The organism is Formosa agariphila KMM 3901, from assembly GCF_000723205.1.
GTDB classification, from domain to species: Bacteria; Bacteroidota; Bacteroidia; order Flavobacteriales; family Flavobacteriaceae; genus Formosa; species Formosa agariphila.
Genome location: NZ_HG315671.1, coordinates 3,141,909 through 3,257,251, shown reverse-complemented (window position 1 = coordinate 3,257,251; position 115,343 = coordinate 3,141,909). Strand labels below are relative to the sequence as shown.

General features: G+C 33.1%; 98 protein-coding genes (2 of these 98 cut by a window edge). 55 read left to right on the top strand and 43 right to left on the bottom strand.

Annotated elements, in window-relative coordinates:
• Positions 1 to 358, bottom strand: partial view of an ABC transporter ATP-binding protein gene (locus BN863_RS13590; RefSeq protein WP_038531627.1) — the 5' end (the start) only. It extends 1,409 nt beyond the left edge of the window; the window shows 358 of its 1,767 coding nt (coding positions 1-358); the start codon lies at positions 356 to 358; its stop codon lies beyond the left edge, outside the window.
• Positions 359 to 1,102, bottom strand: a complete 744-nt coding sequence (gene truA, locus BN863_RS13585; RefSeq protein ID WP_038531625.1) for a tRNA pseudouridine(38-40) synthase TruA — start codon at positions 1,100 to 1,102, stop codon at positions 359 to 361.
• A 73-nt stretch (positions 1,103 to 1,175) separates the two neighbouring features.
• Between truA and BN863_RS13580 the strand changes: the two genes are divergently transcribed.
• Entirely contained in the window at positions 1,176 to 1,667 is a 492-nt protein-coding gene (locus tag BN863_RS13580; RefSeq protein ID WP_038531623.1) for a metallophosphoesterase family protein, read from the top strand.
• 59 nt (positions 1,668 to 1,726) lie between these two features.
• Here the strand turns inward: BN863_RS13580 and BN863_RS13575 are convergent, their stop codons facing one another.
• Positions 1,727 to 2,137 carry a DUF4293 domain-containing protein gene (locus tag BN863_RS13575; RefSeq protein WP_038531620.1) on the bottom strand — a complete coding sequence of 137 codons (411 nt, stop codon included), beginning with the start codon at positions 2,135 to 2,137 and terminating at the stop codon, positions 1,727 to 1,729.
• A gap of 200 nt (positions 2,138 to 2,337) precedes the next feature.
• On the opposite strand from BN863_RS13575, the gene rho reads away from it, so the two are divergent.
• The gene (gene rho, locus BN863_RS13570; protein ID WP_038531616.1) at positions 2,338 to 4,098 is read left to right on the top strand and encodes a transcription termination factor Rho; all 1,761 of its coding nucleotides are present in this window, start codon (positions 2,338 to 2,340) and stop codon (positions 4,096 to 4,098) included.
• 156 nt (positions 4,099 to 4,254) lie between these two features.
• On the opposite strand, the gene BN863_RS13565 is transcribed toward rho, so the two are convergent.
• The 5 genes from BN863_RS13565 to BN863_RS13550 all read right to left on the bottom strand — a co-directional run bounded on the left by BN863_RS13565 (position 4,255) and on the right by BN863_RS13550 (position 9,547).
• The gene (locus tag BN863_RS13565; protein WP_038531613.1) at positions 4,255 to 5,277 is read right to left on the bottom strand and encodes a helix-turn-helix domain-containing protein; all 1,023 of its coding nucleotides are present in this window, start codon (positions 5,275 to 5,277) and stop codon (positions 4,255 to 4,257) included.
• Positions 5,278 to 5,343: 66 nt separating this feature from the next.
• A complete protein-coding gene (locus tag BN863_RS18490) occupies positions 5,344 to 5,481 on the bottom strand; it encodes a hypothetical protein (RefSeq protein ID WP_158409017.1) in 138 nt (45 codons plus the stop codon).
• Positions 5,482 to 5,709: 228 nt separating this feature from the next.
• Entirely contained in the window at positions 5,710 to 6,156 is a 447-nt protein-coding gene (locus tag BN863_RS13560; protein ID WP_038531610.1) for a response regulator, read from the bottom strand.
• A 142-nt stretch (positions 6,157 to 6,298) separates the two neighbouring features.
• Entirely contained in the window at positions 6,299 to 9,136 is a 2,838-nt protein-coding gene (locus tag BN863_RS13555; protein WP_051774823.1) for a PAS domain-containing sensor histidine kinase, read from the bottom strand.
• Between the two features lie 120 nt (positions 9,137 to 9,256).
• Complete coding sequence (locus BN863_RS13550) at positions 9,257 to 9,547, bottom strand: HPF/RaiA family ribosome-associated protein (RefSeq protein ID WP_038531608.1); 291 nt, start codon at positions 9,545 to 9,547, stop codon at positions 9,257 to 9,259.
• 262 nt (positions 9,548 to 9,809) lie between these two features.
• Here BN863_RS13550 and BN863_RS13545 point away from each other — a divergent pair, with 262 nt between their 5' ends.
• Complete coding sequence (locus BN863_RS13545; RefSeq protein WP_038531605.1) at positions 9,810 to 10,727, top strand: YihY/virulence factor BrkB family protein; 918 nt, start codon at positions 9,810 to 9,812, stop codon at positions 10,725 to 10,727.
• Between the two features lie 78 nt (positions 10,728 to 10,805).
• On the opposite strand, the gene BN863_RS13540 is transcribed toward BN863_RS13545, so the two are convergent.
• A complete protein-coding gene (locus BN863_RS13540; RefSeq protein ID WP_038531602.1) occupies positions 10,806 to 10,991 on the bottom strand; it encodes a CsbD family protein in 186 nt (61 codons plus the stop codon).
• 264 nt (positions 10,992 to 11,255) lie between these two features.
• Here BN863_RS13540 and BN863_RS13535 point away from each other — a divergent pair, with 264 nt between their 5' ends.
• The 7 genes from BN863_RS13535 to BN863_RS13510 all read left to right on the top strand — a co-directional run bounded on the left by BN863_RS13535 (position 11,256) and on the right by BN863_RS13510 (position 14,908).
• Positions 11,256 to 11,495, top strand: coding sequence for a DUF7218 family protein (locus BN863_RS13535; RefSeq protein ID WP_038531600.1), 240 nt, complete (start codon positions 11,256 to 11,258; stop codon positions 11,493 to 11,495).
• A 34-nt stretch (positions 11,496 to 11,529) separates the two neighbouring features.
• Complete coding sequence (locus BN863_RS13530; protein ID WP_038533654.1) at positions 11,530 to 12,570, top strand: AI-2E family transporter; 1,041 nt, start codon at positions 11,530 to 11,532, stop codon at positions 12,568 to 12,570.
• Positions 12,571 to 12,680: 110 nt separating this feature from the next.
• Positions 12,681 to 13,367 carry an SOS response-associated peptidase family protein gene (locus tag BN863_RS13525; protein ID WP_038531597.1) on the top strand — a complete coding sequence of 229 codons (687 nt, stop codon included), beginning with the start codon at positions 12,681 to 12,683 and terminating at the stop codon, positions 13,365 to 13,367.
• A 136-nt stretch (positions 13,368 to 13,503) separates the two neighbouring features.
• The gene (locus tag BN863_RS18320) at positions 13,504 to 13,668 is read left to right on the top strand and encodes a DUF1328 family protein (protein WP_084817544.1); all 165 of its coding nucleotides are present in this window, start codon (positions 13,504 to 13,506) and stop codon (positions 13,666 to 13,668) included.
• A gap of 26 nt (positions 13,669 to 13,694) precedes the next feature.
• Positions 13,695 to 13,868, top strand: coding sequence for a hypothetical protein (locus tag BN863_RS18610; protein ID WP_169740921.1), 174 nt, complete (start codon positions 13,695 to 13,697; stop codon positions 13,866 to 13,868).
• Between the two features lie 97 nt (positions 13,869 to 13,965).
• Complete coding sequence (locus BN863_RS13515) at positions 13,966 to 14,313, top strand: hypothetical protein (RefSeq protein WP_038531591.1); 348 nt, start codon at positions 13,966 to 13,968, stop codon at positions 14,311 to 14,313.
• Positions 14,314 to 14,353: 40 nt separating this feature from the next.
• Entirely contained in the window at positions 14,354 to 14,908 is a 555-nt protein-coding gene (locus tag BN863_RS13510) for a helix-turn-helix domain-containing protein (protein ID WP_038531588.1), read from the top strand.
• Positions 14,909 to 14,984: 76 nt separating this feature from the next.
• Here BN863_RS13510 and BN863_RS13505 read toward each other — a convergent pair whose 3' ends face one another.
• Positions 14,985 to 15,521 carry a lipid-binding SYLF domain-containing protein gene (locus BN863_RS13505; RefSeq protein ID WP_038531585.1) on the bottom strand — a complete coding sequence of 179 codons (537 nt, stop codon included), beginning with the start codon at positions 15,519 to 15,521 and terminating at the stop codon, positions 14,985 to 14,987.
• Between the two features lie 256 nt (positions 15,522 to 15,777).
• Here BN863_RS13505 and BN863_RS13500 point away from each other — a divergent pair, with 256 nt between their 5' ends.
• The 4 genes from BN863_RS13500 to BN863_RS13485 all read left to right on the top strand — a co-directional run bounded on the left by BN863_RS13500 (position 15,778) and on the right by BN863_RS13485 (position 19,852).
• On the top strand, positions 15,778 to 16,371 hold the full coding sequence (locus BN863_RS13500; RefSeq protein WP_148304616.1) for a DUF502 domain-containing protein: 594 nt from the start codon (positions 15,778 to 15,780) through the stop codon (positions 16,369 to 16,371).
• A gap of 128 nt (positions 16,372 to 16,499) precedes the next feature.
• A complete protein-coding gene (locus tag BN863_RS13495; RefSeq protein WP_038531577.1) occupies positions 16,500 to 18,854 on the top strand; it encodes an outer membrane beta-barrel family protein in 2,355 nt (784 codons plus the stop codon).
• Positions 18,855 to 18,959: 105 nt separating this feature from the next.
• Positions 18,960 to 19,400 (top strand): universal stress protein, encoded by a 441-nt coding sequence (locus tag BN863_RS13490; RefSeq protein WP_038531575.1) that lies wholly within the window; start codon positions 18,960 to 18,962, stop codon positions 19,398 to 19,400.
• A gap of 92 nt (positions 19,401 to 19,492) precedes the next feature.
• A complete protein-coding gene (locus BN863_RS13485; RefSeq protein WP_038531571.1) occupies positions 19,493 to 19,852 on the top strand; it encodes a hypothetical protein in 360 nt (119 codons plus the stop codon).
• A 19-nt stretch (positions 19,853 to 19,871) separates the two neighbouring features.
• Here BN863_RS13485 and BN863_RS13480 read toward each other — a convergent pair whose 3' ends face one another.
• On the bottom strand, positions 19,872 to 20,366 hold the full coding sequence (locus BN863_RS13480) for a c-type cytochrome (protein WP_038533651.1): 495 nt from the start codon (positions 20,364 to 20,366) through the stop codon (positions 19,872 to 19,874).
• Positions 20,367 to 20,614: 248 nt separating this feature from the next.
• Between BN863_RS13480 and BN863_RS13475 the strand changes: the two genes are divergently transcribed.
• From BN863_RS13475 to BN863_RS13400, 16 genes are all read left to right on the top strand, one after another.
• Entirely contained in the window at positions 20,615 to 21,952 is a 1,338-nt protein-coding gene (locus tag BN863_RS13475; protein ID WP_038531568.1) for a Kelch repeat-containing protein, read from the top strand.
• Positions 21,953 to 22,310: 358 nt separating this feature from the next.
• Complete coding sequence (locus BN863_RS13470; RefSeq protein ID WP_051774969.1) at positions 22,311 to 24,668, top strand: polysaccharide lyase 6 family protein; 2,358 nt, start codon at positions 22,311 to 22,313, stop codon at positions 24,666 to 24,668.
• 24 nt (positions 24,669 to 24,692) lie between these two features.
• Positions 24,693 to 26,921, top strand: coding sequence for an alginate lyase family protein (locus BN863_RS13465; protein ID WP_038531565.1), 2,229 nt, complete (start codon positions 24,693 to 24,695; stop codon positions 26,919 to 26,921).
• A 677-nt stretch (positions 26,922 to 27,598) separates the two neighbouring features.
• Positions 27,599 to 30,820 carry a SusC/RagA family TonB-linked outer membrane protein gene (locus BN863_RS13460; protein ID WP_038531562.1) on the top strand — a complete coding sequence of 1,074 codons (3,222 nt, stop codon included), beginning with the start codon at positions 27,599 to 27,601 and terminating at the stop codon, positions 30,818 to 30,820.
• Between the two features lie 10 nt (positions 30,821 to 30,830).
• Positions 30,831 to 32,375 (top strand): RagB/SusD family nutrient uptake outer membrane protein, encoded by a 1,545-nt coding sequence (locus tag BN863_RS13455; RefSeq protein WP_038531559.1) that lies wholly within the window; start codon positions 30,831 to 30,833, stop codon positions 32,373 to 32,375.
• Positions 32,376 to 32,388: 13 nt separating this feature from the next.
• Positions 32,389 to 33,570 (top strand): hypothetical protein, encoded by a 1,182-nt coding sequence (locus BN863_RS13450; RefSeq protein WP_242404035.1) that lies wholly within the window; start codon positions 32,389 to 32,391, stop codon positions 33,568 to 33,570.
• A gap of 12 nt (positions 33,571 to 33,582) precedes the next feature.
• Positions 33,583 to 35,061, top strand: coding sequence for a PKD domain-containing protein (locus BN863_RS18100; RefSeq protein WP_051774819.1), 1,479 nt, complete (start codon positions 33,583 to 33,585; stop codon positions 35,059 to 35,061).
• 10 nt (positions 35,062 to 35,071) lie between these two features.
• Positions 35,072 to 35,992 carry a polysaccharide lyase family 7 protein gene (locus tag BN863_RS13440; protein WP_038531553.1) on the top strand — a complete coding sequence of 307 codons (921 nt, stop codon included), beginning with the start codon at positions 35,072 to 35,074 and terminating at the stop codon, positions 35,990 to 35,992.
• Positions 35,993 to 36,113: 121 nt separating this feature from the next.
• The gene (locus BN863_RS13435) at positions 36,114 to 36,818 is read left to right on the top strand and encodes a FadR/GntR family transcriptional regulator (protein ID WP_038531550.1); all 705 of its coding nucleotides are present in this window, start codon (positions 36,114 to 36,116) and stop codon (positions 36,816 to 36,818) included.
• Between the two features lie 113 nt (positions 36,819 to 36,931).
• Entirely contained in the window at positions 36,932 to 38,215 is a 1,284-nt protein-coding gene (locus BN863_RS13430; RefSeq protein WP_038531547.1) for an MFS transporter, read from the top strand.
• A 49-nt stretch (positions 38,216 to 38,264) separates the two neighbouring features.
• The gene (locus BN863_RS13425; RefSeq protein WP_038531544.1) at positions 38,265 to 39,026 is read left to right on the top strand and encodes an SDR family NAD(P)-dependent oxidoreductase; all 762 of its coding nucleotides are present in this window, start codon (positions 38,265 to 38,267) and stop codon (positions 39,024 to 39,026) included.
• 195 nt (positions 39,027 to 39,221) lie between these two features.
• Positions 39,222 to 39,824: a TetR/AcrR family transcriptional regulator gene (locus BN863_RS13420; protein ID WP_038531542.1), complete on the top strand. Its 603-nt coding sequence runs from the start codon at positions 39,222 to 39,224 to the stop codon at positions 39,822 to 39,824.
• Positions 39,825 to 39,874: 50 nt separating this feature from the next.
• Positions 39,875 to 40,678, top strand: a complete 804-nt coding sequence (locus tag BN863_RS13415) for a haloacid dehalogenase type II (RefSeq protein ID WP_038531539.1) — start codon at positions 39,875 to 39,877, stop codon at positions 40,676 to 40,678.
• Between the two features lie 68 nt (positions 40,679 to 40,746).
• Positions 40,747 to 41,481 (top strand): SDR family oxidoreductase, encoded by a 735-nt coding sequence (locus BN863_RS13410; RefSeq protein WP_038531536.1) that lies wholly within the window; start codon positions 40,747 to 40,749, stop codon positions 41,479 to 41,481.
• Between the two features lie 237 nt (positions 41,482 to 41,718).
• Entirely contained in the window at positions 41,719 to 42,996 is a 1,278-nt protein-coding gene (locus tag BN863_RS13405; RefSeq protein ID WP_038531532.1) for an alkaline phosphatase family protein, read from the top strand.
• 11 nt (positions 42,997 to 43,007) lie between these two features.
• Positions 43,008 to 43,370: a DUF1304 domain-containing protein gene (locus BN863_RS13400; RefSeq protein ID WP_038531530.1), complete on the top strand. Its 363-nt coding sequence runs from the start codon at positions 43,008 to 43,010 to the stop codon at positions 43,368 to 43,370.
• Between the two features lie 81 nt (positions 43,371 to 43,451).
• Here BN863_RS13400 and BN863_RS13395 read toward each other — a convergent pair whose 3' ends face one another.
• Complete coding sequence (locus BN863_RS13395; RefSeq protein ID WP_038531526.1) at positions 43,452 to 44,333, bottom strand: outer membrane beta-barrel protein; 882 nt, start codon at positions 44,331 to 44,333, stop codon at positions 43,452 to 43,454.
• Positions 44,334 to 44,572: 239 nt separating this feature from the next.
• On the opposite strand from BN863_RS13395, the gene BN863_RS13390 reads away from it, so the two are divergent.
• Both BN863_RS13390 and BN863_RS13385 read left to right on the top strand, forming a co-directional pair.
• The gene (locus BN863_RS13390) at positions 44,573 to 45,262 is read left to right on the top strand and encodes a peptidoglycan DD-metalloendopeptidase family protein (RefSeq protein WP_038531523.1); all 690 of its coding nucleotides are present in this window, start codon (positions 44,573 to 44,575) and stop codon (positions 45,260 to 45,262) included.
• A 148-nt stretch (positions 45,263 to 45,410) separates the two neighbouring features.
• Complete coding sequence (locus BN863_RS13385) at positions 45,411 to 45,941, top strand: dihydrofolate reductase family protein (protein WP_038531521.1); 531 nt, start codon at positions 45,411 to 45,413, stop codon at positions 45,939 to 45,941.
• Between the two features lie 69 nt (positions 45,942 to 46,010).
• Here the strand turns inward: BN863_RS13385 and BN863_RS13380 are convergent, their stop codons facing one another.
• On the bottom strand, positions 46,011 to 46,592 hold the full coding sequence (locus BN863_RS13380) for a YdeI/OmpD-associated family protein (protein WP_038531518.1): 582 nt from the start codon (positions 46,590 to 46,592) through the stop codon (positions 46,011 to 46,013).
• 20 nt (positions 46,593 to 46,612) lie between these two features.
• Complete coding sequence (locus tag BN863_RS13375; RefSeq protein ID WP_242404034.1) at positions 46,613 to 47,566, bottom strand: CorA family divalent cation transporter; 954 nt, start codon at positions 47,564 to 47,566, stop codon at positions 46,613 to 46,615.
• Positions 47,567 to 47,816: 250 nt separating this feature from the next.
• On the opposite strand from BN863_RS13375, the gene BN863_RS13370 reads away from it, so the two are divergent.
• From BN863_RS13370 to BN863_RS13360, 3 genes are all read left to right on the top strand, one after another.
• On the top strand, positions 47,817 to 48,632 hold the full coding sequence (locus tag BN863_RS13370; RefSeq protein ID WP_038531512.1) for a hypothetical protein: 816 nt from the start codon (positions 47,817 to 47,819) through the stop codon (positions 48,630 to 48,632).
• 159 nt (positions 48,633 to 48,791) lie between these two features.
• Complete coding sequence (locus BN863_RS13365) at positions 48,792 to 49,745, top strand: phosphatidate phosphatase App1 family protein (protein ID WP_051774817.1); 954 nt, start codon at positions 48,792 to 48,794, stop codon at positions 49,743 to 49,745.
• Entirely contained in the window at positions 49,742 to 50,635 is an 894-nt protein-coding gene (locus BN863_RS13360; protein WP_038531509.1) for a diacylglycerol/lipid kinase family protein, read from the top strand. Before BN863_RS13365 ends, BN863_RS13360 begins: the two co-directional genes overlap by 4 nt.
• Before the next feature lie 116 nt (positions 50,636 to 50,751).
• On the opposite strand, the gene BN863_RS13355 is transcribed toward BN863_RS13360, so the two are convergent.
• The 4 genes from BN863_RS13355 to BN863_RS13340 all read right to left on the bottom strand — a co-directional run bounded on the left by BN863_RS13355 (position 50,752) and on the right by BN863_RS13340 (position 54,300).
• A complete protein-coding gene (locus BN863_RS13355; RefSeq protein ID WP_038531506.1) occupies positions 50,752 to 52,143 on the bottom strand; it encodes an efflux transporter outer membrane subunit in 1,392 nt (463 codons plus the stop codon).
• A 2-nt stretch (positions 52,144 to 52,145) separates the two neighbouring features.
• On the bottom strand, positions 52,146 to 53,327 hold the full coding sequence (locus tag BN863_RS13350) for an HlyD family secretion protein (RefSeq protein ID WP_038531503.1): 1,182 nt from the start codon (positions 53,325 to 53,327) through the stop codon (positions 52,146 to 52,148).
• A 36-nt stretch (positions 53,328 to 53,363) separates the two neighbouring features.
• On the bottom strand, positions 53,364 to 53,795 hold the full coding sequence (locus BN863_RS13345; RefSeq protein ID WP_038531500.1) for a DUF3302 domain-containing protein: 432 nt from the start codon (positions 53,793 to 53,795) through the stop codon (positions 53,364 to 53,366).
• Positions 53,796 to 53,973: 178 nt separating this feature from the next.
• Positions 53,974 to 54,300 carry a winged helix-turn-helix transcriptional regulator gene (locus tag BN863_RS13340; protein ID WP_038531497.1) on the bottom strand — a complete coding sequence of 109 codons (327 nt, stop codon included), beginning with the start codon at positions 54,298 to 54,300 and terminating at the stop codon, positions 53,974 to 53,976.
• A 136-nt stretch (positions 54,301 to 54,436) separates the two neighbouring features.
• Between BN863_RS13340 and BN863_RS13335 the strand changes: the two genes are divergently transcribed.
• On the top strand, positions 54,437 to 55,438 hold the full coding sequence (locus BN863_RS13335) for a YhdH/YhfP family quinone oxidoreductase (RefSeq protein ID WP_038531494.1): 1,002 nt from the start codon (positions 54,437 to 54,439) through the stop codon (positions 55,436 to 55,438).
• A 93-nt stretch (positions 55,439 to 55,531) separates the two neighbouring features.
• Here BN863_RS13335 and BN863_RS13330 read toward each other — a convergent pair whose 3' ends face one another.
• Positions 55,532 to 56,482, bottom strand: coding sequence for a sterol desaturase family protein (locus tag BN863_RS13330; RefSeq protein ID WP_038531489.1), 951 nt, complete (start codon positions 56,480 to 56,482; stop codon positions 55,532 to 55,534).
• Between the two features lie 193 nt (positions 56,483 to 56,675).
• Between BN863_RS13330 and BN863_RS13325 the strand changes: the two genes are divergently transcribed.
• The 4 genes from BN863_RS13325 to BN863_RS18980 all read left to right on the top strand — a co-directional run bounded on the left by BN863_RS13325 (position 56,676) and on the right by BN863_RS18980 (position 65,125).
• The gene (locus BN863_RS13325; protein ID WP_038531487.1) at positions 56,676 to 57,218 is read left to right on the top strand and encodes a Crp/Fnr family transcriptional regulator; all 543 of its coding nucleotides are present in this window, start codon (positions 56,676 to 56,678) and stop codon (positions 57,216 to 57,218) included.
• Between the two features lie 77 nt (positions 57,219 to 57,295).
• Positions 57,296 to 57,892 carry an HdeD family acid-resistance protein gene (locus BN863_RS13320; RefSeq protein WP_038531484.1) on the top strand — a complete coding sequence of 199 codons (597 nt, stop codon included), beginning with the start codon at positions 57,296 to 57,298 and terminating at the stop codon, positions 57,890 to 57,892.
• Between the two features lie 384 nt (positions 57,893 to 58,276).
• A complete protein-coding gene (locus tag BN863_RS13310; RefSeq protein ID WP_038531478.1) occupies positions 58,277 to 59,974 on the top strand; it encodes an alkaline phosphatase D family protein in 1,698 nt (565 codons plus the stop codon).
• Between the two features lie 426 nt (positions 59,975 to 60,400).
• Complete coding sequence (locus BN863_RS18980) at positions 60,401 to 65,125, top strand: chondroitinase-B domain-containing protein (RefSeq protein ID WP_051774815.1); 4,725 nt, start codon at positions 60,401 to 60,403, stop codon at positions 65,123 to 65,125.
• 79 nt (positions 65,126 to 65,204) lie between these two features.
• Here BN863_RS18980 and BN863_RS13290 read toward each other — a convergent pair whose 3' ends face one another.
• From BN863_RS13290 to BN863_RS13245, 11 genes are all read right to left on the bottom strand, one after another.
• On the bottom strand, positions 65,205 to 65,993 hold the full coding sequence (locus BN863_RS13290) for a patatin-like phospholipase family protein (RefSeq protein ID WP_051774813.1): 789 nt from the start codon (positions 65,991 to 65,993) through the stop codon (positions 65,205 to 65,207).
• Positions 65,994 to 66,017: 24 nt separating this feature from the next.
• Positions 66,018 to 67,184, bottom strand: a complete 1,167-nt coding sequence (locus BN863_RS13285) for a BamA/TamA family outer membrane protein (RefSeq protein WP_038531476.1) — start codon at positions 67,182 to 67,184, stop codon at positions 66,018 to 66,020.
• A 175-nt stretch (positions 67,185 to 67,359) separates the two neighbouring features.
• Positions 67,360 to 68,079 (bottom strand): 3-ketoacyl-ACP reductase, encoded by a 720-nt coding sequence (locus tag BN863_RS13280; RefSeq protein WP_038533627.1) that lies wholly within the window; start codon positions 68,077 to 68,079, stop codon positions 67,360 to 67,362.
• Between the two features lie 373 nt (positions 68,080 to 68,452).
• Complete coding sequence (locus BN863_RS13275) at positions 68,453 to 69,403, bottom strand: DUF4625 domain-containing protein (protein WP_038531473.1); 951 nt, start codon at positions 69,401 to 69,403, stop codon at positions 68,453 to 68,455.
• Positions 69,404 to 69,484: 81 nt separating this feature from the next.
• On the bottom strand, positions 69,485 to 69,883 hold the full coding sequence (locus BN863_RS18315; protein WP_084817543.1) for a MerC domain-containing protein: 399 nt from the start codon (positions 69,881 to 69,883) through the stop codon (positions 69,485 to 69,487).
• 12 nt (positions 69,884 to 69,895) lie between these two features.
• Positions 69,896 to 70,375 (bottom strand): DUF4625 domain-containing protein, encoded by a 480-nt coding sequence (locus BN863_RS13270; protein WP_038531470.1) that lies wholly within the window; start codon positions 70,373 to 70,375, stop codon positions 69,896 to 69,898.
• 158 nt (positions 70,376 to 70,533) lie between these two features.
• The gene (locus BN863_RS13265) at positions 70,534 to 71,307 is read right to left on the bottom strand and encodes a DUF4625 domain-containing protein (RefSeq protein ID WP_038531467.1); all 774 of its coding nucleotides are present in this window, start codon (positions 71,305 to 71,307) and stop codon (positions 70,534 to 70,536) included.
• Positions 71,308 to 71,350: 43 nt separating this feature from the next.
• Complete coding sequence (locus BN863_RS13260) at positions 71,351 to 73,720, bottom strand: TonB-dependent receptor (protein WP_038531464.1); 2,370 nt, start codon at positions 73,718 to 73,720, stop codon at positions 71,351 to 71,353.
• Positions 73,721 to 73,962: 242 nt separating this feature from the next.
• Positions 73,963 to 74,226, bottom strand: a complete 264-nt coding sequence (locus tag BN863_RS13255; RefSeq protein WP_038531462.1) for a hypothetical protein — start codon at positions 74,224 to 74,226, stop codon at positions 73,963 to 73,965.
• A 288-nt stretch (positions 74,227 to 74,514) separates the two neighbouring features.
• Positions 74,515 to 74,970 (bottom strand): PA2169 family four-helix-bundle protein, encoded by a 456-nt coding sequence (locus BN863_RS13250; protein WP_038531459.1) that lies wholly within the window; start codon positions 74,968 to 74,970, stop codon positions 74,515 to 74,517.
• A gap of 282 nt (positions 74,971 to 75,252) precedes the next feature.
• Positions 75,253 to 76,167 (bottom strand): AraC family transcriptional regulator, encoded by a 915-nt coding sequence (locus BN863_RS13245; RefSeq protein ID WP_038531456.1) that lies wholly within the window; start codon positions 76,165 to 76,167, stop codon positions 75,253 to 75,255.
• 204 nt (positions 76,168 to 76,371) lie between these two features.
• Between BN863_RS13245 and BN863_RS13240 the strand changes: the two genes are divergently transcribed.
• From BN863_RS13240 to BN863_RS13220, 5 genes are all read left to right on the top strand, one after another.
• Positions 76,372 to 77,868 (top strand): aldehyde dehydrogenase family protein, encoded by a 1,497-nt coding sequence (locus BN863_RS13240; protein ID WP_038531453.1) that lies wholly within the window; start codon positions 76,372 to 76,374, stop codon positions 77,866 to 77,868.
• Positions 77,869 to 77,935: 67 nt separating this feature from the next.
• The gene (locus BN863_RS13235; protein WP_038531450.1) at positions 77,936 to 78,289 is read left to right on the top strand and encodes a DUF779 domain-containing protein; all 354 of its coding nucleotides are present in this window, start codon (positions 77,936 to 77,938) and stop codon (positions 78,287 to 78,289) included.
• A gap of 391 nt (positions 78,290 to 78,680) precedes the next feature.
• Positions 78,681 to 79,415, top strand: a complete 735-nt coding sequence (locus tag BN863_RS13230; RefSeq protein WP_148304615.1) for a hypothetical protein — start codon at positions 78,681 to 78,683, stop codon at positions 79,413 to 79,415.
• A gap of 85 nt (positions 79,416 to 79,500) precedes the next feature.
• Complete coding sequence (locus tag BN863_RS13225; RefSeq protein WP_038531445.1) at positions 79,501 to 79,947, top strand: hypothetical protein; 447 nt, start codon at positions 79,501 to 79,503, stop codon at positions 79,945 to 79,947.
• Positions 79,948 to 79,969: 22 nt separating this feature from the next.
• A complete protein-coding gene (locus BN863_RS13220) occupies positions 79,970 to 80,494 on the top strand; it encodes a hypothetical protein (RefSeq protein WP_038531443.1) in 525 nt (174 codons plus the stop codon).
• A gap of 190 nt (positions 80,495 to 80,684) precedes the next feature.
• On the opposite strand, the gene BN863_RS13215 is transcribed toward BN863_RS13220, so the two are convergent.
• From BN863_RS13215 to BN863_RS13190, 6 genes are all read right to left on the bottom strand, one after another.
• Positions 80,685 to 82,028, bottom strand: coding sequence for a DUF3472 domain-containing protein (locus BN863_RS13215; RefSeq protein WP_038531440.1), 1,344 nt, complete (start codon positions 82,026 to 82,028; stop codon positions 80,685 to 80,687).
• Positions 82,029 to 82,037: 9 nt separating this feature from the next.
• Complete coding sequence (locus tag BN863_RS13210; protein ID WP_038531436.1) at positions 82,038 to 85,358, bottom strand: VCBS repeat-containing protein; 3,321 nt, start codon at positions 85,356 to 85,358, stop codon at positions 82,038 to 82,040.
• Positions 85,359 to 85,488: 130 nt separating this feature from the next.
• Entirely contained in the window at positions 85,489 to 86,058 is a 570-nt protein-coding gene (locus BN863_RS13205) for a discoidin domain-containing protein (RefSeq protein ID WP_038531433.1), read from the bottom strand.
• 77 nt (positions 86,059 to 86,135) lie between these two features.
• Positions 86,136 to 87,794, bottom strand: coding sequence for a RagB/SusD family nutrient uptake outer membrane protein (locus tag BN863_RS13200; RefSeq protein WP_038531430.1), 1,659 nt, complete (start codon positions 87,792 to 87,794; stop codon positions 86,136 to 86,138).
• Between the two features lie 12 nt (positions 87,795 to 87,806).
• Complete coding sequence (locus BN863_RS13195) at positions 87,807 to 90,737, bottom strand: SusC/RagA family TonB-linked outer membrane protein (RefSeq protein ID WP_038531427.1); 2,931 nt, start codon at positions 90,735 to 90,737, stop codon at positions 87,807 to 87,809.
• 32 nt (positions 90,738 to 90,769) lie between these two features.
• A complete protein-coding gene (locus tag BN863_RS13190; protein ID WP_038531424.1) occupies positions 90,770 to 92,128 on the bottom strand; it encodes a Gfo/Idh/MocA family protein in 1,359 nt (452 codons plus the stop codon).
• Between the two features lie 263 nt (positions 92,129 to 92,391).
• On the opposite strand from BN863_RS13190, the gene BN863_RS13185 reads away from it, so the two are divergent.
• Positions 92,392 to 96,477, top strand: a complete 4,086-nt coding sequence (locus BN863_RS13185; RefSeq protein WP_038531421.1) for a hybrid sensor histidine kinase/response regulator transcription factor — start codon at positions 92,392 to 92,394, stop codon at positions 96,475 to 96,477.
• Here BN863_RS13185 and BN863_RS13180 read toward each other — a convergent pair.
• Positions 96,474 to 96,935: an Lrp/AsnC family transcriptional regulator gene (locus BN863_RS13180; RefSeq protein WP_038531418.1), complete on the bottom strand. Its 462-nt coding sequence runs from the start codon at positions 96,933 to 96,935 to the stop codon at positions 96,474 to 96,476. The genes BN863_RS13185 and BN863_RS13180 overlap by 4 nt on opposite strands.
• Positions 96,936 to 97,095: 160 nt before the next feature.
• Here BN863_RS13180 and BN863_RS13175 point away from each other — a divergent pair, with 160 nt between their 5' ends.
• Genes BN863_RS13175 through BN863_RS13165 form a run of 4 tightly spaced genes read left to right on the top strand, consistent with a single transcriptional unit; the run spans position 97,096 to position 100,330 of the window.
• Positions 97,096 to 98,067, top strand: coding sequence for an NAD-dependent epimerase/dehydratase family protein (locus BN863_RS13175; protein WP_038531415.1), 972 nt, complete (start codon positions 97,096 to 97,098; stop codon positions 98,065 to 98,067).
• Positions 98,068 to 98,088: 21 nt separating this feature from the next.
• Entirely contained in the window at positions 98,089 to 99,279 is a 1,191-nt protein-coding gene (kbl, locus tag BN863_RS13170) for a glycine C-acetyltransferase (RefSeq protein WP_038531413.1), read from the top strand.
• A 9-nt stretch (positions 99,280 to 99,288) separates the two neighbouring features.
• The gene (locus BN863_RS18695) at positions 99,289 to 99,636 is read left to right on the top strand and encodes an exonuclease/endonuclease/phosphatase family protein (protein ID WP_197539161.1); all 348 of its coding nucleotides are present in this window, start codon (positions 99,289 to 99,291) and stop codon (positions 99,634 to 99,636) included.
• Complete coding sequence (locus BN863_RS13165; protein ID WP_197539160.1) at positions 99,602 to 100,330, top strand: exonuclease/endonuclease/phosphatase family protein; 729 nt, start codon at positions 99,602 to 99,604, stop codon at positions 100,328 to 100,330. Before BN863_RS18695 ends, BN863_RS13165 begins: the two co-directional genes overlap by 35 nt.
• Before the next feature lie 82 nt (positions 100,331 to 100,412).
• On the opposite strand, the gene BN863_RS13160 is transcribed toward BN863_RS13165, so the two are convergent.
• The 6 genes from BN863_RS13160 to BN863_RS13135 form a co-directional block, all read right to left on the bottom strand.
• Positions 100,413 to 101,051 (bottom strand): carbohydrate-binding family 9-like protein, encoded by a 639-nt coding sequence (locus BN863_RS13160; RefSeq protein ID WP_038531410.1) that lies wholly within the window; start codon positions 101,049 to 101,051, stop codon positions 100,413 to 100,415.
• 27 nt (positions 101,052 to 101,078) lie between these two features.
• Positions 101,079 to 104,417 carry a glycoside hydrolase family 2 TIM barrel-domain containing protein gene (locus BN863_RS13155; protein ID WP_038531407.1) on the bottom strand — a complete coding sequence of 1,113 codons (3,339 nt, stop codon included), beginning with the start codon at positions 104,415 to 104,417 and terminating at the stop codon, positions 101,079 to 101,081.
• A 35-nt stretch (positions 104,418 to 104,452) separates the two neighbouring features.
• The gene (locus BN863_RS13150; protein WP_038531403.1) at positions 104,453 to 107,083 is read right to left on the bottom strand and encodes an alkaline phosphatase D family protein; all 2,631 of its coding nucleotides are present in this window, start codon (positions 107,081 to 107,083) and stop codon (positions 104,453 to 104,455) included.
• A 12-nt stretch (positions 107,084 to 107,095) separates the two neighbouring features.
• Complete coding sequence (locus BN863_RS13145) at positions 107,096 to 107,695, bottom strand: gluconate 2-dehydrogenase subunit 3 family protein (RefSeq protein ID WP_038531401.1); 600 nt, start codon at positions 107,693 to 107,695, stop codon at positions 107,096 to 107,098.
• A 1-nt stretch (position 107,696) separates the two neighbouring features.
• Entirely contained in the window at positions 107,697 to 109,409 is a 1,713-nt protein-coding gene (locus BN863_RS13140; protein WP_038531398.1) for a GMC oxidoreductase, read from the bottom strand.
• A 303-nt stretch (positions 109,410 to 109,712) separates the two neighbouring features.
• Positions 109,713 to 110,810, bottom strand: a complete 1,098-nt coding sequence (locus tag BN863_RS13135) for a LacI family DNA-binding transcriptional regulator (RefSeq protein ID WP_051774811.1) — start codon at positions 110,808 to 110,810, stop codon at positions 109,713 to 109,715.
• A 130-nt stretch (positions 110,811 to 110,940) separates the two neighbouring features.
• On the opposite strand from BN863_RS13135, the gene BN863_RS13130 reads away from it, so the two are divergent.
• The 5 genes from BN863_RS13130 to nagB form a co-directional block, all read left to right on the top strand.
• Entirely contained in the window at positions 110,941 to 111,864 is a 924-nt protein-coding gene (locus BN863_RS13130) for a nucleotidyltransferase family protein (protein ID WP_038531395.1), read from the top strand.
• Positions 111,851 to 112,915, top strand: a complete 1,065-nt coding sequence (locus BN863_RS13125) for a phosphotransferase enzyme family protein (protein ID WP_038531392.1) — start codon at positions 111,851 to 111,853, stop codon at positions 112,913 to 112,915. Before BN863_RS13130 ends, BN863_RS13125 begins: the two co-directional genes overlap by 14 nt.
• Before the next feature lie 63 nt (positions 112,916 to 112,978).
• On the top strand, positions 112,979 to 114,307 hold the full coding sequence (locus BN863_RS13120) for a sugar MFS transporter (RefSeq protein ID WP_051774809.1): 1,329 nt from the start codon (positions 112,979 to 112,981) through the stop codon (positions 114,305 to 114,307).
• A 35-nt stretch (positions 114,308 to 114,342) separates the two neighbouring features.
• Positions 114,343 to 115,317: a Gfo/Idh/MocA family protein gene (locus BN863_RS13115; protein ID WP_038531389.1), complete on the top strand. Its 975-nt coding sequence runs from the start codon at positions 114,343 to 114,345 to the stop codon at positions 115,315 to 115,317.
• Between the two features lie 22 nt (positions 115,318 to 115,339).
• Positions 115,340 to 115,343, top strand: partial view of a glucosamine-6-phosphate deaminase gene (nagB, locus tag BN863_RS13110; protein ID WP_038531386.1) — the 5' portion only. It continues 1,925 nt past the right edge of the window; 4 of the gene's 1,929 nt are visible here — the first part of the coding sequence; the start codon lies at positions 115,340 to 115,342; its stop codon lies beyond the right edge, outside the window.

The window sequence follows — 115,343 nt, the reverse complement described above, 5'->3', positions numbered from 1 at the left end:
AATTATCGTAATACTTCATTTTAAAATGGAGCATATGATTAAATAATTTTACACGAATATCTTTTACCACACTTTGTCCAAGCCAACCCGAATAATAAATAAATACAAGCTGAGAAATAACCTCGAAAACGAGGAGAGCAACCATAATTAAAATATAAGGTAAGAAACCTTCTAGTGTTCGTGTTGCAATATTATTATCTATAGCCTGTTGTAAAATATACGGTCTTATTGCTCCGAAAATAGCTAGTAAAATCACGGCAATAAACACCCCGATAAACACTCGATTATAGGGTTTTATATACTCTAAAAGGCGTTTAAATAAACTGAAATTGACGGTGTTTGGTTTTTTATTTTCCATTTATAGTACTATCGATTCTGGGTAAATAATACGGGTTAAATACAAACCTTGAGCTGGTACAGAATAGCCTGCTTCACTACGGTTTTTAGATGAAATAATACGATGAATATCGGTGACTTCTAATTTTCCTAATCCTACATTTATTAATGTGCCCACAATGGCTCTAACCATATTTCTTAAAAAACGGTCGGCTGTAATGGTAAAATGTAATTCGTTGTCTACAGTTTCTAAATGTACCGCCATTATATTACAATTGTATGTTTTTACATCGGTATTACTTTTAGAAAAACTTTGGAAATCTTTATACTCTAATAGAATATTGGCAGCTTCCGTCATGTTTTTTATATTCAGTTTGGGTTTAACCCAATAAGCTTCATCAAAATTAAATACATTTTTCTGAAGTGCAATACGATATAAGTACGTTCTGCTTTCGGCATGAAAGCGCGTATGAGCATCTGCTTTAACAGGGAAAATGCGATGTAATGCCACGTCTTTTGGTAAAAAAGAATTTAGTTTGTAAAGCAATTCGTGGTCGTTAAAATCGCCATCAAAATCGAAGTGCGCATACATTTGCTTGGCATGCACGCCAGTATCGGTCCTTCCGGCTCCCATAATGGAGATTTTCTCTTTTAAAATAGTAGATAATGCCTTTTCAATAACCTCTTGTACAGAAATGGCATTGGGCTGATTTTGCCAACCGTGATAGGCTTTTCCGTTATAAGAAAGTTCTAAAAAATATCTCAAGAATAATTGTATTTTTGTTTGTGAAGCACAAAGATAATTAGTTTTACTAGTTTGAACTCACAATATTCTCTTAATGATAAAAATCCTTCTCCTTTCCGATACACACAGCTATATTGATGATGATGTTTTAAGATACGTAAAACAAGCCGATGAGGTTTGGCACGCTGGTGATATTGGTGATTTAAAAGTAACTGATGCTATTGCGGCATTAAAACCTTTACGTGCTGTGTATGGAAATATAGATGATGCTAAAGTAAGACAAGAATTTCCAGAGAATAATAGATTTATGTGCGAAGGTGTCGATGTATGGATTACCCATATTGGTGGTTATCCCAATCGTTATAATGTGAGAGTTAAAGACGATATTTATGCCAATCCGCCGAAGCTTTTTATCTGCGGACATTCGCATATCTTAAAAGTGATGCCCGACAAAAAACTGAATTTATTGCATATGAATCCAGGAGCAATAGGAACACACGGATTTCATAAAGTACGAACCATGTTACGATTTACTATTGCTGGTGCAGATATAAAAGATTTGGAAGTGGTAGAGTTTAAAAAATAAAAACCCGAAGCACAACCTTCGGGTTTTTTACACGCACTAATACTACTAAGATAATAGGTTTAACGTAATCGATCTACAGATTTTACAAGATCCTCATCCTTTTTAATGGCTTTATTAGCTAACACTAATAATACGATAGAAATTATAGGAAGAACCATCCCAATACCTTTCTCAGAAACGTTAGTTTCTCCAGATAAATTTAGAGACTGATACACGAAAAATCCTAGTAAAAAAAAGTTTAATATGATGTTTAGACGGCCCAATACAAATTGGAGCTTTCTATTTGAGTACATAAATATAGATACTAAAGATAATAAGGCAGAACCTAAAAACAGGGCTAAGCTAATTATATTATCTGTTGCATAAATTAATTCACCTGTATTATTTGTCCATAAGTTAAACACAAATATTAGACCACAGCTTACTATAGCTGCTAACAATAAGTAAATAGATTGTATGCGTTGTATCATTCGTTTTTTATAAACTAGACCACAAAAATAGCAGTTTCTTTGAGAATATTAGTATAAAAAATTAAAATAAAAGTCGTATAATTGCAATAACAATGTACAACACTCTTTGTTTTAGATTGTTAATTCTTCAGAATAAGATCAAATTTTCTTCAGAATAATTCAATATTTAAATTCTAATCAAATATTCAATTGAACCATCAATGTTTGAAATCTCTCAATTAAAAGAAATGAAGCTTCCTGAGTTACAGGAAATTGCAAAAAAATTAAATATCCCTAAGTTTCGTACTCTTAAAAAACTCGATTTAGTATATCAAGTATTAGATCATCAAGCAGCTAACCCTAAAGCTGTTATAGAAGTAAAAACAGATATAAAAGATACTGCCGATACCGTTTCAGCACCTAAAAAAGAGGATGCTAAACCTAAACGCGAACGTGTAAAAAAACGTGTTCCAGCAAAGGCAGTTAAACCCAATACAAATAAAGATAAAGAACCAGCTGCCGAAGGTGCTCCAGAAGCAACACCTAAAGCAGAAGTTCAAGAGGCTCCAAAAGCAGCCCCTGCAAAAAGACAACCAGCACGAAAGCCTAATCCAAGGCCTGCAGCTGCAAAGTCAACTCAAGATAAAGACGAAAAATCGGCTACTCCAAATAAAGACGACAAAGGTGCAAAAACGCCTAATGCTCCTAAAAAGGAAAATCAGCCTAATCGTACAAAGAGAGAAAATCCAAATCAAAAGAAAGATGGGCCTAACCCAAGACAAAATAATAAGTCGAACGGAAATCAGCATCCTTCTAACAACGGAAACAAAGACACTAGAAACCGTTATAGAGAACCAGAATATGAGTTCGATGCGATTATAGAAAGTGAAGGTGTTTTAGATATTATGCAAGACGGTTACGGTTTTTTAAGATCGTCTGATTATAACTATTTATCATCTCCAGATGATATTTATGTGTCTCAATCTCAAATTCGTTTATTCGGATTAAAAACAGGAGATACTGTGTTGGGGCAAGTAAGACCACCAAAAGAAGGCGAAAAATATTTCCCTTTAATTAAAGTAAGTAAAATTAACGGTCAGAACCCTAACGTAGTTAGAGACCGTGTATCTTTTGAACACTTAACACCATTATTTCCACAAGAGAAATTTATTTTAGCTGAAAAGCAGAGTACAATTTCTACACGTATCATGGATTTATTTTGCCCAATTGGTAAAGGACAACGTGGTATGATTGTATCGCAACCTAAAACAGGTAAAACTATGTTATTAAAAGACATCGCGAATGCTATTGCTGCGAATCACCCCGAAGTTTATCAAATTATTTTATTAATTGATGAGCGTCCAGAAGAGGTTACAGATATGCAACGTAACGTGCGTGGTGAAGTTGTAGCATCTACGTTTGATAAAGAAGCACACGAACACGTAAAGATTGCTAACATTGTTTTAGAAAAAGCAAAACGTTTGGTAGAATGTGGTCATGATGTGGTGATTTTATTAGACTCGATTACACGTTTAGCACGTGCTTATAATACGGTGCAACCTGCATCTGGTAAAATATTAAGTGGTGGTGTAGATGCCAATGCATTACACAAACCAAAACGTTTCTTTGGAGCTGCACGTAACATTGAAAACGGAGGGTCGTTATCTATTATTGCTACAGCACTTACAGATACAGGTTCTAAAATGGACGAAGTTATTTTCGAAGAATTTAAAGGAACAGGTAACATGGAACTGCAATTAGACAGACGTATTGCTAACCGTAGAATTTTCCCTGCTATCGATTTAATTTCATCGAGTACGCGTCGTGACGATATTTTATTAGACGAAACGACTATACAACGTATGTGGATTATGCGTAAATACCTAGCCGATATGAATCCCGTAGAAGCTATGGAATTTATTAACGACAGATTTAAGCAAACTAGAAACAACGAGGAGTTTTTAATTTCTATGAATAGTTAGAAATAACACCTCAGTTTTATATAAACAAAAGCGGTCATCTAGAATTAGATGACCGCTTTTTTATGTTTGATAATTCTTCTTGTCTATAAGTGATATTTATAAACGTAAAATCGCCCATATAAAGAATTATATGGGCGATTTATTTATATATATAAGTTATGCTGTTGCAGCTAACGAATTTTGGTTGTCCTGATATTGTTTTGGACTGCAATTATATTTTTCTTTAAAGATTTTAGAAAAATAACTTCTACTAGTTAGTCCTACAGTATACACAATTTCAGAGATATTTAAATCCGTAGTTTTTATTAGGTTTTCTGCCGTTTCAACACGTACATTTCTAATAAAATCGGTTACAGTTCTGTCGTGAAATAATTTAAATCCTTCTTGTAATTTTGAAGGTGTTAATCCAGATTTAGAGCTTAAATACTTTAACGTATATTGCTTTTCAGGATAGTTAGAGATGAATTGAGATAACTCTTTAATCGTTTCCATTTCTTCTTTGTTTAACGATCCAAACTGATTGCTAGCATATTCTAAATCGTCTGTATGTTGTTGTAACTCTAGAGCCAAAATAGTCTGTACTGTACTTTCAATTAATAAATGTCTTACAACACCTTGTTGGTGTATTGCTTCTAATTGTTTAATTTTTTCAGATATTTTAAGGTTGTAAGATCCAAAATATGAGAAATTAGTGTTGGTGTCAGTCGTAGAGAATATCTCGTTTAATTTAGAATTTAAATCGTTATGTTTTATAGAAACCTCATCTGTACTTACAACCACTGTAGAGAACTTAAATGGCATATCTTTTTTAAAGTGATACACATTATTAATAGATTCAGCACTTCTTAAAATAGCTGTTTGAAAAGCTTCTAGAGTGTTTGTTTTACCTTCAAGAGAAAAACTGTGCTCTACATGACCCTCAGAACAATATGTAAAATATATTGGAGACGATTTTAATATGGTATTTACCAATTTAAGGTCTTTTTTAAATTCAATGTCGAAAGCAATATAAGTTATGCTTTTCTTAACACTAATTCCACTAATTGTACCGTAAGCTAAATCATTATCTATGTCTAATATATATTCATGATTTTGTGCAGATATAGTTCCTCCAAGGTGATTTTGAAGATCATTAATCATTTTACGGGCAGATGTTGATTTTATATATAACGTTTTCATAAGATTCTAGATTGAGTTTAAATTGGTTATTGATTTTTTTCGCTGGTTACTTGAATACTATCAATTTTATTGTGTCTTGAATGCTGCAACAATTCGAGTAGAATTATCTATTCTATTTAGCATACTTTCAATGTTTGTAAATTTAGAATGAGACGGTTTTCTAATTTTTCCTACTCGAGCATTTTGATTAGATGTTGGTTTCATATATAGATATAGTTTTTTGGTTATTGATATGTCAAAATTCGGGAAAAGGAAAGGGGTACGTGTTACAGAATTTTTAGATTGTGTTATATAATTTTGGGATTTTGAGTTTAAGTGTTTGTTTTTGAGTTGCTTATGTTTGGGTTGAGGAAATGAAAAAAGCTCAAAACGTTAACACATATTAACATTTTGAGCTTCTTTAAGGCTTTAAAAATCTAAGTTACGCTAAAACTATAAGCGCATTATAAAATTTTCTTTATTTAGATTAGACGTACTATACTGCCAATTAATTTGAAGTACTTTTTCTATAACAGATTTTAATTTGGAAAAATCGTTAGGTTTATTAATGTAAATATTGGCCCCATTTATAAAGGTTTCGTCAATATCTACTTCAGATGATGATGTAGAATAAATTGCTACAGATAATTCCTTAAGGTGCTCTGTAGTTCGTATTTCTTGTAAGCACTCTAAACCGTTTTTTACAGGCATATTTAAATCTAAAAAAACAACCTGAGGTAATACAGAATTTGGTCCGAGCAAGAAATCCATAAATTTCTGACCGTTTTCGAACATGGACAATTCAGTCTTTATATGAATTTGATCCATTGCCTCTTTAAATAGAAAACGATCATCTTCATCGTCGTCTACTAATGCAACTTTTAATTTTTGTAGGTTCATACAATCAGTGAGTATTTATAACAATAACTTGATATTGCAATTGTTATAAATAACTTTAAATTAATTCTTGTTAATTAAAATTGGGTAAAATTACGGTACTAAATTTACAACTTATTTTAATTCAATTACTAAAAAAAAAGACCTATTTAACAGTAAGGTCAATAGGGATGTAAATATTAAATGTAACGCCCTTATTTATTTCACCATCGGCATAAATAAAGCCGTCGTGATTTTCTACAATTTTCTTAACTATTGCAAGTCCTATACCTGTGCCTTCGTAGGTTGTTCTTGTATGTAAACGTTCAAAAATATCGAAAATTTGCTCGCTGTATTGAGGGTCAAAACCAATACCGTTATCGCTTATTTTAATATGGCAATATTCAGTATCTGGATTTAATTGTTCGCGTTTAAAAGTAGAGCCTTTGTCTATAACACTATAAATTTTTATAACTGGATCAATATCCTTTTGAGCAAATTTTATAGAATTATTAATTAAGTTATTCATGAGTTGAATAAACTGAAAAGGTATAATGTAAGCCGTACATAAATCGCCTACTTCTATCGTTACATTATGTTCGTTTATTAATTCCTTCAAATCAATTTTAACCTCGGCCAAGACCTCATTTAAATCTGTTTTTTCAAATGAACGGGTAGACGTATTGGTTCTAGAGTATGCTAATAAGTCTTTAATTAGAACTTGCATTCTGTGTGCCGCATTTTGCATACGGTTAAAATAATCTGTTCCGGTATCTGATAAATTATCTTTTTCAAGGTCTAAAATACGAGAAGAAAAAATTTGAATTTTACGTAACGGTTCTTGTAAATCGTGACTCGATATATAGGCGAAAGATTGTAACTCTTCGTTCATACGTTGTAACTCTTCTACCGATGATTCTAATTTTACGTTGGCTTCTCCCAAGAGTTTTGTACGATCTTTAACTTGACGTTCTAATTCTTGTAAAAACATTTTCTGATCTTGAATATCGGTACTTGTACCTACCCAACGTTGTATTTTACCTTTGTCGTCACGTTGTGGAATGGCACGACTTAACTGCCATCTGTATTGTCCGTCGTGTCTTATAAAGCGGTGTTCCATTATAAAATCTTCACCAGTTTCTATAGATCGTTTCCAAAGGAAATAGTTTTCATCTCTGTCGTCGGGGTGTACTATAGTTAGCCAGTTAGACGGATTTAATGTTTCTGGTGTGTGTCCTGTATAGTCGTAAACCGTTTGGTTGTAATAATCTAGGATACCCTCTGTGTTGGCAGTCCAAATTTTCTGAGGCATAGAATCGGCCAAAAGTCTAAACTTCTGTTCGTTATCTTTTAATTTTAGTTCGTAGCGTTTTTCGGCAGTTATTTCTCTAAGCGTTCCAAAGAGTTTTACTGGTACTCCATCGTCGTCGAAAAACACTTTACCGTGTGTACGAATCCAAATTATAGATTCGTCCTTTCTTCGGGTACGAACTTCATAAAAATATGTTCCTGTTTTTAAAGCGGTATCGAACGCAGGGAGTAGAATGTTTTCTAAATCTTCTTTTAACGTTCTACTTCTTATAAATTCTTTACTTAATATAACGTCTTCAGGAAATCCTAGAATTTGAGATAGACGTTTACTGTACGATAAATCTTTTGTTTTTATATCGAGTTCCCAAGTTGCTAATTCTGCAGCTTCTGTTGCAATTCTTAAGCGCGTTTCGGTTTTTTCAATTTTCATTCTCGACATTACTTTTTCAGTAACATCTACGGCAGTTACAATAATTCCTGAAACCGAATGGTCTGGTTCAAAAATAGGAGAGTAGTCTAAATCAAAATAAAAGTCGCGAGAGCCATCTCTTCCTGTTATAGTCGCTAAAGCTTCTTTTTCTGAATACGATTGTCCGGAGCTGTATACGCCGTCTAAAAGTTTAGGGAATTTCTGATTTTTTAATTCAGGGAACACATTTAGTAATTCATTGTCGTAACAATCTTCGTGACTTTTCCTCCAGACATCATTTAACATGGTGTCGTTTGCAATCTTAATAACATGTTTAGGGCCGTGAAATACCGAAATCGGAATTGGACTTTGCTCGATTACATTTCTAAATTTATTTTCACTTTCTAAAAGGAGCTGTTTGGCCACAAAAGAATCTGTAACCTCGGTTGTCGCTAATATAACTCCAGAGATTGCTTCGTTTTCGTCGAGAATAGCTTCTCCTAAAAAGTTGTAATAATGTGTATTGGTTTGATCTTGTTTAGTAATTTGAATAGGAATTTCTGTTCTCTGAAAACTTTTACCCGTTTCCATAGTCTTTAAAATTTCCGAATGTATCTCAAAAGTTGTATTTGGTAATACTTGTGCTAGATTATCGCCAAGATGTACACTACAATTGTCGCTAAATAATTGTTTGTATTTCCTGTTAACAGTTTCGACCGTTTTGGTTTTCGAAGACACAATTAATACACCAATGGGTGCTTGTCTAACAATATTTGTAAAGCGCGACGTCAGTTTATTTACCTTCTTATTTGCTTTAATTTTTTCGGTGTCATCTATACAATACACTATTACACCTTGGGTGTTGTTTTCGTCGGCTAGTAAAGTTGAAATACAAAAAGACCAATAGGTTTTGTTCTGACCTTCTTTTTTTAATTCAATCTGTTCTATACGCGTTGGTTCACCCGTTTTAAAAGTGTCTTCTAGAGGTTGAATACATGTATCCAATACTTTAGTATCTATAGTTTTAAAAGGAGCTCCTAAGTTATTGTACGATTGACTTTCAGGTATAAAAAGGTCTGAAAATGCTTGGTTGTAGAAAAACAACAAATCTTCTCCCCAGCACAAGAATTGCGGTTGCGGATTTTGAAGCATTGTATTTAACGCGAAAATTAAATTTTGTGGCCAATGTGTTTTTGGGCCTAAAGCATCTACAAAAAATGTATTAGAATTTATATGTGATGCAATATTGGAATTGGTAATTAATTTATTTTCTGTAGTATTCATACTTCATTCTTGCTGACTATATGGGGTGAAATTTAAAATCTTTATAGCGATTTCTTAAACTTTAAAAAGGTATTATTAAGCCTTCAATGTAATAAAAAATCGTGTATAGACTGTATAAGCTTAATTATTTTTATACGTATTCTGTAATTCGTTTTCTAAAGATTTCGAGGTTTTGTGTATAGCTTGTTCTATAGATGTTTCATGCGCTTCTACAACTATGCTCGACTCTTTTGTTTTTAAATTTATTAGACAAACATTGTCTATATTAACTGATGTGTTTTCGACTTTAAAAAGCACTTTGGCTTCAATAACAATTGGGAATTTTTTAGCTAAAGGATTTAAATGTTCTTCTGCTAAGTATTCAAAATAATTATTTTTAGGAATGTTCACATATTCAAATTGTAGTTCCATTTCCTGTAAATTTATAGGTTAACTTAATGTGTAATTCAGACAAGGCTAACTAAATAAAAAATATATATGCCATGCCGTTGCGAATTGTTTAATATAACAAAAGTAAAAGATATGATTTAATTGCTTTGACTTAAATGCAATTTAGATGTGCTCAAATCGTAAAATTTTGTTAAAATTTAATTCAGATTTCTTTTGATGCATTAGAGTTCACATTTTTCTGAAATATTTGTTATTATAGCATACTAAAGCATTAGATTTATATATGGCTCATGATTTTGAAAATAAATTTAAACTTAAAGATTTCCCTTATTTAATTAATGAAGCATTTAAAAGATGGTTAGAAAGTGATCCTTGGAGGTTAAGTGCTATTATAGCCTATTATGCCATATTATCACTTCCTGGACTTTTGGTTATTATAATAAATGTAATTGGTTCTATTTGGGGCACCGAGATTGTGCAAGGAGAATTAACCCAGCAAATATCTGATGCCTTGGGGAGTGATGCTGCTAGTTCTATACAAACCATGATTGTTGAAACTCAGAATTCCGATCGAAATTTATGGTCTACAATCGTAGGTATTGGAACCTTACTTTTTGGTGCCACAGGAGTATTCTATCAATTACAAATATCACTAAACGATGTTTGGGATATCGAAATGATTCCAGGTTCTCCAGTTAAACACATTTTAATAAGTCGTGCCCGAGGGTTTGCTTTTATTCTTGTTGTTGGATTTTTATTATTAGTGAGTCTTATGGTATCTACTAGTATTTCTATCTTAAATAATTATATACAGCAAGTATTTCCAGATATAGTATTGTATACCGCTTATGGTATAGATTTAATTTTGTCGTTAGTTATAATATCTGTACTTTTTTCTTTAATGTTTAAATATTTACCAAATGCAAAAATACCATGGAAAAGTGTTTGGTCTGGCGGATTTTTAACTGCATTATTATTTGTCATTGGTCAGTCTTTGCTCGGCTATTATTTTACAAAAGCAGATCCTGGGTCTACCTACGGTGCAGCAGGAACTGTAGTTTTAATATTGCTTTGGGTGTCTTATTCTTGCTTAATCTTATTTTTCGGAGCCCAATTTACCTGGGTATTTGCCAAGCACTACACTATAGATATTGCACCTACTAAACACGCCAGAATAAAATCTGATAAACAAAGTAATTAACGGTTTTAAAAGTTAAAAGCCCCGCTTGAAATACTATTTCAGCGAGGCTTCCCTTTCAAAAATTAACTAACAAAAATTTTACCAATTATTGATTTCGTCTTGAAGTTCTTCTTTGGTTTTTCCTGTCTTTTCCTGAAGTTTTCCAACCATTTCGTCGAATTGTCCTTCAGAGTATGTTAGGTCGTCGTCGGTAAGTTCACCGTACTTTTGTTTAAATTGACCTTTTATTTGTTTCCATTTTCCTTCCATTTGATCTTGGTTCATAATCTTATGTTTTAATGATTAATACTGATGTAAAAGTATTCGAAATTTAAGGGATAAACGATCTGCTTTACTTTAATTTTTAACGCAATCGCTAATTGATGTTTTAGTAAATTAAAGCGTGTTTTTCAAGGTTTTAAATATTCGTGTTTTTAATTCTTATTAGAATAAAATGGGAAAGGTGTTTCAGCTAAAAATTAAAGTTTTAGAATTAATGACTTCAATGCTATCTCACGATATTTGAATTATAATTTTAAACAAAACGTAATGGAAGATAGACCAAGAATTAAGAATGAAGCGCAATATGATGCCTTACGTGATAAAGGATACAGTAAAGAGAAGTCTGCTAGAATTGCAAATACCGAAAACGCAGGAAAGCGTGGTGGATCTGCAAGTACTTATGAAGAAAGAACCAAATCTGAATTGTACGAACAGGCTAAAGAATTAGAAATTAGTGGGCGTTCTAAAATGACTAAAAAAGAATTGATAGAAGCTTTAAGAAGCTAACACATCACTAAACTAGGAAAATAATAAAATGGATATGCGAAAAAGAATTGCGCCAAGTATAATTAGACAAATATTTGTATTGATACTTATTTGTTTTTTTGGAATTATAATTATTGTTGAATTAATTCCATATTTATCGGGAGTTTTAGGGGCAATTACATTCTTTGTATTGCTTCAAAGACCAATGCGTTATTTAGTGAAATCTAAAGGTTGGAAACCTTCTTTAGCCGCCATTGTATTATTGATAGTGTCTTTTATAGGAATATTGATTCCAATTTCTGCAACGGCATTACTATTAGGAAGTCGTGTAGAAAATGCTCTATCTAAGTCTGAAGGTTTTATGAAATCTATTAAAGAACAGGTGCAAGTCTGGGAGCAAAAAATAGGATATGAATTTACGTCTAAATTAGATGCATCTTCAATTTCTGGTTGGCTTTCAGAAAACGTACCAGATTTTTTAGGAAGCACATTTAATATATTTATCGCCATTGCTTTAATGTACTTTATGTTGTATTACATGCTTAGTAATAGAAAAGCGCTACAAAAAGCAATGTTAGATTATATTCCTATAAGTAATGATAATTTACGAGTTATAGGCCGCGATAGTTTGGCCATGGTAAAATCTAACGCCATTGGAATTCCATTAGTAGCCTTTGCGCAAGGTATAGTAGCCTTAATAGGATTTTTAATTTTTAATATTCAAGATCCGTTTTTCTGGGCTGTTATTGTATTTATTGGTTCTATGATTCCGTTTATAGGAACATTATTAGGAACATTACCCGTTTTTATATTAACCTATAGTAGTGGAGAGACAGCTCAAGCCTGGGGAATATTAGCCTATGGTTTAATTGTAATAAGTTCTACAGATAATTTATTGCGTTTATTTATTTTAAAACGTCTTGACGATGTTCATCCACTAATAACTCTTTTTGGAGTGTTAATTGGTGTGCCGCTGTTCGGATTTATTGGACTTGTGTTTGGACCTCTACTTATCAGTTTGTTTTTGCTTATTCTAAGAATTTATAAGGAAAAATACGGTAAGGAAGATACCGCAACTCATGGAAAACGGCTATAAAAGGTAATAGGATGAGAATTAAAAACGATTTAATAAGCTCTAATAAACATTTGTGATTTTATTAAAAAATCCGCTTCTGTTCGTTTTATAATTTTAAAAAGAGAACAATTATGTTTTACAAAATATCAAATATTGCAAATCGTGTGTCTATAGAGAATACACTAGCTGCAACATTTAAATTTCCTCATATATATAAACCTAAACAAATGATTGATGGTACTTCAGAAAGTGTACTGCCTATTTTAACTTCGGAAGATAGAAATCAATTAAAATTTGCTATTTGGGGTATGTTGCCAGATCATTTTGAAGGAGATTGGAAACCTTACCAATACGAACACAATACTTTAAATATTAGAAAAGAAACCATAATAAAACATTTAGAGTTTAAAAGAAATAGTAATCTTAAACGATGTTTAATTCCAATTACGGGCTTTATCGATTTTAGTAATACAGAAGGAGAAGTGACTCCGTTTCTAGTTAGTCATTCCGAAAACAATCCTTTTTGTGTTGCAGGAATTTACAATCAGTTAGAGGACGGTTTTTTTACCTTTTCAATAATTACGACTAAAGATCGAAAAGAAAAATCGAATTCAATTTCTAAATACCAACCCGCTATATTAAGTCAGAATTATCATCAGGACTGGTTAAATCCAGAACTAGATACATTACACGCTTTAGAGTTTCTTAACAAGCCTCACGATTATCATTTAAATCGGTATCCGATAGCTACTCACGTGTTGTTAAGTAATGAAAACGAAGCGCAGGACGAGGAACTTGGGCTTGAAGATGCCATGTAAAATAGCAATATTCTTTTTGGGTTAAGTTTAGATTTGATACAGCTAAACGGTCTTTTATGTATCCCATACCTTTACAGTAAGGAAATAATTAAAGCGTTATTTCTTATATAATATTAACCATTTAAAACCGAACATTATGCTACGTTGGACAGTAACTTTTATAATTTTAGCAATCATCGCCGGAATCTTAGGATTTGGTGGAATAGCAGCAGGAGCTGCCGGAATTGCAAAAATATTATTCTTTGTATTTTTAGTTTTATTCGTGATTTCTCTATTTACAGGAAGAAACCCAATAAAATAATTATTAATCATAAAAAACCAATAACAATGAAAAAATCAGCTTATATTTTAGTATTCGCTATAGCGATGACAGCCTCATTATCAACTTTTACAAGTTGTAGAGATCAGAAATCTGCAGGTGATAAAATTGAAGACGTCGCAGACGACGTTGGAGATGGAATTGAAGATGTTGCAGACGACGTTGAAGACGCCGTAGATTAGTAAAAAGAAAATTACTTTCTAGATATATAATAGGGTGTGTTCTAAAGAATGCACCCTTTTTTCTTAATAAAATTATAAACCACAAAAATAAAACATCATGAATATTTCAAACGAATTTGCCAAGCACGAAAGCGATTATATAAAACAATATCAAGACAAAGGGTATACTGCAAATTACCAAGTTGTAGATGCTAAGCTAGTCGACTTGGAGACCAAAGAAACCTTTAAGCCAGAGTCTGTGAAAATTGTAGCAGAGCACCGTTACGAAGGTATGAGCAATCCATCGGACATGTCTATTTTATATGTTATAGAAACCTCTTCAGAATCTAAAGGAACATTCTTAGCTGGCTTTGGGCCAACGTCAAATCTAGAGGATTCCGAATTTTTTAATGCCATTCCAGAATCTAACATATCAGAAAATAAGAATATTTTAAAAGATGATTAAGTTATTCGTATTTTGCTAGAGATTAACTTAAAAGTGTTTTATGAAAGTATTCGTTAAATTCGATTATCCTATAGTTTGTAAGCGTATTTTAGAGACGCAATTAGAAGCCTTAAACATTCCGTATAAATTAAATGGAATCGGAGAAATTGAATTGGCTTCAGATTTAAAAGAAGAAAAGAAAAAAGCGCTTATTGAGGGTTTAGCGTATTATGGCGTAGAAATTATTCAAGATGAAAAAGATGTTTTAGTACAGCGTATTAAAGATCTTGTTTCGGAAATGGTATATAATTCTAACGAAAATAAAGCCTACAATACATCTACTTTACTTTCAAAAAAACTAAATTATACGTACAGCTATTTGTCTAGTGTGTTTTCTGAGGTTACTTATTCTTCAATCGAGAATTTTGTAATCTTAAAAAAAATAGATTACGCTAAAGATTTAATGGCAAGCAACGATAGATTAACGCTTACTGAAATTGCTCACAGATTGCAATACAGTAGCGTGGCCCATTTGTCTGGACAGTTTAAAAAAATAACAGGATTAACACCGTCGAGCTTCCAAAAGATTATGGCGAAGCGTAAAGAACGGACTTAAATATAAATAGTGCCAATTTAAAAAAGGCTTCGAATGTATACATTCGAAGCCTTTTTTTATGAACAATGTTTTTTTACTATTTAAATGCTTTGTAACTAAATTTCTGTCCTCCAACAGAAGCTTCAGCCATTAGTCCAGCTTTAGAATGTGTAAATACAGCTACGCCATCTTTATATTTAGCATCTAAGCTTTCCCCTTTTTTTAGGGCTACTGCAGAAATACCTGCATCGAATTCAAACTTGCCTTCTTTAAATTTTTCAACATCTTCCAATTGCTCAAAAAAGATAACTTCAATTAATGCCTGCCCACCAGCTTGAATACCTACGCTGAGTTCTTTTAAACCAGCCATTCCTTTTTTGTGTCCGTATTGATATAATACACCATTTCCGGAAGCTCCACCAACAATAAATCCACCTTTACCAACATTTGGAAAAATTACGCAACCCGCAGAATTATCAAAAAAATCTCTCAATTCAGGGTTAACTTCTAAAAGTGTTTTTACAGCTTCGTCAGATTCTTTAATTATTTTTTTATCCTTTTTACTTTGCCCATTTACAGCAAAAGACATGGTGCACACTACCAATAAAATAAATACATTCTTTAATACTTTCATAATATTTTTCAGGTTATAATTGATTATGCATTTAAATTACGAATTTTTGGAATACAAAATGAGATTAAAACGTTGATAGTATTGATTTCTAGTTGAATGCATGAGTTGTTATACGCTAAGCATTAATTAAATGGCAGTTTATGCTAGATATTGCATAGTATATATAATTGTTTTAAGTGTAATGAGATTCTGATGAAATTTTAAGTTTTTATTATTGCTATCTTCGGAATTCATAATAGTTTTAAAATACGTTACTGTGAAGAGTTATAGATTACTGTTTAGATATATCATGACAGGGACATTATTTGTAGTTGTTCCTATACTAATTTTGTTCATTTTATTTGGTAAGGCGTTAAGTATCCTAATGCCACTCGGACATAAATTAACGCATATGTTTAACCTGACATCGTTATTAGGTCCGGCAGCTGTTGTTTTTGTAAGTTGTTTTTTAATTGCTCTCGTCAGTTTTTTTAGTGGTTACTTAATTGTAAATGGGTTTTTAAAGCAATGGAGTAACACGTTCGAAACTACATTGTTTTATCATTTTCCATCATTTCAGATGATGAAATATAAATTTATAGACGAAAATGATTTTAAAGATCAAGGATTCTGGGAACCAATTTTATTGAAAGAAGACAATGCGTATTGTATTGCGTTTATCACAGATAAAAGTCAACCAAATTTTCGATCTATTTATATTCCTGATGCTCCTAAGATGGACGCCGGTGAGGTGCGCTATATGCTAACTACAGATTGCGAGTTTATTCCTATAACCATGAAACAAGCTATGAATGGCTTACGTCAATTTGGTAAAGGTTTGGATCCCGAAGTGTTTTCAGGAATTAAATAAAGGCTAAAGAGTCAGGTTTTAACCGCTACTTAAAATTAAGTATAATTCCCTAACTGCATTTCTATATTTTAGTTCTTATTTTTACTAATTCAAATAACAATAATTTTTAAAAAAAAACTGAAATTTGTATGAGGTCTCTGTGTCTTATTCTCTGCTTATTTATTACTAGTACTTGTATCTATGCTCAAGATTTAGAAATTAAAGGGCATGTTCTCGAACGGGCAACCAATTATCCAGTGCCTTACGCTACCGTAGTTTTGGTCGATTCTACTTCCGATAAACCAATTACGGGAACTACAACTAACGAAGAAGGAATTTTCAATTTACAATCAGATTCTCAAGATGTTTATCTTAAAATTAGTTTTATAGGATTTAAAACGCAGACATTTAAAAGTCTAGATTTCTCATCTTCAGAACTCGATTTAGGAACAATATATTTAGAGCAAGACGCACAATCTTTAGATGAAGTTTTGGTACGTGCAGAAGTGTCTTCAACCCAATTTAAATTAGATCGAAAAGTATTTAATGTTGGGCAAGATATTGCCAGTACAGGTGTAAGTGCTTTAGAGGTTTTAAATAATGTACCATCGGTTAATGTAGATATTGAAGGTGCGGTGAGTTTAAGAGGTAACAGTGGTGTTCAAATTTTAATAGATGGAAAACCTTCAGTACTCGCAGACGAGAGTAGTAATGCTTTAGGAACTATTACAGCCGACATGATTGAACGTATTGAGGTAATTACAAACCCATCCGCGAAATACGATGCCGAAGGAACCGCTGGAATTTTAAATATTATTTTAAAGAAAGAAGATAAGAAAGGACTGAATGGTTCTATTTCGTTAAACACAGGGATTCCAGATAATCATAGTGTTGGGGTTAGTTTAAACCGCAGAACAGAAAAGTTTAATTTGTTTACCCAGTTTGGTGGTGGGTACCGCTCTTTGCCAAGAGATAATACTTCTGAAAACACAAATTTTGAAACAGGTTCTAGTGTAATTAGTGAAGGGACAGAGTACAGAAATGAAACCTTCTTCAACTTAACTTTAGGAACAGATTATCATATAAACGATTTAAATGTATTAACGCTTTCAGGAAATTTTGCTTACGAAATAGAAGATCAACCATCTAAAACTAATTTTAGTTCATACGACAATTCAATTCTAGATTCTCAATGGTATAGAGAAGAAACCACGGATGCTACAAATCCGAAATGGCAATACGAATTAAATTATAAAAAGGAATTTAAAAATAACGAAGAGCATACGTTGTTGTTTAGTGCTTTAGGAAGTTTCTTCGGAAAAGATCAAGAATCAGAATTTACAAATATCACAACCTTTGGAGATATTGTAAATGTAGATCAGCAAACAGAAACTGAGTTTCAGCAAGCAGATTATACGTTTAAGTTAGATTATACAAATCCGCTTTCCGAAAGTATAACTATCGAAACTGGAGTACAGTATTTAATTAACGATGTTGGAAACGATTATGAAGTTCGTGAATTTGAATCTGGAGTTTGGAATGTAAATCCAAATTTAACTAACGATTTCGAGTATAATCAAAAGGTGTTTGGAGTATATGGAACAGGAGCATACGAAGGCGAACGTTGGGGACTAAAACTGGGATTACGTGTTGAAGACACTAAGCTATATACTTTGTTAACCAATACCAATGAAGAAAACAATCAGACTTACACAGATTTTTTTCCGACCTTACATAGTTCTTATAAAATAAACGACAACTTTTCTGTTCAGGCAGGATACTCTAAACGTATTTTTAGACCACGTCTGTGGGATTTAAACCCGTTTTTTAATATAAAAAACAATTATAATATCCGAGTAGGAAATCCGAATTTGCAACCGGAATACACAAATTCATACGAGATTACAGGAATCTTTAAAATAGGAAAGGCAACCTTAAATTCTAGTGTATTCTATCTATATACTACAGATGTTGTAGAACGTGTGTCTGTTTTTCAAGATAATGTAACGCTTACTACACCGGTAAACGTAGGAACAAATGGAGCTGTTGGTTTTGAAATAAACGGAAAATATGCGCCTTTAAATTGGCTGTCTTTTAATGGGGATTTTAACTTTAATTACTTTGAGCGTAAAGGCGAGTTCGAAACACAATCTTTCGATTTTACCGGAGAGCGTTGGAATGGTAGGTTAACAACAAAAATAGGATTACCTGCCGATTTCGATTTAGAAATCACTGGTCAGTATGAGTCCGACTACGAAACCGTACAAAGTACAAGTCATGGTTTTGGATTTGCAGATATAGGTGTTCGTAAAAAAATTCTGAAAGGTAAAGTTGTTATGAATTTTGCCGTTAAAGATGTTTTCGAAACAAGACTTTATGAAAGTACTATTTTAAACGAAAATAACTATAATAATACGACTAGTGAACGCGGTCGCTTTTACACGCTTGGTTTTAGTTATGGTTTTGGTAGAGGAGAAGCTATGACGTATTCTGGAAAGCGATAATCGTCTTTAATAGATAAGGGTAATTAACAATAGCTTAGTTGTTTTAAGTTTCAAATGCGTAGAAAGTTTAGTATCTTAGAGTAGTGGAATTTATAAGAGATTATCATGAAAAATATTTTAGTTACCATCGATTTTAATGGAAAAGAAAAAGTGTTGTTAGAGAAGGCTTATGAGTTGGCATTGGCGTTTAAAAGCAAATTGTGGATTATGCATATTGCAGCTCCTGATCCCGATTTTGTTGGTTATGGGGTTGGTCCAGACGAAGTAAGAAATGATCGTGCAGATGAGTTAAGAGCAGAGCATCGTAAACTTCAGGAGTATTCTAAAAACATGACAGATCGTGGTGTAGATGCAGACGGTTTACTTGTAGATGGCGCAACAATAGAAACCATTTTAAAGTCTGCCGAAAAATTAAATGCTGAATTAATTATCACAGGTCATGAAGAACATGGTTTTTTCTATAGAGCCATTATGGGCAGTACAGCAGAGCAATTATTAGAAGAGTCTAAAATACCTTTAATGATTGTACCTTTAAAAGACGTATAATTTAAGTGTTTTTAAAGCCGTTCTAACCGTATCTTTGTTGGTCTATTTAAGGCATAACAAATATGTCATGCAGTTTATTATAAAATTTAATTATGACCATTGGAGAATTAGTAGGTACGTTCACAATTTTAGGACGTAACCAAGATGATAGCGAACAAGAATACAAAGGAACGCTTCAATTGTCTTTAGATGAAAATAATCGTATTCTAGCAAAATGGGTAATAAATAACGAACAGGAACAATTTGGGACTGGCTTTTTTAAAGATAATATTCTCGTCGTTAATTTTTATTATTTAAACGACGAGAGTACTAAATATAAGGGAGTTGTTATCTATCGCTGTATAACTCCAGATATTTTAGATGGATTTTGGTCTGAGAAACATGGCGATCCATTGTATTTAGGTCAGGAACGTTGTTTTAGAATACAACGTAAAAACCAAGTCTTAGATTAATTACAGCTATTTTTTTTAGTTAAGGGTTTAAGGTTCTTAAATATTCTAATATGGCTCTAGCGTCTGTTTCGTTTACGGGAGCTGTAACCATTGGGGCTTTATCATACTCTTCAAAAATACCCTTTGCAAGCGGGTCTTCTTTTATCATTTCGGCAGTATTCATTGTCATATTCATAATCCATTCTGGACTTCTTTTAGCGGTTATATCGCCTAAAGCAGGACCAATAAATCTGCGGTCTGTTTTGTGGCACCCCACACAGGTCATGTTAAAATAACGCTCTCCCTTTTTTGCTAAATCTTGGTCTATAATTTCATTTAAATCCACATTTTTAATAGGACCAATACCTTTGTTTTCTAAATCGACAAGATCTTCATAAGAAACTTTTTCTTCAGTCTGTGCTGGTACATCATTTGTTTTAGTCGCTTTTGGTGCGTATTCAAAAGTTTTCTTTTCTTCTTTTTTGCCACAACCAATAATACACATGGCTAAGACTATAAAAAGTAGTTTTCTCATTTCTATTGTTTTTAGAATTATAAAGTAAACGTAAAAATAAATAAAAATATATGGTTTTAACATGACGATAATCATGTTGTTTGTCGGTTTTATAAAAAATCTAATCAACAGTGCTATTCCTATAAATTCCATTATATATTCTTAGAGGTGTTAATAGATTTGCTTAAACCTTTTATAAAAGTATTTTAGTAGATTTATGGCTCGGTACGTAATTTTATTTTATGTATTATAAATTTATAAACGCTTAAATGAGATTCGCTTTTGTATTGTTTTTTTTAGTAGTTACACTAACAGCCCAAAATATTAAAGGGACTGTGCTTGATAGGGATACCAACATGCCTCTAGAGCATGTAAACGTATATTATAAAACGTCTGCTAAAGGAACGAGTACAAATAATAATGGAAAGTTTGAATTACAGATTATAAAAGCCTCAGAAACAGATTTTATTTCATTTTCTAGTGTTGGTTATGCGACCGAAAATTACACGCTAAAGCAATTAAAATCTTTAAACTATATCGTCTTTTTATCTAAAATTAATGAAGAACTAGATGAGGTTGTGGTATATTCTGAACTTGATTTACAAGACGCTTTGCAGTTTAAAAAAATAGGAACGTTAAAGGAAAGTATTCATCATTTTGGAGCAACACTTGTAGATGATAAAATTTACGTAATTGGTGGAGATAAGACTATAAAAGATGATGTTAAAAAACGGGCGCTCCAAGAATCTGAATCTATAGGCGAGTTGTTTAAGAATGTCAGTAAACCCGAGCTTATTTGGAAGCATTATAGTGATAAATTACAAGTTTACGATACCGAAAATGATACTGTTATTGTTTCAGATTTAAATTTTAGAAAACGTGCTTATCACAATGTCGTGGCTATAGATAATAAAGTATATGTATTGGGAGGAAAATCTTTATCGAATAGTCAAAACACAGAATATTTAGAAAATAAAATTGAAGTTTTTGATCTAGAGACTAATGTCTTAGAGGTAGATAATACCTATCCCCATCAAGCCATTAATTTTACTTCGGTCGCTTATCAGAATAATATTATTGTTATGGGCGGTTCTAATAAGCAGAACTCAAATGGTGATAAAATGTATAGCAATAAATCATTCATTTATAATATTACTTCTGGATATTGGTATGCGTTAAAAAACATGACAACACCAAAGGAGGTTCAAGGTGTTTTGGTTAAGAATAAAATCTTTTTAATAGGAGGTTTTAATGGCGGTATACTAAAAGCAATTGAATCTTATAATCTAGAAACTGGAATTTGGAACGCAGAAGGTAATTTATTTTACGGTATTGAAAACCCCAGTTTAACCGTGTCTAATAATATTATTTACATGTTTAATAATGGTAGATTTCTAACTTATAATGTAGATACTAAAGTTTTAAATGAATATGATATTCGATTAAATTTAAAAGCAGCTTCGCTTTTTTGTATTTACGGAGTCTTATATATTGTTGGAGGTAGTACAGAAGTATATTACCAAACGACGCCTTCACCAAATATTTATGCGGTCGATTTAAGTGAGTTTTCTAAAACTAGAATACTACAATCTAAAAAAATGATTTAGAAACGGAATTACTGCTTCCTAAATTCATTTATAAAACATCTATATTAGGTCTGGTTTAAGATTTAAAAGTTTTCTGATGTAATGTTTTTTTGATTTGTAGCCTTAATATCTCTGATATGGAAAATCGGTTATTTATACTAAAGGTATGGTCTAAATTGATTTCAATGCTTTATGATTTTTTTGAGATAAAATATGATAAAAATCACTAGTTCTTACTTTTTCTTCAACATTTAAACTATTTTGTTTCATGATTTTATCAAATTCATTAATTATTATGATTTAACTTTTGTAATCGTAAAAAAATCAATACTTTTGGTACACCAAATTGGTTAACCAGTTATATAACAAACAAACTACAATGATAAAACGAGAGTCTAAGGTCTTTTTTAACTGCTTTTTGGTCCTTATTATAACCGGGAGTTTCTTATTTATATCTTGTAAAAATCAAGATAAAGCAAACAATTTAGTGACAGATGTAGAGATGTTTAACACTGCAGTTGCTAATGCCAAACCAGGCGACGAGATTATTCTGGCAAATGGAGTTTGGAACGATACTGAATTGGTTTTCGATGCCAAAGGAACAGCAGAACACCCAATTACGCTTACTGTAGAAGAAAAAGGTAAAGTGACATTAGAGGGGCGATCTAATCTTCAAATCGCAGGGGAAAATTTAATTATTAAAGGGCTGGTTTTTAAAAATGGATATACACCAACCAATGCTGTAATTTCATTCAGAAAAAATAGAGAAGAATTGGCTAACAATTGTCGTTTAACAGAATGTGTAATCGATAATTTTAATAATCCAGAACGTCATGTTCAAGATTATTGGGTTACCATTTACGGAAAAAACAATCGCTTAGATCATAATCACATTGTTGGTAAAAAGAACTTGGGTGTTACCATGATTGTTGGATTAGATACTAAAGGCAGTGTAGAAAATAATCACCAGATAGATCATAATTATTTTGGCCCACGTCCAACTTTTGGAAATAACGGTGGAGAAACATTGCGTATTGGTACAAGTCATCACGCATTAGAAAATTCTGGTACTGTAGTAGAATCTAATTATTTCGATAGATGTAACGGAGAGATAGAAACGGTTTCTAGTAAATCTGCCAATAACATTTACAGATACAATACGTTTTTTGAATGTACAGGAACGTTAACCATGCGTCATGGAAATGAAACCTTAGTAGAAGGCAACGTGTTTTTAGGAAACAATAAGCCAAATACTGGTGGGATTAGAATTATAAACGAAGATCAGATTGTTAGAAATAATTATTTATTTGGCGTAACAGGATATCGTTTTAGAGGTGCATTTGTTGTTATGAATGGTGTGCCAAATTCGACACCAAATCGGTATATGCCAGTTATGAATAGTAAGTTGTTAAACAACACTTACGTAAATTGCGACAATATATTATTCTGTGCAGGAAGCGACGAAGAGCGTAGCGCACCACCAACATCTACAGAAATTTCAGGCAACATTTTTTACCATGACCATAAAGACAATATATTTACAGCTTTCGATGATGTTAGCGGAATTTCTTTTCATGACAATATAGTAGGGGAGAATATTAATACCGATATCGCTAGCGGATTTACACCTGTTAATCTTAAATTGGTAAAAAACAATCAAGGATTTTTAATACCGACTTCAGATCAAATAAAAAATCCGATTGTAATTAGTGATAAAATCGGAACGAAAGACAATACAGGAACCACTTGGTATTCTAAAGACGATAAAACCATAGCGTTAAATTCAGGACAAACCATTGCTGTAGAGCCGGGAATTAATACCTTATCGTTTGCAACGGCACATTCTAATCCTGGTGATGTTATCGAATTAACTTCGGGAGAAACTTATGTATTAACCAAATCGGCTAAAGTTAAGCATCCGCTAACCTTTAAATCTTCAGGAAAAGAAAAAGCAATCATTTTATTTGAACGCATGATGGCTTTCGAAATAGAAAACGGAGGAAGTTTGTCTTTAGAGAATTTAAAATTTAATGGGGCAAGTTCTCCAGATTATGCAGGAAATGCTGTTATAAGTACGAGTAAAAAATCAATGACAGAAAACTATAAGTTGTTTATAGACGGCTGTGATTTTGAAGATTTAATTGTTAACCATTCTTTTGATGTGTTACGCGTAGGTAAAGGGACTTTTGCCGATACAATAAGCATTCAAAATTCAAAATTTAAAAACATCACTGGACACATTGCGGCATTAGACGCAGAGACAGATGATATTGGTGCTTACAACGCCGAGTATGTTATTATGAAGAATAATATTCTTACAGATGTTCAAGGTGTGGCATTAAGATTGTATAGAGGAGGAACAGACGAAAGTACATTAGGACCATTTTTAGAGATGGAAAATAATGTAATTAATCATGTAGGTTTTGGTAAGAAAAATAAATACAATGCAGCTTTATCTTTATATGGCGTGCAAGCAAACCGTATAGAAAATAATATTTTTAATAATACAAAACCTGTAGAAATGCATTTGGTTGTAGGGGAACCAATTGTAAATATACGCAATAACAATTTCTATAAAGTAGATGCAATGCGGGTTACCGGAGATCAAAAATATACAGTAGCAAATAGTATTGCTGTAGACCCAAAATTCTCCAATACTGACACATTCGAACTGTCTAACGATTCTCCTTTAAAAGGGAAAGGCGTAAATGGTAAGGATTTAGGAATTATAAAATAAATAATAACAAACGAACGAACAAACATGCTAAAAAACATCTTTTTTATCTGTTGTGTGCTTATAGCGCAACATGGATTTTCTCAAGAACACCCAAACTTAATTTTAACCCAACAAGGCGTTAAAGATATTAAAGCACAATTAGGAAATGTCCCTTTATTTGATGCGACTTTAGCTCAGGTTAAAGAAAAAGTAGATGCCCAAATTCTTAAGGGTATCGATGTTCCTGTGCCAAAAGATATGGCAGGAGGCTATACACACGAACAGCATAAATTAAATTATTTAACCATGCAGGAAGCTGGTGTATTATATCAGATTCTTGGTGACGAAAAATATGCCATTTATGTGCGTGATATGCTAATGGAATATGCAAAAATGTTTCCAGGTTTGCCAAGACACCCACAAGAACGATCTTATGCTAGAGGAAAATTATTCTGGCAGTGTTTAAACGATTCGGTTTGGTTGGTATATACTAGCCAAGCTTACGATTGTGTGTATAATTTCTTATCGAAAAAAGAAGTTAAATACCTTGAGAAGAATTTATTTAAGCCAATGGCAGATTTCTTATCTATAGAGACGCCTCAGTATTTTAATAGAATACATAACCATAGTACATGGGGTAACGTTGCTGTTGGAATGATTGCTTTAGTTATGGATGATGAGGCTTTAATTGATAGAGCGTTATACGGTATTAAAGGATTAAAATTAGACGCAGGTAAAGATAACGATGGTGGAGATATTTTTGTTGAAGGACAAAAAGCTGGTTTCTTAGCAAACTTAGAAGAGCCATTTTCACCTGATGGATATTATACCGAAGGAGCATATTATCAGCGTTACGCGATGTACCCATTCATGATTTTTGGTGAAGCATTACAAAATGTAAAACCAGAAGTAAAACCATTCGAACATAAAAATGGGGTGTTATTAAAAGGTGTAGATGCATTAATGAATTTAACCGATAAAGACGGTGAGTTTTTCGCATTAAATGATTCTCAAAAAGGAATGTCTTACTACACTTCATCTTTAGTATCTGCTTTAGATATAGCATATTACTATGGCGATAGAGATCCTAGATTATTAAGTATTGCACAAGAACAAGGTCGTGTACAATTAGACCAAACAGGTTTAGCCGTTGCTATGGATATTCGCGATGGTAAAGCAAAACCTTTCGAAAAGAAATCTATTTTGTTACGAGATGGTGCCGATGGTGATCAGGGTGCAATTTCAATTTTGCGTTCAACTAAAAACGATGCCTTAACACTTGTAGGTAAAAATGCAGCTCAAGGATTAAGTCACGGACACTACGATAAATTATCTATTTCTTTGTTTCATGAAGGTCATGAAGTTTTACAAGACTACGGATTAGCTCGTTTTGTAAATGTTGAACAAAAAAATGGTGGTGGATATTTAAAAGAAAACAAAACATGGGCAAAACAAACTATTGCGCATAATACAATAGTACAAGACGAAACATCTCATTTTGGTGGGAAGTACGATGTAGGAAGTCTGCATCATTCAGATATGTATGTGTTTGATGTAGAAAATCCAGATGTTCAAATTTCAAGTGCAAAAGAGCTTAACGCATATCCAGGAACGGTAATGCAGCGTACCACGGTTATGTTAAATAACGCGAGTTTTGAGCAGCCAGTGGTTTTAGATCTAATGCAAGTAACTTCTGATAAGAAACACCAATTCGACTTACCATTCTATTATTTAGGACAAGTGATTTCGACAAATTTCGTTTATAATAAGTACGATACGCTTTCTACCTTAGGTAAAGATCACGGATACCAACACTTATGGAAAGAGGGAGAAGGAAGTTCTAAAACTGGAGAAGCGGCATTAACTTGGAGAAGTCATAATACGTTCTTTACGCATACAACAGCGACGTCTGAAGCCGATAAATTAATATTCGGGCGCATAGGTGCTAACGACCCTGAGTATAACTTAAGACCAGACCCTGTGTTTATTGTAAGAAAAAATACAGATAGTGCATTATTCGCTTCTGTTTTAGAAACACATGGAAAATATAGTACAGTAAGTGAACTTTCTGAAGGGGCGTTTTCAAGCATCTCAAAACTAAGTGTTTTAAAAAGTAGTGTAGACTATTCTGCCATTCAAATAACAATGTTAAATGGCGATGAGTTTGTATTTATCATGTCAAATTCAGATGCTTCTAAAACTAAAAAACACGAATTAAATCTTAATTCTAAAACTTACTCTTGGACAGGAGTAAGTTATTTTAAAAAACAATAAAATAATGTTATAAATCGTGAATTATAATATATTTTAATAGCAGACTTAATGGGTAAATCGCTCGGAGATTATTGCAAAATTAAATTAGAATGTATTGTATTAAATGTTAATAAAATCCGCTTTATGCGAGTATTCTGGAATAATTGAAATAAGAATACTAGTTGTGAAATATATGTTAACATAAATGCGTTTTTTTAACGTAAATCATGAGAATTTATAGATCGTATTTCTATAAAAAAATATAGGCTATATTTCTGGTTTTAAGAAATGTACCGTTTTTAAAAAGCGCTTTTTAATATTTGATATTATTAAGCGCTTTTTTTTGCGGTATTATTTTTATTTAACATTTAATTAATATATCTTTGGTCGACCAATTTGGAAAACCAATCTGGTTAACCAAACTGGTTTTTTCAAACAAATTCAAATTGATTAGTTCATTTTTTACTGATTTTAAAGGTCATTTTAATAAGGTCGGATTTACTATCCCGATTTTGTTTTAAGCTTCTAGTAGCGCTGAAGGTATTAAGGTTGCTATGAAAAATCTTCTACTATATCAAAATAGTCCAATCCAATTTTGAAAAGTAAAAGTTTAACGAGGTTTCGGTGTTTTTTAAATGAAAGTGGAGAGTTACTAGTCTTAAAAAATTCTAATTATTTATTATTAAAAACAACAACAAATGAATTTTAAAAAACAATTAGTATTGTATGTAGTTCTGTTGGTAAACACTGCCTTGTTTGCTCAGGATGTTGTGTCAGGGGTCGTTTCAGATGCTCAGGGTATTCCAATACCGGGGGCAAATGTCCTTGTTGTAGGAACAACACGAGGGGCGTCTACCGATTTTGACGGGAATTATGAAATTAAAGCGGATCAAGGAGAGGTTTTACAATTCTCTTACATTGGTTATGTATCTCAAAAGAAAATTTTAGATGGGAGCGCAACAGTAAATATCTCTTTAGCAGAAGATGTTGCAAAACTAGATGAGGTTGTAATTATTGGTTATGGAGACCAAAAAGAGAAAAACATTACAAGTGCCTTAACTAAGGTTGATTCTAAAGAAATTGTAGACCGTTCTGTGTCGCGTGTTGAAGACGCACTTCAGGGAAAGGTTGCAGGTTTAAGAATTCAAACAGTTTCTTCTGAAGCTGGTGGGGATCCAAAAATCACAATGAGAGGGCCTGGTTCAATTACAGGTTCGTCATCTCCATTAATCGTGGTAGATGGTGTTGTAATGGGGTCTGATGCAGATATCTTAGGTTCAATTGATAATAACAACATTGAATCTTTAAGTGTGTTAAAAGATGCATCTTCTGTTGCTATTTACGGTTCTCGTGGTGCAAATGGAGTTATTTTAGTAACACTTAAAGAAGGTGTTGCTGGAAAAACGTCTTTCTCTTATAACACGTTTACTGGTTATAAGTACACAACTAATAACGATAACTTTAATACTACTATTAATGACGAAAGAAATAGATTGAATGGTTTACAAGATCAAGTAAGTGCTATTCCTACTTCAAGTCCAAGATACGACGATATTAATAGATATTACAATAGTGCATATGCTGAGTTAGAAGCTATGGACTTTATTGCTTCTTTAGGAGGTGGAGAAACAAACTGGCAAGACGAAATTTTCGATGGTGGTTTTATTAGAAACCACTCTTTAGCCGTTAGAGGTGGAACAGACTTAACTAGTTATACAGCATCTTTAGGTTTCTTAGAAGACGAAGGAGTTGTGTTAACAGATAATTTTAAGAAATACAATGCAAGAATTAAAGTTGATAGTAAATCTAAAAACAAGAAAATTAAGTTTGGAGCTAATTTAGGTGTAAACTATAATGATCAAGTTAGAGTACCAACAAGATTTACAGATCCACTTAGACAATACGGACACTTACCACTTTATTTAACTGAAGAGCATATGCCTTACGTTACGCCATTCTCTACAGAGCCAGGTGTATCTACAGATGCAGGTAAATTATTTGAAAACTTAGGGGTTGGAAGCTACGGATTCTCAAGAGCATTTGATCACGTGTTTACACAAGATCCAAACGATCCAAGAAGCATTTTAAGAGATCCAGCTACAGGTCTTCCTGTTACTAGTGGTTTAACTTCTGGAGGATTAACATTATCTACTACTAAAAACGTACACCCTTTAGTACATTACTTAGAGCGATCAAGATTAACTAAAAAGTTAAGTTTAAATACATCTGCTTATATCGACTTTAAACTAGCAAAAGGTTTAAGTTTTAGACAAGGTATTTCTGGAGTATTCAGACATAATAAATCTAATAATGCAGATTATTTATATGGACAAGAAAACAGAGATCAAGAATCTTTCCGTTTAGAGTCTAGAGACGAATTAAACCAATATGCTGTAGAATCACTTCTTAAGTACAACACTTCTCTTGGAAAACATGATATTAATTCAGTATTTGGATTTGAATATACACAAAGAGAATTTTATACTCAAGAATCTGAAGCTGTAGGATATACAAACGACTTCAATAACAACATTGCACTTGCAGACGGTGGAACCACTTTTACAGATAATGGTACAGATAAATTAGTATCATACTTCGGTAGAATTGATTATAACTACGACGAAAAATACTTAGTACAATTATCTGCTCGTACAGATGGTAGTACAAGATTCGGAACAAACACAAGATTTGGTTTCTTCCCAGCAGCTTCTGTAGGTTGGATCTTATCTAACGAAGATTTCTTAGCATCTAGCGACTTTGTAACATTCTTAAAGTTAAGAGCTAGTTATGGTATATCAGGATCTAACGAAATAGATAGCAACATCTTCAACTCATTGTACAGATTCGAAGAAACATTTAGTACTGTTGGTTACAATGGTTTAACAGGTGTTAAAGCGGTAACATTAGCAAATCAAGATTTAGGATGGGAGCAATTAGTAGAATTTAACCCTGGTATCGATGTTACTTTTGGTAGAGGAATTGTAACTCTTGGAGTAGATTACTATACAAGAAGTAGTAAAGACTTAATTCTTTTTGCTCCTGTACCTGGAGTTTACGGAACAGACAACTATTTACAAAACCTTGGAGAAGTTAAAAACGAAGGGGTAGAAGTCGAAGTTAGTACTCGAATTATTTCTACAGAAAACTTCAGCTGGAGAGCTTCAGGACAATTTTCTTTAAACAGAAACGAAGTTGTAAGTTTAGGTAAGAATGATCAAATCATTTCAAGAATTGATCAAGATACAAGACCAACAGAATTTATCGCTAGAAATGGTCAGCCAATTACATCGTTCTACGGATGGGTTTACGAAAAAGAAATTCCATTAGAATGGGTAGACAATCCATTTAACAGATTCAATAACGACTATGCAGATGTTTATGTAAAAGATTTAAACAATGACGGTATTATTGATGATGAAGATAGAACAGAAATTGGTAATCCTTATCCAGATTTTAACTGGGGATTAAATACAGATATTAGATTCTACGACTTCGACTTCGCGTTACAGTTACAAGGGTCTCAAGGAGGAGAAGTAAGAGTAGCAGATTTAGATCAGTTGTATTATGCAAGTGAGTCTGCTGTAAACGAAGTGTCTAACTTCCCAGATAGAGATTTAACAGTAAACAGAAGATATACAGACGATCATATTCAAGACGCATCTTTCGTAGCTTTAAGAAACGTAACAATTGGTTATACATTACCAGAATCTTTTACATCTAAGTACAAGATTGATAGAATAAGATTCTATTTATCTGGAGAGAATTTACTTTTCTTTACAGCTAGTGATTATGAAGGATTTAATCCTGAAGCAGCTGGTCAAACATCAGATAATGCTAACACACCATTAACAGCAGGTTATCAAAGAGGAGATGGTCCAGTTGTTAGAACTATTTCAGCAGGTCTTAACTTTCAATTTTAAATAATTAATCATGATGAATTTATATAGAAACATATTAATTTGTTTTTCTTTCGTAGCATTATTTACAAGTTGCGAAGAAGAACTTGACCTTTCAAACCCAACAGCTCTTTCTATTGAAGAGTTACTTCAAACAGATGACGGGTTTATATTGTTGGCAAACGGAATTTTAGATGCATATCAAAAAGTTCCTGCTAACGAATTTTTACTAACTGAATTGAGATCTGACAATGTTAGAGCCAATACAGAAAATGGAAACTATCCAGCATTTAATGCTTTTAATATCGACCCTAATAATGGTGATGTTGCTACTTATTATTCTAATAACATGGCAACTATTAAACACGCCAATACAATTATCGATAATAAATTCTTAGCACCAGAATCTCAACAGTACACTGTTGGAGAAGCTTACTTTATGAGAGCATTATGTCATTTCAATTTAGTAAGAGCTTACGAGAATATTCCTTATATCGATACTGTTTTAGATATTAATGCAGACGAAGCTTATAACTATCCACAATTAGATCCAGCTGTAGTTTACGAAAAAATTATAGATGATTTTAAAACCTCGATAGCATATTTACAAGAAGCAGAAACTAACAGATACAGACCATCTTCTGGAGCTGCAATTTGTTTTGCTGCAAAAGCGTATTTAAGCCAACCTAATCCTAACTATACAGAAGCAGAACTTTTATTAGCATCTGTAATAGATAATAGTGCTTCTTATAAGTATAACTTATTATATACTGATGGAACTGGTAAAGACAAATCTGAAGCTATAGCAGACTTAATCGTAGATTATGGAAACATATTTGGAAACGAAATTTCTGGAGGATTTACAGATGGTGTGCCAGATGGTTCATGGTCTAACAATCCTGGATTAGAAATTAACAATGAAGTTATATTTTCTATTGCTTACGAGTTAGTGAGTAGTGATAATTATGTAACAGCAGATAGTGCTTTAGATGATCAAGTACAAACAGATTCTGAGTCTATTAGTTTTGCAATGACTTTACAAGGTCCTTCAAATGGTGTTAACATTGCATCTAACGAATTTTTAGAAGTAATGACTCCAGAATTACAACCAGTAAGATTCTACGGTAGTATAGATGCAATTTCTTATAACCCTACTTTAGAAACTAACGATACTTTCAACGCTAAATTCCCTACAGATGGAGAAATTGGAGATAACGACTGGATCGTATTAAGATATGCAGATGTATTATTATTATATTCTGAAGCAATCTTAGCAGGAGGTAACAGTACTACAGACGAAAGAGCTATTAGTGCATTTAATCAAGTAAGAGTAAGAGCAGGATTAGATCCAGTTGTAAACCTTACAAAAGCAGATTTATTAGCAGAAAGACAAGTAGAATTTGTATACGAAAACCAACGTTTTTATGATTTAATTAGATTCGGTGAAGCTGATGCAGTTTTACAAGAATACTCAAATCGTAATAGTTTGTTTTATACAAGTGAAAAGAAATACCTTCCTTTCCCTCAAAGAGAATTAGATAATTTACCTAATTTTTATACTCAAAATGACGGATACTAAAAATCTAAAAATTATGAAAAAACATTTGTTTAAATTAAAATATATAGTTCTAGGTGCAGCAATAGTGTCTTTAACTGGATGTGTTAGTGATGATTTACCAGAAGTAGGTGATTTACCAGACCTTACTGGACCACAACCCTTCTACAGCTATAGTGATGTTTCAACTTCATTATTCGACTGTAACGATGTTCAATTAGAAGCGAATTACGATTACTTTTTACAAGCAGGTTCTAATTTAGCAGTAAACGGTACACAATACGAATGGACAGTTACTCCATCAGAAAATGTAACCTTAATTAATAAAGATAAGCCAATCTTAGAAGCTCAAATAGAAGGACAGTTAGCTACTGTTGTTGCTATAGAAGCTGAAATTGCAAAAGTAGATTACAAGATACCTTGTGAAACTGACCCTGCAAAATTAGCCGTGTTAGAAGCTCAGAAAGCAGATTTAGAAGCACAGTTAGCAGCTGCAGAAGAAGCTATTTCTGATGAAACTAGAGCTAATGTTGCAGCTCTAGAAGCAGAGATTGAAGCATTACCAGCAGGATCTTTACAAGATAGAGAAGTTATTTTTGAATTTCCAGGACCAGGAGACTATACATTAGGTTTAACGGTTACAGATAACCTTGGAAAATCTGCATATACAGAGCAAGTTATTGTAGTTAATCAAGCGGTTCCAACAATTGCTATTCCAGAAATTGGAGAGCCAAGTTTTGAAGATGGTAGCTTATTCGACGGAACTGGAGATGGTAGGGATTCTTGGAGATCACCAAGTAGTTCTAAATGGGGAAGTGTATTCCAAATTAACTCTAAATCAGAAGAAGGTATTTTACCAGATGGTATACAAGCAGCTAAATTCCCTGCAGATGGGTCTAGAGTGGGGTACCAAGAAATAGATGTTACTCCAGGTGCAACTTATGTATTAACTTATTTCAGTTCGTTAGATCCTCCAGGAGCTAGTGGAGACCTTACAGTATCTATTGTTAATCCAAACGCACAAGATATTCAAGAAGCTAAATTAGAAGCTAATATCTTAGCTTTTAGAACAGAAGATAACGCAGACAGTGTACAGGATGTATTTAAAAAGAATGCAATTACTTTTGAAGCTGGTACTTTAGAAAAGGTAATTATCTTAATTACAAATTCAGGTACTGAGAGTAGAGTAGATGCTTTCGATATAACCGTTAAACAATAAAACAATTGAATTATGAATAATAAATTAATTAAAAAACAGAATACAGGTGTCTTTGTCGTGTTATTTTGTATGTTTTTGGGGCTAGTGTCATGTTACGACGATGGTTACGAACCATACGAACCACCAACAGGTAATGTAAATAACATTCAACCAAATACGCTTTTTACTACAAGTATTAATCCAGATAATACATTATCTATTGTTTTTAGAAGTTATTCTACAGACGCAGTAAGTTACGATTGGGATTTTGGAGATGGTAATACCTCTACAGAAGCTAATCCAAACTACACTTACGAAGATGGAGGATTATATAATGTAAAGCTTAGTACTACAAGTTCAGACGGTTTAATAGCAGTAGATTCTTCACAAGTTTCTCCTCTTTATGCAGATTTCGATTTCGATATCTTAGATACAGAGGTAACTTTTACTAATCATACATCTGGAGCAAGTTCTCTTGTTTGGGATTTTGGAGACGGAGAAAGTGTAAGCTGGGATGCTGAAGAGGATACAGAAGAGGATTTCGAATTCAATCCTGTTCATGTATATACAAGTGCAAATCCTGTACAAGCCACTTTAACAGTTACTAACTATTTAGGTTACAAAATTTCTGTAAGTAAGAATATAGAAGGATTACAATTATCTACTATTCCAGACTTTACATTTACCACGTCAGATTTAACAGCAACCTTTACAGATGCCTCTGTATTAGCCGTTTCTCATAGTTGGGATTTTGGTGATGGTGCTACTTCTACAGAAGTAAACCCAACACACACCTATGCTGCAGATGGTACTTACGATGTTACATTAACAACTACAAACGAAGCTGGTGTATCTAAAAGTATTACACAAGCCGTTCCTGTTGGAGGTATCGAGCCTACATTTAAAGCTATCGTTTTAAATGGAAGTTGTGATGAGTACTCAGTAAATACTGGAGACAATGCAGATGCATGGGATATGACGCCTAACAGTACTGTAGACGATGATGTATTAGGAACTATAGATAGTCCTTATAGAGCGCTTTGGTATAATTCAGATTTAAACGATTATATCGATGCTACTTACGGAACTAACGAACAACCAGGTTCATCTAGTGATGGTACATATGTAAACGGAGTAAAAACAAGAAGTGTTAAGTTTTCAGACAGCTCACGTCGTTTATACCAAGTTGTTGCAGTAGAGCCAGGAATTGAATATACATTTACTATAGACACACGTTCTGAAGCTCCTGGAATTAATACTGAAGTGTTCTTATTAAACACTGAAATTACTACAGAAGTAGGTATTGAAGAATTTACAGATGGTTACATTAATATTACAAACGATTTTAATGAAGAAAAACCATCAGAAGGTAATAATACCTTTACTACAAGTACTGTAAGATTTGAAGCAACTTCAAACTTTATCGTAATTTATGCTAGAGCATTAAATGCTGTAGATAGTAGTAACGAAGTATTTATTGATAATATTGATATTATTACTCCTGGATTTTAATTCATAAGAAATGAAAAATTTTCGAAAAGAAATATTAGGATTAATAGTAATAGTTTTTCTTTCTGTTAGTGCTACTTGTCAAGAAAAGACAAGTAGCTCTGCAGATTCGAACTCTAAAGTCGAGAAAAAAGACAAAAAGAGAAAGAAAAAAAAGAAATACAAATTACCAGAGATAGATTTAAGTCATTGGAGTGTTACCACACCAGAACTTAATCATAAGGGTAGTGCTATGAATATAGAGCCGCCAGAGATTTTGGATTATGCTACAGACGAAAGGCTATTACCTTATATGTATAATGATTCTACGCTTGGAGCTTTAGTTTTTTATTCTTTTCCGAGTGATGCTACAACAGCGAATACAAAGTATACCAGATCCGAGTTAAGGGAGCAAATGGTACCAGGAGATAATAATACCAACTGGACGTTTGCAGACGGCGCTTATATGAAAGGTAAATTACAAATGGGAGATGTTTCTAAATCTTCAGACGGTAAATACCATAAAGTAATCATCATGCAAATTCATGGTCGATTAACAAACGAGCAACGCGACTTAATTGGTCAGAAAGACAATAATGCACCACCTATATTAAAAATTTATTGGCAAGACGGTAAAATTAGAGTTAAAACCAAAGAACTTAAAAACTTAAGTGCAAGTGACAATGAAATTTTAGGTAAAGACGCTTGGGACGACGATAAAGGTTTTACGTTCGAACAAGAAGTTGGTTTTAGTAAATTTACCTTAGAGGTGGAAGTGTCTGATGGAAAAATGGTTGTCATTTTAAATAAAAATGAATATGCTGTTTACGATAGTATTCACATGAAAAGATGGGGAGTATTCGAGAATTATTTTAAAGCAGGTAATTATTTCCAATCAAGAGATGAAGGTGCCTTTGCAAAAGTTAATTACTACGAGTTAGAAGTTAAACATTAGCAAATCGTAATTGTATTTACATTATATTAACACAATTAAGTAATAGTATAAGTACAGATTGATAACTTTTTTTGTAGTTTTGCGCAGTTGAAAACTGGTTAACCAATTTTTTAGATATTAGATGAAATTAGGAGTTTTAATGAATAATGATCATGATGAGATTCATAATAAGATTATAGCAGAGATTGCTGAGCTTATTAACTCAAAAAATTTAGAGCCTGGTGATAAATTACCTTCAGAACGTATGTTGTCTGAAAAATTTGGTGTAAGCCGAGGTCTAGTTAGAGAATCTATCAATAGATTAGAGTTTTATGGATTGTTAAAATCCATTCCTCAAAGCGGAACCTTTGTTGCCGATATGGGAATTATCGCAATGAATGGTATGGTTAAAGATATTCTAGAACTTACTGTTCCAGATTTTAAATCTTTGGTTGAAACCCGAATTCTATTAGAATTAAAAATTGTAAAATTAGCCTCCTTACGAAGAACTGAAGCAGATTTAATAAACATTAAAAATGCTTTAGAAGCTTATGAAGAAAAAATTATCAACGGAGAAAAAGCGGTACAAGAAGATTTATTATTTCATTTAACTATTGCAAAAGCCTGTGGTAATAGCATGCTAAATGCGTTTATGTTAAAGATAACTCCAGAAATTATAACCAATTTTAGAGCATATCATGTTTGTGGTGACGACTTAACTGTTTCTGCCATAAACGAACATAGAGTTATTTATGAAGCTATAAAAGCTAAAGATACAACCAAAGCACGTGAAGCGCTTAAGGTGCATTTTAAAACGTTATACCAGTATTGTTATAACGTAGAATAAAATATTAAGAGAGGTAAAAAGCAATTGCTCTTTACCTTTTTAATGCAACAATTATTAATAACAAGAAAAGGATATGTCACGCATTTTTTTCTTGAAAATCTCAAAAAAGTATTATGAAAGTAAAAGGATTAAGGTGGTTTATTATTGGGCTCATATTTTTGGCTTCAGTAATTAATTACATCGACAGAAGTGCATTAGCAGTAATGTGGGGGAATGAAAACCTTCCAGGGTCTATTTCTTACGATTTAGGATTAACCAAAACAGACTACGGTAATATTCTTAACATTTTTATGGTTGCATATGCTTTAGGGCAATTGTTCTCAGGGAAATTGTTCGATAAAGTGGGAACACGTTTAGGTTACGTTATTAGTATTGGAGTTTGGGGATTATCATCTTTCTTACATTCAACAGTTAGAGGATTTTTAGGACTTGCATTTTTTAGAAGTACATTAGGTTTATCTGAAGCTGGTAACTGGCCAGGTGGAGTTAAAAGTAATGCCGAATGGTTTCCTATTAAAGAACGTGCCATTGCACAAGGATTATTTAACGCAGGAGCCTCTATTGGTTCTGTAATTGCACCGCCGTTTATTGCAATGATTTTCGTTGCATATGGTTGGAGAACTACCTTTATGATTGTGGGGTCTTTTGGTATCTTATGGATTATTCCATGGTTGCTTATTAATAAAGCAGGACCAAAGAAACACCCTTGGATTACCGAAGAAGAACAACAATATATATTAGACGGTCAAAGTCAAGCAGATCGTGACGCAGAAGATAATGTAAAAGGATTAACCTTAACACAAATTTTATCGCACAGAGAAGCGTGGTCTATTGTTGTTGGACGTTTCTTCTTAGAGCCAATCTGGTGGTTATTCGTAGGTTGGATGCCAATTTACTTATTCGATATTTATGGTTTCGATGTAAAAGAAGTAGGTATGTTTGCTTGGGTACCTTATGTTGGTGCTGCTATTGGTAGTATCGCCGGAGGTTATGTTTCAGGTCAAATTATATCTAAAACAAATTCTATTGATAAAGGACGTAAGACAACCATTTTAATTGGTGGTATCATCATGTTCTTAGGTTTAGTAGCTACAGTATTCTTTGGTAATACACCAGAACGATTTGTAGGTATTGTATTTGTAGTATTATTTGGTTTCCAATTTGCTATTGGTAACGTTCAAACTTTACCAAGTGATTTCTTTAACGGTAAAAATGTTGGGTCATTAGCTGGATTAGGTGGAATGGTTGGTGTATTCTCTGTAATCATCATGAACTTCTTAGTACCTATTATTGCTGAAGTGTCTTACACACCAATTTTTATTGCGATTGCAGTATTCGTTCCGCTAGGTGTTGGAGCAATCTATTACTTCGCTAGAGAAATTAAGAACGTAGAGTAAAGAGTATAAATAAAAACAAAATTAAAGTTAAATATTAAATATTAATAAAATGAGTAATTCAAAAAAAGTTGCAGTTATTACAGGTGCTACAGGTGGAATTGGTTTCGCAGTAGCTCAAAGATTAGGTAAAGATGGATATACTGTTATATTAAACGGTATTGAAGATGAAATTGGAGCTGAAAGAGTAGCTGAACTTACTGCTGCTGGAATCACTGCTGAATACTACGGATTCGACATGACTAAAGACGAAGCTGTTACTGAAAATATCACTAAAATTGGTGAAAAATACGGAAAAATCGATCTTCTTGTAAACAATACAGGTGGTATTGGTGTTAGAGCTAGATTTGAAGAAATGACAACTGAACAATACAGATTTGTTATGGCTTTAAACCTTGATTCAGTATTTTTTGCTTCAAGAGCAGCGATTCCTTTCCTTAAGAAAGGTGAAAATGCTTCAATTATAAACTATACTTCTAATGCAGCATGGAATGGTGCAGGACCTGGAGCTGGAATTTATTCAGTATCTAAAGGTGGAGTACAGTCTATTACTAGAGCATTAGCTAAAGATTTAGCTGAATACGGAATTAGAGTAAACGCAGTATCTCCTGGTACTATCGATACACCTTTCCACGCTCAAATTAAAGCTACTAAGCCAGAAGTTTTTGCTTCTTGGGCTAACAGTGTTTTATTAGGAAGATTAGGTCAGCCAGAAGAAGTTGCTGGTGTGGTTTCTTTCTTAGCTAGTGACGATGCATCTTTCATGACAGCTGAAACTGTTCAAATTGGTGGTGGTCAAGCATTAGGTATCTAATATAATATCATTTTATAATTTAAAAGGGTCTACATTTTGTAGGCCCTTTTTTTTATGCTTTTTTTGGTAGACATCAGAATTTTTAATCACTCTCTTTTTTGTTTGTTGGTGTCTAAGTTTTCATCTACTCACATGTTAATTCAAACATTTTGTTAAAAAACATACCTCCTAGTATTTTTTATTTAGGTTTGTAACATGCAACAAGGATTAAAATCAGAACTTACTAAACAAATCATAATAGACGAGGCTTTTAAACAGTTTTACGAGCAGGGTTTTAAAACGACCAGTATCGATAAAATTATGAAAGCTTCTAAATTAACTAAAGGTGCTTTTTATCATCACTATTCTAGTAAAAAGGACTTAGGCTTAGAAGTTATTTCTTTAAAAGTTAAAAAGAGAGTTGTGGAAGGTATGGTGCTTCCTCTGCTTCAAACGGGTGATGCCTTAACCATTTTGCAGTCTACGTTTATAGAGCGTTTAAAGGCTTTCAATATCTACGAAAAACAACATGGATGTCCAATGAATAATTTTATTAACGAGATTGGCGATTTCGAAACAGCCTATCAGCTCGCGTTAAAGCAAATCATTAATTCTTGGAAATCTGCTCTAGTTGCTATAATAGAACGCGGAAAAAAAGAACAAACAATTAAAGTAAATGTTTCTAGTCAAGCCGTTGCTATCTATTTAATTAGTGCGTTTGAAGGGATTCGAGGCATCAGAAAATTATATGACGACGACCTTGTTTTAGACGACTATATATTAGGGCTCTCAGATTATATAAATCAATTGAAAGCATAATTTTTTTATTCAATAACATACCAATCGGTATGTTTTAACAATCACATACTATGAAAAATAACAGAAGAGACTTTATTAAAAAAACAGCCATGTTTGGTTTGGCTAGTGCTGCTATACCACAAATGGGAATAGCGGGTACAGCTAGTCTAAATAATGAATTAGATCAATTAACAACGAGACCTAAAGTGCTCTTTTTCGATGTAAACGAAACCTTGTTAGATCTTACAGTAATGAAGGAAAGTGTTGGACAAGCATTAGGAAATAGAAGTGACTTATTACCGTTGTGGTTTACAACCATGCTGCAGTATTCTTTAGTATCAACTGTAGCAAATCAATATAACGATTTTGGTATTATTGGTGCCGCTGCCTTACAAATGGTTGCCGCCAATAATGGAATTACCATAACTGAAGCAGATGCTAGACAAGCCATATTAGGACCAATTAGATCTTTACCTGCACATCCAGAAGTAAAAGAAGCGTTACAAAGACTAAAAGATGCAGGTTATAAATTGGTGTCTTTTACAAATTCATCTAACAAAGGCGTAGAAACTCAATTTAGAAACGCAGGTTTATTAGACTATTTTGAAGCACGATTAAGTGTTGAAGATATAGGGAAGTTTAAACCACATGTAGATGCATATACATGGGCTGCAAGAAAAATGGGAGTTAAGCCAGAAGAATGTTTATTAGTAGCAGCTCACGGTTGGGATATTTCTGGTGCTTTATGGGCTAATTGGAAAGGTGCTTTTATTAGCCGACCTGGAGCGCAATTATATCCGTTGTCTCCTAAACCTGAAATTAATGAATCTAATTTAGCATTGGTAGCCGATCGTTTAATTGCTTTAAAAAAGTAATATCTTAATCGGGGAGTTAATGTAAATTAGGTTGTTTTAAAATTATAATCTTCAAAAAAGTAAATATTATGAATCTAGAACATAAAGTTGTTATAGTAACAGGAGCATCTCGGGGAATTGGTAAAGAGGTTGCTTTGTTATTATCGAAACACGGTGCTACGGTTATTGTAAATCATTCAAATAGTACATCTGATGCAGACCAAACCGTTAAAACTATTATTGAAAATGGAGGAAAAGCCTTGGCAATTAAAGCCGATGTGAGTAACCGTGACGATGTCACCAGGCTTTTCGATAAAACCATTGAAACTTACGGGAAAGTCGATGTGTTGGTAAACAATGCTGGAGTTATGAAAGCAAAGTTAATTAAAGATAATACTCAAGACGATTTCACAAAACAATTTGAAGTAAATGTTAGAGGTGTTTTTAATACACTACAAGAAGCAGAAGCTAAATTAGCAGACCATGGAAGTATTATTAACTTCTCGTCGTCTACAGCAAAATTAATGTTTCCAACGTATGCCATATATTCGGCAACCAAAGCTGCAGTAGAGCAAATGACTAAAGTGTTTTCTAAAGAAATAGGAAGAGGTATTTCGGTTAATGCATTAGCACCCGGACCAACAGAAACAGATTTATTTTTAACCGGAAAATCTGAAGACACCTTAGATAAATTAAAAGGTATGAATGCGTTTAATCGTTTAGCACAACCTATAGATATTGCTAGAATCGTATTGTTTTTAGCAAGCGATGACTCTAAGTGGGTGTCCGGTCAGGTTATTGGTGCAAATGGTGCTATGGTGTAATAAGGAATAATAGAGGGATTCAAGAGAGAGTTATAAATTTTCAAAATGATGTTGAAATCGATAAAAGCGCTAGCACTAAAGTCAATATTAAACTCTCAACGTAACTGAGTTTTGGGCTTAAACTCCGTTAGATAGTGTTATGGTTATAATAATTTAAACGATTAATAATACGATACAGTTTCAATTAGGCTGTAAATAATCATATTTGTACTTTTAACTCAGTAATTGGCTTTATGTATGATTAAACTCTATAAATATTATTCACTATTATTAATAGTCCTTTCAGTTATAGTGAGTTCTTGTCATCCGGCTAAACCGCTTGTAAATTCAAGTAAACAAGCGCAAGACACTACAGATACACCTTATGTGATCCTTATCTCTCTAGATGGTTTTAGGTGGGATTATGTGAATACTTATAAACCACCGGCTTTAACAGATTTTATAAAAAATGGTACTCAAGCCGAGTCGTTAATACCCGTTTTTCCTTCAAAAACATTTCCCAATCATTATAGTATTGCCACAGGAATGTATCCAGAAAAGCATGGTATAATTGGTAATACATTTTACAACTCTAGCAAAGACGATATTTATAAAATTGGAAATAGGGAGCAAGTTACAGATGGCAGTTTTTATAAAGGTTCTCCAATTTGGTGTCATGCAGAAAATGCAGGAATTACCACGGCGAGTTACTTTTTTGTAGGTTCTGAAGCCGAAATTAATGGTGTACGTCCAACTTATTATTATGATTACGATGGTCGTGTAAAAAATAGTACTCGAGTAAATCAGGCCATAAATTGGTTAAAATTGCCCGAAGAGAAACGCCCACACTTAATCATGATGTATTTTTCAGATATGGATGATATTGGACATAAATATGGTCCAAATAATAAAGCTGAAATTAAAAACGCATTATTCAATTTAGATAGTCAATTAGGCGATTTATTTCAAGGGGTTAAGGATACGGGCTTAGATGTGAATATTTTAATTGTTTCCGATCACGGAATGACAGAACTTCAATCTTCTAATTTTATTCCTTTAGAAACTATAAAAAATGAAGATGAATTTTTAACCATAGATAATGGTTCTATGTTGAGTATTCATCCGAAAGAAAATGTAGATTCATCAAAGATATTTGAAACCTTAAAAGCTAAAGAAAATCATTTTAAAGTGTATAAAACAGCAGATACACCAGGTTTCGAATATACACCAAAACATAAAGATTGGGGATCCATCCAGGTTGTGGCAGATTCTAGTTATTACTTTACTTCTAATAAAGCTATAGCACATAAAAAAGACATTGGGCAATTACACTCTGGTGTGCATGGGTTTAATCCTGATTATAAAGATATGCATGGTATTTTTTATGCGAATGGTTCGGCATTTAAAAAAGGCACAACGATTGAAGCTACTAAAAATATAAATATTTATCCCTTAATTTGTGAGTTGTTAGGTTTGGAAATCCCTGATAATATTGATGGAGATTTAGGTGCTATTAAAGACGTTATAAAAAATTAATAAGAAAGTTTATGGAAATGATTGCTCAAATTCTTGTTGCTCTAGTTGCTTTAGAGCATCTGTATATTTTATGGTTCGAAATGTTTGCTTGGGATACTGTTGGTAAGAAAACTTTCGATACGCTTCCGGCTGAGTTGTTTAAAACCACAAAAGTATTGGCTGCAAACCAAGGATTATATAATGGATTTTTGGCAGCAGGTTTAATATGGAGTTTCTTTATCTCGGATCCACTTTGGTCTAAAAATATTAGATTGTTTTTTCTTGCTTGTGTAATTACAGCAGGACTTTATGGCGCGAAAACCATCTCTAAAAAAATACTCTTAGTGCAAGCAGTTCCTGCTATTTTAGCATTGATTTTTGTGCTCTTGGCTTAAGTTGAGGGCAGATATATTGATTAAAATCATAAAAAAAGCGAAGGTAGACCCTTCGCTTTTTTTATAATATTTGCAATAAATTTATTGCACTTTAGAAGCGCTGTTAAATTTATAAGTAATACCAATATTAATTCCAAAAGAAGAATATGGTACTTTTTGAGCTAATTCTTTAGAAGGATCAGCTTGCTCTGCGTGTGTTAATTCATCAGAATACGTTATTTTTAAAGCACGACCTGCAGGTAAATTATCCATAGTATATAATCCAGCTTGTGCTAAAGTTCCATCTGGTAAATATAAGTCAGTGTTAAAACTTTGAAGTTCAGAGTCTTTACGTTTTAAACTAATTCCGTAATATTCAGCTTCAGCAAAAAGACTGAAATTAGAATTTAAATCGTATTTATAACCTAAAGCAGCAACAAAACCTAGAGGGAATACACCGTGAAAGTCTTCAACATAATTTGTTTGAGTATAAGATCCAGAAGGAAGCGTAAAACCAGCTGCTGCAAATTGATCTAATTGCGTCTGAGTTAAATCAGCTCTATTACTTACTACAGCTTCAGTTTTCCCACCTATTTTTAATAAGGCTCCAAAACGTCCATACACATTATTTGTAAATTTATAGACCATAGATAAAGATGCCCCATAAGCACGAGCTCTTGCAATAGCGTCTACTTGTTGAGTTGGTAAATCTACTTTAGATATCGTTTGATCTGCACCATTTAAATATCCGAAACTTAAATCTGCACCAAACGATTCATTAAAGAAATAGGTTCCTCTAATTTGGAAGTTTACACCCTCACCGTAACTTCCATAATGGTTTTCTGTTCCTGATGAATTTATCGATTCTCCTGTTTTCATACCTGCACTTGCGATGGCATAACCTGTACTTGCCGATACCTGAAATTGTGCATAAGACATTGTGCTTAGTAATACAACCGCCAATGATAGTAATGTTTTTTTCATGTTTGTTTTTATTAAGTTATTATAAATTTAAAATTTTGAACAGTTTATATCGCTGTTTTTTATTAATTATTCATTTTATCAAGTGAATTGTGTTCAAATTAACATATTTTTTTTGTTTTCATTACTATTTTGAGTAATAAATTTTTAATGCAATCGGTGTTTATGTTTAATATAATTAACTTAAAAAACTTGTAATGCATGCGTTGATTTATTTTTTACTTTTGAATAAATACAAGTACATGTTAGATATTTCTTTTTCAAAACTTCTTAATTATCTAAGGGATAGAGATATTAGGGTATTGCCTCTAGAATTTAGGAGTGCCGACTATATCGCTTTAGATTTGTCTGAAACCAATTTAGAGCTACAGTCAGTAGATAGTTCATCGTCGCAAAGGCTGAGTATTTTTATAAATGCGTATTTAAAACAAAATAAAGCGAAGGTCGCTTTTGGTGGATATTTAGAGGTTAGAACCTTGTATAAACGGAGTGCTTATTTTAATTCTGAAAACCAAAACACCGCACGTAATATTCATTTAGGAGTCGATTTATGGTGCGATGCCGGAACTCCTATTTTAGCAGCTTTAGATGGACATATTCATAGCTTTCAAAACAATACAAATTTTGGCGATTATGGACCGACCATTATTTTAAAGCACGAGGTTTCTAATGTCGAGTTTTATACATTATACGGGCATTTAAGTTTAGAGTCTATTTCTAATATTAAAGTGGGTCAAGGTGTTAAGCAAGGACAAGAGATTGCATGTTTGGGGACTTCGGCTGTAAATGGCGATTATCCGCCACATTTACATTTTCAAATTATAAAAGACATTGCAACCTATTCTGGAGATTATCCTGGAGTTTGTAATGTATCTGATTTGGCATTTTATACAGCAAACTGCCCGAACCCAAATTTGCTACTAAAAATTTGATTTATTAGGTTTAACACACTTGATTTTAATTAAATTTTTTAAGACCTTTAGGTCCGTATTAAAAAAAATATTAACATTCAATTTGTTAGGTGAATAGAACTAAAAATGTTTGTTTTATATTTACATAAACCAGCTCTAAATCTTTAATATGAAAAAAGTAAAACTGTACATTGCCATGAGTTTAAATGGAAAAATAGCCGCTGCCGATGGAGGTGTAGATTGGTTAGAAGCAATTCCAAATCCAGATGATTCAGATTATGGCTATTCAAATTTTTACGATTCTATAGATACTACTGTTCAAGGACATGCCACATATAAAGAAATTTTAAGTTGGGATATCGAATTTCCGTACCTAAGCAAGCGAAATTATGTCTTTACTAGAGACGAAACCAAGCGTGACGATAGAAATGCTATGTTTGTTTCTAAAAATCCCGTAGATTTTATGAGAGATTTAAAACTCAAAGACGGTAAGGATATTTGGCTCATTGGTGGCGGACAAATAAATACCTTGTTGTTAAATGCAGGTTTAATAGACGAAATTCAAGTGTATGTTATGCCTATTATCTTAACAGAAGGGATTAACTTATTTGAAGCTTTACCTAACGAAACCGGCTTACATTTAGAATCGTCTAAAACATATGCTAGTGGGGCTGTAGAAATGTTGTATACCATAAAATAGTTGTACAACTATTTCTAATTTTTTTAATAGTGAAAAGCATCTGGTCTTTTAAATAATGCTGTTTAGGTATTATCGAAACGGTTTCGGCTTTATGCGTTTACTTGCACTTTCGGCGATTTCTAAAATACGTCTTGTACGGGTGTCTTCTCGTTTTGCACTAACAATCCAATACAATAGTTGTTTCTTAACCGAATTGCTCAAGCTCTCGTAATACGCCTTCGAACCTTCGAAGTTTTTAAACTGCGCTTCTAAGTCATCTGGAATAATAAGCGCATCAACGGTATCTATAATAAACCAAGAGCCATTAGTTTTAGCAATGTCAATACAAGCTTGTCCAGCATCTGCCATCAATCCGTTTTTGCTTAAATAGTCAACTTTATCTTTATTAACCCTAGACCATATACTATTGGGTTTTCTTTTGGTGAAAAATTGCATGTATCTTTCAGCATCAATAGATTTTTTTACACTATCAATCCAACCAAAACAAAGGGCATGGTCTACGGCTTCACTCCATGTGAGATTCTGATTAGGCGTATTTACTTTATAAATAATAAGCCAAACAGAAGCTTTATTTTTATGATGTAATGCAAGCCAAGTTCTCCAGTCGTCTTGATTTTTTGGACAAAATTGTTCGGTATCTTTTGCAGTCATTCGTTAATGTAAAAATAAGGTTACAGCCATTTTTTCTTTTTAAAGTACAAGAAGGGTAAAGCCGCAGAAAAAATCATAATAATAAGTATGATAGGATATCCATAGTCGCTGTTCGTTTCGGGCATGTTATTAAAATTCATCCCATAAACGCCAGCGATAAATGTAGGCAGTGAAATACATACGGTAACTACGGTAAGGGTTTTAAAAATATAATTCTGTTCTAAATCAATTTTATTCGAGACATTTTCTTTTAAATCATCTAAACGGTCAAAATTAAACTGAATATAATCGGAGACCACTGTTAAGTCGTTTAACTCGTCTTTTATATTCGACCTAATATCCATTTTCTGTTCCCAATTACTCTTCATATATAAACGAAATACCCGAGTAGTTTCAATAAGTAATTCTTTAATTAATAGATTGTTAAAGTTGAATCTTGTAATAATATCCATCTCTTGACTGGAAAATTCCTTTTCAATTAAAATAGAATTAGCAAGCAATTTAATTTTACGCGATAGATTTTCTGTAATATCGGCGTAATAATCTGCAATAAAAGCAAACTGAAAATTGAAGAGACTTTTTAAATCTGTGGTTCGCTGTAATTGAATCGCCTTATTAGGATAGGTGTCGTTAATATAATTTTCCATATTGCTGGAAGAAAAAAGGAATAGGCCGGCATCAGAAATAATAATGAAAAGCGGTTCTTCAACCAATTTTTTACTTGTGTTGTAATACGGAATCGAAAAGTGAAAAGCGGCTTGATTGTCGTTTTCTAAAAAGTGAGAACTAATTTCGATGTCTTCATAATTTTTCATAATTGAAAAATCCAGATTATAATGTTCTGCCAGCCATCGTAAATCGGAATCGGTATAATCGAGGAATTGCATGATATAAAAATCCAATTCGGTAGGGACTTCACTCACATTTTCCGCTTTAATACGGTCTTTACTTTTTAATAAAACGTCTATCATCATGCAATTTTTATGAATGTCAATTTAATTATAATTAGATGGTTAATAAAAAATATCTTCATTATTTGAAAAGATTACATTCTTGTTTTTTTTATCTGTTAAGTGGTATGCTGTCAGTAAATTATGTGGTTTTAAAAAGCGAGAACATTTTTTAGCAGTTTTATTCTGTATTGTAGCTTCGGTATTATGTATTTTTAGCGGCTATTATTTCATTATAATGTTTTTTTTAACTCAACTTTTTAAAGATTAAACCATGAAAAAAAGTAAAATTTTAATCACCGTTTTCCTTCTGAGTACAACATTTTTGTTTGCTCAAGAAAAAAGTGCAGATACAACGGCAACTAGTGCAAGTGGTAGTGCTGCTCAAGCAAACAATCCGTTAGCCAATATGACGGCGGTAAGTTTTCAAGATTATTATATGCCCAAATTAGCCGAAGCTCCAGATGAAGCCTTTATGAACACCATGTGGGTGCGTTTTGCTAAACCTATTGCAAAGGGTAAAATGTTATTACGTGCCTCTATGCCGTTTTCGTCTTTAGGGATGCCTAACGCCAATGGGGTTGTAAATACAACAAGTGGTACAGGAGATTTTAATGCTTTTTTATCTTATAATTTCGTGTCTAATGCCACTACAACTATGGGTATTGGACCGTCTATTACTGCACCAACAGCTTCAGACGACCTTTTAGGAACAGGAAAATGGCAAGGGGGATTTGCATTTGTAGCTTTCGTAGCTAAATCACCCGTATTTCAATTTGGAGGGTTAATAACTTGGCAAGCCTCATTTGCAGGAGATTCAGATAGAGCAGATACAAGCTTAGGAGCCATCCAACCATTTTACTTCTGGCAATTGGGTAAAGGGACGTATTTAAGAGGTGCGCCAATTTGGGTTTTAGATTTTCAAAAAGACGCATATTCTATTCCAATCGCATTAGGTATTGGAAAGGTTGTTAAATTAGGCAATACAGTATTTAATATGTATGTCGAACCTCAATATTCTATGTATGTTAAAGGGACACAACCTGTATTTCAGGTGTTAACAGGGATTAATTTACAGTTTATGAAGTAGACACTACTTTTATTTTTAATGTCATATAAAGCCTCAATGTTTTTTAATATTGAGGCTTTTTTTATGTGTTTTAAATTCGAAACATTAGAATTACTATTGGTGTATTATTTTTGAGGTTAGCTATGAGTTTTATATCTTTTAACTGAATTAAAAACACTTATGGTTTATAGTAAAAAAGCATCAGTTTGGGAATTGTCAGTTTTAAAACTTTCTGCAGATAAAGTCTGGTATAAGGGTGTGATATTACGAGGACAACGGGAATTTCAAAATAAAAAAGACAAAGCACTACAAAATGCTATTAATGTCTTACGCTCTTACTTTACCTCTGTTTTCGCACATCGAGAAATTTGTATACATACGCACTCAGGAGTTATATATACAAAAACTGATGCCTTTGGCCGCTTTCAAGTTGTTTCTGAAAAGGCATATAGCGACGACTTAAAAATCACCATTTTAAATGAAGATATACCTCTTAAAATCATTCAAGATTACCCCATTTTTTTTCAAGAGGAGCAAAGAACATTGGATATAATTTCTGATATTGACGATACAATTTTGATTTCAAATACCTCTAATCTCTATAAGCGGATTAAAACGTTACTGTTTTTAATTCCAGAGAAAAGAGATGTCATCGATTTTACGCAGAATATCTTTAAAGCGTGGCAAGAAGTTAATCCAAGGTTGTTTTATGTTTCTAAAAGTGAATCTAATTTGTTCGGATTGTTAACGCGCTTTATCAAGCATAATAATTTGCCTAAAGGATTATTGATACTTACACCATATCTTAGTTTATGGCAACTTTTAAAACAAAAACCTGTCGATTTTAAGTTGGAAGCCATTCGGTTTTTAATTACAAACTCAACGAGTAAATATTATATATTGGTGGGCGACGACAGTCAGAAAGATATGGCTATTTATACTACTTTAGCTAAGGCCTATCCGGATCTTATTCTGAAAATTTATATTAGACAAACCGGCAAAACCGTTAATGCACAGCAGCAACAATTATGGAAAGATGTTTTAGATACAGGAATTTCTGCTTCGTATTTTTTACCTGAACATTTAAACTTAATTTTAAAGGAAATACAGACCCTTAAACAAGAATTAATATGACATTATTATTTGTAGTGAATCCAATATCTGGAGGTGTAGATAAGGAGCCGTTTTTAAAAGAAGCCAAAGCGATTTGTACAAATTATGGTATAGATTTTCAGATATTTAAAACGTCGGGAAGTGAGGACGATGTTAAGCTGAAAGCAATTTTAAAAGATTATAATCCCGATCGTGTTGTGTCTGTTGGAGGCGATGGTACTACATTATTTACAAGTATTGGTTTACTAAACACAGATATACCTATGGGAATTGTGCCTTTAGGTTCTGCCAATGGGATGGCAGTAGAGTTGGAGGTGGCTCAAAAACCGATAGAGGCGTTTAAAGATATTTTGATGTCTAATATTATTGGCGATTTAGATGTGTTATGTGTTAACGATACGCACTATTGTATTCATATTGGAGATGTAGGGATAAATGCTGCTATAGTAAATGGATACGAAAAGGATGAGAATAGAGGTATGGCAACTTATGCGAAGTATTTTATTGAAGCCTTAAGTAATGTGGAGCCTTTTAAAATGAAAATTGAATGTAATACTAGCATGCACGAGCTTCAAGGCGTTATGTTAGGAATTTGTAATGCACGGAAATACGGAACGGGTGTCCCTTTAAATTTAGATGGAAATCCTATGGATGGTGTATTCGAATTAGTCATCCTAGAAAAAATAAATGCTAACATATTAATCAGTGCGGGATTATCTAGTTTTGATGAGACATTTCTAGATAGTCAGAATCAAACCGTACTAAGTACTTCGGAAGCTAAAATATCTTTTAATGAACCACGATTATTACAACTAGATGGCGAAGTTATTGGTGAATTTGAAAGCATACACGTTAAAGTGCTTAAAGGTGCTGTGAAATTAATTTCTACGAAACGCAATGGGTATTTATAAATAGTTAAAAAAATCTGTTTTATTAACCGAAATAAATACAAAACGGGGCGTGTCTTTTTACTAAAGATACGCCCCGTTAAATGTTATAAAATTACGACTTTAATGAAATGTATAGGCTACATATTTCCGCCAAGAGCCATATATAAATTAATGCGTTGAATTATTTTTTCACCTTTAATATTCAATAAATCGGTTTGAGATTTATACAAATCCATTTGTTGGTCTATTAAGTTTCTCATATCTACTAATCCCACTTTAAAGCGGACTTCTTCCAACTCGAAAGCCTTCTCATTACTTGTAACAGATTGCTTAATAAATATCTCACGTTCGCCAACCGTTTGTACTGCATCCAAAGTGTTTTCTACATCTGCCATGGCATTTAAAACGGTGCGGTTATAATCTTCAAGCGCTTGTTTTTGTTGTGCTGTTCTAATGGCTACATTAGCTTTTAATGCACCACCTTGATAAATTGGAGCCGCTAATTCGCCGCCAATACTTCTTATAGGATTTGAAAAATCGTCTGATAATTGAAAAATCTGACTGTCTAAAATCCCTAAACTCGCCGTTAAACTCAGTTGTGGTAATTTTGCAGCTTCTGCTTCTCCTACACGATAAAAAGCGGCGTTATAACGCTGCTGAGACGCCAAAACATCTGGGCGACGTTCTAGGATTTGCAACGGAATTCCAGAAGGAATTTCTGCGTTTAGCTCAACCAATTCGTTTTTAACTTCTATTTCTGCAGCAGGGTATCGGCCCAAAAGCAATTCTAAGGCTCGTAATTGATTGGCATACGCCAGTTCTAATTGACGATTTGCGTCTTTTAAACTATTCAGATTGGCATTAGCCATTTCTACATCTATCTGCGTTCCAATCCCAATATCGAATCGGTTTTGAGAAATGGTTTTCATGTTTTCGGATAACGCAATCATTTGCTGTGCTAGCTCCATTTGTAAAAATGTTTTCGACGCTAAGAAATATGTTCTTGTAACATGAGCAGCAATAGATAGGCGAGCAAAAGATTGTTCGCTTTTCATAGCTTCTAGATTCGCTTCTTCTGCACTTCTAGCACTTCGTAATTTACCCCAAATGTCTAATTCCCATGATGCAGCAAATAACGCTCCGTTTAATCCGTTGCCAAAAGTACCGCCTAGTTTAGTGCTCTCTCTTCCTAAGATGGAGAACGCTGGACGTAAAGCCGCTTGCGCTGCCTGAAGATAGCCATTAGCCTCTTCTATACGTGAGCTAGAGATTCTTAAATCAGGATTGTAAACAAGAGCTTCTTTAACCAAGGTGTCTAAAACCGGATGATTAAACGTGCTTAACCAATTGTCTTGTATCGCTAATGTATCTGCACTATTTTGCCAGGTTGAGGGCAAAATAAAGTTCGCAAAAGCTTCTTCTTGTAAATCTTCGCTTGTTCCAGGTTGTTTTACTGCGCAACTTTGAATGATACAGAGTCCTGAAAAAATCAACAAAAATTTAAATATGTTTGTTTTAAGGTTCTTCATCCTTAATGTAGTTTAAGTACTAACCAGTCCATCTTTGTACCTACTCTCATAATCACTTTTCTAACCAAGTGAATTAAAGCGCCTTTCTCTGTGTAAATAGCACCTTGCCCAACAGCTCCTGGAGCTAGAAATAAATCTTTGTCTTGATCGGTAACACTTAACCTCACGGCAAAGCGCCCTTCAGTTAAATGAGATTCTTGAGTATCTGGTAGTCTACCACTCGCTGTAATTTGACCTTGTGCGTTAGCCCAAATGATATGATCGACTTTACATTTTATTATCTTATTCGGATAGGTTTTTAGTGCAATTTCTGCAGGATCATCATCTTTAACGTATCTAATTTCATTCTGATTATATAATGCAATAATCCACTGTTCGTCTTCAATAAAAGTCAATACAGGTTTTATAGGAAATTGTACAGCTATGGTTCCAGGACGTAATTGTAAGTTTACAATTCGACCGTTAGATGGCGCAAGATATACGGTTTGCGAGAGTTTCCATTCGGCTTCTTGCAATTCAACTTGGGCTTGTTCTAAATCGGCACGGGCTTGTGTGATTTCAGATAATTCACCTTCAGTATTCACGGCAGAAACACGTTGTAAATATTGCGATTTTTCTGAAATAGCAACAGTTCTTTGTGCTTGTAAATTACTTAAGTTAGCTTGAGCTTGTTCGTAGTCGAATTTAGAACCCGCTCCTAAATCTGCTAATTGTTTGGTTTGCTGTTCACGTTTTATAGCTAAATCCAGTTGTGCATCAATCACATGAATTCTATTTGCAGCTCCAGATATTTGATCTTCTAATTCACGGTCGTAAGCTTTTGCACTTACTACCTTTGCTTCTAACGACGGAATTCTAGATTTAAGATTGTCTACTTTTAATTGAAAAGGAACCGGGTCTATTTTAAATAAAGTATCTCCCTTTTTTACATGCTGATTAGGTTTTACATTAACCTCTGTAACCATACCTGTTACAGTTGGTACTATTTCAACATTATAATTTAAAACACGAACATCGTGAGACGATGGTGCAACAATATTTAAAAATAGGATAAGCAACGAAATCGCGACTACTGGAATAATGAATACAATAACTTGCGAAATGGTATTCCATGGCAATAGTTTGAATTTGAAAAAGATAAGCCAAACAATTCCACTATATATAATGAGTAATAAAATTTCCATAGGTTGGTGGTTTAATAGGTGTGTTTAAATACAGTGTTAGTGTTCTTCTGGGTTTGGTTGAGCTTCGTTTTTTCTTGACGCTTTTTCTTCTTTAAATTCTTCTAAAGTGGTTTCGTGGTAATCGCCCTTATCGGTTCCGTAAGCCATTTTGTAGAAAACGGGTTTACTGTATGCCCATAACCATGCTAATGGCCAAAGCAGTCCTCCAAAAAGTAAAGACAGAAAACACAGTACTTTAATAGCTTGTGCTTGAGGATGATTGCGCTTTTCAGCAATTTTCTCTGGTAGAACATGTACAAATAGAAAGCCTCCTATTAAAGCTATTGGAGCAATAATTAGTGCAATCCAACTGACAACTTCGGCGACAGAATCTTCAAAGCCACTGTCGTGAGTTTCGGCTAAAGCAATAAATGGAAGAAAAAAAAAGAGTAAAGTAATACGGTTTTTAAAGGTTGATTTATATCGCATTATATGTGGTTTTTAACAAATATAGTTAAAATTTAACACGGTTTTAAGATGGATTACTAAGTGGTTTCTAGTTTTAGATGAACAGCATATTTTTAAGGTTAATAATGATACGGTGTTTAAGACGTCTGAAAATAGGTGAGGAGTGACTAATTATTAAGGTGTAAAAAGGCTAATTACATTAAGATTCTGTGTCGGCTATAGTTTTCTCAAAAAGAATACCACCTCTGTACATGCCTTTAAGGTAAGGCTGGATTTCTTTGCCTAAATCGGTTAAACTGTATTCCACTCTTGGTGGAACTTCAGGGAAAACGGTCCGATTAATTAAACCATCTGCTTCTAATTCTTTAAGCTGTTTGGTGGTCATGCGTTCGCTAATGTCTGGTATTAATTTTACCAATTCGCCATACCGTTTATTGCCTTGAAAAAGGTGTAAAATAATTGTTCCTTTACGTTTGCCTTTTAGCACATTTATAAAGGTGTCTATGGGACAATAACTTTTTTTCATTTTTTTTCTTTGCTAACCTATTGCACTGTACAATTCAGAATAAAATGTTCGTTACCCAACATATTGTAAGGTGTTGGTTGTTACCAATATTATGCTGAAATTTGTATAAAAGTAAGTAAAATTAAACAGAATTAAGATGAAAGCAAACAATTCAATTTTCAAGGCTTTTCGAGTCGAAGAAGTCGATTCGGCCTTTAAAACTTCTATTAAAGATATGGCCGTTAGTCCTTTAAATGAAGATGAAATTCGAGTTAAAGTACACTACAGTTCACTGAATTATAAAGATGCTTTATCGGTTTCTGGAAATAAGGGTGTAACCAGGCATTTTCCGCATACTCCAGGAATTGATGCTGTAGGGATTATTGAAGAATCATCTAGTGATGCATGGCAAATTGGAGACCAAGTTATCGTAACCAGTTACGATTTAGGGATGAATACCGATGGTGGTTTCGCCGAGTATATTACCGTGCCTGCACATTGGGCTGTAAAATTACCAGAGACCTTAACAATGAAAGATGCTATGATTTACGGAACTGCTGGATTAACAGCAGGAATGTCTGTACTTAGATTAACGCAACTAGTAAAACCTGACGATGGTAAAGTTGTGGTGTCTGGTGCCACGGGTGGAGTAGGCGCTTTAAGTGTTGCGATACTAAATACATTAGGCTATACTGTTGTTGCAATAACAGGAAAAGAATCTGAGTCTGATTTTTTAAAAGCGCAAGGTGCTAGTGAAATTTTATTACGAAATGACATTGAAAACTTCGAAAAAAAACCATTGCTAAAACCACTATTTGCTGGTGGGATTGATACTGTTGGTGGTGTGATTTTAGAAAACATAATAAAAGCCACACAACCTATGGGAGCCGTTACTAGTTGTGGTAACGTAGCTTCGCCAAAATTAGACTTAACGGTGTTTCCGTTTATTTTGCGAGGCGTGACTTTAATCGGAATTGATTCTCAAAATTATCCAATGAACTACAGAACCGAAGTTTGGAATTATCTAGCATCCGATTGGAAAATCAGTCAGCTAGAAGACACAGCTACAGAAATCACTTTAGAGCAAGTCGATGAAAAAATACAATTAATGCTTAAAGGACAGCTAAAGGGGAGAACCGTTATAAAGATTACAGAGTAGTCTAAGACTTATCCACGATTTACGATTTATTCATAAAAAAAGATATCTCTATATAGAGATATCTTTTTTTGTTTCGTTCAATTTTAAAACACACTAAGCAGGTGTTAAATCGTTGTTTTTAGATTCTTCTGCGATTTGTTTACGCATTTGTTTTACGGTTAATGTGCTCCCGTCGTGGCTCCAACCTGGAGGTCCAAAGGCATACATAAACTTGTGAGACCAGTTTTTGCTTTTCTTCATATCTGCCCAAATGTTCTGATACTCGTGCATTAAAATCACATATAAATTATAAGACTCTGGAGGTGTAGACACGCCATATTCAATTTCAATATTTTCATCTAATTCTTTCCATGTTCCAAAAATACGGTCGAATACATTTAAGAAGCCACCATGATTTTTATCCATGTATTCTAAATTCCTAGCATGGTGAACTTGGTGCATGGTATGCGTGTTTAAGAATTTTTCGAAAACCCCTAACTTTTTAACGTACTGTGTATGAAGTTGAAACTGCCATAACGATTCAATTCCTAAGCAAACCACTAGCATTTCTGGCGGAAATCCAATAATTACAATCCACACATAAAAGAAAGGTTTGTAAAAAAGCGTAAACCATCCATTTCGTACGGCAGTACCTAGATTAAAATTATCGGAAGAGTGATGTACAATATGTGCGGCCCATAATACGCGAACCATATGGTTTTGTCTGTGAAACCAATAATATGTATAATCGTCTAATAGCATACAAATGGCCCAAAAATACCAAGCATAACCAAACGATTTATACCCCATAATATTGGTGCGAACGCCATTTACTTCAGGATTAAAAAGGTCGTAAGCGAAATTAAAAATCAATATAACGGAAACCGTCTTTATAAGTGCGCCTAAAACGGCAGAACCTACACCAAGGGAAAGGCTAGAAATAAAATCTTTCTTTTTGTATAAATCCTTTTTATCCTTGTCAAAAACTTTACTATACGAGAATTCCAAGGCAATAAAGCCCAAAAAGCAAGGAACACCATATACTAAAGGGTTAGTAAAATCCATAAATTAATTTTTTCTGCAAGTTATAATATATTTTACTCGGAATTAAATCTCTTTTTAGTTGATTTGATTTTTAATAATTTTTATTCTTATTTTTAGTTGATATAATAAATTTATTGATGAAAATGAATTTTTTTCTCACATTGATAGTTAGTAGGTTATAAGGCGATACTGTCGTTAATAAATGAAATAAAAAATGGAGTTAGAACACTTTTCGGACCTTATAAATAGGCCAGATGCCAAAACGAAACATTACAAAAAAGGACAAATTCTTCAGTTTGCTGGAGACGAGCAAGCCAAGTTATTTTATGTTAAAAGCGGACTCTTAAGAAGTTATATTATCGATGAAAAAGGTAAGGAGCATATCTTCGATTTTTCGCACGAAGGGCATTATATTTCAGATGTAGAATCTCGTCAGAATAATATACCAACAAGTCTTTTTATTGATACGATTGAAGATAGTGAGGTGATAAGTGTTCCTCTAGAGAAATTAAGTCCAACCGGATTAAGTCCCGAACTCATCTTTAATGAATTTACAGATTTAGCGCTCCGTATGGGGATTTTACAAAGACGACTGATTATGCTTATTAGTGAGCCGGCTCGAAACCGCTATACGTATTTTATTGAAACTTTTCCCGAAGCCGTAGAAAGAATACCTCTTAAAATGATAGCCTCTTATTTAGGAATTACTCCAGAAGTACTCAGTAAAATTAGAGGTGAAATCGCTAGAGGTAAGTAAGTTGCGTTTCTTAATCTAGATTAAGTTACAAACTCCGATGTCGCTATATCTTTGTGCTACTATTAAATCAATATATCATGAAAAATTTAGTAAAAAACAGTTTAAAATACTGGTGGATGCCACTAGTTTCAGGAGTCTTAATGATGTTGTTAGGCGTATGGGTTTTTAGAACACCAGTTGCTTCATATATCACTTTAACTATTTTATTTCAATTGGGATTTTTAATTTCCGGATTGTTTCAAATCGGATTCGTATTAACCAATAAAAATAATATATCGAATTGGAAATGGAGTTTAACATCTGGCTTTATAGATGTGCTTTTAGCTTTAATTTTATTCTCTAATCCAGGATTAAGTCATGTCATGTTACCAATTTATGTTGGATTTATGTTATTCTTTCGTTCTATTATGGGCATCGGACTTTCTTTCGAGTTAGAACAATCGTCTGTAAAAGGATGGGGCTGGGGTTTAGTGAGTTCAATTTTAGGAATGTTATTTTCATTTTTAATGATTTCGCACCCTGTTTTTGGCGGATTGAGTATCATCTTATATACAGGTTTTAGTATTGTATGTCTCGGTTTCTTTCAAATCAGTTTAGCTTTTAATCTGAAGAAAATAAGTAAAGAATTAAATGAAGAAGATAGCAATATTTACGAAGTAGAAACGGTGGAGTAAATCGTGGTTTTAATAAATTAAGTACAACATAAATTAAAAGAAATGATAAAAAAGTAGAAGCTAATTTTCAAGTGTTAATAACAATTAGTTTAAAAGTCCAAAATGTTTAAATAACATTCTGGGCTTTTTATTTTATAAGCTATACTCTTGTAATTCATAAAATTAACAGGATTTTCTTTCTGTTTTAGGAATGTCTGTTTTTTTAATTTCACTCCTCTAACATATTGATTTTGTAGGGTTAATGGTAAAGATGTCTTGGGCTGATTATGAGTATTAAAAACTGTCTTAAAATTGAAGCTAATTTGAGTATAAGGTAACATATCGTTAAAGATTTACTAACCCTTGAAACTTTAAAATGGGGCATTTTTGAACAAAAAAAATAATATGGCATCAAAAGATACGGGTAGACGTGGATTTCTGAAAAAAGCGTTAATTGCAACTGGAGGAATTATGTTAGCTCCAAACTTTATAAGTTGTAGTAACGACGACGATAATTTCGAATCAGATTACAACGAATCTTTACTTAGTACTAAAAACTTTAATCAAGGTGTAGCTAGTTTCGACCCGACCAGTTCCAGTGTAATTATCTGGACGCGCTACGCAACAGCAAACAGTGAAATTATTTGGGAAGTCGCAACCGACTCTAGTTTTTCTAGTATCATTAGAACCGGAAAAATAACCACCGAGACCTCTAGAGATTTAACCATTGCAGTAGAATTGGCAGAACTAGACGCTAATCAAAAATTATATTACCGTTTTATAAATAGCGTAGATAATGCCATGTCTGTAGTAGGAGAAACTGTGACATTGCCGGTTGAAGCATCTCAAGTTAAACTAGCCGTGTGTTCGTGTTCTAATTATCAAGCCGGATTATTTAATGCTTACGATGCTATGGCAAATTCTGATGCCGATATTATTGTGCATTTAGGAGATTATTTTTATGAATACGGCGCTGGAGGTTATGGTTCTACGGCCGAAAATGCATTTTTAAACAGACAGCATGAACCGGCTCATGAAATTTTATCTTTAGACGATTATAGAACACGCTATAAACAATACAGATCTGATGTGTCGTTACAATTAGCGCATCAGAAAAAACCATTTATTTGTATATGGGACGACCATGAAATTGCAAATGATACATACATAGATGGTGCAGAAAATCATGACGAAGCTACCGAAGGGTCTTTCGAAGTGCGTAAACAACACGCGTTACAAGCTTACAGTGAATTTTTACCTTTTTCTCAATTGTCTGAAGGGAAAAACGATATTATTTACAGAACGTTTAATATAGGAAATCTTGTTAATTTAATCATGTTAGATACTCGTGTTATCGGGCGAGACAAACAATTAAACATTGCAAATTATTTTACAGCAACAGGTTTCGACGCTGTTGCGTTTCAAACGGCATTAAGCGATACATCACGTTCTTTATTAGGTGACGAACAACTTAGTTGGGTTACTAGCGAACTGCAAGGAAATTCTGCTAAATGGCAAGTACTAGGTCAGCAGGTGCTAATGGGAAAAATGTATATTCCAGCAGAATTATTAATGGCTTTTGGTAGTCCAAATTTCGTGCAAATATTAACCGATTTAGTGACCATTAAAACCAGAATGTTACAACAAGACCCTACACTTACAGCCGAAGAAAAGGCACGTGTTTTGTCTGCAATTCCTTATAATTTAGATGCTTGGGATGGATATCCTGTAGATAGAGAGATTATTTACAATGCTTTAAACGGCAAGAAAATAGTCACTTTAGCAGGAGATACGCACAATGCGTGGAATAACGTATTAACGTCTCAAAATGGTACCGAAGTGGGAATTGAACTTGCTACATCAGGAATTAGTTCTCCAGGTTTCGAAACCTATTTAGGCGCAACAAACCCAGAAATGTTAGCTGGATTTGAGCAAGCTTTAATGTTATTGGTAGATGGTTTACAGTATTTCGATGCTTCTAGACGTGGCTATCTTATGGCGACATTTACACCATCGGAAGTGAAATCGGAGTGGATTTTTGTAGATACCATTTTATCTGAATCTTACTCTACAACCGTAGGACATACCACTACGTTCTCGTAATTATATAAGCTTTCATTTAAAAATGCCGTTACTAGATTTACTTCTGGTAACGGCATTGTTATGTTATAGTAATTTCAATAGAGCCATATTATAAAGTTCAATACGTAAAATGAAATTCTCGAATTAGAATACATTAATAGAGAATATGTTAAAGTTTTAACTAATTATCTATCGATTTAATAGGTTTTGTTGTTATGTGTTTCGTCAGCGAGAGTGCGGTTCTCAAGGCATTTTTAAAGAAAAAAATTCAATCAGTAATCATTTTGTTTGTAGGATTTTTCAACATGTAGTTCGTCTAAAATCCTGATAATCGGTTGTTAGTCTGATTTCTTTTATATACTTTGGCGATATGAAAATTGGTTAACCAATTAGTTGAGGCCTCGATTAAACCACCAATTTTTTAAACAAATAGCTAAAAAAACAATAATGAAACATTTTTTAATTAGTCGCATGTGTCGAACCGCACTATGCATTATAACACTGCTGTGCGCATTTCAGACGTACGGCGCAGATTACACGGTAAATTCTGCAGATCAATTTAACAATCTAAGTCTTTCTCCCGGAGATATAGTCACCTGGGCAAACGGAACCTATAGTAGTAATCAGCGTATTAGTTTCACTGCTAATGGTACGGCATCAAATCCAATTATTTTAAGAGCAGAAACTCCTGGAGGTGTTATTTTTACGGGTCAAACCAATATGGATATTTCTGGAAATTATGTCATTATCGATGGCTTTTACTGGAATGGTGGAGCAGGAAGTAATAATCATATTCAATTTAGAAAGAGTAGTGCGTATGCAAATAATTCAACCATTAGAAATTGTGCGTTTAACAATTTAACGCCAAGTGGCACAGATAAGCACCGATGGATTGTGCTTTACGGAACGAATAACACGATAGAAAACTGTTCTTTTTTAAATAAGAATAGTCCTGGAGCGCTAATATTGGTAGAGTTAGAATATAACGATTTCAATCCTGTGGGACACGTTATTAAAGATAATTACTTCTTTAATTTTATTAAAAGAGATCCCTCAACAACGCATTCTGGAGACAGTGAAACCATTCGCGTTGGGACAAGTGAATTTCAGGATAAAAGTGCTAGCGTTACTGTAGAGGGTAACTATTTCTATAAAGCCGATGGTGAGAACGAAATTATTACAAACAAAAGTGCCGATAACACCTACCGAAATAACACCTTTAGAAGATGTCGCGGATCGTTAGTAATGAGACATGGCGCACGTGCTACCGTAGATGGTAATTATTTTTTAGGTGAAAATGTTGAAGGTACAGGAGGAATTCGTATCACCGATAGTTACCACGTTATTACCAACAATTACATTCAAGATGTTGTGAGTTCTGGCGATAAATGGAACAACGGAATTACCTTAGTAGGAGGTTCAGATACCTCTGGAGGAATTACAAATGGATATCAAAAAGTTGATGATATAGTTGTAGAAAATAACACCTTATACAATGTGGATTCTCCTATCTTTTATAACGACAGATCGAGTTATGATCCATCTGGAGTTCTAAACAATAATGTAATTTATACAACCTTAACCAATATCTTAAGTGGAGATATTTCAGGTACAGGGCAAAGTATGACTTATAATGGAAATGTATATTACGGCGCTTCATTAGGTATTTCTGATAGTGGATTTACAGAAGCTAATCCAGAATTTTCTGCAAGCGGAGAAATTTATAGCGCAAGTAGTTCTGCAGTTTCAGGGAAAGGATCTTCAATTAGTAACCCTCATACACATAGTATGGTTGGGAATTCTGTAGGTGCTAGTTTCTTAGATGCTTCAGGAAACTCGGCATCAGGAGATTATTTAACAGTATCTTCAGTTGAAGAATTTACAGCAGCGGGTTCAACAAAAACAGTCGATGTGTCTTCAAGTATAAATTGGACGGTATCAGATAATCAATCATGGATTTCGGTATCGCTAACGTCTAGCAATGGAAATGGTAGTTTTTCAATTACAGTTTCAGCAAATACAGCAGACGAAGCAAGAACAGGAACAGTTACAGTAAGTGGTTCTGGCGTATCTAATCAAACCATAAATGTAAGTCAGGCAGGTGCAGAAGGGAATAGCGGAAATGCAGGTATACCTTCAGATTTAATGGAGAATTGTAACCAATGGAAAATTACATATCCAACAGGTGAAGAAGATAAAACCTTATGCGACGAACAAGGAAACGAATTCTTTTATGTGAACGATGAAGGGAATGCGATTGTGTTTCGCGCTCCTGTAAGAAGCGATAATGGAACAACACCAAATTCAGATAATATTCGTTCAGAACTTAGAGAGCGTGAAGAAGATGGAAGTAAAGATGTGTATTGGACTACAGAGGGCACGCATGAATTATATGTAAAACAAGCCATAACGCATTTACCAATTAATAAATCACATTTAGTTGCTACCCAGATTCATGGTGATAAAGCAGCAGGAATAGACGATTCTATGGTGATGCGTTTAGAAGGTTCTCACTTATTTCTATCTTTTAACGGTGGAAAATTAAGGAGTAATGTAACCATTACACAAAACTATAATTTAGGAGACGTGCATGAAGTTATTTTTAAAGTAGTCGATGGAAAACACTACTGCTATTATGCAGAAGATGGAAATCTTAAAAATGCGTATGATAGTGGGAATGCATCTCAGTATTTAGTACGTGCAGATGGGAACGATTATGTAATGGATATAAATTACAATCAATCGTACTTTAAAGTTGGAAATTATACTCAAAGTAATCCAGAGGAAGAAGGCGACGATACAGATGACCCAGATAATTATGGTGAAGTTTTAGTTTACGATTTCTCTGTGAGTCATGGTGAAGGTGGCGAAGAGCCAACAGACCCAATTGACGTTACAGGCGTGGCATTTTCTTCTAGTTCTGCAAGTATTTCTGTTGGAGGAGCGCAAGCGTTAAATGCTGATGTAAGTCCGTTGAATGCTTCAAATCAAGATGTAAGTTATAGCAGTAGTAATACGTCTGTAGCAACAGTAAATTCAAGTGGTGTAGTCACAGCAGTTTCAGAAGGAAATGCAACAATTACAGTCACTACAGAAGATGGAGATTTTACAGATACTATTTCAATTACAGTTACAGAGCCATCAAACGATACCAATTTAGCATTAAACAAATCGGCTTCAGGAACAGGGACTGCAGACGGAAATCACACGGTTGCTAATTTAGTCGATGGAGATACAGGGACAAGATGGTCTGTGTCGGGAATGCCGCAATCGGCAACCATAGATCTAGGAGCAACGTTTACTTTAGGAAGTACAGAATTGGTGTGTTATTCAGATAGAGCATATCAATACACTATTTCGGTGTCATCATCGGAAAACGGATCCTTTACAGAAGTTGTAAATAGAAGTTCTAATTCTACTTCAGGTTCGGTATCAAGTCCAATATCAGATGCTTTTGATAGTGTCGAAGCGAGATTTGTAAAAATTAACGTTACAGGAGCAGCGTCATATGACGGAAGTTGGGTGAGCTTGTTAGAATTAAGAGTATTTGCAGGAGAAAATGCTCCTTCAGCAATAGCTGTGACTTCAGTGGCATTATCTTCATCTAATATATCGTTAGACGCTAACGTAACTGAGCAACTTTCGGCAACAGTTAGCCCGAGCGATGCGACAAATCAGGCGGTTACGTATAGCAGTAGTAATACGTCTGTGGCCACAGTAAATTCAACTGGATTAGTTACAGCACTTTCAGAAGGTTCGGCTACGATTACAGTGACCACCGAAGATGGTGATTTCACAGATTCAGTAGCAGTTACAGTAAATGGAAGTCAGAATGGTACAGCTCCATATAGTCTGTCTAAATTTCAAGATTACTTGGCACAATGTAAATTGCAATCGCCTTTAAGCGGAACAGAAGCTACGGCATCCGATATTGTTTCTGGCTATTCATCTAGCACATTTTATGTAGCCGATGGAAATAAAATGGCTTTTTATCAGTCTAGAGATGATGCAAGTACGCGACAAAGAACCGAATTAAGATTCTTAGAAAACTGGAATGTGAACGATGATCAGGTATTTCATGCTAATGTGAATATTGTGGAACAAACATGTGAGCAATTAACATTTATGCAAATTCATGATGATGCCAATGCTGGAGATGGTCCAAATAAACCATTATTACGAGTTTACCAAAGTGATGGGCATTTATATGCTGCGGTAAAAACTGACGATGGTGGTTCGAATACTAGTCATATAGATCTTGGAGAAACGCCAAGCGGTTATTTTGATTGTGATATTATTTTAGAATCAGGATATATGATTGTCGAAATTAATGGATCGGAAAAATTAAACACCAATGTGTCGTTTTGGGATTACCCAAGTTATTGGAAAAACGGAGTGTATTTACAAGATACAGGAGAAGCAACAGTGTATTTTAATGAGTTGACTTTAACAGAGGCGACAACAATACCTCCAACTACAGAATCGACAAATGTGGCTTTAGAAAAATCGGTGTCTTATTCTACGCAACAATCTACAAATCCAGCGTCTAACTTAGTCGATGGTGATGAAGATTCTAGATGGTCTGCACAATCGTTTCCTGTAAACGCCACAGTAGATCTAGGAAGCTTACATATGGTTAACAGCACAGAAGTCATTTGTCATGGCGATCGTGCGTATCAGTATATAATCGAAGTGTCTACGGATGGAAATTCATTTTCAGAAGTTGTAAATAGATCTAATAATACCACAGCAGGTACAAATTCAGCTCCTATTGCAGATGCGTTTTCTAATACCCAAGCACGTTATGTACGACTGACTGTTGTTGGTGCCAACGATTACGATGGGGATTGGGCAAGTATAGACGAGCTTAGAGTATTCGGATATGCGAGTGCTACGGATTCAAGAACTATTGCAGATTCTCAAGAGAGTATAATGGAACATAATTCGGAGCTAGAATTATCCTTATATCCTAACCCGGCGACAAACTTCATTAATATTAAAGGAGGTAAAGCGTATCACACTATAACGGTTTATGACCAAGTAGGAAAGGTGATTTTTAACCGCCCAATACAAGGTGAAACTATAGATATTTCTAGTTTAAATTCTGGACTTTATATCTTCAGATTGTCGGGAGCTCACAATGCGATTTCAAAGCGTATTATTAAAAAATAAAAATTTAGTTTAGTAGCATTAAGGCAGGTGAAATTTCTTTCATCTGCCTTTTTGTTTTTATCTTAATTTATAATGCTGTTTAAAATTCTAAATGACTCAATTTCTCTAAAGCATCTTCATAGCCTAATTTAAACAGAAGATCTATATGGGTTTTTGTAAAAGCTTCGCAGTTTCCAATTTCCTTAGGAGAAATAAGCACATCGCAATCTTTAAATTTTGATTCACAAACGGCCAATCCCGAAATACTATAAGAGCGATTAATAACGGATTTTGTAGTTCGTAAATCTTTCCTTGTCATTTCTGGTAGCGGATTAAGATATACGCCAATAATTTTGTCGCATAAATCCTGAATAGGTTCTATGGGGAAATTATTAGTAACACCGCCATCGCATAATAAATAGCCATTAAAATCTATTGGGGTAAACATACCTGGTACTGATGATGAGGCGATGATGGGTGCTGTTAGTATCCCTTCAGAAAAATAACGCGTAGTACCTTCTAATAAGTCTGTGGTTGCGATGTACATCGGGATTTCTAAACTCTCGAAATTATTCTCTTTAAAAAATGCACTCAGTTGTAAAGCGAGTTTATTTCCATCGAAAAGACCAGGCTTACGTAGTGTAAAATTATTAAACGAAAACAGTTCAATTTTAATGAAAAAATCTAGAATATCCTGCCAATGATTGCCTGCAGCATAAAGTGACCCCACAATAGCACCCGAACTTGTTCCAGAAATGTAATCGGGTTTTATGCCGAGTTCTTCCATAGCTTTTAAAACACCAATATGAGAGACGCCTCTATAACCTCCGCCAGATAATACAAGTCCTAACTTTTTTTTACGATTCCAAGTGGATGCTTTTAATATCATGTTATCTGTGTCTATTTACCAATTTTAATTTTTATCGTTCCAAACCGTTCCTACAACCACATACCATCCAAAGTCATTATTAGACCAAGCGAAATCTAATCCTGCTCTGAGTTTAAATTTTCTCGCAACGAGATAACGAAAACCGGTACCATAATTATAAACCATGGTCGAATATTTAAAGTTTTTATTTTCGGTTGGAGCTTTGGCAAGACCTCCAAAAACCACACTACTCCAACGTAGGGACCAGTCGTAACGTTGCTCTGTTTCTAATACATACGTTTGGTCTCCTTGGTATTTAGCTAAAGGAACGCCACGAAGCGCAATAGAGGGTTTCATGAAAAACGGAGCGTCTCCAAATTGTAAACTCATTTCGTATCGGAATCCTGAAACCCATTTAGGAGAAGGATTAAAATATTTAAAAGCTCCGACGTGAAAGTTCTGGAAATTAAAATCACTACCAAGCCAGTCTTGACTTATTCTAAAATCGGAGGTGATGTAGAGACCAGTATCCGGAGTAAATATATTGTCTCGCTTATCGAAATCTATATTAATTCCTAAGCTACTAATATTGTCTGTAAAACTGGTTCTATCTTCGAAATCAGGAAAACGATTGGCTTCAAATTGAGGTTTAATCTTGTTGTGTAAATAAAAATATTCTGGTCCGATATACAAATCGGTATCAGCAATCTGGCGTAATAAAACACCAAATATGGTAGAAACATTAAAATTAAAACCGAAATTTTGAGTGCCTAAATTAGGAAGGTCACGAAAATAATCCATATTAAGATCGCCATATGTTGCACCTATAACATATTTAAGATGGTGTTCTGGAAGAGATGCCACTCGTATAGCACTAAGAAACCATGTTTTGTTTGCTGTATAGCCCACAGAACCTAAGGTAATATCTGGCGGTGTATATTTTCCTTCAGTTTGCTGTTTATTCGGTTTAATGAATAAAGCAGATGCACTTACTCCAATGTCACCAAGAGCTGGTTCTGTTATGAGTTGTACTACAGGAATAAATCCGTTAAAATCGATAAGGAAATCACTCATGTCCAACTTACCATCTAAAGAATCTTTGAAAATAGTTTTATCAAATTTTTGCTTTTTAGAGGTTTCCTTTTGTTGGGCAGAAGCAAAGAAACATACAGAAAGCATAAGAACGAAAAATAGTGGCGTCGTGTTTTTCATTATGGATCTATTTAGTTTTCAGCCTAGCAATCATGTAAATTGTATTTTTTAGCCTGATTGTGTCAAATGTGGTTTAAAGGTAATATATCGGAATAGTATTCTGAAACTATAAGTCAAAAAAAAGCGAGAGATGAAGGATTTCATTTCTCGCTTTTTTAAGGTTTTCATATTTAGATTATGGATTTGTAGACCATAATGCAGCGCTTTTAAGCATGGCTCTTTTTGGTAGTTTTAATCCAGCAAGAATTAATTCTGCAAAATCTTCAGGTTGTAATACACTGTCTTCAGAATCTTTTGTTGCGATACCTAAATCGATAGACATGTCTGATGCAATGGTGCTTGGTGTTAATGTACACACACGAATGTTATTCTTACGAACTTCTTTCATTAATGATTCAGACATTCCGATAACTGCAAATTTAGAAGCTGAATATGCTGAGGTAGTTGCATTTCCGCTTAATCCCGCCGTTGAAGATACGTTTATAATTTCACCATCATTTTGAGTAATTAAATGTGGTAAGACCTCTTTAGTCACATAATACATTCCCATTACATTAGTCTGGATTATTTGTGTCCACTGGTCTACAGGCATATCGTTAAGCGATCCGAAAGCTGCAATTCCAGCATTATTTACTAGAATGTCTACACCTCCAAGCGTATCGATAAGCGTATTAATTCCTGTTTTTACGTCCTCGTAATTACTCACGTCGAATGCCGCATAAGTAGCGTTTACACCAAGCGCTTTTAATTCGGCAACTGTTGCTGTTAACTGTGCTTCGTTTCTACCAGTTATGGCAACATCGATACCTTCTTTAGCAAATGCAATGGCGGTTGCTTTTCCTAAACCTCTGCTTCCTCCTGTTATTATGGCTTTTTTACTTTTTAACTCTGTCATGATTTTTTCTTTTGTATAGTCTTTGTCGTATTTAAAAGCAAAATACAACACGTTTGGCTTTTTTTATTAAGAATCTAAATTACAAAATTTAGCTTAGAAAGAGCAGTTTCTTAATCTAGATTAGTGTAGAAATTTCAAGAATAAAATGTTATAAGAAGATGAAAAAACCTTGTGTTAAAAGCCTTTTGTAGACATTTATAATCTAAACCCATACAACTTATTTTAGTACACTTATATTTCTGATGTTGTTGAAATTAATTTATAAGTAGAATAAAAAAAATCAGCTGTAACGGTGAGGCTAAAGCTGATTTTAAATTTGTGATATGAATAAAGTTTGTAGTGCATAAATGGATTTTGAATACTGCCTTTACATTTATTCTATTACGATATCAAATTCAATATACTTGAATGTACTTTTTAAATATGATGAGTTAGTGTAAACTACACCATAATAATACGTAGCAGTTTCCCAAGCATTACCCTCCGTAATAGGATTAGGATTTGGAATATTATTATCGTTTGCAGCTCCTATTTTTATAGGGAGACCGTAATTCCAATGGTCTGTATCTTTATTGTTTCTTAATGTTATGACCTCTTCATCTCCAGAAGAATGTGAGACAACTTCTGTTACTATAACTTTAGAAAAATCTATAGCTTCTACAGTTTCAGGTTTATGGTTCAGACTCTTTTTAATTAATAATCCGTACATAATTCCGTCACCTTTAAGACCTCCTATTTGAATTGTTGACCAAAGAGATTCATCTTTACTAAAAAATGTTGCGTCCGGATTTTTAAATTCACCATTATTATAAAAATTATTAAATCCTGAAACCCCATCGACATTAATTTTGTCTACTCCAAACACACTAACATGCGGATTAACGTCTGGAAAATCGGCAGCATCAATTAATTCAACTTGTCTAATTTCTTCTAGATACGTTCCATTCTGATCAGTAATTGTAATAATAAAGTCATATTTACCTTTTGGAGCTTCTGCGGGAATATCGAAATGTTGATGCATTGTAGCATTTTTCAAGCCTTGATATTTATCCCAAGTAATCTCATAAGACCATTCTTCCGCATACGTTTCATTACTTTTCTGTTCTATGTTTACCTTAACGATGTCGATAAGATCTCCTGCAAGTATTTCTGCGTTAAGATGAAAGTCTTCACCAACAACGCCAAGTTCGTTATTGTAAAGACCAACCTCAACTTCAGAAATAGTAGGTGTCTCTAAGATAATAACTTCATCATCATCATTATTACAAGAAGTAAGAAATACAAGTAGTATTGGTAAGATATATACGTAATTTTTAATCTTCATTATTGTTTTAATTTTTATTGTTTGTTATTCTGATTTTTTTTGTACTAACAGTTTGTTTTATCTGAGGTTAGGTTTTGTGTCTTAATGTATACAACACGTGTCAGTATCACATTTGCAATATTTTCGGTTGTATAGATGTAATAGTATTAATGACAATGTTGGTATAAATATTACATTTTCTTGAAGAGAAACCCATGTTGCTTTTTCATTAATAATTATAAAAAACAACAAACTCCAACTTATCCATAAGGCAGGCTTTATCCATGTGTTTGCTGTTGTATGAGTTGAACAGTAAACAGCCAAGAAAGAAATTGCCAAGAAAATATAATCTGTAAGTTTCCACCAACCGGGTGTAGAACTACAACACGTTAGCAGACTCGTTTGTGCCATAAATATAAAGGGTGTCGCGATGCAATGTATTAGACAAAGTATACTAGATACAGCCCCTAGTCTGTCTGCTTTTTGAATTGTAAATATCATATGTCTTAAATATTATTCTACAATCTTAATATCTACAGATGTTCGTGCTTGCCATCCAGTTTCATCGGTTACCGAATAGGCGCAGTGGTAATCTCCTGTATCTACATCGTTAGGGATAATCACTTCAATTTCTATTTCATAACTTGTTGGTCCACCTTCAATAGCATAATTTTCATTCACTAATAAAGGGTTTATTGCATCCTTTTTATCGTCTAAAGCACAATTTACATCTTGATCGTCATGTGTATGGTGATCGAAATTATTATGAATGTTTAAACTGTAAGATGCTAAGGCTTGGTTGTCTGTAGCCAGAACTTTAAAAATGTAGGTTTCACCTCTTTTAAGTTGCTCGCATGCTTGAGGAAAACCACCGTTGTAATTAATGGTAATAACCGGTTTTTCTTCGTCTTTGTCTATGCTATCGCTATCTGAACATGATGCTAAAAGCAAAAGAAGAAGAAATACGTAGTTGAATTTTAATATAAATTTCATAGTAATTAAGGGATAAAGAGGCTGTCTTAAAAGTTGCGTTTTCGTTAACCTGAACTAGATTCATGTTCTCATATATTTGGTAGTTCATATGATGAGGTTATGAAATGCATTCAGAATGACGGATTTAACACGTTTAAGACAGCCTCGTAGTTAATGTATTAAGCTGTAATGTCGATGTGTGATTCGTAAGTTTGGATGTTTCCATTTTCGTCTTCAACAGTAAACGTAACATGATATTCGCCTGCAGGAGCAGTTGCAGGAACATCGATATGTTTATGGAATTCGGCTTCGGTTAAGTCATGGTAATCAGAATATACATTTTCGTAATCCCATTCTACTTCTCCTTCACCTACAGGAATATCGTGCGCATGAATGTCAACGCTAATTTCATGGATACCGTTATGGGCATTTACCAAAAATTCAGCATGAAAATCGCTACCACGTACTACAGTTTCATCCATTTCAAATCCACTAATTGTAATTGGTGCTAAAACATCTAAATGGCCTTCAACTTCCGAACTGTTTCCTAACTCATCTACAACAATAAGTTCTACATGATACTCTCCAGCTGGTGTAGTTGCAGGAATATCTATATGTTCGTGAAATGTTGCATTAATGACTTGGTAAGAGGCATCGTCGTATACCTGTGTGAATTCCCAAGCTTCTTCGCCTTCAGCAAGGGTGATGTCGTCGTGAGAATGAATTTTAAGGGTAATACTGCTCACTACATTTTCGGCATAAATATTTGCTTCTAAATGAAGGTCTGTGCCTCTATCTGCTACTAGGTCTGTAGAATGGTCTGTACCTTCACCAAATTCGAAATCGGTAATTACTGGTGCACTTGTTGTTGCGCCGTCGTCGTCACTACTACATGATTGTAAAACTAATCCTAGTGAAAGGAAAAGGACTAAAAGTTTAAAATTTGCTTTCATAATTTTCTGATTTTAAGTGTTAATATTAATTGATTGTTGTTATTTAAAAAGGTATTGTTAATGATAATGATAGGTTTCTACCGGCTTCCGGAACGTCTATTAAACGATAGAAACTTGTGTGGTCGAAATATTTTGTATTGAATACATTGTTTAGTTTTAGGCGCATTTCTATTGGTGCATTGTTCTGAAATACATCGAGTTCTGTTATAAATGACATATTTATTAATTGATACCCATCGGTAACTTCCTCTGGAGGTACAATCTCGTCTTGCTTTGCAGTAATCTTATAATCGGCGATTAGTAAGGGTTTAGTAAAAAAGAGTACGTCTTTAAATTGATAGCTAGCAGTGAACAGTCCCGACAAAGGCGGTGAAAACGGAATGGTAAAGCCTTCTTTAGGACCGCTAGTTTGTCTAGAATAGACATATTCTGCAGAAGCGTCTAGCTGTAAGTTTTCAAAAAGTGTTGTACTTGCTCTAAGTTCTCCTCCTATTCTAAATACTTTACTTTGGGTGTACTCGTAAATCTGTAAAGTTTCGTAGTAATTAGAGGTTGGATTTAAATAAATAAAATTATCAAAGAGGTTAACAAACGGACTAACACCAACGCTAAAGGTTTTGGTGGTATGGTCAATATCTAAATCTAATTGGTATGAGGATTCTGGGTCTAAATCTAAATTCCCTTTCTCGTAGCGATACATATGATAATTTACGCCGTCTGAAGCCAATTCGTTAGCTAATGGCATTCTAAAACTCTTACCTATATTAATTTTATAAGTAGTGTTATCATGTATATAACTCAATCCTGCTGAGGCACTAAAACTACCAAAATCTAAGGTTTTATCTAATGCTCTTTGTGTATAAATCTCTGAAGTTGTGCCATCATTATTGGTTACCGGAGTAGAGTACCAATCGTAATAGGCTTTTGTTTCTATAGAACCATAATCGTAACGGAAACCAGCTAAAACATGAAAATCTCGAGAGATTTCGTAGGTATCGAATGCAAATACACCGGCAGTAAAACGATTATATTCTGGAATTAAAAACCCCCACCCACCAATGTTATTATCTTGGTATTCTAGATTTACCCCTAATACAACATCATGTGTGTCGTTTATATTAAAAGCATCTCTAACATTTAAAGCGTATGTGTTTTTATTAAAATCACGCTCTAAAGTATTTGATGGTTTTGGCATATAACCATGAGGAACTGGTTCTGAATGTTCTTCTCTGTGATTATTTTGATACCCCAAATCGAACATAAAGGTATGGTTGTCATGAGCTATACTGGTATTATTAGTAATTTTAATGTGGTTTACAGAATGATATGGCAAATCGACATCTCGGTTTGAACTATCGTAATCAATATCTGAAACGATAACTTCTAAACCATGAGCATTAGCGAAAAACCCGTTTTTAGCACTAACGTTACTAAAGGTTGTTTCAGATTGTATGTTATCGTTAATATAGCCTATGCTAAAACTACCATTGGCTTCATGCCCCGCTGTATTTCTTAAATTATTGTCATGTAAATCGAAAATATAATTTTCATAACTAATTTTATCTGTAGGCACTTTATAATCGGCATAATCTCTGTACGTTAATCGCGCTCTATAAAACCAATGGTGTTTACGAGCTTCTATACCGGCAGAGACACCAATTAAATCATTATTAGTTTCACCTATTAGATTGACTTCTCCACTAAAAGAATGCATTGCCGGAATAAAATTTGGCTGAATATCGACAACACCAGCAATAGCATCTGAACCATACACCAAAGACGCCGGTCCTTTTACAATCTGAATATTTTCAATACCATATTGATCGATTTCCAAACCATGATCGTTTCCCCATTGTTGTGCTTCATGTTTAATTCCATTTTGCACAACGGCAACACGGTTAAACCCTAGACCACGAATTACAGGTTTAGATTGTCCAGACCCAATATTAATTGTGCTTACCCCAGGAATTTTACTCAACGTTTGCATCAAGCTGTTTTCTCTGTTTTTGTTCAAGAATTCCTCGGTAACGGTATATGATACTACAGGCGTTTCCTTGTTTTCTCTTTGCTTAGATTTTCCATGAACTTGTACTTCATCTAAGTTGGTGGTAGATTCAGTTAAATGAACTACAACATCTTGCAACTCAAGACATACATCTACCGTGATAACTTTTGGCGCGTAGCCCATACTAGTAACAGTAAAGGTGTATTCTCCTGTTTTTACATTTTTCAGTGTAAAATCACCTGTATTCGAGCTAATAGTAAATAAATCGTTACCGCTAATTGAAGCGCCTTCAATAGGTTGTAAGGTGTTGGCGTTAAGCACAGATCCTTTTACTGTAAAGGTTTCTTGTGCAAACGCTAAAGTGCATAGGCTTAAACATAGCCATACACTAAGTGTTTTTTGAAGCATATTGATATACTGTGAAAAATTAGAAATGTTCTCTAGAATGAAAACTATTAAAATGTCCTAATACACGTAGATTAGAGTAAAGGCCTATATATTTAAACTTTAAATGGTATGATGGAGGTATCGGAATATGTTTTAAAAGTCAATAATAATATAATTATCAATTTTTAAAACGTGTAAAAAGATACCAAAACCAGATAAAATAAATTATTGGGTCTTTAAATGATAAAATGTATAGGTGAAATTTAAATTAGGGATGGCGGAGGTCTAGAAAAGAGCTCGTCGGTAGTAATTGTATTCGAGTGAATATAATTGTAATACTTTCTTAAATCTTGAGTAAATACATACTCTTTAATTTCGAATGAGAATTCTTGTGGCTCAGGAGAAATTGCAGGTGTAAGATTAATAGCAGTGGCATGGTCGCAAATTACACAGTGTAAAGCATGGTCACTGTCATCTACATCATGAGCGTGTGAATGAGATAGCGCATGCAACCCAACCAATTTCATGGATAGAAAAAGGAAGAGAAACAAAAAAGTAATGCTATTTTTAATGCGACTTGTTTTCATTAATCGGCTAAATTATTAAATATAATGAAACCCTTATCACATATAAACGTTAAGTAAATGTTAATTAGGAAATGCAGCTAATTTTGGGAGTTAATTTAATTGATTCGCTTATCTAATATTTACAGAATCTATTATAATTTTTTTTTATAAAAAATGGTCGTCTGCACATAGATGTAAGACGACCGTATATTTTCCTATTAAGGAAACAGTTTAAAATTTTTAATCTTATTAATCTATGTGTTCTAAATAATCAATCTTATTACTACTAGCCTGAATCGCATCTCTTTGTTTTAAAAGCATAGCTCTTAAATCTGGATTTAGTTCATGATTATTAAGGATTTCATCATAATCTTTAATCGCTTCTTTTTCTCCTTCTCTTACTTGTTCTAATATAGATTCATCGCTATCTAAAGAAAAAAGTGCCTTAGTGTCTATCCAAACTCGGTTTAATATCCCCGATAATCTTCCGTCGTCGTCATCTTCAAGGTCTAAGCCTTGTGTTAGAAGCAAATCACGGAGTTCTGTAATATATCCATTTCTTTCAATGACTTTTTCATTAAAAAAGGTTTTCAATTTTGGATTATCAACATGTATAGAGGCTTTTATAAATCCTTTCTCGGCATCAATTGCTTTTTCAATAAGCTCATTAAGTTTAATTTCGGCTTCTTCGCTAAATGTTTCCATAGTTTTATGTGTTTAAATACGTAGTGTATGCTATTCTTAAATAGAATTTTATCTAAAAATACAATATTATATTGGGATAAAATAAGGTGAATACTTTTGTTAGTTAGGCGTTTAAAAATTCATTAATTAAAGCTTGTCTATTTTATAAAAACTTAACTGAATTAATCCTAGTATAATAATGAAGCCTTAAAGGGGAGGTGTTAAGAATAGAATCTGATTAATTAATTGTTATGTGTGTGATAATATGTGAGTTGTGTGAATTCAATCTCAATGGTAGAACTTTTAAGCCATAATCGATTTTTTAAATTGTAACGGTGTCATGAGTTCCATTTTTTTAAATTGTCTGTTGAAATAACTAATATTATTAAAACCAGTTTTAAAAGCAATGTCCGAAATTCTAAAGTCTTTACTGTTTTTAATCAGTTTTTTTGAAAATTTAATTTTTTCAGAATTGATATAATCTATAGGAGATATACCCAAAGTACTTTTAAACTTTTTATGAAAATGAGAGGTGCTCATGCATGCCTTTTCGGCCAAAAGGTCAACAGTAATATCTTTATTTGTTAAGTTGTCTTTTATATATTTAATAACAATACCTATTCGATTGTCGTCTAACAAATGCTCCGAATTAATCAAGCAAAACTTGGCTTTGGTTTGAAGTAAACGAATAATGAGTTCCTGAATCATTAAATCTAACAGCATATCTTTGGAGGCATTACTGTTTGTAAACGTATGAATTAGTCGCTTTATTAATTGGCTAACATCAGAATTGTTAATAAGATGGTCTGTAGTAGCGTCTAGCGACCAGGAATTGTTTTTATTTTCAATTTGTACATTATCATTAAACTTATCGACGACTTCTTTTATTTTAGAATTATCTATACCTAAAGCCAAACATTTGGTAGGATTGTCCATAGTTGCTAAAGGAAAGTCTATAACCATTTCTTTGTTACTAGGCATCACTACTGATTCTCCAGGATAAAATTCGAATGCGGGTAGCCCTTCAATATGCATTACTTTTTTACCTGTTAGCATACTCGCTATAATGGGGAAACCAAATTTTAACGTAACCTTTTCGGCGTATTCATGGGTTTCAAAAATATTGAGTTCAGCAAAATTGGCACTGTAGGTCGTTCTGTTCTCAACTAAAGTGGTGATTTTTCGCTGTGAATTGTGTTGACTTAAAATATGATCCATATGTAATGCTACGAGTTTAGAAACAATTTTTATTGTAATAATAGAATAGTACTAAAATATAATAAATATGTTCAATTGTTTTAGACTTTAACAAAATAACTTTGTTAAAAATGATAATAATCATATTTTTTCATGTAAAAATTACATATTCGATAAAACTGATTTCTAGTTAAAACGGATAACTTAACTTAAAATATAAAAATAATGGCCTATTCTAAACCAAAATTTAAAGCCCAGTACGAGAATTTTATTAACGGAAAATTTGTAAAACCTATTAATGGTGACTATTTCGAAAATACATCTCCTATAGACCAGAGTTTGATTGCTAAATTTCCGAGATCGCAAAAAGAAGATGTAGAATTAGCTGTAGATGCTGCAAATGCCGCAAAAGAGAGTTGGGGAAATACACCTGCTGCAGAACGTTCGGCGCTATTAAATAAAGTAGCAGATATTATTGAAGCGAATTTAGAAGAATTTGCTGTTTTAGAAACCTGTGATAATGGTAAACCTATACTTGAAACTTTAAATGCAGATATTCCACTAGCTGTGGATCACTGGCGTTATTTCGCTGCTTGTATTCGTGCCGAGGAGGGGAGTGCAACAGAATTAGATGCCAATACATTGTCTATGAATATTAAGGAGCCTCTAGGTGTTATTGGACAAATAATACCTTGGAATTTTCCACTATTAATGTTGTCATGGAAATTACCACCAGCTTTAGCCACAGGAAACTGTGTAGTGCTAAAACCTGCAGAACAAACTCCGCTTACTGCAACAATATTGATGGAAAAAATTGCAGATGTATTTCCTCCAGGCGTTATAAATATTGTACACGGATTTGGACCAGAAGCAGGAAAACCTTTGGCATCGAGTTCTAAGGTAGATAAAGTAGCATTTACGGGAGAAACTACAACCGGACAATTAATTATGCAGTATGCTTCTAAAAATCTAAATCCCGTAACGATGGAATTAGGTGGGAAGTCGCCAAATGTGTTTTTTAATAGTGTTATGGATGCAGATGACGCGTTTTTAGATAAAGCTATTGAAGGTGCTGTTTTATTTGCTTTTAATCAAGGTGAAGTATGTACATGTCCTTCAAGAATTTTAGTTCAAGAAGATATTTACGATGCCTTTATGAAACGTGTGGTAGAACGTACAGAAGCTATTATTCAAGATAATCCTTACGATGTCAATACTCAGGTCGGAGCACAAGCGTCTAACGATCAATATGAAAAAATCCAATCGTATTTAAAAATAGGAAAAGAAGAAGGCGCTAAAGTATTATGTGGTGGAGAAGCGAATACAGAAGGCGATTTATCTAAAGGATTTTATATTAAACCTACCATTTTGGAAGGACATAATAAAATGCGAGTTTTTCAAGAGGAAATATTTGGCCCTGTAGTTTGTGTTACAAAGTTTAAAGATGAGGTTGAAGCTTTAGAGATTGCTAACGATACGCTTTATGGATTAGGCGCTGGGGTTTGGACACGAGATGCGCACCAATTATATCAAATTCCTAGAGCCATTAAATCTGGACGTGTTTGGGTAAATTGTTATCATGCATATCCTGCACATGCTCCATTTGGCGGATACAAAAAATCTGGATTTGGTAGAGAAAACCATTTAATGATGATGGATCATTATAGACAAACAAAAAACATGTTAATTTCTTACGATAAAAATAAACTAGGATTCTTTTAAAAAGATTGATTAATAGCAATTAAGGTTGGTTTAGCTTTTTAACTCAACCTTTTTTAATTTTTAAAATATGGAACGTATAGCAATTACAGACGAAGCGAGTAAAATCGTTAATCAATTAAAAGAGAAGCATGGTGAGTTAATTTTTCATTTAAGTGGTGGATGTTGCGATGGCTCTTCCCCAATGATTTTTGAAAAAGACGATATGTATCTCGATGAAAGTGATATTCATTTGGGCGATATAGAAAGTGTGCCTTTTTATATGAATCAAGATCAGTATGCATATTGGAAGCATACGCACCTTACTGTAGATGTTACTACAGGACGAGGTTCTAGTTTTTCATTAGAAATTCCTTTAGGGCTCCGATTTATTATTCAATCTCGATTGTTTACAGAACAAGAAAATGCAGTTTTAAATCCTTAATAAAGTCTAAACACACCCATTAAAGTAAAAATGATTTCAAAAGCCGTAAAGTATCTTGTATGTTTTATGGCTTTTTTATGAATTTCTATAATTCTGATTGGTCTTTACAAAACTTCTTCACGTGAAGTTTTACTCTTTATAAGCGTTTAAATTAAGCGCTTTTTTTTTTAATGTTACATCTCTTATATCATTTGTTACAAATGATATATCCTTTCCTTCTAGACTCATGTAGATTTGTTAAAGGCTGTGTGTCAAGTTTTCCTCTGAATGATTAAGATTTATTGATAAATGTATTTTTGAAACCTATATTCATTAAAAAATCAAATCGCCATGCAATTACAATAAAGCAATAATTAGAAAATATAAGCTACAAATAATTAAAAATATTTTTATGAGAGCTGAACAAACAATTATAATACTAATAGTTATGTTTCTTGTGTCTAGTTTTACTTACGATAGACAAAACATAATTAAAGGTGATTTGAAAAATTGGCAGAATGGAGAAGCTTTAATAATTTTTAATGACTATATATTAAAAGAAAAAATCGAGATGGGTACAATTACATCTCAGGGCGAAATAACAATTCTTCTAGATGATAATTATTTAGCTAACCAGAAAAAAGCAGCTGATGAAGCGAAAGAAAAAACGTTCCAAAATTGGGATATGAAATTTAATACCGTAAAGTCTACTTTCGAATGTGATACTGAAGCCATTCTGTTTGAAAATGCAGCTGTTGTTATTGCTGCGCTTCCAGAATTAGAAGTAATTGGTATAGATAATACTTCTTATGGCTATTTGTATTGTACTAACACCTTAGAAATTGCATCTTGGTTATCTAATTTCGGCCAAGGAAATATAACAAAAGGGTATTATTTACGGTGGTATTTTTTAGAAGATAATGCCTCGGTAAAAGGTTCTTGCAGTATGCGAACTTATACGGGGAACGATGATGAAAATTATATGGATGTTAAAATTTACGATCTTGAATTGCAAAAAGGATGGAATATCGTTAAATATACAATTACAGAAACTTTTACATCTCAGTTTGGTAAAGTGACGCCATCAGAAACTAAAATAACAAGAATCGACAACGTGCTAGCAGATACGCAATGGATTCTGCTGTAACTTTAATCAATCAGCCAATTGAAGATAAAGATAGCATGAACACACTGTCTAACGTATAGTAAAACCTAACCTAAATATTTAAAATATGAAAAATTATGTACTCCTTCTTAGTATTTGCTTTATACTATGTAGTTGCAAAGAAAAAGCAAAGTCAGAAGTAAATAAAGACATACCAGTAACAACGGCCACGGCAGAGCACACAAATAAAAGAGGCACTTTTAAAGCTGTTGCTCCAAGCAAAACTTACGAAGTAGAAATAGACTGTTCTTATTTAGAAGAAGATTATTTTCAGTTCAAATCTGATAAATTAGATGTTGGAGATTCTAATGGAGATGGTTTAAATATTTCTGGTTTTCAAAACGGAAAAGGTCTGATGTTAGCAATTGTAGATAACGGTGTTAATTTTAGTGCTCCAAATGTTTTGACTTGGGAAAAAACCAATAATGGGTTTAAAGGTTCAGCAACACTTTATGAAGAAGGTTCTGCTAGTGTCAACAGTATAAAAATTACTTTTACAGGTTATTGTAAATAAATAATAATTAAACTATAAAACGATGAAAACACAGTATATAGTTTTAATTTCTATAGTCTTGTGCGCTTGTGGAGAACAGAAAAAGAATAATAGTGAGTCATCGGTTAAAGATTTAAAAAAGAATATAGAAAGCAATACCAAAAACGCTAAATCAGATTTAGACCCTTGCGACTATTTAACGGAAGCTTATTTGCAAAGTATATTGCCAGAAGCCATCAATTTTAGAAAAGAAGTAAGTGGTTCATCTTATCCTACGTGTTTCTATAAATTTCAAATAGATGGACAAGATGCAAGAGCTATGCTTGTTGTTGTAAAAGGAGCCGGAAATGCTAAAAACTTTGCAACAGCAATGAGTTATATTAAAAATAAAGAACCATTGCAAGGTGTTGGAGAAGATGCCTTTTATATGGCTGCTAAAGCTCAGGTTTCTACCTATGCTAATAAAAATTTAATACATATAAGTATCTCTAAAGATATGGGTGATGTAAAAGGGGAATATAAAGATGTTACCATTGAGGTAGCAAAAAACATATTAGCAGAATTGTAACTTAATGAATCGCCTATAGAAAATGATATTATCGAATTAGATGGACAATTAATATAAAAATACTTTTTAAAATTCGTTTGAAGAAAATGGATATCTAATAAATATTTTAATTAAAATAATAAGAGGCTATAAAAAAGAAACAGCCTCTTATTGAAATAAACAACTAACTCAAAACAAACTATATTTAATTTTATAAAGTTGGAGTCTCTAGTTTAGTGAAATCTATTGTGGGTTGTTTTAGTTGTGATTCTCTATGTAATGGAGCATTAGGTTCGGTGTTCTCGTTAAAAAAACCACAATTTTTTAAATAGAATGTGTTTTTGGCAGTAATTCCTCCTTCGTAATCTAATCTAGCTCCTTTTTGTGCTGTAGCATCATAAGTAAAGGTTGCTTTAGTTATCTCAATCCATTCGTGCTCCGTTGTGTATACCCATTGATTACCATAATTAGCTTGTCTTGTAATGTAACCTGTACTTGGTGAAAAGTTTTCTAGAAAACTGTGCATATTTGTAACATAAGTCGTTGTATTTGGACGTCTGAATGAAGCTATTAATTGCCAATTATTTATGTCAGGGTCATAAAAATATGCTGTATAATCTGAAGAAGAGTTCTGTGATGGTGTTACTTTTAGAAGAAATTTATACGTTATATCAGTTTTCCAATTTTTTACAAGATAACTTTGTGCTCCAGAACCTTCATTTCCAAATTCTCCTGAGTAAACATTTGTGCCCTTTCCTAATAAGTTAACCTGATACTCTTCTGGTATCAGATTAGGGTCTTGAGTGTCAAATTCACTCCAAACTGAGAATAAAACTCGTCTTTCTGTTTCAGAGTTTACTTGAATTCCAAAATATCCTTCACCAAAACCATTAGCCATATAATATGAACCAATTATATCTTCATCTTTAGGAACGGTAATTTCATTATAGAAATAAACAGCATCTATGTTTTGCGGTGCTTCATATTTTAAATGTACCGAAGGTCCTCTTCTACCAAAATGAAAATCGTTTGGTACATATGTAATGTTTTTTTCTGTAATAGATCCACCTATTAAAACTTCTGAGATGTCGGCATATACGTTACCTGTTTTTTCTATCCCCTCTAATTCAATATAATGATATCCAGGTTGAGTAATGTTAAAAGTGCCTATGTCAATTGTAGTATATTTCTTGTTATTTAAAGTTATTTCTTTACTAGTTTTTCCTAGGGTAATTTTAAGTGTGGCTTGATTGGTAGTTTTTGCTTTTAAGCCTAATTTTAACTCTCCTATTGAATCTGTTTTAAAGTAAGTTCTAATTATTGAATTTGAGTTATTCCATTGAGTTATTCCTGAATCTGAAATGACTTGTTGATCCATTGAGGTATTATCTATAACCCAACTATTACCACCAGGAGGGAGACTTAAAACATAGTTAATAGGAATTTCTTCAGTTTTACTAATCTTTAGATTGGAATCTGTACCATCGTTACAAGCAATTATGCCTAAGCATAAGAATGAAAAGAAGGTTTTGTTTAATTTATTTTTATAACTCATATTCTTAATTTATGGTTTTTGGATTGAAAATTCTTGATGTTTAGAATTATTATTTATAATAATTATTTTATCTGATTTGGATTTTATATATAACACATGTCTAACATCTTTATTGGCAAAAAATCCTGTATTTTGGTTCTTTATGTATTCAAAATTATTATTAATCCCTTTTAAGTAGGTGCCAATACCAGCATCTGCACGTGTGGTTTCTATTTCAGATTGATAATTATTACCTGCTAATAGCAAATCTTTTATACCATCATTGTCGAAGTCCTTAAATACAATACTATTTATTGGTGCTATTTGAGCTTCTTGAGGAAAAGGTTTGAAAATAAATTCTCCGTCATTATTTATAAATAATCCTGAACGAAATTCTATTGCTTGTTGGTGAATTGCTGATTCAAAATTATCACCTATAATTTCTTTTATGTCACTATTTGCAAAATCGGTATAGGTTATAATACGTTCTTTAAGATATGGCATTTGTTGAGCAGTACAACCTTTACCTCTTACAGGAACTAGTTTAGAGTTGTAATATTTTGCAAGCATAATGTCTTCTGTACCATTATTGTCAAAGTCATTAGTGTAAATATGAAATGGCTTTTCTTTAGAAGCGTGAAACTTATAATTAAGGCCCAAGTTTCCAGCAATAATATCTTTGTCTCCATCATTGTCTATATCTACAACTTCTATTGCATTCCACCAACCTGTAACTTGATTTAAATATTTATATTGGTCATTATCAGTTAGCTTTCCATTATTATTGATGTAAACGTGAATACCCATCCATTCGCCTGTAATGATTAAATCAAGATCATCATCTTTATCTATATCGTTCCATTGTGCACTAGTAACCATACCTGATTGTCTAACACTAGGAGCAATACTATCTGTTTTGTCAGAAAAAATTCCGTTATTATTAATTAAAATGTAACTATTCGGAGTGTATGGATATTTTCCGGGTATTACACGGCTACCTATAAATAAATCGATGTCTCCATCTTTATCAAAATCTGCAGCTTTAACTACAGAACCTGACTCTTTTATTTGAGGAATGGCAGTTTTATTTCTTTTAAATGAATTTTTACCATTATTTATGTATAATCGATTTTGTAATAATGCGTCATCAATATCAAATTCGTAACTTCCACTAACGATATATAAATCTAAATCACCATCGCTGTCTGCGTCGAAAAAACATGCACTGATATCTTCAAAAGCTTTATCTGTAATAAAAGCTGAAATAGGCACGGCGGAAAACTCACCATTAGTTTGTGCTATTAATAATTGTCCTGCTTGATTATGACCACCGCCAATATACATGTCATCTAAACCATCATTATTTAGGTCTGCAACTGCTGCAGCTGGACCCGTTTGCGATAGTTTGTGGGGTAAAAGGAGTTGTTTGTTAAAATCGTTAAATGCAGGGTCTTCATGCTGAAAAGGGAGGTTCTCTTCTTTAAATAATATTCGATTAACTATATCAGTTTCCGTTTTTATAAAACTTGTACTATCGGAGTAATTAACTATGTGTAATTGATTTGTTTTTAAGTCTTTTAGAAATTGTTTTTTTCCGTCATTCCAAATGATTTCAACTTTAGGAATAGTGGTATAAGATCTCGTTCCGAAATGTAATGTATTAGAGACTGAAGATAAATATCCTCTAGCATTTACAAGTTGCCTAGTTTGAATTTCTCCGTTTTTTAAATATAATTTTACTGTAGTCCCTACACCAAAAAGATTATTTTTTGGTCCTTTGAATTCAAATTGAATAGCATTATTTTTAGTGATTTGCTTTGCGTTGTTTTTAAGGAGAGTGGCATGCTCGTCTAAATTATTGGTTACTATATCTAAATCACCGTCGTTATCTAAATCTACATATACAGCTCCATTAGAGAAAGAAGGTTCTTCACTCGCCCAATTTGTAGTTGTGTTTTCAAATTTTAAATGCCCTTTGTTTTTAAAGAAGTAGTTTGTTAATTTTTGTTGTGGTAGCTTTTTAGTGAAGGCGTAAAAGTCCTTTTCTTCTAGGTTTTCTTTGTTTTTATCTATAGTTTTATTTATCTCATTATTACTATCACGATCTATAACATCACGATACACACCGTTGGTCACATAGATGTCATTAAAACCATCTAGGTCAAAATCGGCAAATAGTACAGACCAACTCCAATCGGTTTTAGATAAACCTGTCATATTTGCTACTTCGCTAAAAGTACCATTGCTATTGTTTAATTGTAAGACATTGTGCATATACTGATTATGGTAATTCTTAGTAACCATTTCGTTAAATTTATCTATTGAAGTCATAGACATTGTTGTTTTAGAACGGATGTAATCTTCTGGACTCATATCTAAAACCATTAAGTCGTATAAACCGTCATTGTTTATATCTCCAATATCGCTTCCCATACTATAATAAGAAAGGTGTTTAAAGAGTTCATTTCTTTTGTCAGTAAAAGTTCCATCTCCATTATTTATATAAGCAAAATCTGGAGTTATAAAATCATTCGAGACATAGATATCTTGCCACCCATCGTTGTTTAAGTCTCCTACTTGAGCATTTAAACCAAAGCCTAAATCAGGAAGAATTCCAGCTTCAAGAGACGCATCTATAAATTTATTATTTCCTGAATTTTTGTAAAGCTTATCACTACCTTTAAACAAAGTTGTTTCTAGGCTATTTTGTATTTTTTTTAAATCGATTAATTTAGATGATATCTCAAAATTTGAAGGAGCATTTGAAATGTATACATCTAGATCTCCATCTTTATCATAATCGAAGAAAGTTGATGAAATTGACTTATTAGTATCAGCTAGACCATATGTTTCTGCTTGTTCTGTAAAAGTGAGATTTCCATTATTTATGTATAACATATTGGCCAATTTGATGTCTCCTTGGTACCATCCCGCGCGATTTATATATATATCCAAATACCCATCACTATTTATGTCGACTACAGAAACGCCTGTATCGAAACCTGCACGTTTTTCAATACCAGATTGTGGAGTAATATCCTCAAATTTTAGATTTCCTTTATTTATAAATAATTTATTATGGTAAATATTTGATGTAAAGAATAAGTCCTGTAAGCCATCATTATTAAAATCGGCAGCAGCCACACCTCCTCCAATATATAAATAGAGATATTTGTAATAGTGAATCTGTTCTGATTCTAGTATTTTATTTTCAAAAGTAATTCCTGAAAGTTCAGAATTAATTTTAGTGAAAAGTTTAATTTCATTTTCTGTCTCTTGGGTATGCTTACATGATATATTGTTTAATGTAATACACAGTAGGACTGTAATATATAAGAAGCGTTTTACCATAGTCAAGACTCAGTTAAATTAGAAGTTATTTTAAGTAAACAGAAGGCCGTAAGATTAGAGAAGGGGCTGGCCTTCTGTTTATAATTGTTAATTAGGGAGTAAAGGTGCTATTAGCCTCTGTTTTTTTATATTAATTGTAGGCGATATATGGAACTAATTCCGCTAAAGCAGCATTATCACTACCATCAAAAACAGAGTTTACTATCATTTTATAATAACGAAATGAATTAGGTTCTGATAATACCAATTCTTGTTGAGCTGCAATTTTTTCTAGGTTAAAGGTTCCTGCTGATGACCATGTAGAACCATCTTGGCTAACCTGAATTTCTATAGATTCCAAGTTTCTCGATAGAGATTGTCTTTGTACTAAAAAGAATCCGTGAACTTCGTTTTCTTTTTTCATATCTACAGTAATGAAATGTGGAGGAACAGGAGTACATCCACTCCAGCAAGTATGCCAAAATGTAGATGTATTTCCATCAATAATATCTGCAGCCCGTCCTGTGTCTCCTTCGCCTCCTTGGTCTTCTTGAGAGCTATAGTCGGAAATTGTCCAATTACTCGTGTCATAAGTAGCAGGAGGAAGTTTGCTTTGGTCTGGATAAACTAAATCTTCGTCGCACGAAATGAATGTTATTAAGGAGAAAGCAAATAACAGTGCTAACCCTGTGACTTTATTATATTTTGTAAGAATATTCATGGTTTAAATAGATGTTTTTAGATGAACTGAATAAGTGTGAAACTTTAATAAGCTCCCCCGAAAGGGAGCTTATTATTTTATGGGTTTTGAATTAAACTTGGCTGTAATATTATTTGTTGTTCAGGAATAAATTCAATGATTCTGTTGCTCGTAGATGGTATTTCGTAAAAAGGGTTAGTTCCATTTAAATGCCCACCAGGATATGTACGAATCATAGTGTCTCCATTTCTATATACGTCATATCTTCTATGCCCTTCGTATGCTAATTCTAATCTGCGTTCCTCTAATACAATATCCAATACAGTTTTTCCTGATGGAATATCCGATAATGTCATTTCTGGGATACCAGCACGAGTTCTTAAAACATTAATTGCTTCTAAGGCTAAGTCGTCAGCTCCTTGTTTAGCATATGCTTCTGCTTTGTTAAGGTACATTTCTGCTAAACGTGATACAGTTGGTGACCACATATGTACGTCATCTTCTTGTAAAGAAGCTTTAAGAATGTAAAATTTTGGATACCCATTACGTTTTTCTAAATCAAAATCTTTGTTAACATATTGTTTTCCGTTACTACTATTAAAGAAATAAAGTTCATTTCCGTTTGAATCTGTTTCCGAGTATATAGTATATGTACTTCCATTATCAACAAAAGTTGTTGTACCATTAGAATCTGTAGTTTCTCTAAATTCATATGAGTATTGAGAATTTACCCAATAGACCACTGGAATTCCATCTCCATTATCATCTTCTAAATATTGTGGTTCAATAAAAGCTTTTCTTGCATCATTCGGATTCTTATTAATTAAATTTAAATAAGAGCTAGACGCATACATTTCTCCCCAACCAATACCCTCAATTGATGCATAAAGTGAACCTATAGTATACCAATTATCGCTTTCTCCTAAAAGATCTGATTCACTGCTAAGAGTTACTGCAAAAATAGCTTCAGGATTATTATCAGGTCTTAATGTATTCATTTCCTTAAACTCACTAGTAGGTAATAAAGTATATTCACCAGAACTAATTACTTTATCCGCGTATTCTTGAGCCAAATTATTATCTTCTTTATATAGATATACACGAGATAATAATGCTTGTGCAGCTTGTTTAGAAGCATAAGATGCCCCCTTGTTAATATTCATTAAAGTTTCTGCTTTTTCCAAATCACTAATAACTTGCTCGTAAACTTCTTCTACAGTATTACGATCTGGAATATCATCTGTAGCTGAAGTTAATTTTAAAGGCACAGATAAGTTAGAAGGTCCTTGATTATAGGGTCTACCAAACACATTACCCATTTGGAAGTATACTAAAGCTCTTAGGTAATAATTTTCTCCTAGTAATTGATCTTCTTCTTCTGTAACCCCTTCTTCAATCCTTTCAATCATTACATTGGTTCCTACTATAACTTTATAAGAATTACTCCAGAATCTAGCAGTTCTATAATTGGTAGGAATAGCTTGGTAGTTATACAGGTAAAACAAATCATCTGTAGTTCCGCCGCTTAAAGAAATATTATCTCCTGCATATTCAGATATTCTATGTAAATCGTCTACCCATCCCGAATATCCAAGATCCCCTTTTAAAAGAGCATAATTACCTACTGTAGCAGCTTCAATAGAGCCTGGGTCTGATAGTAAGTCTTCAACAGCGACTTGGTCGTATGGGTTCCTTTCTAAATCGCAAGATGTAATTATCAAAGCGAAAAGTGGTAATAGTATATATAATTTTTTCATCGTTTTCTTTTTTTAAAATGACACATTAAGACCTAATACTAAGCGCTTTGGAATAGGGTAGCTTAAACTTGCCTCACCAGTAATTCCTCCTACACTAGGATCTACACCACTATAATTAGTAATTGTAAATAAATTATCACCAGAGACATATACATTAATATTGCTTAGTTTTAGTTGGCTTAAAACTAATGGTGGAAGGTTGTAAGACAATGTAACATTTCGCATTCTAAAAAAGCTTCCATCCTCTAAATAACGTGATGAAGGTTTGTTCGAGTTATTATTCCCTCCAGATACTGGTCTTGGATGAGTTGCTTGATCACCTGGTTCCTCCCATCTGCTCCATCCATCACTAAGTACTTGTTGGTTAAATGTTGGATAAATCCCATCTGAGTCGAATAATTCTCTTGAAGAATTGTAGATATATCCTCCTTTAGAGAAATCGAATGAAGTAGATAAAGTCAATCCCTTATATGACCAACTAGAATTAAATCCTCCAACAAATTCTGGTGTTGAAGCCTTATCTAAAAACTGAACAGTTGCACTTGCATAATCACTAGTGTAGCTAATATCTCCTGTTTCTGGGTCTACAACTTCCCATAACGGATTTCCATCCCCGGGATGAACACCTGCCCATTTTCTCATATACCACGAGTCTGCGTTTTCGCCAACTTTCCAAAGCTTACGCCCTTGAGGTAATTCGTCTGCTTCGTAAAGTTCTGTAACTTCATTTTTGTTTACACCAATATTAAAACCAATATTCCAATTGAAATTATCTTTTTGAATAATGTCAGCATTAAAAGAAGCTTCAAAACCACTATTGTTTACTCCTCCTATATTTTCCCAATAACCACTGTAAGCTGTAATGTCTGGTAAACTCACATAGTATAATAAATCTGAAGTGTCCTTGTTATAGTATTCAAAAGTGGCACTAATTCTGTTAAATAAATTTATATCTAAAGCTAGGTTTGTTTCAAATGATTTTTCCCAAGATAAGTCAGGATTCCCAAATTGACTTAATATAGCTCCTGGAACACCAACATACTGTGTATCTACAGCATATGTGCCTTGGTAAGGATATAATGATGATGGTCTATTACCAACAGTACCATAACTTGCACGTAATTTAAGTTCGTTTATCGCTCTACTATTAAAAAAAGATTCGTTATGTATTAACCAACCACCACTTATAGAGAAAAAATTTCCATATTGGCTATCTAAACCAAAGTTAGAAGCTCCGTCTCTACGAATAGAACCTTTTAAAAAGTAACGATCTGCATAACCATATTCAGCTGCTAAAAAGTAAGATTGTAAAGCATACTCATTAGTAAGTCCGCTAATAGCACCTGGTTTGCTAGCAATATCTAAAACTTCACCCCCTGGGATGATTCCAGTTCCAGTTGCTCCAAAAGTTTCATATTTGTAATCGTTATATTCATATCCTGCCAAAACAGATAAATCATGAGATTCATTAAACGAGTTTTTATATCTCAACATTTGAGTTGTTAATCGAGTAAATCTATTTGCTGTGGCATCGCTAACACTACCTGTATTTGCTAAACCAGCGTTAGATCTAGGGTCTGTATAGGATTTAGATAACGAACGGTATAGCGTAAAGTTATTGGTAGATAAGAATGTTAAGTTTTTAAGAATTTTATATTCAAAATCTAAATTAGCACTCATATTAAATATGCTACTAGAAGAGTAGTTCCATTGTTGGTCATAAAGATAATTTCGGCCATCACGTCCAATCCAATCTTGAGATTCATTAGCATTTACAACTTCTCCATTTTCATCGTAAGGTAAATCCCAAGGCAAATTTAAATATAAATCGTATAAAGGTGCTTCTGCAACATTATCTCTTTCATCAAAACTAAATGAGATTTTTGGTTTTAATTTAAAACGTTCAGACATTTGGTAGTCTAGATTCATACGAAATGTATAACGATTAAGTTCATTTCCTTTTAAAGTTCCAGTTTCACCATAATATCCAGTGTTTAAGAAAAGGTTTAAATTTTCGGTTCCAGAGGTAAAAGATATATTTGCGTCTTTTACTATTCCTGTTTGAGTTCCTATATCTATCCAATCTGTATCTCTAGATAATAAATCCTCACTAAACCAAGGGTTATTGTTACCTAATTGCAGATTATAATCGTATAACTCTTGTGAGTTCATAACCTCGAAATTTCCCATGTTAAATTGGTTCATTCCAGTTTTATAACTTACGGTAATTTCTGATTTACCGACTTCTCCTCGTTTGGTGTTTACAATAATAACTCCATTTGCTCCCCTAGATCCGTATAATGCGGTAGCAGATGCATCTTTTAAAACAGAAACTGTATCTACATCATTTGGGTTTATAATAGGAGTACCATGTTGTATAACACCGTCTACAACCCATAAAGGAGTAACACTACCCCCTAAAGAAGATCGACCTCTAATTAAAATCTCTGGTGAAGCTCCTGGAGAACCACCTGTTGCAGAAACTTGAACACCTGCAGCTTTTCCCTGAAGCATAGAAGATACATCAGGTGTTGTGATGTCCTCTAGTTCTTCTGAATTTACACTTACAACAGATGATGTAATTGCTTCTTTTTTCTGTGATCCATAGGCAACAATAACAACTTCATCTAATTTAGACACATCTGTTATCATTTTTACATCAATTACAGTTTGATTATTAATCGTTATAGTCTGAGATAAATAGCCTATATATGTGTAAGACAGTGTCTGCATATCTTCTGGTACTTGAATAGAATAATTCCCGTCAAAATCGGTTGTTGTTCCTGTTGTTGTACCCGTTATGACAACGTTTAATCCTAAAATAGGAACATTGTTATCGTCTACCACGGTTCCAGAAATAATTCTAGGATCGCTCTGTGCTCTAGCTTCAAAACATAAGCAGGCAGCTAGTGTTAGTAATAAAAAAGTAAATTGTTTTTTCATAAATATGTGGTGTTAGTGATTTTTGGTTATTATTAATAAGTATCTTTCATCCAATTATAAGGTTTACGTTTAACCCACTGTCCTCTAGTGAAATCAGGGAAATCTTGTGGTTCCCCGTTATTTTCTATAGAAGCTTCAGATAATGGTGTTATTGCACTCCAAGCAGCAGCATCGTATGCATCCATTGGAGGTGCAATATTTTGCTTAACAGACTCAATAAATGCATTCATAACAAAAAAGTCCATTCCTCCATGTCCAGCTCCCATAGCTTTTTCACCATATTTTTTCCATAATGGGTGGTCGTATTTTTTTAGCCATGAATCTGCATCATCCCATGTATGTGCTTTTGATTGCCCATCTATGTGAATTCTATTTCCATCCACTTCCCAAAGTCCTTCCGTACCCTGAACTCTAAAACCTAATGAATAAGGTCTCGGTGAATTACAATCATGGGTTACAATTATAGTTTCTCCATTTGCCGTCTCAATGGTACTTGTTATAATATCCCCTTGTTTAAAACGTAGTTTTGCATTAGGATGATCTTCTCCAGCAGTATCTACAATGTATTTATTTAAACCACGTGCTTTAGTAGCATGAGATGTAAGGGATAAAAAACGATTTCCCCTATTGATATCACTCATTACGGCTACAGGTCCGACACCATGTGTAGGGTAAACATCTGCGTTTCGTAGTAATGAATGTTGAGTACGCCAAGCAGATTCTGAAATACCTTTGTCTCCAAATTCGGCGCCTTTTCCATAAGCAGTTTTACCATCATTAAATTTAACAAAACGTAAATCGTGCTGATATCCACATCTAAAGTGCAACAATTCACCAAATATATTTTGTTTAACCATATTTAGTACAGCTAGTACATCCCTTCTGTAATTTACATTTTCTAAAATCATAAGATGAGTACCAGTCTCCTCATGAATATTTACTAAATCCCAACACTCTTCCATCGTATTGGCAGCAGATACTTCAAGTCCGGTATATTTTCCCGCTTTCATCGCTTCTACAGCCATACGTGTATGCCATAGCCAAGGTGTAGCAATTATTACAGCGTCAACATCTTTCAATGCTAATAAGTTCTTATAATCATTTTCAGATTTTCCAAAGACTTGTGGTTTATTAAAGCCTGCTTTTTCAATTTGCTTTAAAGCAATATCTGTCCTTTTAGGATCGATATCACAAATAGCTGTTATTTCTACATCTTTTCTTAATAATACGTTGTTTAAATGATTTGTACCACGCAAACCGATACCTATAAAACCTAGTTTTATTCTTTCATCAGATGTTCCTAACATGTTACTAAACCCCAGGTTGGGAAGTAGAGTAGCAGCAACTCCAGCTAAGGCTGTATTTTTTACAAAGTTTCTTCTTGAGTTCATTATGTCTGTGTTTATATCTCTCAAATGTGATTATTAAATTTCTTATTCGAGCTGTTAATTTCCTCATTATAGGGTGGTATAATCACTATAAATACGGGTATGACTTAAATTTCCCCCTATTTGACTTAATTGTTCTCTTCTAAATGTAAATTAGAAAATTAATCATGTTACTTTATTGTCAATAAATCAATATTTTTACATCTCTAAAAATAGAACGTTTCCATATCTGCTTTTAAAATTCAAACTAACTTAAAATATGACACATGGATTTAAGTAAAAAAACAGTCTTTATATTATCATTTTTATTAATAATGATTTCTGCTGTTTCACAAAATAATCCAAATTTTAAGAGAATATCTCCAACACTTAATAATGTTGGTATGTCTATCAATAAAATGATTCCAGGTCCTTATAATACCATATGGATGGTTTGTAATTCTGGAATATTAATTTATGATGGATACGATTATAGATTAATCTCTAATGCTGTTATTTTTCCAAACGGAGATTTAAATAATCAAATTTCTAAAATAGAAAAAGACGATAATGGTAATATATGGTTGTTATCGCAATATGGCTCCCTTTCAATGTATAATGAAAGTACTGGAACTTTTAGTCTATTGAAATCTAATCTTAATAATCATTACGTACGTGGGATTACAACCTACGAAAAAGATTTATGGTACATTACGGACGGGGGTATTATATATAAATATAGTGGTGACCATAGTGATAGTATAACTACAATTTCTAAGAAGTATCTAAAGAAACCGATTCAAAATGTAGTGGTAAATCGAAATAAGAACTTGTTTTTTAGTACTTTAGATGGTAAAATATATAATTATAATATACTCCATAAATCTATAAATGAGATTGAGGGTGTGTTTACGGATTTTCCAGGGAATTTGATTTTAGAAGTTGATAATACTGATAAGCTATGGGTAGGAACAGAAACATATGGACTTTTTGTTTATGATATCGAACAAAATAGTTTTATTCAAAATACATTCTTTAAAAAAGACATTTATAATATAAAGAATGAATTATTCTTATCTCTTTATTTTGATAGTAATGGTTTTATTTGGGGAGGTACTGATGGAGGTGGGCTTTATCGTATTCACTCGATTCAAGGTGACGTGGAACTGTTTTCTAAAGATGTTTCAAATGAATTCTCTCTTAGTAGTAATACGATTTTAAATATAAGTGAAGATAATCATAAGAATATTTGGATAGCTACTAATTATGGCGTAATAAATGTTTTATCAAGGCCCAATACTTCGATAAAATATCATTCAGGATCAGTTAAAAATGTGCCCCAACGTATTTTGAGTATATTAAAAAGTTCAAACGGGACATTGTGGTTAGGAACAGATGGTTCTGGTGTTACCAAAATAAATTCGACAAGTCAGGATTCAAGGACAGAAGAACAGTACTTTAATAATGTTTTTAGAAATAAAGGTTTTTATGTACAGTCCATAGCTGAAGATGATTTAAATAATATTTGGTTTGGTACTTATAAAAATGGACTATGGAATTATAATTCTAAAAATAAAACCTTTAAGAAAATAGATTTAATTAGCTCTAAAAATCATCATGCTACAGACGTACGAACCGTTTTTAATGATTCTAAAGGTAGAATTTGGGTGGCGTCAAATATTTCTTTAAGTGTATATACGTCTGATTTAAAACTAATATATGCATTTGAATATGGTTACAAAGGCTTAGAAGGAACTATAATAGAAAGTATTTATGAAGATGAAAATGAACGTTTATGGTTTGGTGCTCCATTTGGTGGTTTTTATGAATTGGTAGAAAAAGATACTATATCAAACTCGGTATTTATTAATCATATACCAGAATTTGATGAGATAATGCGGGAGGCTTATATACCTAAGTCTATGACTTCTGGAGGTTTGAATATAATTTGGTTTATTAATAGAAATGGAAAACTAATAAAATACAATTCTTTAAATAAAGTTTTTGAAAAGTTTGAAAATATAGAAGCTTTAAATAATCATAGTTTAGTAAGTATTGTTTCTGAAGATAATAATAATCTATGGATGAGTTCAAATCACGGAATTAGTCATTTTAATATTAAAGATTCTTCTTTAGAATCTTTTTATAATTCAGATGGATTTGAGGATAATATTTATTTAGGGCGTAGTGTGTTTAAGGATAAGCAAGGAACAGTTTATTTTGGAGGAATAAGAGGTGTAAATTATTTTAAACCTAATTCGATACAAAAACAAGTTTCAAAAGCTAATCTTTATATTAATAATATTGAAGTACTTAATAGAGCAGTCGATTCCATATTTCCCGTTAAGGAGTTTTGTGATATATATAATATTAAGGAGTTAAACCTTCAGCATGATCAAGCTTCTTTTTCATTCAGGTTCTCTGCTGTAGATAATCTTTTAAATCAAAATTATTACTATACCTATAAATTAAAAGGATTTGATAAGGATTGGATAAGAAGTCACCCTGAACGGGTTGCAACTTATACTAATATTCCTCCTGGTGATTACGTATTTGAAGTAAAGGCAGGAACAGTGAAAGGTATGTGGGATATTAAACCTAGGCAGATTAAAATAAAAGTAACCCCCCCGTATTGGAGAACAGATTGGGCATATTTGTTTTATCTAATAGGTTTAATATTGTTAGCGGCATTGGTGAGAAGATGGTATTTGTTTAGAAATAATATGCTATTAGAAAAGGTACACTTTATTAAAGAACATGAATTGAGTAATCTTAAAATGGACTTCTTTACAAAAATGTCACATGAAATTCAAACTCCTATTACTTTAATATTAGGTCCCATTGATGATATGATTATACGTGCTGAAAAAAATGGAAATTTGCTATTAAAACAACGTTTAAATATAATTGCTAACAATACTAATAGATTGTCTAAAATAGCAAGAGATTTAACACTAGTTAGAGATAAAGAATTGAAACAATTACGCTTATCAGTTACTAAAAATAATGTGTATAATGATATTGAAGATATTTCGTTGTCTTTTAGAGAATTGTCTAGAAAGAAACAAATAGATTTTGTTGTTAATTGTCCTCAAAACTTGTCAGAATCATGGTATGATAAAGATAAAATTGAACATGTTATTTATAATTTGCTTTCAAATGCTTTTAAATTTACTCCACGTGAAGGAAATATTCGATTAGGAGTTACACCGTTTAATGACAAGAAAACTATAAAAATAGATATAACGGATTCGGGACCGGGGATTTCTAAAGGAGATTTAGAAGCTATATTTAATTTGTTTTATCAATCTAAAGAAGGAAAAAAACAAAAAGGTTCAGGTATTGGATTAGCCTTAACAAAAGAGATAATCGATATGCACAATGGTAGCATAGAAGTAAATTCTTCAGCAGAGGAAGGAACAAGCTTCATTGTTATTTTACCAATTTCTGAAGATAGTTATTTAGATGAAGATAAAATTGTAACTAATGATTCAGAATTAGAAAACCTCTTTGAAATACCCGAACAGATAATAAATAAAAGTAATAAACCTAATGAGGCTGATGTTTCAAAGAAGACCATATTAATTGTTGAAGATAATTTGGATCTGCAAGAATTTTTAAAGGATTTATTGATTACAAAGTACAATATATTGCTAGCAGACAATGGAGAAGAAGGATATCATTATGCAAAGACAAATTACCCTGACTTAATTTTAAGCGACATTACCATGCCAGGTATAGATGGTGTTACTATGTCAAAAATGCTTCAAAAGGATAGTTTAACCAAACATATACCCGTAATTTTAATTACAGCTAACAACTCGATTAATTCTAAAATATCTGGCTTAAAATCAGGAGCTATAGAGTATATAAATAAGCCTTTTAATACGAATGAATTATTATTGAAAGTAAAAAATATTATATCTTCTAAAGAGCATATAATCTCCAAATATAGGGCAGAGGCTATTAGTAATCCAGAAGTTACCATTGAAAAATCTAAAGACGAGGTATTCTTAGAAAGTTTAATGGCGATTGTAAATTCTAAATTAACAGATTCAGATTTAAAAATGGAAGAACTAGCCGATTCATTAAACATGAGTTATTCCAGTTTTTATAGAAAATGTCAAGCATTAACAGGGCATAGTATAATTGATTTTGTAAGACTTATTCGTTTAAAAAAAGCAGCAGTTATTCTTGCTAAATTTGGATATTCTATCTCTGAAGTTGCTTTTATGGTTGGATTTAATGATCCGAAATATTTTTCAAAATGTTTTAAAAAACAGTTTGGTAAAACACCAAAAGTATTTTCAAATGAAGCGAAACAAGAAGGTGCAGAGATTTATTTAAAGTATCATGGTTTGTCAGATATTTAGATGTAAAATTCAGATGTTTGTTTAATATCTTTCAATACAAAGGTGCTGTTTAAGACGCCAATATTTTCTATTTTAGAAAGCTTATATTTTACAAAATTATGATAGCCCTCTAAGCTTTGTGTGTTTATTTTTAGAATAAAATCCACTTGGCCAGCCATATGGTAACATTCTTGAACCTCTTCAAGACTTTGAATTTGTTCTTCAAATTTCTCAATAAAAGCTTCGTTATGGTAACGCATAGAAACTTGACAGATAGTGGTTATAGATCTATCTATAAGTTTTTTATCTAATATAGCTACATATTTCTTTATAAAGCCTTGCTTTTCTAATCGACGAATACGTTCGTACACAGGAGAGGCTGTAAGATTAAGTGTGTTGGCTATTTCTTTTGCTGTTTTTTTCGAATCTTTTTGTAAAATTCTTAAAATGGTTGTGTCAGTTGTATCTAATAATTCCATAGTCTGAAATAAAAATTACTGTTATTTTATTTTTTTTAAGTGTTGAAAAGTAAAAATAGCGTATAATTTAATTTTTTCAGCTTTATTTGCTTAATATTCGGCTTTATTTATTTTAAATAATCATAAATCATAGATTTGTAAGTAAATCGAGCTGAATTTTATGGAAAACTATAATATTAGTAATACAGTTGTTTTAGTAATTGGTGCAAATGGTCAATTAGGTTCTGTTTTAGTGAAATCACTACAAGAGAAATTTGGGGTCAATAATGTTATTGCTTCCGATTTAAGAACTAGAGAAGGGTATCAGGGATTATTTGAAATTATTGACGCAATTACTTTTGAACGTATAGAAGAAGTTGTAAAAGCATATAAAGTAACTCAGATTTATCATTTGGCTGCCATATTATCAGCCAAAGGCGAAGAGAATCCTTTACAAACATGGGATATTAACATGAAAACCATGTTTAATGTTTTTGAAGTCGCTAGATTAAATCAAATAGAGAAAGTGTTTTACCCAAGTTCTATTGCTGTGTTTGGTGAAGGAGCAGATAAGGAGTCTACTTCTAATCATGCATATTTAGACCCAGCCACAGTTTATGGTATTAGTAAAGCAGCTGGCGAAAATTGGGCTCAATATTATTTTTTAAGATATGGGTTAGATGTGCGATCTATTCGGTATCCAGGAGTTATTGGATACCAATCTTTGCCAGGTGGAGGCACTACAGATTATGCAGTAGATATTTTTCATAAAGCTGTCTTAGGTGAGTCTTTTAGTTGTTTTTTAACAGAAGACACAACATTGCCTATGATTTTTATGGACGATGTTATTCGTGCAACTATAGAGCTAATGGATGCTCCAAAAGAATCAATTCAAACAAGAACATCTTATAATTTAGCGGGAGTAAGTTTCTCGCCTAAAGAGGTTGTAGAAGAGATTGTAAAATCATATCCAAATTTTGAAGTAAATTACGAACCAGATTTTAGGCAGCGTATTGCCGATAAATGGCCTAAATCTATTGACGATTCATTAGCTAGAAATGAATGGGGATGGAAACCAGAATTTGATTTAGAGGCAATGAGTAAAATCATGATTGAGAAATTAAAAAACTATTATAATTTAGTACAAGCATAATCATTACAAAAAAGATAACACATGTATTCAAATTTAAAAGAAGCTTTACAAGCAGAAATAGAAACCCTAAAAGAAGAAGGGTTATATAAAAGTGAACGTATAATAACAACGCCACAACGTGCTGAAATTTCAACGACACAAGTGAACAATGTTATCAATTTTTGTGCTAATAACTATTTGGGGTTATCATCGCATCCAGAAGTTCTTGAAGCTAGTAAAAAAACGATAGATACACATGGTTTTGGAATGTCTTCTGTACGTTTCATTTGTGGAACTCAAGATATTCATAAAGAATTAGAGCAAAAAACAGCCGAATTTTTAGGCATGGAAGATTGTATATTATATGCTGCTGCTTTTGATGCAAATGGCGGTATTTTTGAACCTCTTCTTACCGCAGAAGACGCTATTATTTCTGATGCGTTAAATCACGCATCCATTATTGATGGTATTCGTTTATGCAAAGCCAAGCGTTTTAGGTATGCTCATAATGATATGGCCGATTTAGAAAAACAATTACAAGATGCAGAAGGTTCAAGACGAAAGTTAATTGTAACTGACGGTTCATTTTCTATGGATGGTACCATTGCTCAATTGAATATAATTTGTGATTTAGCCGATAAGTACGATGCATTAGTCATGATAGATGAATGTCATTCTACAGGTTTTTTAGGAAAAACAGGTCGTGGAACTCACGAATATCATAATGTAATTGATCGTATCGATATCATAACAGGAACATATGGTAAAGCTTTAGGTGGAGCTTCAGGTGGATTTACTGCTGCAAGAAAGGAAATTGTAGATATTTTACGTCAGAAATCTAGACCATACTTGTTTTCTAATACAGTAGCACCTTCTATTGTTGGAGCATCAATTAAAGTTTTAGATATTTTAAGTGCTTCTACGCATTTACGTGATACATTAGAAGAGAATACAAAATACTTCAGAAAACAAATGACAGCAGCAGGTTTTAATATTCTGCCAGGAGATCACCCAATTGTACCAGTTATGTTAGAAGAAGCGCCTTTAGCCCAGGAGTTTGCAGCCAGACTTTTAGATGAAGGGATTTATGTTATTGGTTTCTTTTATCCTGTAGTACCTAAAGGTAAAGCAAGAATACGTGTACAATTATCTGCAGGTCATGAGCGTCAGCATTTAGACAAGGCAATTTCCGCATTTATAAAAGTTGGTAAAAGCTTAAATGTAATTTCATAAATTAAGATAATGCATGTTTTAAAACCTTTTCTTATTGTTTTTTTGTTGTGTAGTGCGTTTTTACATGCTCAAGTTGAAGCTGTCGAATTACGTGTGCTTCAATTTAATATCTGGCAAGAAGGAACAAAAGTTGAAAACGGTTTTAATACTATTATTACTGAAATTATAGAAAATGATGCTGACCTAATAGCGCTTAGTGAAGTGCGAAATTACGATGGTGTAACATTAAACGACAGATTAGTTAATGCATTAAAAGTAAAAGGTTATACATATTATTCTGAAAAGAGTGAAGATTCAGGGGGTACTTTCAAAGTATCCCATTTTGTCTCAATCCACTATATTTCCACTGCAGAATGATCATGGTTCAATTACTAAGGCAATAATTAATGTTCAAGGGAATACCATAGCATTTTATAGTGGTCATTTAGATTATTTAAATTGTGCCTTGTATTTGCCTCGAAGCTACGATGGGTCGACTTGGAAAGTTTTAGAAAAACCAATAACAAATATTTCTAAAATTCAAGAAATTAATATGGCTTCAAAGCGTGACGAAGCTATCGCTGCATTTATAAATGATGCTAAGAGTGAAGTTTTAAATGGAAACGTCGTCATTTATGGAGGAGATAATAATGAACCTTCCCATCTAGATTGGGTTGAAGCGAATAAAGATTTATATGATCATCATGGTGTTGTCATGCCTTGGTTTAACACTGTACAATTAGATAAAGCAGGGTTTTTAGATGCTTATAGAACGGTGTTTTCAAATCCAATTACACATCCTGGGTTTACTTACCCTGCAAATAATACAGCTGTCCCTGTTACTAAACTAGCTTGGAGTCCTAATGCAGATGATCGAGATCGTATAGATTTTATTTTTTACTACCCAGATACACGATTAAAACTTGAAAACGTAGCCATTCTAGGACCAAGAGGTGATATTGTTAGAAATAAAAGAGTGATAGAAAATACTGCCGATAATATTATTACTCCTAAAAATATATGGCCAAGCGATCATAAGGCTGTACTAGCTGTTTTTAAATTAAATATCTAGTTTAATACATCGATTATTAGTATGGTATGTTTGGTTTGAATCCGTTCATTCTATTTTATCACAAAAATATGTTCTAAAAATTTCAACCTTTCAAAATTAAAGAGCCAAACGTTAGTGGTTGATGAAAGTTAGGTTCTGTTACTTGTGGATGAACCCAACTCATCCAAATGGGATGTCTTTGTGTCTCATTAGTAAGTTTAAATTTAGCAGCGAAAATACCTACCTCTAATTGGCTATTATAAAGTAATTTTAATTCTTTTAAAACCGAAATAGACACTACGCCTTCAAGCGTATATCCGTTAGCATTTACATTAGATTTTAATTCGATGCCATGCTTTGACCAGTTCCAATCGAAATCGAAAACCTTTCCTGCTTTTGCTTTAAAATCCATCAACCTTGCAGATGAATCCATTTCTAAACAGTAATACGGATTTAAGTCTTTATCTTTTCTAAAAAATAATTCAACTCGATCAGAGGATCCAATGCTTTCAATACTATCGTCTGTGGTATTTAAATAGACTTCTTGATCTTCTACATGAAAACAGAAATAGAAATTATTTACATCCCATAATGCTTTAAAAGCAACCTTGGGTTTAAATTCTAAATCCCAAGGTGCTATAAAATCTGTTAATAATTCGGCCGTTTTCCATGGCGTACTATTACCGAGTCCATTAATATTTAGAGTCGATTCTTCTATGCGATTTACAGTATACGTTTTCATATGGCACAACACTTTTTTAGCTGGGTTTTAGTTAAAATGAAATAACTTAGAAGCCTCTATTAATTCGGCTTCAGTTTTATCTTCTATAGGCATAAAATAAAAGGTGTACACATGTGTTTCGTTCCCTTTAATCTGATATTTCTCTTGTGGTTTTCCTCCCCAACTGTTATCACCTGCAACTCCACGCTGATCTAAATCGATATTTAATTGAACTAAATCTTGTTCTTTAATATCTATAGTGTGTTTATTTTTATTCACATTAGGAATACCATCAATACGAAATTCCGTTTCAATTTTTGCAGCATCTCCATAATCTAAACCTTCCGAAGTATCAAAATCTTCGTTTGGCATATGTAAAGCACTTAAACCTAAGCCTTGTTTAACATCTTTTGCAACCACTAATAATCCAGAATTAGTTTCGTCTAATAATGCAGCCCAACGCACATTAGTTTTATAGCCATTTTCTTGTGGTCTTATGTATGGTACATATTGATCCTTTACAGTAGACTCATATAAGTCTATAAAAGCAGCATGGTTTCTGTCTTTGTAATTCTCCCAAGGTCCACGTCCAAAATACGTTAAATTATCATATTTCCTAGGCATCTGCATGCGCATTCCTATTCTAGGAATATCTGCCTTATAGGTTGTTGGGTTTAGTGTATTACTAACTTTTATCATTCCGTTTCCATAAACAGTATATATACTTTCCCATGTAGTATCTACACCTGGTAATATATAACTCACTTTTAGTTGAATACGGTCTTCTGCAACAGTTGTAACTTTAATGTCGCTTACTTTAGAGAATAAAGAGGCTTTTTTCCACTCAATATTATTCTTATACATTCTATTTCCAGAATCGTTATCGGTTACTGCTCTCCAAAAATTTGGTTTAGGACCTTTACCTGCTAGGATTAAGTCTTGCCCTTTAAATTTTAAAATTTCAATTCTACCAGCTTCAGAACTAAATACAAATTCTAAATCATCATTTGTAATACTTACAATACCTTTGCTATTTTTTACTTTTAAACGATCTGAATTTGGAAGCGTAGTCTCTTCTACTTTATATGTTTTAGTTAATGCAATTTGCTCATGTGCTAATTCAAAATTAGCAGGTATAATTCCCCAGTCTGCTTTTATTTCAGCAGATAATTCAACGAAATACTCTGTATTTGGTTTAACATTAATTTCATCTAATGGGATACGAATCATTTTTCCTGTATGCGTGTCTACGTTAAGGGTGTCTATAGTTATACTTTTTAAAACCTGTCCGTCTGCTTTTATTTTAGCAATAAAATTAAATGCATCTAGGTTTGTAAAATCATATAAATTTTCTACATAAACGCGAAGTTCGTTCTGTTTGTTTACGCCTTTATTTTTGAAGTTTATAAATTCATGTGCTTTTTTAACTTCATATAATCCGGGTTGAGGAGTACGATTTGGAAATACAATTCCATTGTTTAAAAAGGTATTATCAGACGGCATGTTTTCGCCATAGTCGCCACCATAAGCATAATAACGTTCGCCATCTTCATTAGTTTTCCAAATAGACTGATCTACCCAATCCCAAATAACCCCCCCTTGTAGGTTATCGTATTTTTCTATAACATCCCAATAGTCTTGAAAATTTCCTGTGCTGTTACCCATAGCATGAGCATATTCACTTGGTATAAACGGACGGTCTGTTTTATCTTGTCCAATTTTTTCGAAAGTAGCTGGAGAAGGATATTGAGGCACAATAATATCTGTATTCCAATCCATGTCTAATAAACCACCATCTGTATCTTTATAAGAACGCTCGTATTGCACCGGACGTTTCGATTTGTCGGCAGCTTTTATCGCTTTATAACCTGCGTAAAAATTAACACCGTTTCCTGCTTCATTTCCCATAGACCAAATAATTACAGACGGATGGTTTTTATCGCGTTGTACCATTCTTACCATACGATCTACATGAGCATGTTCCCAAGCATCGTTTTTGGCTAACGATGATGAACCGTAATACATTCCGTGAGATTCTATATTGGCTTCATCAACAACATAAATTCCGTATTGGTCGCACAACTCGTAAAAGCGTCTTCCTCGCGGATAGTGACTTAAACGCACTGCGTTAATATTGTTTTCTTTCCAAAGTTGAATGTCTTTTAAAATTAAAGCTTCAGACATCACGTGACCGGTTTCTGGGTCTGTTTCCTGGGCATTTACACCTTTTAATGTTATACGTTGCCCATTTACTAATAACAATCCTTGCTTGATTTCAACACTTCTAAACCCGATTTCACGAGATGTCGTTTCTGTAATATTTCCTTTTTTATCTTTTAACTCTAAGACTAAAGTATAGAGGTTTGGATGTTCTGCACTCCATGGTTTAATATTTGGAAGTTGAGCATTAAATGAAGTTGTACCGTTAGAATCGCCTTCGACTGTAATGGTCTCAGAATTTTCAACCAAGATGTTGTTATCTTTTAAAATATGATATGATATTTCTGCTTGTTGTTTTTTATTACCATGATTTTGTAGAGTGATATCTAATTCGAATTCGCCATTAGTATAGCCCGCATCTAGATTAGATACAACTTCAAAATCTTGAAGGCGTAATTTTGGTTGCGCATATACATATACACTACGTTCAATTCCACTTATTCGCCAGAAATCTTGACACTCTAGAAAACTTCCATCTGTCCATCTGTATATTTGAATGGCAATGGTATTTTTACCAGGCTTTGCCATCTTGGTAATATTAAATTCAGATGGTAATTTACTTCCTTGAGAATATCCAACATATTCACCATTTAACCAAACAAAGCCTCCAGACTTCATAGCTCCTACATGTAGAAATAACTCTTTACTAGACCATGAGTCTGCTATAACAAAATCACGACGATATGAACCTACAGGGTTATAATCATGAGGTACTTTTCCGGCGTATTTTGGGACGGAACGTGGACTTTCCGGATCTTTAAATTCAATTTCGTCTGATACACGTGCTTTATTATCAGCAAATTCATATTGATGATTTACATAAATAGGTACCCCAAAACCTTCTACTTCCCAATTACTCGGTACTTTAATTTCGTCCCATCCTGAAACAGATTCAGAGGGATTCATAAAAGTAGTCGGTCTATCATCTGGTTTTCTTACCCATTTAAATTTCCATACCCCATCCAAAACGTTTATAAATTCTGAATTATCTTGCTTTAAATTCTCTGAAGAATCATAAGATTTAAAACTAGCATGTGCCGGTTCTTTATTTTCGCTAATACGCTGTTCGTTTTCAATATAATCCCATATGTCTTTGGTTTGGGCCATAGCCGTGATGCCAAAGGACAAATACAATAAGATTAAAAATGAGAGATTAGATGTTTTCATATATTTAATTTGATTGTTCCTATTTAGATAAATAGTTAAGCTTTTAATTGTATTGTTATTGGTTGAGGATTAGGAATTACTTTTATATGAGTAAGATGATTAACTTTAGCTTTATCACTCAAATCGGTTCCCACGATTAAAGTATAGAGGTGAGCTTTAGAAAATACTTTAGGTTGAAAGCGGTTTCCTTTTATTCTAATAGTGTAAATGATTTCATTTAAAGTTTCATCGAAAACTTGTACTACAGGATTAGAACCTCCTTTTATTATTAACTCAGGTAAGAAACCTTCTGCTTCCCTACCATAATTCATTTCTTGACTAATAGTAATTGGCCAACCAGGTAATTGTTCTTGTTCTCCCAATTGTGGATTGGCATAACGTGCCCAACATTCTGTTTTTATAGTTCTATCCTTTTTATTAAACGTAACCAGCCCATAACCAGTTGCTCTGTTATGTACAATTTCTGGTGTTTTACCGGTGTTAAATGGATTTGCTACAGCTTTAACTGTTATTTTATTTCCGAAACCGTCGATGTGATTTCCAACATAAGCAGGATTTTTATAGGTGTGTTCTGCATAATTTATATCGGGCCAAAATCTACGTGGCCAAATATTGTTTAAAGCTGGCCCCGCAAACGCATAACCACTATCGCCAAAATTATCTATTCCGTATTGAATAAAACTACCTAAATGTTGATCTCCTGCAATATGAAAAGCAAAACATTTTCTAATTTTTTGAATAGCTTGATCCCTTTTGTTAGATGGCCATCCGTTTGAATCCATATCTACTGTAGGTGCATCTCCTTTAACATAAACACCTTTTTCTGGTATGCTTAATTTTGGTACAATATCATCTGTTAAGGTGCCTTTAGGTAATGTTGCTACAGTTGCAAAATTAGTTTGCGATAATACCACTTTCATTTCTATATTAGAGCCCCAATCGTCAGCCCAATCGTCAATAAATTTATGCTGACGTTCTCCTAGTAGTGTTGCCTCTAAGTTTTTGTATTTTTTAATATCGAAATCGGGATTTGTAATAAACCCATTCCAAATTTTAGCTTCTTCAGGAAGGATGTGTTTAGGAGCCGATTTAAATTTTCTATCTTCTAAAATAGCAAAACTCAAGCCCCCATAATTCCATTGTGTATAATACATACCTATATTTTGCTTTACAGGTGTTGCATCATATGGATCGGGTAAATGACTGGTTTGTGTAAACTGAACCATATTTACCCAATCTGCTGGCATTTTATATCCACCAGAATCTTGAGAAGACGCTCCATACCCTTCACTAATATCGGCTTTACCTCCAGACTCTCCCCAAACATTACCATGATAAACATCATGATCATCAGGAATTATAGCACATGGTTTATGACGAAATAATTCGCGGTAAGACCAGCCAAACATCATCCACTTTCTTAAATAATCTAAACAACTTTTGTCTAAATCACCATAGTATTGTGCTCCAAAACCTCCTGTACCTTCATAAAACTGATCGCCTAGAAAAAGTATGATATCAGGATTTAATTTTGAAACATTTTCGTAAACATCTGTGTCTGGAAAACCATAATGAAAATTACAGCTGAATACAGCTGCAGAAATTGACTCTATATTTAGAGGCTCTTCTGCAATTGTACCTTCGTAAGTATACTGATGAGTCTCTGTCTTTAATGGAATTTCTACAATAATACGATATGGTATATCAGTGTTTTCCTGCCAATTTTCTATTCTAAAACTTACAGCTCTTCCTTGGTGTTTTAACTGATGTTCTGAATAAGTTTCCCATGTATCATGTCTTTTAAATTGTAATAAAATTTTATGATTAGGAATAGATTCAATAGGAGCAAACTGTCCTGTTATTTTTAAAGTCTGAGCGTGTAAAGTATATTGCGCAAAACAAATAGGTCCGAATAATTGTTCCTCGTTTTGGTATAATTGAGAACCACTAATTTCCCAGTTTGAAAAAGCAACTGTTGGATTGTTTTCGATTGCTTTAGCAACCTTGATATCCGATAACAATGCAAAGTTACCTGCAACAACGTCTTTATTAATCGCTGACTTTACAGTTGTAAAAAGTGTCTGTTTTGATTTTGTATCTTTAACGTCTACGGTTAGATTATAATCATTACTACTCGGACTAAATTTAACTTGTAATTGAAATTGTTTAGGAATGGTTTTTAATCCTGTTTCAATGGTTTCAGCACCCAATTTTAAATTTCCATTTGGTAGTAAACCAATGTCAAATCCTTTCCCAAAAACAGCAGCAGATCTATAATCATCAAACTGACCTTTAGCACCTAATCTCAATCCAAAGCACCCAACTTGATCTGTTTCCAAATTAGATAGGAGCATATCTATTTCTACACTTATACTAAAGGCGCTAAGTGAACTTGTTTTTTGAACAGTTAATAATTGTAAGGTTCTATTTACACCAGAAATATTACATATTACACGACCGTTAATTAACTCCCAATCTTGCAAGCGATTTCCCCAATATTCAGGACCAACCCACTTCATGTTTTTCCAATTGTGCCAATTAGATTTAAAAGTAACTTGCTGCTCGTTTAGTGAATCATTCAAAATGCTTAAAGGAAATCCCGTGTTTACAAACCCTGGTAAAAGTGCTCCAAGAGCAATAGTTTTTATATATTTTCTTCTATTCATCAATTTAATACTTTATTCATCATTAATACACCCATTGTAATATCCTAAATTTGGATTCACATCTTGTACTCCTTCTACTATTTCTTGAGATGTATAATATCCTAATAAACTATAATACCTCACGTTAGTTATATAATTGTAATTCAAATACGTGTTTTTCTGCTCTGAAGCTATCTCAGAAAATTGTTGTTCGAGTTGCTCAAAAACATGTTCTTCTTTTTGTTTTGGTAAATCACAGAACGTTTTTAAAGCAATTTTAATTTGATTAGAATCTATCTCTGAAATTCTTTTTTTATAAATTTTTTCAAGAGTGTTTTTAAAACTTTCAGCACCTAAAACAAATACCCCTTGTTTCGAAACATCCATTGTTTCAAATATCATACTGTCGACGAAAGGTGTTAAGTTTAAATCAGTACCTCCAATCACGTCTGTTTTTGGTAGAAAAAAATCAATTAAAACAGTGGTCATATCTTTTAAATGGGTTGGGATAACTTCAGGTTCCCACGATTCTGATTGTTCGCTGCATGACTGAAAAAGGCTCACTATACTTGGTGTTATAGCCACGTATCCGAATGATAGCGCTCCTTGTTTTAAGACATCTCGTCTCTTCATGTTACTTGATTTTTTTATAGTTTCTAACGGCATGATTTACTGCTCTTGCAGTTAAAGCCATATATGTAAGTGACGGGTTTTGATTTCCTGAAGATGTCATACAAGCACCATCGGTAACATAAACATTAGGTACACTGTGTAATTGATTGAATGCATTTAAAACTGAAGTAGTAGAATCTTTACCCATTCTAGCAGTACCCATTTCATGAATTGCAATTCCTGGAAATGTTTCATTATTGTAACCCTTAACATTTTTGAATCCAGCTGATTTTAACATGTTAACAGCTTCATTTTTAATGTCTTCACGCATCAGTAATTCATTTTCTTTATATTCGCAGTCAAAAGAGACTGTAGGTAATCCCCATTCGTCTAATTTGTTATAGTCAAGAGTCATTTTATTTTCATGATAAGGTAAACATTCACCAAAACCAGACATTCCAATTTTCCATGGTCCTGATTTTAAAAGTGATTCTTTTAAATCTTTACCATAACTTAACTCCTTAATAGCGCGTTTCCAATTGGTTCTGCTTGCGCTACCCTGAAATGAATACCCTCTAAGAAATTTCTGTTTAGATTCAGAGTCAGGTAAATTTCTGAATCTTGGAATATGAAAACTCGCAGGGCGTTTCCCTTTATAAAATGCATCTTCAAAACCTTCTACAGTTGCAGTTGCTCCAACTTGAAAATGATGATCCATTAAATTATGTCCTAATTCCCCGCTATCGTTACCTAAACCATTAGGAAAACGCTTCGATTTAGATTGCAATAAAATACTTGTTGAGCCAATAGTGGACGCACAACAAAAAATAATATTTGCTTTATAGAACATCTGTTCTTTTGTTTCTGAATTAATAACTTTTACTCCAGTCACTTTTTGTAAACTATCATCGTAAACTAATTCAGTCACTATAGCATTTGGTAATAATTCCATATTACCTGTTTTCTCTGCTGCAGGTAATGTTGATGCATTACTACTAAAATATCCTCCAATTGGGCAACCTCTCATACAGCGATTACGATATACACAGTTGGCTCTCCCATCATGTTGGGCTTCACCTGTTAAATTCGTAAACCTGCCAATAGTTAAATGTCTGTTGTTATATTGTTTTTTTATTTCAGATCTAAAATAATCTTCAACACAATTTAGTTCTATAGGAGGAGATAAATAGCCATCAGGAAAATGATTTAACCCTAAATTTTCGCCGCTAACTCCTATAAATTTTTCAACTTTAGTATACCATGGTTCAATATCTTTATATCTAATAGGCCAATCTACAGCAATACCTTCTTTTTCATTGGCTTCAAAATCTAGATCAGTCATACGTAAGGCTTGGCGTCCCCATGTTAGTGATCTTCCTCCAACATGATAACCACGAATCCAGTCAAAACGCTTAATTTCATTATATGGATGCTTTAAATCGTTAACAAACCAATGTTTTATAGAATCGTGAGTTACAAAACCAGTTCGATTTTGTTTAAATTGTTTTTGTTTTGTTTCGTTGTTAGGTAGACCACGAAATTTAAAATCCCATGGGTCCATAGTAGCTGTTTTGTAATCTTTAACATGCTCTACCATTCGACCACGTTCTAACACTAAAGTCTTTAGCCCGTTTTCGCATAATTCTTTGGCTGCCCAACCTCCAGATATTCCTGTGCCAATTACAATGGCATCGAAACCTTTATCAATTACGTTTGTGTTTGTAATAGAATTCATTTAATTTTTCTATAAAAATTGTTATCGTTTAAACAACAGTCGAATTAATAAAATTAATTTTTTTGTATATAATTAAAGCGGTGTATTTAATTTAAAAAGGGTGTCATTTTAATTATTCTTATAGAGCTAGAATCTGTTTTGTGTTGAATATTAGGTGATTGTCTAAATTCGATTATAACACCTGATGGTACTATTCTTTAAGATGAATAAGTGTAGTTTGGTTGCTAACATTTATATATTACAGTCTAGTAGTAAACCCTCATTTTGGTCTTTTATGATGGTTTAACTACTTTCTTTTTAAAGTTACTGTATATAAAGAGAGAAATTTTCAGAATTTATAATATCAATCGGAAGTAAAGTCTTTTTCTTAATTTCATTCTGATAAATTAGATGTTCTGCTAACTTTGTTATACCTAAATATGTTTGCTGTTTTGGATTTTGATTAATTAAAAAAGTTATAATTTCAGATTTTAAATAATCAATATTTAAATCTAATAAATCGTAACCTATTAATGAGATGTCAGAAAAATTAGCAGTTTCTAATGTTTGAGCTACAAGATAACTTTTAGACGTTGTTATAAATAAACCTTTGGTGTTCGGATGGCTATTTAAATATTCAGGTAATGCAGTTTGCAGTTTTTTTGCCTCTATTTGCAAAGTAGTTATTTTGAAAAGGGATGTATTTAACTCTTTGAAATAAGTAGTAAACCCTTTTTCTTTTTGTTGCATATGCAGAGCATTAGTGATATCTTCATTAATATGAATAATCGTAATGTCTCCTGTTTTTATCATGCTATGTAGCAATTTAGCTGCTACACGACCACTTTGTATTAAGTCTTGACCTACAAAACCATCTGCTATTTCTGGGGAAACCTGATTATTAAAGGTTAAAACAGGAATGTTTAATTTTTTATAGTCTGAAATTGCCTTTTTAGCTTCTTTATAGAACAAGGGGGCAAGTAAAACAGCATCAGGATTTTGTTTTAAAAGAACTTGATGCTTCTTTTTAAATGATACAGTGGATCTAGGATCATAAGTAACAATAGTCACGTTTACATTAAATGGCATAAAAACCTGACTTGCACTGAGTATGCCTTCTTTACAGCGTTTCCAATAATTGTCAATGTCTGGGTTAGGTAATAATACACCGATATGGTAGTCTTTATTGTTTTTTAAATTCCGAGCGATAACGTTAGGCTTGTAATCTATATCTTCTAAAATTCTGTTCACTTTAGCAAGTGCCTCTTCAGATACTTTTCCTCTTTTATGTAAGACACGATCTACAGTTCCTTTAGAAACTCCTGCTAAAGCTGCAATATCTTTTATGGTGTATTTTTTTTCATTTTCACAAATATATAAAACTGTGGAGATTTTAACAAAACAATATGTGTTCGAACACATGTTTTGTGTGCTCGAGCACATTTTAACATTTAATTCTTTTTTTATTATGTTTTACTTTTTACATTAGCCTACATATTAAGAATTAGGACAGCAGTTTTAACTCGAATTTTTAAACTTTAAAACCAATTAAATGAGTGTTAATAAACCAACTTTAGTCATTTTGGCAGCCGGAATCGGGAGTCGTTATGGTGGGCTAAAACAATTAGATACATTTTCGCCAGAAAAAGATACAATTATGGATTTTTCCATATATGATGCTTTAAAAGCTGGTTTTGGAAAATTTGTGTTCATAATTAGAAAAAATATTGAAGAGGAGTTTAAAGCTGTTTTTAATGAGAAATTGGAAGGAAGAGCTGAGGTTGATTATGTTTTCCAGGAATTAGAAAATGTGCCTGACGCGTATGTAAATCCAGAACGTAAAAAACCTTGGGGTACAGGGCATGCCTTGTTAATGGCAAAGGATGCAGTTACCGAAAATTTTGCAATTATAAATGCAGATGATTTTTATGGAAGAGAAGCTTTTGAGACTATGGCAAAAGCATTAATGGAAACAGATAAAGATTCTTACAATTTTTGTATGATGGCATATTTGCTAAAAAACACCGTGTCTGATAACGGTTTTGTGTCAAGAGGAGAGTGTCAAGTAAATGCGCAAGGCTTTTTAACAGATGTTACAGAACGACTTCATATCGAAAAGACGCCTACTGGGATAATTAGAAAGGATGAGAATAATGATACGGTAGATATTGATGGAGATGTGGTTGTTTCTATGAATTTTTGGGGGTTCACACCAAAATGCTTTGAGTTTGGGACTAAATTATTTGAAACGTTTTTAGAAGAAAACAAACATAATCTTAAGGCTGAATTTTTTATACCAAGTGTGGTGAACGAAATTTTACAGTCGGGGACTGCAACTGTAAAGGTATTGAAGTCAGATGCTAAATGGTTTGGTGTGACTTATAAAGAAGATAAAAAATCGGCTACAGACGTTATTACTAAATTAAAATCGGAAAATGTTTACCCTTCAAACCTATGGTCAAATGACAGAGAATAAAATAAAATTAATTTTTAATCAGTTTAAACATAGTGAGGAGTTTGTTTCGTTAAAAGAATTGATTTCTGGACATATAAACGACTCATATCTTATTAAAACCACAGGCGATACTGAATATGTTTTACAGCGTATAAATCATCATGTGTTTAAAGATGTACCAGGATTAATAACAAATAAAGTAGCTGTAAGCAATCATTTGAGAAATAAGTTTTCAAGTTTTAATGAAATAGATTTAAATAGAAAAGTATTAACGTTTTTACCAACTTATAATAACGAATACTATTATAAAGATGATTTAGGTAATTATTGGAATTTATCTGTATTTATAAAAGATAGCTACACCCACGACCTTGTTGAGAGTGAAACCATTGCCTATGAAGGTGGAAAATTATTTGGTGAATTCTTGAACCTAACTAGTGATTTTGATGCGAGTCTATTAATAGATGTTATACCAAATTTTCACGATATGTCTTTTCGTTATAAGCAATTCGAGGAAGCTTTAAATAAGGCTTCTGGAAAACGCAAGGAGTTGGCTAGTAATTGTATAGCTAGGGTTGAAGAATTAAAAGAAGAAATGCATATTCTTCAAAATTTAAAAACGTCTGGAGAAATTAAATTACGAGTTACTCATAACGATACAAAAATCTCGAATGCTTTATTTGATAAAGAAAACAAAGGGCTTTGTGTAATTGATACAGATACGGTTATGCCAGGTATTATTCATTACGATTTTGGTGATGCGATACGGACTATCTGTAACTCAGCAGCAGAAGATGAAACCAATCTAGATTTGGTAACGTTTAATAAAACCTATTATGAATCTTATAAAAAAGGATTTTTAGAAACAGTAGAAGACGCATTATCACCATTAGAACTTAAGTATTTACCTCTTGGAGCTAAAACAATGATTTTTATAATGGCATTGCGTTTTTTAACGGATTTTTTAAATAATGATGTGTATTATAAAACAAAATATTCAGAACATAATTTAGATCGTTCTAAAAATCAATTCAAACTTATAGAAAGTTTTGAAGCACAAATGGAAGTCTAAATATATTTATGATTTTCACTAAATATTCCTTTAACATTAACATTTTTAACCATCTAAATAAATATGACTAAAGTAGCCACACCAACCTCTAAAACGAATTCAAATAAGATAGCCATTGCTATAATTGCTGGATTGTTTTTCATTTTTGGATTCGTAACCTGGATAAATGGAGCTTTAATTCCATTCATGAAAACGATAAACGAATTAACCGATGCGCAATCGTATTTAGTGGCATCTGCATCATATATTTCATTTGTTGTGATGGCTTTACCTGCATCATATATTATAAATAAAGTTGGATATAAAAAGGGAATGTCTCTAGGTTTATTTATCATGGCTATTGGAGCACTAGTTTTTATTCCTGCTGCAGAAGCACGAACATACTGGGTCTTTTTATCTGGTATTTTTATTCAAGGTATGGGAATGACTTTATTGCAAACAGCTTCAAACCCTTATATTACAATACTTGGCCCTATAGATAGTGCCGCTAAGCGTATTGCTATAATGGGGATTGCTAACAAAGTTGCAGGAGCTTTAGGGTCTTTAGTTTTTGGAGCCATTTTGCTTTCAGGAATTGATGAGGTTAAAGAAAAATTGGGTATTGTATCGGCATCAGAAAAAAATGAATTACTAAATACTATGGCAGATAGTGTAGTTATGCCATATGTTATAATGGCAATAGTATTGTTTGTTTTAGGTTTTTTAATTAGAAAAGCACCACTTCCAGATATTGAGGCTTCGACTGATGAAGAGGAAGGAGTCACCAAAGTTCAAAAAACCAATATTTTTCAGTTTCCTCATTTGTGGTTAGGTGTTATAACCCTGTTCTTTTATGTAGGGGCAGAAGTTATAGCAGGAGATACGATTATATCTTACGGAATGTCTTTAGGGTTTTCATCTGAAGAAGCTAAATATTTTACCACATATACGCTTTTAGCTATGGTATTAACCTACGCTTTAGGAGTGTTTCTAATTCCTAAATATTTAAAACAACACAATGCTTTAATTATTAGTGCAATACTAGGGATTTTATTTAGCTGTTGCATAATTGCTACTACCGGAATAATATCGGTAATGTTTGTAGCGGCTTTAGGTATCGCAAACGCCTTAGTATGGCCAGCAGTTTGGCCGTTAACTTTAGAAGGTTTAGGTAAATTCACTAAAACAGGCTCTGCATTATTAATAATGGCAATTTCTGGTGGTGCTATTATACCGCCTTTGTATGGGGAATTAGTAGATAATAATAAAGTCGATTTAATTTTAAATGGGATGGAAGAGTCAGAAGCTTTGTCTCAGGCTGCAACAAGCAGTTATTGGATTTTAATTCCGTGTTATGCTTTTATCTTGTTTTTTGCATTATGGGGACACAAGTATAAAAGCTGGAGTAAGTAATTTATATAGAGTTAATATTTAAAGTATTATTAAAGATGAACAAGATGTATAACTGGGGAATACTTGGATGTGGTAATGTTACAGAACTTAAAAGTGGTCCAGCTTATCAAAAAGTAGATGGCTTCAACTTAAATGCTGTTATGCGTCGTGATTTTGAGAAAGCGCAGGATTATGCATTAAGACATAGAGTTCCTAAATTTTTTAATAATGCAGATGATTTAATTAATGATCCGGAAATTGATGCTATTTATATTGCCACACCACCAGACTCTCATACAGAATATGCTCTGAAAGTTGCTCATGCAGGAAAAATTTGCTGTATCGAAAAACCTATGGCTCCGAGTTACCAAGAGTGTGTTATTATAAATAAAGCATTCGACGATAAAAAGATTCCATTGTTTGTGGCGTATTATAGACGTTCGTTGCCAAGATTTGACAAGGTTAATGAATGGCTAATAGCAGAACGAATAGGCGAAATTAGACATATTAATTGGCACCTTAGTAAACCTGCAAATGATATTGATTTATCGGGCAAATATAATTGGAGAACGGATTCTAAAATTGCTCTCGGTGGATATTTCGATGATTTAGCTTCTCATGGTATAGACTTGTTTGTTCATTTATTAGGAAATATAAAAGAAGCTAATGGAGTAGCGGTTAATCAGCAAGGATTATATACTGCAATGGATTCCATTACAGGAAATTGGTTGCATGAATCGGGCATAACAGGTACGGGAAGTTGGAATTTTGGTTCAGAAAAACGCGAAGATTTGGTTCAGATTTACGGGAATAGAGGGAAAATTAGTTTTTCAGTATTTAGTGAATCGCCTATAAGTATCGAAACAGATGATAATAAAGAATCACTATTTGTTGAGAACCCTGAAAATATACAATTATATCATATTCAAAATATATTAAAACATCTTAATGGTAGTGTGTTGCATCCTTCTACAGGAAAAACTGCGATGCATACAAGTTGGGTGTTAGATAGGATTTTAAGAAAAAAATAAAAAAATCAATACAAAAAATATCATGT

Bases quoted from the DNA above. Each gene is read 5' to 3' on its own strand.
- BN863_RS13320 (WP_038531484.1), top strand. From the start codon at position 57,296: ATGAAAAATTTAGTAAAAAACAGTTTAAAATACTGGTGGATGCCACTA.
- BN863_RS13185 (WP_038531421.1), top strand. From the start codon at position 92,392: ATGGATTTAAGTAAAAAAACAGTCTTTATATTATCATTTTTATTAATA.
- BN863_RS13385 (WP_038531521.1), top strand. From the start codon at position 45,411: ATGAAAAAAGTAAAACTGTACATTGCCATGAGTTTAAATGGAAAAATA.
- BN863_RS13255 (WP_038531462.1), bottom strand. From the start codon at position 74,226: ATGAAATTGGTTGGGTTGCATGCGCTATCTCATTCACACGCTCATGAT.
- BN863_RS13325 (WP_038531487.1), top strand. From the start codon at position 56,676: ATGGAGTTAGAACACTTTTCGGACCTTATAAATAGGCCAGATGCCAAA.
- BN863_RS18980 (WP_051774815.1), top strand. From the start codon at position 60,401: ATGAAACATTTTTTAATTAGTCGCATGTGTCGAACCGCACTATGCATT.
- BN863_RS13140 (WP_038531398.1), bottom strand. From the start codon at position 109,409: ATGAATTCTATTACAAACACAAACGTAATTGATAAAGGTTTCGATGCC.
- BN863_RS13215 (WP_038531440.1), bottom strand. From the start codon at position 82,028: ATGAGTTATAAAAATAAATTAAACAAAACCTTCTTTTCATTCTTATGC.
- BN863_RS13360 (WP_038531509.1), top strand. From the start codon at position 49,742: ATGACATTATTATTTGTAGTGAATCCAATATCTGGAGGTGTAGATAAG.
- BN863_RS13425 (WP_038531544.1), top strand. From the start codon at position 38,265: ATGAGTAATTCAAAAAAAGTTGCAGTTATTACAGGTGCTACAGGTGGA.
- BN863_RS13150 (WP_038531403.1), bottom strand. From the start codon at position 107,083: ATGAATAGAAGAAAATATATAAAAACTATTGCTCTTGGAGCACTTTTA.
- BN863_RS13225 (WP_038531445.1), top strand. From the start codon at position 79,501: ATGAAAAATTATGTACTCCTTCTTAGTATTTGCTTTATACTATGTAGT.
- BN863_RS13280 (WP_038533627.1), bottom strand. From the start codon at position 68,079: ATGACAGAGTTAAAAAGTAAAAAAGCCATAATAACAGGAGGAAGCAGA.
- BN863_RS13580 (WP_038531623.1), top strand. From the start codon at position 1,176: ATGATAAAAATCCTTCTCCTTTCCGATACACACAGCTATATTGATGAT.
- BN863_RS13575 (WP_038531620.1), bottom strand. From the start codon at position 2,137: ATGATACAACGCATACAATCTATTTACTTATTGTTAGCAGCTATAGTA.
- BN863_RS13455 (WP_038531559.1), top strand. From the start codon at position 30,831: ATGATGAATTTATATAGAAACATATTAATTTGTTTTTCTTTCGTAGCA.
- rho (WP_038531616.1), top strand. From the start codon at position 2,338: ATGTTTGAAATCTCTCAATTAAAAGAAATGAAGCTTCCTGAGTTACAG.
- BN863_RS13495 (WP_038531577.1), top strand. From the start codon at position 16,500: ATGAGGTCTCTGTGTCTTATTCTCTGCTTATTTATTACTAGTACTTGT.
- BN863_RS13240 (WP_038531453.1), top strand. From the start codon at position 76,372: ATGGCCTATTCTAAACCAAAATTTAAAGCCCAGTACGAGAATTTTATT.
- BN863_RS13430 (WP_038531547.1), top strand. From the start codon at position 36,932: ATGAAAGTAAAAGGATTAAGGTGGTTTATTATTGGGCTCATATTTTTG.
- BN863_RS13535 (WP_038531600.1), top strand. From the start codon at position 11,256: ATGGAAGATAGACCAAGAATTAAGAATGAAGCGCAATATGATGCCTTA.
- BN863_RS13270 (WP_038531470.1), bottom strand. From the start codon at position 70,375: ATGAAATTTATATTAAAATTCAACTACGTATTTCTTCTTCTTTTGCTT.
- BN863_RS13160 (WP_038531410.1), bottom strand. From the start codon at position 101,051: ATGAAAACGTATACTGTAAATCGCATAGAAGAATCGACTCTAAATATT.
- BN863_RS18315 (WP_084817543.1), bottom strand. From the start codon at position 69,883: ATGATATTTACAATTCAAAAAGCAGACAGACTAGGGGCTGTATCTAGT.
- BN863_RS18490 (WP_158409017.1), bottom strand. From the start codon at position 5,481: ATGAAACCAACATCTAATCAAAATGCTCGAGTAGGAAAAATTAGAAAA.
- BN863_RS13485 (WP_038531571.1), top strand. From the start codon at position 19,493: ATGACCATTGGAGAATTAGTAGGTACGTTCACAATTTTAGGACGTAAC.
- BN863_RS13375 (WP_242404034.1), bottom strand. From the start codon at position 47,566: ATGATGATAGACGTTTTATTAAAAAGTAAAGACCGTATTAAAGCGGAA.
- BN863_RS13125 (WP_038531392.1), top strand. From the start codon at position 111,851: ATGACAGAGAATAAAATAAAATTAATTTTTAATCAGTTTAAACATAGT.
- BN863_RS13285 (WP_038531476.1), bottom strand. From the start codon at position 67,184: ATGAAAAACACGACGCCACTATTTTTCGTTCTTATGCTTTCTGTATGT.
- BN863_RS18610 (WP_169740921.1), top strand. From the start codon at position 13,695: ATGAAAAAATCAGCTTATATTTTAGTATTCGCTATAGCGATGACAGCC.
- BN863_RS13480 (WP_038533651.1), bottom strand. From the start codon at position 20,366: ATGAGAAAACTACTTTTTATAGTCTTAGCCATGTGTATTATTGGTTGT.
- BN863_RS13200 (WP_038531430.1), bottom strand. From the start codon at position 87,794: ATGAAAAAATTATATATACTATTACCACTTTTCGCTTTGATAATTACA.
- BN863_RS13195 (WP_038531427.1), bottom strand. From the start codon at position 90,737: ATGAAAAAACAATTTACTTTTTTATTACTAACACTAGCTGCCTGCTTA.
- BN863_RS13370 (WP_038531512.1), top strand. From the start codon at position 47,817: ATGAAAAAAAGTAAAATTTTAATCACCGTTTTCCTTCTGAGTACAACA.
- BN863_RS13410 (WP_038531536.1), top strand. From the start codon at position 40,747: ATGAATCTAGAACATAAAGTTGTTATAGTAACAGGAGCATCTCGGGGA.
- BN863_RS13345 (WP_038531500.1), bottom strand. From the start codon at position 53,795: ATGCGATATAAATCAACCTTTAAAAACCGTATTACTTTACTCTTTTTT.
- BN863_RS13355 (WP_038531506.1), bottom strand. From the start codon at position 52,143: ATGAAGAACCTTAAAACAAACATATTTAAATTTTTGTTGATTTTTTCA.
- BN863_RS13475 (WP_038531568.1), top strand. From the start codon at position 20,615: ATGAGATTCGCTTTTGTATTGTTTTTTTTAGTAGTTACACTAACAGCC.
- BN863_RS18320 (WP_084817544.1), top strand. From the start codon at position 13,504: ATGCTACGTTGGACAGTAACTTTTATAATTTTAGCAATCATCGCCGGA.
- BN863_RS13130 (WP_038531395.1), top strand. From the start codon at position 110,941: ATGAGTGTTAATAAACCAACTTTAGTCATTTTGGCAGCCGGAATCGGG.
- BN863_RS13490 (WP_038531575.1), top strand. From the start codon at position 18,960: ATGAAAAATATTTTAGTTACCATCGATTTTAATGGAAAAGAAAAAGTG.
- BN863_RS13175 (WP_038531415.1), top strand. From the start codon at position 97,096: ATGGAAAACTATAATATTAGTAATACAGTTGTTTTAGTAATTGGTGCA.
- BN863_RS13265 (WP_038531467.1), bottom strand. From the start codon at position 71,307: ATGAAAGCAAATTTTAAACTTTTAGTCCTTTTCCTTTCACTAGGATTA.
- BN863_RS13405 (WP_038531532.1), top strand. From the start codon at position 41,719: ATGATTAAACTCTATAAATATTATTCACTATTATTAATAGTCCTTTCA.
- BN863_RS13540 (WP_038531602.1), bottom strand. From the start codon at position 10,991: ATGAACCAAGATCAAATGGAAGGAAAATGGAAACAAATAAAAGGTCAA.
- BN863_RS13145 (WP_038531401.1), bottom strand. From the start codon at position 107,695: ATGAAGAGACGAGATGTCTTAAAACAAGGAGCGCTATCATTCGGATAC.
- BN863_RS13250 (WP_038531459.1), bottom strand. From the start codon at position 74,970: ATGGAAACATTTAGCGAAGAAGCCGAAATTAAACTTAATGAGCTTATT.
- BN863_RS13230 (WP_148304615.1), top strand. From the start codon at position 78,681: ATGAGAGCTGAACAAACAATTATAATACTAATAGTTATGTTTCTTGTG.
- BN863_RS13510 (WP_038531588.1), top strand. From the start codon at position 14,354: ATGAAAGTATTCGTTAAATTCGATTATCCTATAGTTTGTAAGCGTATT.
- BN863_RS13335 (WP_038531494.1), top strand. From the start codon at position 54,437: ATGAAAGCAAACAATTCAATTTTCAAGGCTTTTCGAGTCGAAGAAGTC.
- BN863_RS13260 (WP_038531464.1), bottom strand. From the start codon at position 73,720: ATGCTTCAAAAAACACTTAGTGTATGGCTATGTTTAAGCCTATGCACT.
- BN863_RS13135 (WP_051774811.1), bottom strand. From the start codon at position 110,810: ATGTGTTCGAACACATATTGTTTTGTTAAAATCTCCACAGTTTTATAT.
- BN863_RS13290 (WP_051774813.1), bottom strand. From the start codon at position 65,993: ATGATATTAAAAGCATCCACTTGGAATCGTAAAAAAAAGTTAGGACTT.
- BN863_RS13365 (WP_051774817.1), top strand. From the start codon at position 48,792: ATGGTTTATAGTAAAAAAGCATCAGTTTGGGAATTGTCAGTTTTAAAA.
- BN863_RS13380 (WP_038531518.1), bottom strand. From the start codon at position 46,592: ATGACTGCAAAAGATACCGAACAATTTTGTCCAAAAAATCAAGACGAC.
- BN863_RS13330 (WP_038531489.1), bottom strand. From the start codon at position 56,482: ATGGATTTTACTAACCCTTTAGTATATGGTGTTCCTTGCTTTTTGGGC.
- kbl (WP_038531413.1), top strand. From the start codon at position 98,089: ATGTATTCAAATTTAAAAGAAGCTTTACAAGCAGAAATAGAAACCCTA.
- BN863_RS13275 (WP_038531473.1), bottom strand. From the start codon at position 69,403: ATGAAGATTAAAAATTACGTATATATCTTACCAATACTACTTGTATTT.
- BN863_RS13560 (WP_038531610.1), bottom strand. From the start codon at position 6,156: ATGAACCTACAAAAATTAAAAGTTGCATTAGTAGACGACGATGAAGAT.
- BN863_RS13350 (WP_038531503.1), bottom strand. From the start codon at position 53,327: ATGGAAATTTTATTACTCATTATATATAGTGGAATTGTTTGGCTTATC.
- BN863_RS13530 (WP_038533654.1), top strand. From the start codon at position 11,530: ATGCGAAAAAGAATTGCGCCAAGTATAATTAGACAAATATTTGTATTG.
- BN863_RS13460 (WP_038531562.1), top strand. From the start codon at position 27,599: ATGAATTTTAAAAAACAATTAGTATTGTATGTAGTTCTGTTGGTAAAC.
- BN863_RS13210 (WP_038531436.1), bottom strand. From the start codon at position 85,358: ATGGTAAAACGCTTCTTATATATTACAGTCCTACTGTGTATTACATTA.
- BN863_RS13525 (WP_038531597.1), top strand. From the start codon at position 12,681: ATGTTTTACAAAATATCAAATATTGCAAATCGTGTGTCTATAGAGAAT.
- BN863_RS13120 (WP_051774809.1), top strand. From the start codon at position 112,979: ATGACTAAAGTAGCCACACCAACCTCTAAAACGAATTCAAATAAGATA.
- BN863_RS13190 (WP_038531424.1), bottom strand. From the start codon at position 92,128: ATGAACTCAAGAAGAAACTTTGTAAAAAATACAGCCTTAGCTGGAGTT.
- BN863_RS18100 (WP_051774819.1), top strand. From the start codon at position 33,583: ATGAATAATAAATTAATTAAAAAACAGAATACAGGTGTCTTTGTCGTG.
- BN863_RS13310 (WP_038531478.1), top strand. From the start codon at position 58,277: ATGGCATCAAAAGATACGGGTAGACGTGGATTTCTGAAAAAAGCGTTA.
- BN863_RS13115 (WP_038531389.1), top strand. From the start codon at position 114,343: ATGAACAAGATGTATAACTGGGGAATACTTGGATGTGGTAATGTTACA.
- BN863_RS13155 (WP_038531407.1), bottom strand. From the start codon at position 104,417: ATGAAAACATCTAATCTCTCATTTTTAATCTTATTGTATTTGTCCTTT.
- BN863_RS13395 (WP_038531526.1), bottom strand. From the start codon at position 44,333: ATGAAAAAAACATTACTATCATTGGCGGTTGTATTACTAAGCACAATG.
- BN863_RS13470 (WP_051774969.1), top strand. From the start codon at position 22,311: ATGATAAAACGAGAGTCTAAGGTCTTTTTTAACTGCTTTTTGGTCCTT.
- BN863_RS13565 (WP_038531613.1), bottom strand. From the start codon at position 5,277: ATGAAAACGTTATATATAAAATCAACATCTGCCCGTAAAATGATTAAT.
- BN863_RS13415 (WP_038531539.1), top strand. From the start codon at position 39,875: ATGAAAAATAACAGAAGAGACTTTATTAAAAAAACAGCCATGTTTGGT.
- BN863_RS13440 (WP_038531553.1), top strand. From the start codon at position 35,072: ATGAAAAATTTTCGAAAAGAAATATTAGGATTAATAGTAATAGTTTTT.
- BN863_RS13205 (WP_038531433.1), bottom strand. From the start codon at position 86,058: ATGAATATTCTTACAAAATATAATAAAGTCACAGGGTTAGCACTGTTA.
- BN863_RS13465 (WP_038531565.1), top strand. From the start codon at position 24,693: ATGCTAAAAAACATCTTTTTTATCTGTTGTGTGCTTATAGCGCAACAT.
- BN863_RS13235 (WP_038531450.1), top strand. From the start codon at position 77,936: ATGGAACGTATAGCAATTACAGACGAAGCGAGTAAAATCGTTAATCAA.
- BN863_RS13390 (WP_038531523.1), top strand. From the start codon at position 44,573: ATGTTAGATATTTCTTTTTCAAAACTTCTTAATTATCTAAGGGATAGA.
- BN863_RS13245 (WP_038531456.1), bottom strand. From the start codon at position 76,167: ATGGATCATATTTTAAGTCAACACAATTCACAGCGAAAAATCACCACT.
- BN863_RS13340 (WP_038531497.1), bottom strand. From the start codon at position 54,300: ATGAAAAAAAGTTATTGTCCCATAGACACCTTTATAAATGTGCTAAAA.
- BN863_RS13435 (WP_038531550.1), top strand. From the start codon at position 36,114: ATGAAATTAGGAGTTTTAATGAATAATGATCATGATGAGATTCATAAT.
- BN863_RS13515 (WP_038531591.1), top strand. From the start codon at position 13,966: ATGAATATTTCAAACGAATTTGCCAAGCACGAAAGCGATTATATAAAA.
- BN863_RS13220 (WP_038531443.1), top strand. From the start codon at position 79,970: ATGAAAACACAGTATATAGTTTTAATTTCTATAGTCTTGTGCGCTTGT.
- BN863_RS13505 (WP_038531585.1), bottom strand. From the start codon at position 15,521: ATGAAAGTATTAAAGAATGTATTTATTTTATTGGTAGTGTGCACCATG.
- BN863_RS13450 (WP_242404035.1), top strand. From the start codon at position 32,389: ATGAAAAAACATTTGTTTAAATTAAAATATATAGTTCTAGGTGCAGCA.
- BN863_RS13550 (WP_038531608.1), bottom strand. From the start codon at position 9,547: ATGGAACTACAATTTGAATATGTGAACATTCCTAAAAATAATTATTTT.
- BN863_RS13545 (WP_038531605.1), top strand. From the start codon at position 9,810: ATGGCTCATGATTTTGAAAATAAATTTAAACTTAAAGATTTCCCTTAT.
- BN863_RS13420 (WP_038531542.1), top strand. From the start codon at position 39,222: ATGCAACAAGGATTAAAATCAGAACTTACTAAACAAATCATAATAGAC.
- BN863_RS13555 (WP_051774823.1), bottom strand. From the start codon at position 9,136: ATGAATACTACAGAAAATAAATTAATTACCAATTCCAATATTGCATCA.
- BN863_RS13180 (WP_038531418.1), bottom strand. From the start codon at position 96,935: ATGGAATTATTAGATACAACTGACACAACCATTTTAAGAATTTTACAA.
- BN863_RS18695 (WP_197539161.1), top strand. From the start codon at position 99,289: ATGCATGTTTTAAAACCTTTTCTTATTGTTTTTTTGTTGTGTAGTGCG.
- BN863_RS13400 (WP_038531530.1), top strand. From the start codon at position 43,008: ATGGAAATGATTGCTCAAATTCTTGTTGCTCTAGTTGCTTTAGAGCAT.